We start from the raw sequence: 115,343 nt of genomic DNA, 5'->3' as shown, positions 1-115,343 counted from the left end.
CTGGAAACGCCGGGCTATTCGCATCGGCAACGGACTTGGCGAAAATGATGCAGATGTACATGAATTATGGTAGTTATGGTGGTAAGCGGTATCTATCCGAATCCACTGTGAAGGAATTTACCAAAGTTCAATATCCCGAAAACGAAAACAGAAGGGGTTTAATATTTGATAAGCCTGATCTAAATAACCATGAGCTTACTCTGGCCGATTCCTATCCCGCCCCAAGTGCCAGTCCGGACAGTTTTGGACATAGTGGATTTACGGGAACCTTTGTATGGGCGGATCCACAAACCCAATTGGTTTACATATTTCTATCCAACCGCGTATATCCTAGTAGGACCCATAGTAATATATACAAATACAATATCCGCTCGGCGATACAACAAGTATTTTACGATGCCATAATCGATTGAGTTAAGAATTTCTTATTTTATTAGTACATTAGTATTTTATACTTTTTTATGGGGTTACTTATATTTTATGCAGTTATATCCATCCTCGTATCCTTTCTATGCTCTATTCTGGAAGCGGTATTACTGAGTGTTCCACAAACCTTTATCAATCTGATGAAAAAAGAAGGTAAAACCTTCGCCCTGGAATTGGAAACCTTGAAAAAAGATGTGGACAAGCCCCTTATTGCCATTCTCACCTTAAACACTATAGCGCACACTGTTGGGGCAATTTTAGTGGGAGTGCAGGCAAAGGTTACTTATGCTGAATTATATGGAAAAACCGTAAAATCCATTTTAGGTATAGAATTTACAGAAGCCGCCATGGTGGGATTGGTTTCTACCATCATGACCATTTTAATCTTGGTCGCCTCGGAAATAATCCCCAAGACCATAGGCGCTACCTATTGGAAGCAATTGGCGCACGCCGCTACAACTTCCCTAAAAATAATGGTGTGGGCACTTCGTTGGACCGGAATTCTCTGGCTATTGCAGCTTTTTACAAGATTGGTCGGGAAAAAAGGCGCGCATGGCAGCGTATTTAGTCGGGAAGATTTTAGCGCCATGACCGATATTGCCCATGAGGAAGGTGTTTTTCAGGAGTCCGAATCCACAATTATACGCAATCTTTTAAATTTTGACGAGATTAAGGTAAAGGACGTTATGACACCCAGAGCTGTGGTAAAAATTGCGGATGAATTGACCACGATTAAAGATTTTTACGATGCCAATCAAAACATGCCTTTTTCAAGAATCCCCGTATATAGTAAGAAAATGGATAACATTACGGGATATGTATTAAAGTATATGATACTGGAGCATATAATCAAGAAAAATGGTAATGCCCCCTTATCATCAATTAAGAGAGAGATTCTGGTAAGCAATAGACAAACTCCCATTCCGGAGCTTTTGGAGACCTTTATATCCAAAAGTGAGCATATTGCCCTTGTTGTTGATGAATATGGTTCCATTAGCGGGGTAGTGACCATGGAGGACATTTTGGAGACCTTATTGGGCCTTGAAATTATGGACGAAAGCGATAGTGTGGAAGATCTACAGCACTTGGCACGTACAAATTGGAATGAACGTGCTAAAAGATTGGGAATTATTCAAGAAAAAGGGAAAAAGAAGTAATGGAAACCGCAATTGTAAACACTCCTTTGGGAATTACAAAAATTGAAGGTGATGAAAATGGTTTGATCTCTATCACCGTTTTTGATAGTGAAGAAAAAGTATCGGATATCATTCCTGAAGTGCTCGAAGATGCAGTGTATCAATTAGAGGAATATTTTGAAGGCTCCCGAACCGAATTTAGTTTAACCCTTAACCCTGAAGGAACAGATTTTCAAATTAAGGTTTGGCAAGCGCTACAACAAATACCCTATGGAAAAACTGTTTCCTACCTTGAGTTGTCCAAAACCTTGGGCGATGTAAAGGCCATTAGGGCCGTTGCTGCCGCAAATGGTCGCAATCCATTATGGATTGTTGTGCCCTGCCATAGAGTAATTGGAAGCGATGGTTCCCTAACGGGATATGCAGGCGGAATACATCGTAAAAAATGGCTTTTGGAACACGAAAGTCCCGTAAAACAACAGACCCTCTTTTAATTTTCACAGACCCTTCGGTCGGTACATCATCCGCTAGAGGCCTATTTCTAGGGCTTTGCTGACTTACATCGACATATCTGTATTCTTTATCGAAGTATACCCAATCCGCAACAGTAATTCAGAGTTGCCTACCAACCGTATGGTCAGTTAATACCTTCTTGTACATCCAACCCAGCATACCACAAAATTGCCGCTAACCAATTGTAAAAATGCCCTGCCCGACAGTTCTAAATTTGTTTGTATATTTATAATTCCCCGTGTTTTATCATAATTATAATCAATTCATTTTCGTCATAATAAACTTGGGATGTTACACAAAATTAACTTGGAGCACATACTTTTTTTGGACATAGAAACCGTCCCGGAAAAAGAGAATTTTAATGAGCTTGAGGACACCAAAAAAGAACTTTGGGACCATAAGTCGCACTACCAACGAAAAGACGAATACTCAGCGGAAGAATACTACGACAGGGCTGGCATATGGGCAGAATTTGGTAAGATTGTGACAATTTCCGTTGGATATTTCAATTTTAAAGGAAACAACCGGTACTTTAGGGTAACTTCATTTTATGGTGAAGAATCAAAGATCCTTAAAGATTTCAAAAACTTATTGGATACCCATTTCAACCGACCGCACCATCTACTGTGTGGTCACAATGGCAAAGAATTCGATTTTCCCTATATCGCCAGACGAATGATTATCAACAAAATAGATTTGCCCAATAAGTTGGACCTTTTTGGCAAAAAACCATGGGAAATAGCGCATTTGGACACCATGGAGCTATGGAAATTTGGAGACTACAAGCATTATACGTCACTTAAGTTAATGGCTAATATACTGGGCATTCCCTCTCCAAAAGAGGATATAGACGGAAGTATGGTAAAAGCTGTTTATTATGAAGAGAAGGACTTGGATCGGATTGTAAAATATTGCGAATTGGATGTAATTACAACAGCCCAGGTGTTTTTACGTCTTCGAAATGAAGAACTATTGGATGATAATGAAATCAAAAGAATTTAGGAAGGTCCAAATTTTTCCTTTGGAAATTATGACTTATAGAACTTAACCGATTTTGAACCCTCAAGATCAGCCACGGTTAGCACATAAAGACCAGCAGTTAGATCGGCAATATAAATTTGCTTTTGTTCCGCTTTCCCCGATCTTACCACTGTACCGTTAAGAGAAACAATTTTATACATGGCATCCTCGGAGACATCCCCATTTATAGTCATTGAAGTCTGTACTGGGTTAGGAAAAATAGAAAACTGCACTTCCAATGTCAAGGTTTCATATTCCATATAATCTATAAGTTCGGTTTCAGCTCCTTTGAAGGTAAAGTGGAACTCATTGCTATATTCCGAACTAATATTCTCGGAACAATAGGTCTTCACCCTAAGAAAGTAATCCGTTCCCTCAACCAAATTATGTAGGCTAATAAAGGAATCAAAGGTGGTATCTACATTCCATTGGTCTGAACCCTTCTTTTTGTACTCTACCTGGAACAGTGCATCCGTGTTCGCCATCCAGTTAAATGTTACCCCAGTTTCATCAGAAGTGGTCAATTCAATATCCTCTGGTGTACTAAGAACGCAATCGGTAAGGGCAATCCCATTAACAATAATGGAAAAATTCTGTGGTCCCTGGTCCAAATTGTTCTTATGGGTTACAGTAATAATGTATTCACCCTTGGCATTCTGAATGTCTATTTTTTCAAATGGATCCACTTTATTGTCGCCGTTAACAGCCGGTGAATCTGCCTTGGCCGCATTAAGTTTCCATGGTAAAAAAGTCTTGCCGTCCTTGGTGATCTTAATATCCAAATCATTGACCAACGCCGCTGACATATCATTTAAAGTACCTGAATTAACCACTCCTGTAGCAGGATCTGTCCAAGAAATTGAGGCTGAAAGAGGTTCTTGTCCATTGGCCAATACCGTATAGGTCTTTGTTTCACCTTCCGAAAGGGTTTCTTCCGAAATCATGGAAGAAAATCCTTTGTTGGCTATTAGCTCTACAGCGGATTTTGAATTAATAACTCCCCAACCCATTTTGTAATCCGGTCCCGGAGCGTCTACATCGTCTGCAGTATGCAGAACCAATCCCTTTAAAGTAGCAGCCCTCATAAAACTACCTTCCATTTGTTCGTGATATTCTTGAATCAAAAGCATGGAACCCGTTACACCTGGTGTAGCTACCGATGTTCCATTTGCGGTCTCATAACTGTTGTCCTTCTCGATACCTGTGGTATAGATATTTGTACCATATGCGGCAATGTCCGGCTTAATACGGCCATCATCAACAGGTCCAAAACTGGAATAGGATGCCACAGAGGCTCTCATCAATTGACCTTGGTCATTGGTTACAATGTCAGCTGCGGCAACTGTAACACCATTTTTGGAAGTTGCAAATCCCAACATCAAATCAAAACCATTGGAAGCCGAACCAAAAATTGGAGCCTCATTATCTTTATTTCTTTGAGAATTTCCGGCAGCAGTCACCATTAAGTAATAAGGAGCATTGTACATAATCTTATCCCAATCCCTAGAAACTTGGATATAGGATCCAAAATACCAGTCCGGAACGCGATTGGACATAATTCCGTATGAGTGGTTCGATAATAGCAAACCATTGGCTGCCATCTCTGCAACTTCAATTTTATCTCTCCTCCAGTCATGGGAAACAGCTTTAGCCTTATATGCTACTCCTTTTGATTTCTTATCCAATCCTGCAGCTACTAAAATACCTGTAACCCTTGTGGCATGGGAATCTACTATTTCACTCTGATCCAAAGTCTGTACCCTATTGCCAAATTCATTGTGGTTTGTTAAAACCGATCCGGCATCCCATACTCCTACCAACATGTTCTCGCCGTTAATACCTAAATCCAATAAACCATTATCATGTAGAGCATTGGCCCTAGTAGCAGTATTTATTTCTGTACTGAAGGTACTGTAATAAAGGGGAGTCCCATCGTCGCCAATAGAAGTAAGTTCACTGAAATTTCCATCTGCCAATCTTTCTGTTAATTTCCAGCCATTGGTCTTAGCGGACTGTAACAAGGTATTGTTCTCTTTATCAAAATTCCTTTTTAGGTCGTTTGTAAACACGCCTAATTTTGAACTACGGTACTTATCCTTAATGCTATGGATTTGTTTGTCGGTTTGTGCAAACGAGCTATAGGTAGCAAGGCAAAAAGCTATTGGAAGTAAACTCCTGCTAATCTTTAACAAAGTAAGGTGTGCGTAAGCCATGATAAAGTTTATAGTAAGATTTGGACTACAAATATACTACAACAAGCAAATATTATCGATTAACGCACCTTTTTATTCGATGAAACGCATGGTTTTGTTGTGAACAGCTCAAAAAACGACATGAAAAGTTCCCTTTTGAGAAAAAATAATTTAGGAATTGTACTTAAATTGCACATACACAGGGAAATGATCACTAAATCCACCCATATATCTTGTCCCTACATAGGTTCTACGTGGATTGCCTTTGTACTTTCCTTTGAACTCGGTTAAAAAGTTTTCATCAAAAATATTGGCTTCACAAAAACTATGGGTTCCCTTTTCGTAATTGAGGAAGTTATGGGACACTATAATTTGATCAAATAGACTCCAGGATTTTCTGTAATTGGCGCTCCCACGATTTGGAGACTTTAATGTTTCCATTGGGTTATGAAGCCTATTCCTACTCATCAAGGTTTTAATACTTGTAGATGAAGGACCGTCATTAAAATCGCCCATTACAATGTAGTTGGGATTTTCCACGCCTTCTTCGATCTGCCCCATATATTCATTTATGGTTTTGGCTGCGGCAATACGCTTGTAATCCGTTTCCACCTCGCCATTCCTACGGGAAGGCCAATGATTCACGAAAATATGTACCTCTTCTCCATTTAGATTACCGTGTACATATAATATATCCCTTGTGGTATCCCGCTGCCCTGCTAGGCTATAAACCATCAAAGGAATGGCTTCCGAGCTTATTACTTCAAAGTTATCCTTATTGTAAAGCAAGGCATTATCAATTCCCCTTTCGTCTGGTGAGTCGTAATGAACATAATGATAGTTGTACTTATTTAAAGGCTCTGTTGCCAACAAATCCTGGACTACCGACTCATTCTCAACCTCAGCTACCCCAACTAGGACTGGAGGAAGTCCAACCGCTTCCAGCCCAATTTCTCCTATGGTTTTAGCTAGTTTGGCAAGTTTATTCTTATATCGCCTTGGGGTCCACTTTCTGGATCCATTAGGAGTAAAGTCATCGTCCAAAGTATCCAGATCATCTATAGTGTCGAATAGGTTCTCCAAGTTATAGAAGGCTACTGTGTGAAGAGTATTGACCGATTTCTTCTTAAAAAATGAAAAATTCATCCAAAATTTTTAACCGAAAGCCAAAATACAAAAAATCCCTTGGCAAGTATTGATTAGATTTGTACTTTAAACATGAATATGCTAGAGAAGAAGACCATAGAATACGAGAAAGCGGTACTCATAGGAGTAATGAACAAGGATCAGAATGAGGAAAAGGTCACCGAATATTTAGATGAACTTGAATTCCTCACCTACACTGCCGGTGGGGAGGTTTGTAAGCGATTTGTACAACGTATAGACTTGCCCAACCCCAAAACATATATTGGAAGTGGTAAAATGTTGGAAGTCGAGGCCTATGTAAAGAGCAATGACATTGGGTCCGTTATTTTTGATGACGAACTTACCCCTGGGCAACAACGGAATATAGAAAGACAACTGAAATGTAAGATCCTAGATCGTACCAGTCTTATTCTGGATATTTTTGCCCAAAGGGCACAGACCAGCTATGCCCGTACCCAAGTAGAATTGGCCCAATATGAATATTTACTTCCAAGACTAACCGGTTTATGGACTCACTTGGAGCGACAAAAAGGGGGTATTGGAATGCGTGGACCTGGTGAAACGGAAATAGAGACCGATAGGCGTATTGTTCGTGATCGCATTACGCTGTTAAAGAAGAAGTTGTTGAAGGTAGACAAACAGATGGAGACCCAAAGAGGAAATCGTGGAGCATTGGTCCGTGTAGCCTTGGTCGGGTATACAAATGTGGGGAAATCTACCATTATGAACGTTATCAGCAAGAGCGATGTCTTTGCAGAGAACAAGTTGTTCGCCACTTTGGACACTACCGTTAGAAAAGTGGTTATTGGTAACCTTCCATTTCTATTAAGTGATACGGTTGGATTTATTAGAAAATTGCCCACGCAATTGGTGGAAAGTTTTAAAAGCACCTTGGACGAAGTCCGCGAAGCGGATCTATTATTACATGTCGTTGATATTTCCCATCCCAATTTCGAAGAGCACATAGATTCTGTAAACCAAATTCTGACCGAAATAAAAAGTTCCGACAAAAAAACCATTATGGTTTTCAACAAGATAGATCAATACGAACACAAGACTATTGATGACGATGATCTAATTACGGAAAAAACCAACAAACACTTTACTATTGAAGAATGGAAGAATACATGGATGAGACGAGTAGGTGATAGGGCTTTATTTATTTCGGCATTAAATAAGGAGAATTTGGAAGAATTTAGAAAACGCGTTTATGATGAGGTTAGGGACATTCACATAACACGATTTCCCTACAACAACTTCCTATATCCAGAACATTTGGATGAGTATTGAATAAAAGCTGTATAGGCGTTTAATTCAATACTTTATATTTAATAGATATTTATTACTGTACCCAGCACAATTCAAAAGGTGTTGATAATCAACACCTTTTGAATATTTTCACTGCCTTGTACGGATAGGCAACCCTTACGCCATATTGTAAAGTACAGATCATTCCCAAAAAGAGATTTGTTGGAGTCATAATTTTGGCTAACTTTAAGACAAGGAGATACTTCCCCGGCTATTAACAACTACATTTTTGGAAGAGAACTATCATAAATGGTATTCCCCTAATCTGGGCAAGGAAATGGAAATGATGGTTTATGGCCATTGGGGCTATCCCTTATTAATTTTCCCGACTACTAGGGGCAGGTATTACGAAAGCAAGGATTTTCATTTAATAGATTCTATTTCTTGGTTCATAGAACAAGGTAAGGTCAAGGTATATTGTCTGGACAGTATTGACGAATACAGTTGGTACAATAGATCCATTCACCCCGCAGACCGTGTTAAAAACCACATTTGGTACGACAAAATGATATTGGAGGAGGTAGTTGCCAAAGTACGGCACGAATCCCCTATAGGTAAGGTGGCCGTTTCCGGATGTAGTTTCGGAGGTTACCAAGCAGCCAATTTTGCCTTTAGACATCCTGAAACGGTCAGCCACCTATTTACCATGAGCGCAGCCTTTGATATAAGGGACCAAATGGACGGATATTACGACGATAATGTATATTTTAATAATCCTGTTGATTATTTACCGGACATGTCTAATCCTGAGCTCTATAATATGAAGATTATTTTGGGTACCAGCGAACATGATATTTGTTTGGGAGCCAATCTTAGAATGTCAGAAATTCTAAGAAATAAAGGTATCGACCATTGGTTGGACAATAGGCCCAACGCCAGTCACGATTGGCCCATATGGAGAGAAATGCTTCCCCACTATTTATCGCTAATGTAAAATTTAACACATAAACTATGAAAAAAATTGGAATACTCTACGGCCAGGAAAACACTTTTCCTCAAGCCTTTATAGATAGAATAAACGAAAAAAATATTAATGGGATCATGGCCGAGGCTGTAATGATCGACATGGTAAAGCAGGCCGACCCTACCGAATATGCCGTTATCATTGATCGTATTTCCCAAGATGTTCCCTTTTACCGGGCATATTTAAAGAATGCTGCCATATCTGGTACAGCGGTCCTAAACAATCCTTTTTGGTGGAGCGCTGATGAAAAATTTTTCAATAATGCCCTGGCCATTAAAACCGGAGTTCCAGTACCAAAAACAGTACTTCTGCCCTCGAAGGATAGACCGGACGATACCAACGAAAATTCTTTTCGGAATCTTAAATACCCTTTGGACTGGGATAGTATTTTTGATCATATTGGCTTTCCCGCCTATATGAAACCTTATGCTGGTGGTGGATGGAAAAATGTGTATAAACTGAATAATTCTGAGGAGTTTTTCAAGAGTCACAGCGAAACCGGGCAACTTATTATGATGTTGCAAGAAGAAATTGAGTTTAATGAATATTTCCGTTGCTATTGCCTTGGCGGCAATGAAGTCCGCATTATGCAATATGAGCCCCGCAATCCCCATCACTTAAGGTATGTACATGACGGTCCCCCATTGAGTAAAAAACTTTTGGATACCGTTAAGGACTACACCATAAAATTAAATGCGGCTTTAGGCTATGATTTCAACACCGTGGAGTTTGCGGTCAGGGACGGAATTCCTTATGCAATAGATTTTTGCAATCCGGCACCGGATGCAGATATTAATTCCGTTGGCCAGGATAATTTTGATTGGGTCGTGGAGACAGCTGCAAATATGGCCATTAAAAGGGCCCAAGCACATAAACCAGGGCAGATGAATTTAACCTGGGGTACATTTGTTAAGAATGCTATTACGCCCGACCCCACCAAAACAGAGGTTAAAAAGGCCCCGGCTGTGGCAAAGACAAAAAAAGCTCCCGCAAAGGCAACAACACCTACAGCAAAAACCCCGGCAGCAAAAAAAGCTCCGGTAAAAGTAACTGCGACCAAAGCGAAAACGGTAACAAAGGCAAAAGTCGCACCTCCGACAACTAAAAAACCGGTCAAAAAGGCCACAACAACCAAAAGCAAGTCAAAATAGTTTTGATAATGCCCAAACTGTAATACGTGGACACCAATGGATTTTACATTAGGAGTAGAAGAAGAATATCAGGTCATAGACCCCAAAACCCGTGAGTTGACCTCACATGAGCAAAAAATTGTAGAAATTGCTGATGAGATATTGGAAGGGCAAGTAAAAGCGGAAATGCATCAGGCAGTAGTTGAAGTTGGTACGGTCATTTGCAAGGATATAAAAGAGGTACGATCGCAGGTAACCAATTTGCGAAAAACCATATCCGAAGTTGCGGCCAGTCTCGACCTTCGCATAGCCGCAGCTGGTACCCACCCTTTCTCGGAATGGGAAAAACAATTGATTACGGTTCATCCACGATATGATGAAATTGTTCAGGAATTACAGGATGCCGCCAGGTCCAATCTTATCTTTGGACTACATGTTCACGTGGGCATTGAGGATAGGGAAATGGCAATACACATTTACAATTCCGTGCGCTATTTTTTACCCCATATATATGCACTTTCTACCAACTCCCCCTTTTGGGAAGGCAGAAATACGGGCTTTAAATCGTTCCGCACCAAAGTCTTTGATAAATTTCCACGTACCGGCATCCCGGATTTCTTTACCGGAGCTGGGGAATACGAGCGCTATGTTAACCTTCTGGTACAAACGAAGTGTATAGACAACGCAAAAAAAATATGGTGGGATGTAAGGGTACACCCTTTCTACCCGACTATAGAATTTAGGATCTGCGATGTTCCCCTAACAATAGATGAAACTGTAACCATAACGGCATTGATTCAGGCCTTGGTAGCCAAACTTTATATTTTAAGAAGGAGCAACCTCAACTTTATTATTTACAAAAGGGCATTGATCAACGAAAACAAATGGAGGGCCTCAAGATATGGGATTGAAGGCAAGATGATCGACTTCGGAAAATCTATAGAAGTACCAACCAAAGAATTAATTTTGGAGCTGCTCGAATTTGTGGATGATGTGGTAGATGACTTGGGAAGTAGGGAGGAAATTAATAGAATACATAAAATTTTAAATGAAGGGACCGGGGCGGACAGACAACTGGCCGTTTTTGAAAAAACCAAAAACCTTAATGATGTGGTCGATTATATTTTGAAGGAGACGGTTGCAGGGATTTAAATGAACAAGAAAAATGTTGGATAGAAAAAAAAAGATTGCAGTTCTGGATTTATATAATGGCATTCCCAATCAAGGGTTGCGATGCATTAGGGAAATATTGGATAAATATAGCGAGGAGGCCGATTACAAATTTTTTGACGTTAGGAAAAAAAATGAAGTTCCCGATACCAGTTATGATATCTATATTTCTTCTGGAGGCCCAGGAAATCCTTTGGAAGGGGATGGAATTTGGGATAAAAAGTATTATTCCCTCATTGACGAACTATGGGAACACAACAAAAATGGCCACTATCCCAAAAAATATGTGTTCTTTATTTGTCATTCCTATCAAATGGTCTGTCATCATTTTGGTCTAGGAGAAATTACAAAACGCAAATCCCCCTCTTTCGGCATCTTGCCTATCCATAAAACCAAAAACGGAAGGGCCGATGAGTTGTTCTCCAAATTACCCGATCCTTTCTTTGCCGTAGATTCGAGGGATTGGCAACTTATACAACCGAGATTGAAAGTTTTTGAGGAAAAAGGGGCCAAAATATTGGCATTGGAGAAAATAAGGACGCATGTGGAATACGAAAGGGCCATTATGGCCGTACGTTTTTCGAACGAATTTGTCGGAGTACAATTTCATCCCGAGGCCGAACCGGTTAGTATGGAAGTGCACTTTGCAAAACCTGAAAACGAAGAGAAAGTAATTGCCACTTACGGGAAAAGAAAATATAATAACATGATGACCCATATTAGGGATACGGATAAATTGGAATCTACCTACAATTCCATAATACCTGGATTTATTGAAAATGCTATTAAAAAAATTGGATTATCCAAGCAACTCTCTTAATATAGGTATTTATGGTAGAACATCTTCGTCAGCAATACAATGCAGCATTTACGGATGGGAAATACAAGGCATTTTTAGAAAGTATCTCTACCGCCTATGATCATAAACCACCGTTTCGTATTTCGGAGACCCCTATCTTCATTCCAAAATACCTTAAACAAAGATTGTTGGAGGCCTGCGATCAGGTCAACAATGTGATCTGTCAGCCAAATTTCAAGGAGCTGACCAAAAATGCCCTTCAAGATGCCTCACAATTCGTTCCTGGGGAAGATGAACACACTACTTTTCTTCAAATGGACTTTGGAATATGTTTGGATGAGAAAGGGGAACTTATGCCTCAAATGGTGGAAGTACAAGGATTTCCGACCCTTTATTTTTTTCAAGAGCTAATGGCCAAAGGCTATCGCAATCACTTCAATATACCTTCAAACTATCATCACTTAAACAATACAACTTCTGCAGATTATGTAGAGAAATTAAGGGAAATTATTGTGGGCGACTGTTCTCCCGAAAATGTGATTCTTTTGGAAATAGAGCCCCATAAACAGGCCACACAAATAGATTTTTTGGCTACGTCCCGCCATTTGGGCATAAAAGTGGTTTGCATAAGCGAATTGATTACGGAAGGGAAAAATGTGTTTTATACCAATAATAAAGGCCAGAAAATTCCGGTACGCAGGATATATAATCGGGTTATTTTTGATGAACTTTTTAAAAGGGAAGATCTCCCAAGGCAATTCGATTTTACCAAGGAATACAATGTGGAATGGATAGGGCACCCAAATTGGTTTTTTAGGATAAGTAAGTTCACCATGCCTTTGATCAACAGCCCGTATGTTCCTCCCTGCCATTTCTTGCACCAACTGGAAAAGTATCCGGAGGACTTGGAAAACTATGTGCTTAAACCCTTGTTCTCTTTTGCGGGATCGGGTGTACTCATAAATGTCACCAAACAAGATCTTGATGCCGTTCAAAATAGGGAAAACTATATCCTACAGAAAAAAGTGGTCTATGCACCTGCAATAAAGACTCCAACGGAACCTGCCAAATGTGAAATCAGGATGTTGATGATATGGGAAAAGGGTGAAAAAAAGGCCAAAGTCGTCAACAATCTAGTACGTATTAGCAAAGGGGAAATGGTTGGGGTTCGCTTTAACAAGGATAAGGACTGGGTGGGTGCCAGCGTGGGGTTCTTTGAGGACTAGAGATACATTCAAGTTTTTCACCTCTTTAAAACTCTTCCCATGACATATTAGGTACTTGCGTGAAAGTCGATTTGGATCCGTCTAGTATGAGCGTTAAGCAATTCCAAAACTCTCTCCTGACAATCAGATTTTACTATATGGCCAATATGGTAATCCTTTTGTAGTTGCCAACAAATTTCATGGTCTGTAAAGCAGGAGGGATCTGGATATTGGAACCGGCACAGGGAAACTACAATACCTGCGTATTCATTTTTTACTTTGGGTAGCTTATATGGCTTCCCCTTGGCCATAGCATCTTCGATAACAGCCCATTCTTTCCATAAATTAATTCCGGTAGCAAAGAATACCATTTCTGCCAAATGGGCTCCCCCTACACGGGAGGCGGTTTCCAGAAAATAGAATTTCCCGGTTTCCCGAGATTTAATATACTCGCTATGGGAGGCACTAAAACGCATTCCGAAGGCTTTTAATACTTCCTCATTGATAGCCTTAAGACCAATGGCATCCAGGGAATCCATCTTAAGGGTAATAGATCTAAAAATACCGTGTCCGTGAGCCACGTCCATAGGGGTGCTTAAATACTGGGAAGCCTGTGTAAAAACAATTTTACCGTCAACAGATAAAGAATCAACGTGGTAAACATCCCCAGGAGCAAATTTCTCCAATAAGTACTCGTGCCGCCGGTCTCCCAAAGACTCCAAAACGGTCCATAGCTCTTCGTTCGAAAATATTTTTCTGATCCCTGTTGCAGAGGCTTCGGATCTGGGCTTAATTAGCCATGGAGCAGGAACCCTCTTTGTATATTCATCTATTTCACTATTGTTGAATAATGGTGTGAATTGCGGAACTGGAATACTGGACTCCGCAGCTTTCATTCTCATCGCCAACTTATCCCTAAAATATCTACCTGTTGTTTGTCCCATACCGGGAATTCTAAAATGTTCCCTTACCAAGGTGGCTTTCTCCACATCAAAATCGTCCAAGGCAACAATCCTGTCTATTTTTTGATTACGCAATAAAAAAGCCAGGCCAGAAACTAAATCGTCCATATTCCATACCCCTTCCCGCTTTTCCTGCATGTAGAAAATTTCGTCAATAGAATCGCGAGGCCAGTTCTTATGTTCCAATCCCTTTGAGGTAATAAGTAACACCTTATTTCCTAAAGCCTTACAGGATTTTAAAAAATCTTCTCCCTTAAAAAAACTGGAAATACATAAAAAGGTGGTTTGATCGGCTTTTCCTGTCATGGTCCTGAGGTATAACTTATTAGCTGTAAAATACCCATTAATCCCGTATACACCGCAAAATCAATTGAAAAAATTGCCTATCCATTTTAGGGTTATCCTTTGTTCTTGTTTCGGGGCTATAATTGTCCAGGTCATTACCTCTTAGGTCCTATATTGGATATTTAATGGATATTGAAGTAAATAATACCTAAAGTTAAACAGGCCATAAAGAATTTTAACAATCCGACCTCCCATAAACTTCATAGTGGGCATCTTAAAAGTAATGTCTCCATGCCCTATTGATCAGAAACTATTTAACCAAACCAGCAATAAAATCGGTCAGCAGTCTTACGCCGAAAGCGGTAGCCGTTTTTTGGGTATAGAATTCCGCATCCCCAAAAGCCACCCCGGCTATGTCCAAGTGGGCCCATTTTGGATGTTTATCCGTAAAAAATTCTAAAAATTTAGCAGCACTTATGGCCCCTGCTATAGGCTTGCCACTGTAATTTTTTACATCGGCAATATCAGATTTAATATCTCCCTCGTAGGAATCCCACAAAGGTAGCCGCCACAAACGCTCCCCACTTTGATCCCCTGCGTTTATCAATTTAAGGGCCAATTCATCATTATTGGTGAACAATCCACCGGCCTCATAGCCCAAGGTCTGTACACAGCTTCCCGTTAAAGTAGCCGCATCCAAAATTATATCTGGGTGATAATTTTTATTCAAGTAGGCAATTCCATCGGCCAATATTAAGCGCCCCTCTGCATCCGTATCTATAATCTCAATTGATTTCCCCGCAAATGACCCAATAACATCTCCCGGTTTTAGAGCTTTGGCATCTACACAATTTTCTGTTGCAGGAATTACAGCAATAAGATGTACAGGCAATTTTAGCTTGGCAGTCAATTCTATGGCCCCTAAAACAGCTGCTGCTCCTCCCATATCGCTTTTCATATAATGCATATTGGAAGATCCTTTTATAGATATGCCTCCTGTGTCAAAGGTAACACCTTTGCCCACCAAGCCCACAGTAGGAGTGTCCGGACCACTTTTAGCTGGTCTATATTCCATTATAATGAATCTCGCAGGTTTCTCACTTCCCTGACTAACGGACATCAGGGCTTTTAGACCGAGTTTTTCAATGGATTTTTTATCATGGACTTCTACATGGTAACCAAAATCCTTCCCAGATTTTACAGCAACTTCGGCTAATTTATTAGGGGTAAGTTTATTGCTTGGTGCATTGACCAACCCTAAGATCTTAAGTTGGGTTTCCGCGGTAGCCTTGCCCTTGATAGCTGCCTTTTTTACAATTTCCTCAAAACCTCCTGGCACACAAAAGCCCAATTTTAATTCGTCGGATTTCCATTTCTGCGTTTTTGTTTCCAATGTCTGATACATACCCTTTTTGTAGGTCCCCAATATTAGCCCACTGACTACGCCCTCAGCCAAAATGGAAATAGATTCAGGGTCAAAATTCCCACTGCCCAGATCTAAGCTCAAATTTGATGGCAATTTGGGCGCTTCAATTTGCATAAAGCGCTTAAGAGTATCGATAATCACTTTTATCGTGGGATTTGCTCCCAAGCCCAAACAGTATACCTTCTTTAAATTTTTCTGATCAATAGGATAAAATAGGGAAATTTCTTTTTTTTCAGCCTTTATTTGTTCGGTCAAAAGTTCCGCTGGTAAATTTAAATCCCCAGCCATTTTAACAATGTTCGCTTCCAAATTGTCACCTTGGACAAAGGGTATAACCAGTACTTCTGAAAAATGATTCCTTTCCGTTAATATTGTAACCATAAAAGTGCTTTATATTTAATTCCTAAAATAAAGGAATTCCAGAGCCGTAGGAAATTCTTGGCTCCAAAACCATTCCTCGTGTTTTCCATCGGGATCAATACGGAGTTCAATATTTACCTTGGTGCCCTCTTTATTTTTTTCTTCCAGTATTTGCTTTAACTTTTCTACATTCCCCACCATATTCACGCTTTCATCCCCACCGGCATATAGATAGATGTCGGTCGGATAAGGTTGATGAAAATTTATGGCATCAAAATAAATCTTTGGTGTAATCCAGAGGGAAGGTGAAAAAATCATCAATTTTCCAAATACTGAAGGATACCTTAAACCAGCATAAATACTTATTAGTCCACCCATAGAACTTCCACCAACTCCGGTAAACTCCCTGTCTTTTAAGGTCCTAAAATTTTTGTCGATTTCAGGCTTTAGGGTCTCCACCAAAAACTTGAGATATTTCTTTCCGTCCCCTTTACCCCATTTGGTTTCTTTGAAGGGAGAAAACTCCAACACTCTTTCCTCCTCTGCATGGTCTATGGCCACCACAATAATATCTCCCATTCCTTTTATGGACAGGTCCGAAAGCTTTTCATCTATGGCCCAGTTACCATAGGGTCCACCACCATCAAATAGATTTTGGCCATCGTGTAAATATAAAACCGGGTAGCTTTTAGTACTGGTCTCATAGCCATGGGGAAGGAGTACCGATATCCTTCTTTTCTTTTTCAATTGTGGAATTTCATAATCCTCCGCTATAATCCGAATCTCTGGGTTATAGGAAATGGGATTTTCCAGGTGACTTCCAACACCATCAATATTATTCTCCAACATTCTCTTTTTCATAATTTTAGCCCAACAAATGCGGACAAAGATAGTTGGTTTTAAAACAACAGTATAATCTAAGTAAATCTAATGTGCTGTGTTCCTGAGTATTTTGATAAAATATTGTTTTTTATACAGGTCTAAATGTCCTTATAAAGGATTCTTAATCTCTAAAATGAATCCAAGAGGAATAAAATTATTGCCGTTTGTCGAAGAAACGATACCGTTGGTTTTTTTCACAACATTCTCGGGGGAGTTCACAACAAAAATTAAGCATAACTGCCCATTCCTTCTATCTTTACATTGTATTTAAGTGATAGTGTTTAACCCCAAATCGAACGCAAAACTTAATTCGAAGTGCTTTTTCCCCAAATCAGCACTTAACCTAAAAGTTAAAGTTTTAGACAAGAAACCAAATTTTACTGGAAAGACCTACTTAACTAAAAAAAAGCCCCTTGAAAAAGGGGCATTTTTAGTTATCCCAAATTCGACCAAAATGTATCCAAGTTATTAAGGGTCCAAAGATTATTAATGTTGCTCCTTGTCGCAACCAAGAACATGTGAAGCCTATTCATATTAACTTGAATACACTTTAAAAACAGCAAACCCCCTCAACAGAGTTGTACACCACATGATGCACTCCCTACACAACATATATTAATCTATAAACTTATTTCCCGATATATTAGCCTTATCAATAAAAGGATAAATATCCAAAAACATTTTGGGATTCACCTTTAGGCATTTCAAAAAACGACATTCCAATTTCTCGGAAATTAAAAATATATATAACTTAACCAAAATTGACAAACCCTACTTAGCAAAAATGGCCCTCTAAGGGGGCCATTTTATTTTTTTTACGTACTGATATCGCTTTTTAGAAAGAATAGTTTAGGCCAAACAACCAATAGGTCTGTAAATCATTATCGATTGATGCAAAAGTAGGTGTTGGATCTCCCACATCCAGATTACCAGTTGCATAATTTAATGCTTCTTGCTTATTGTTTCTTAGACCAAATTCAAACCCTAAACCAATACCTTTCCATAAGGTATATCCAAAAGAATTGGTCCAGGTCCAGTTGGAATAATCAGCACTTTTATAACTCTGAAATAGGGACATATTGGTCTTAAAATTAACCTTACCCAACTTTCTGGTATAGTCGGCCACAATCTTAGCACCCAAGGAAGATTCAAAAACACTCTCACCCGAACTAAACACAAAGTTGTAGTTTAAGGGGTGTATAACCACCACCAAATCAGTGATGGGCGTCCAAGTTGCTCCAACCCCAATATCCAAATAGCCTGGGTCATTAAAATTGTCTATAATTGTAGTCCTGTATTCCGCCAAAGTAGATATAGCGAATTTATCGCTCAATTTCTGACCGTACAAAGAGGTTATATTAAAAACATCCGTAGCTGAACGAAAACTATCGTCATCGGTGTCAATATCCTTATCATCAATTTTTACCCACCCAAGATTTATATTCAATGAATTTCTCCAGAAAAATTTAGGTTGATTAAGATTTGCAAAGGCGTTGGTAGTAATACCTATGTTCCCAGCACTAGAATTTGGAGCACCTTTGGCATACCAATTATTAAAACCTGAGAGACTGGCGCCAATAGTTCCAAATGCGCCCTTTTTCCAACCGGGTATGGCATTAATTTTACCCTGAATGGCGTCTACCCTTCCTTGTATTGCTGCAATAGAGTCTTTTTTACTGGCTTTATCCGCCTTTAACTCCTCCAAAGTTTGGGCAACAGTAATGTTCATAGCCAACAAAGCGACTATTGCTAGTACAATTTTCTTCATAATAGTTAGTGTTTTGTTTATAGTAAAACAAAAATAATGAATGTTGGATAAAATGAAGGAACGATATTGATCATTATTTTGCCTTAAACAAGGGTACAGAAGAACAAGCTTCCCCGTACATAACACTTTTGGCTACAGTCTGAATTTTGGTCGTGGCCCATAAGTAGGCGTTGGGTGGAACAGGTTTATTGGAGCAGCCCTTGATTATTACTGGCTTATCCACATATTCGGAAACGTCCATATTTTCCAATATGGTTTGATAAAGGGATGATTCTAACATCTCCAAATCGCCAATAATTATTTTCTGCGCATAAGGTTGCAGTTTGGTAGAAATAAGCATGTATGCCCAACCCGGGATAATGGCATCCGAAGAGCAGGTTAAGGCCACATATGCACCTTTATATACACTCCAATCATGTTCCTCCAATTGGGCCCGAAATTCCTTTTCCCGAAGTATTAAACCCTCGTACAACCAATCCTTAATATCCATAAGTATCCTATTCCCTTTAGGGTATAAGTCCTCTAGGTTAAAGGTCACCAATTTACTTTGGGAGACACGATTTATAATTTCAGACATAATTTTTTGAGGTTTTTAATATCAAATTTAATCGGCAGATATTATTGTAATATAAATATTCCACAAATTAATAGTTGGGTCAAGAGGCCCGAACTATAGCATCCCTAGTTCCAATTTGGCCTCTTCACTCATTAATTCCTGAGTCCAAGGTGGATCAAAAGTAATTTCTACCTCAACATCCTTTAGTTCGTCTATAGACTTTACCTTTTCCTCTACCTCCATAGGGAGCGACTCGGCAACTGGACAGTTGGGTGAAGTTAAGGTCATTAAGATTTTAACTTCATTTTCATCATTAACGAAAACATCATAAATTAAGCCTAATTCATAAATGTCCACAGGTATTTCGGGGTCATAAATTGTTTTAAGGACCCTTACTATCTTTTCTCCCAATTCCTGTGTGTCTATAGTTTCTATTTCTTTGCTCATTATTTTAAATGTTTATGGTCTGTAAAAAAGATTTGTCCAACAATTTACTGAAGGCCAGACCAATTAATTTAATTGTGTTTGGTATGCAACAGCATACAATTTCAATTGTTTAATCATACTAACCAGACCGTTGGCCCTAGTAGGTGATAAATGCTCTTTTAATCCAATCTCATCTATGAATCTGGTCTCGGCATCAATGATATCCTTAGGTTTTTGATTGCTAAAAGTCCTTATTAGAATGGCAATGATACCTTTGGTAATAATGGCATCACTATCCGCGGTAAAAACTAATTTATCACCTTCCAATTCTGCATGTACCCAAACTTTACTCTGACAGCCCTTAATAATATTATCGTCGGTTTTATACTGTTCCTTGATCATAGGCAGCGATTTTCCTAGCTCTATCATATACTCATAGCGCTGCATCCAATCCTCGAACATAGAGAACTCATCAACGATCTCTTCTTGAATTTCTTTTATACTCATATCCCAATTTTGTGCCCATTGTACAATGGTAACAATTCCATGCAAAAATACAATAAGTAATTTTGCATATCAACTATTTAAAAGATTGAAAATTAACTAAATGAAGTTATGACAGCATTGTTTTTGCCCGCCGTACGCCTGCCACCAATATATCCACTTCTTCCTTGGTATTATAAAAACTAAAGCTGGCCCTTACAGTACCGGGAATTTTATAAAAATCCATGATTGGCTGGGCACAATGATGTCCTGTCCTCACAGCGACCCCTAGTTTATCCAATATACTCCCAATATCATAAGGATGAAGACCTTCAATATTAAAAGAAATTACTGCTGTTTTTTCCTTTGTGTCTCCATATATTTTCAAACCATCTATGGCTAGAAGTTCTTTGCTTGCATATTCCAAAAGCTCGTGTTCGTATTGGGCTATGGCATCAAATCCTATGGCATTCATGTAGTCCAAAGCGGCACCAAAGGCAATACCTCCACATATATTTGGAGTCCCAGCTTCGAACTTATGGGGAAGATCGGCATAGGTAGTTTTTTCAAAAGTTACTTCTGCAATCATTTCACCCCCTCCTTGGTAAGGTGGTAATTTATTCAACCACTCCTCTTTGCCGTAAAGCATACCTACTCCAGTAGGACCGCACATTTTATGGGCAGAAACCACATAAAAATCTACATCCAATTTCTGTACATCGGCTTTTATATGTGGTGCGGCCTGAGCACCATCTATTAGGACCGCAGCACCTATGTTATGGGCTGCAGCTATAATTTCCTCTATTGGATTAATGGTCCCCAAGGCATTTGAAACATGGTTGCAGAACACCAATTTTGTACGGTGGGACAGTAATTTATGGTATTCCTCCATAACCAATTTTCCGTCCAAACTCATTGGAATTACTTTCAATACTGCTCCTGTACGCTCACAGAGCATTTGCCAAGGAACAATATTGGAATGGTGTTCCAATGCGGAAACTATAATTTCATCACCTTTTTTTAAAAATGAGGCAAAACCATTGGCTACTAAATTTATACCATGCGTTGTTCCGGAAGTAAAAATAATTTCATGGGACTTAGCGGCATTAAAATGCTTTTGTATCTTCTGCCTTGCCTGTTCGTAAACGTCTGTTGCTTCTTGGGACAGTGTATGCACCCCTCTATGAATATTTGCATTATAGTTACTGTAATATTCAACAATGGCATCTATGACCTTTTGCGGGGTCTGGGACGTAGCAGCATTGTCCAGATATACCAAAGGATAGCCGTTTACTTTCCTATTTAAGATTGGAAAGTCCTTACGTATGGTCAATATATCGAAAACAGTTTGTATCATGGTAAAAATTCAATGCTGGGAATTACGTTGAATAGAAACTTTCTAAAGGTCAAATCCTAAACGAACGCCCAATTTGTTGGCAATTAATTTGTTGATCCTAACCTTTAATTCCGGGATGCGTACACTTTCCAAAACGTTATTGGCAAAGGCGTACATTAGCAAAGCACGGGCTTCTTTTTTCGGAATTCCCCGTGACTGTAGATAAAATAAGGCCTCCTCATCCAATTGCCCAATGGTACAACCATGGGAACATTTTACATCATCCGCAAAAATTTCCAATTGAGGTTTTGTATTAATGGTAGCCTTATCACTCATTAGAATGTTATTGTTCTGTTGAAAGGCATTCGTCTTTTGGGCAATTTTGTCAACAATAATCTTACCGTTGAAAACCCCTGTCGCATTTTCGCCATAGATCCCTTTATAATCCTGATGGCTTTCACAGTTGGGCTGAATATGATGCACCAATGTGTGATGGTCTATATGCTGTTTTTCCTCAATAATGGTAACCCCTTTCATGGTAGAATCTATCCTTTCCCCATTTTGATAGAAATTAAGGTTGTTTCGGGTTAATTTACCCCCAAAGGAGAAGGTATGAACCTTTACAACACTTCCATCTTTTTGATCAATATAAGTATTGTCTATTAAGGAGGCAGTTGTTAAATCGTTCTGTACCTTATAGTAATCAACGTTGGAATTCTTGGCGGCATAAATCTCGGTAACCGAATTGGTAAACACTTCATTAGCCGTTAAACTCTGATGACGCTCAATAATTTGCAACTCGGCATTTTCCTCCGCAATTATCAAATTTCTCGGCTGCAGTAAAAGCGCGGCTTCATTACCGGTAGAAAAATGAACGATTTCTATCGGTTTTTTCGGAATCTTATTTTTGGGAATATAAATATAGGCTCCCTCCTTACTAAAAGCAGTGTTCAAAGTAGTCAACGAATCGTCCTTAGAAGCTATTTTATTAAAATAAACATCTATTATTTGCTTGTACATGGGCTTGTTTAAGGCCGAACTCATTAGACATACATCCACTCCATCATGGGTAGTCTCCGATAAAAAAGAACTATATACCCCATCGACAAAGACAATCTTGAAGGTGTCTATCTCATGAATAAAATATTTCTTTACATCCCGGTATTCCAACATGTTCTCCTTTTTTGGAAAGATGCTGTAATCTATTTTCTGAAGTGTATTTAAGGAAGTATATTTCCAGGCCTCCTCCTTTTTAGTAGGAAACCCCTTTGCCTCAAAATTTTTAATGGCCTCCGTTCGTATATCATGAACCGGATTATCTACATCCACACCATTTTCAAATGCCAAAAATGAGGAAACTAATTTTTCTTTTAAATCCATTTTATGTTTCTCGTTTAGCAAACTGACGTTTGCAGTTTCAAGTTTCTATTGTTCAATGTTATTTGAACTTTATGCCCTTAAAGTCTTTTTTATTTAAATAAGTAATAAAATTTGCAATCCGTCTGCTTAATTTTTCATATTCTGCAGTTAGTCTAATCATTTCTTTCTCTGAAATATAGCCTAAATCATAAACTCTATAAATTTGTGATCTAGCTTCTCCTGCCGATCCTTTAGCCACTGAAAGAAATTGTCTAAATTCCAAATTTCCATCTCTTTCAAAGCCTTCGGCTATATTATCCATCACAGATCCAGATGAGCCCTTTATTTGGTCTCTTAGTTTATAATCACCCTTTAGCTCGGTTACATTTACAATTTGAATAATTTCACAGCTTAGACTTCTTGCTTCTTTCCATATATCCAAATCTTCAAACCTCACTATAGTCGCCATAACCAGAAACTAATTAAACCTGAAACTATATCACAGTTTCCTGTTTCAACCAATCGTACCCTTTTTCTTCCAATTCCAGAGCAAGATCTTTAGTGCCGGATTTTACGATCTTTCCGTTGTGCAATACATGAACAAAATCAGGTACTATATATTCCAAAAGACGTTGATAGTGGGTAATTACAATTACCGCATTGTCTTTGCTCTTTAATTTATTTACACCATTGGCTACAATACGCAAGGCATCAATGTCTAAACCGGAATCCGTTTCATCCAGAATGGCCAATTTAGGCTCTAACATGGCCATTTGGAAAATCTCATTCCTTTTTTTCTCACCTCCGGAAAAACCTTCATTCAAGGAACGCGATAAAAATTTTCTGTCTATTTCCAACATTTCCGACTTCTCACGAATCAATTTCAACATATCCTTAGCCGGCATATCTTCCAATCCCTTAGCTTTTCTAGACTCGTTAATGGCGGTCTTCATGAAATTTGTAACGGAAACCCCAGGAATTTCAACAGGATACTGAAAGGATAGAAATATTCCTTTATGCGCCCTATCTTCAGGTGAATTATCTTCTAGATTTTCACCTTCCAAAAATATTTCTCCCTCGGTAATTTCAAATTCTTCCTTCCCGGCAATTACAGCCGCCAAGGTACTTTTACCTGAACCGTTGGGGCCCATAATGGCATGAACTTCACCTGCATTCACCGTTAGGTTTATTCCCCTTAGTATCTCTTTATCCTCTACTCTAGCGTGTAAGTTGTTAATTTTCAGCATTGTTCTAAATTCTAATTATTTTAAATAATTGGGCGCCTTCGGCATTTTATTAAAATCTTATTCTATGTTGTTGTTTTAAACGGGTAGTAGTATTCTTTCCTATGGCACAGGAGCCCTCTATTAAAGATGACATGCCGTCAGAAAATATTTTCCTTATCCTACAGACCCCTCTAGACTTATTTCCAATAACTTTTGGGCTTCCACCGCAAATTCCATTGGTAATTTATTAAGCACTTCCTTACTGAAGCCGTTTACGATCAAGGCAATTGCCTTTTCCGTATTGATCCCCCTCTGGTTGCAATAAAAAATCTGGTCCTCTCCAATTTTACTGGTAGTGGCCTCATGTTCTATTTGTGCGGTTTTATTCTTTACTTCGATGTAAGGAAAGGTATGTGCGCCACATTCGTTCCCCATTAACAAGGAATCACATTGGGAAAAGTTCCTGGCATTGTCAGCCCTACTGTTTACCTGTACCAATCCACGGTAACTATTTTGGGACTTTCCTGCCGAGATACCTTTAGAAATAATGGTACTCCTCGTATTCTTTCCTAAATGAATCATTTTGGTACCCGTATCCGCTTGTTGATAATTATTGGTTACGGCAATGGAATAAAATTCCCCTATGGAATTATCTCCTTTAAGTATACATGATGGGTACTTCCAAGTAACGGCCGAACCAGTTTCAACCTGAGTCCAAGAAATTTTAGCATTCTTTTCGCACAATCCCCTTTTGGTTACAAAATTGAAAACTCCCCCTAGTCCCTCTTTATTTCCAGGGAACCAATTTTGCACGGTGGAGTATTTTATTTCGGCACCATCCAAAGCAATCAATTCTACCACAGCGGCATGCAATTGATTTTCATCACGGGAAGGTGCGGTACATCCTTCCAAATAACTTACATAACTACCCTCATCTGCAATTACCAAGGTTCTTTCGAACTGTCCAGTACCTGCTTGATTGATTCTAAAATAAGTGGAAAGTTCCATAGGGCATCGTACTCCCTTTGGAATGTAACAGAAAGACCCATCCGAAAAAACCGCTGAGTTAAGGGCCGCATAAAAGTTGTCCTTTTGCGGAACTACAGATCCAATATATTTTTTAACCAGTTCAGAGTGCTCCTTAATGGCCTCGGAAATAGAACAGAATATTATTCCTTTTTCGGCAAGCGTCTTTTTAAAAGTAGTGGCTACAGAAACGGAATCCATTACAATATCCACAGCCACTCCAGCCAACTTCTTCTGTTCATCCAAGGATATGCCCAACTTTTTAAAAGTGTCCAATAATTCTGGATCTACCTCGTCCAAACTATCATACTTGGGTTTTTTGTTAGGTGCGGAATAATATGAAATGGCCTGAAAATCAGGTTTTTTATATTTAACATTTGCCCATTCGGGCTCCACCATTTCCTTCCAGATTTTAAAGGATTCCAACCTCCATAAGGTCATCCATTCCGGTTCTTCCTTCTTCTTTGAAATAGCGATTACAATTTCCTCATTCAAACCATTGGGAAACGTATCCGATTCTATATCTGTATAGAAACCATACTCATACTCCTTGGTCTCCAGTTCTTTTTTTAATTCTTCCTCTGTATATGCCATTCTTCCTAATTTATCAATTGTTCAATACAACAATTGGCTAATTATTTATCATCTCCAACGCAAGCATTGGTACATTTTGTTATTTCCCCATTGTTGTATTAGAGAGAGAAACTCTCTCCACAACCGCAAGTTCTTTGGGCGTTGGGATTATTAAAAACAAACCCTTTGCCATTAAGTCCCCCGGAATATTCCAGGACCGTACCTACCAGATAAAGAAAACTTTTTTTATCCACTATAATACGCACTGCGTTGTCCTCGAAAATTTTATCGGTTTCAGTGGTTTTATTATCAAAATCGAGCTCATAGGACAAACCACTGCAGCCTCCGCTTTTAACGCCTACCCGCACATAATCCTTGCTGGCATCAAAGCCTCCTTCGGCCATTAGGGCCATTACCCTCTGCTTAGCTGTTTCAGATACTTTAATCATTCTTAATTGGATTTAATCTAAATAGTTTACAAATATAGTACATATGTAGGGTTTTACCATATTTCCTAACATTAATATAACGTATAGCCAAATAGGGGTTTTCTATTGTAAAAAATCCCTTCAAAAAAAATTGGCCAACAAAATTGTTTATCACAATTTTATGGCCAATTTTAAAATCCAATTAGATATAATTAAGGTCGTATTCTAATTATCATCACCAATTTCATCAATAGCATCATCAATTTTCTCATTAACTTCCTTATCTACCTTTTCCCCTGCTTTTTCCAGAATACCTTTATCCTTTTCTACTTCCTTCTCTATAATCACAGTTTTTTCCTTGGTTTCCCTACAGGAAATAATGGCAAAAAAAGGCAATCCCAAAACCAAAATTGTTATAATAAATTTTTTCATGTAATGTCTTTTTTAATTTATACGAATATACCAATAACTTCAAGAATACAATGATTTAAGTTAATCGCTATTCGTTAAGTTTTAATTTAACTTACCCAGTTATTCCGATTTTTTCGAAAGCATATAATCCTCTATTGGATTTATTCCAGACTTTATTTAAAAGTTTGTTATAGACCCTTAATTTTGCCTACAATAATTGATGAATCCAGCTTTCTTTACCCGCTGAAGACGGTCAGCCATTGTTCTACCTAACTTTAATAAAAATAGCATCGGTATTTCCCCTTTGCTGTAGATCCATGAAATCTGTACTTTGTGAGTCTCCAACTAAAATTATCCCATGATCAGCCGTTTCAATGGCATCAAAACCAAAATCGATACCACCACCCCCATAAGATTTCTGCCAAATCAATTCGCCGGAAGCATTGGTCTTTAATAGCCAAATATCGTTTTCCCCTAAGTTGGAAGTAGCGTCCAAATCGCTGCTTTTGGAATTTCCTGTAATAATAAAACCTCCATCACCGGCAAGACTTACACTTTGTGCAGCATCAAACTTAGATCCCCCGTAATTTTTTTCCCATACTAAACTACCATTATCATCAATTTTTATAAGCCAGATATCCGATTCGCCATTATTTTTCGAAACGTCAGTATCATTACTAAACGTGTTCCCTGTAATTACATAGGCATTATCCATAGTTTTCTCTATGTCGTAGGCTATTTCTATACCTGTCCCACCAAAAGATCGCTCCCAGACAAAATTGCCTTCACTCGAAATCTTTACAACCCAAAAATCATAGCTTCCCTTGGAATTGGAAATGTCATAATCCTGACTTTCGGAAAACCCAGCAAGAACAAAACCACCATCTATGGACTGCACTACCCCGTGAGACCTATCGTTGTTGGTACCGCCAAAATACTTCCGCCATTCCAAATTTCCCTGGGCATCCAATTTAGTGCCCCAAAATTCACCAACCCCATGCCTGGTCAAGTAGCTGCCCTTTTCCAAATAACCGTCCGATCTAGCCGCTGTAATATCCAAAAACCCCGAGAAAAAGAAACCCCCATCGGAGGTTTGTAGCAAATCATAAGAATGATCATGCCCAGAGAATCCGAAACTTCTCTCCCATTCTATATTTCCAGAGGCATCCAATTTAAGAATCCAATTGTCATGAAAACCTTCATTATTACTGGCATCCCCATCGCTGCTCTGGCTATATCCTATAAGTGCATAACCCCCATCCGCTGTTTGAACAATATTTTTACCAATATCATCCAAACTTCCGCCATATGTCCTGCTCCATTGCAAAATACCTTCTCGGTCCAATTTTAACATCCAATAATCATTATCCTCCAATGCCTTGTCGTTAATGTCCCCATCAATACTATTTGAAAATCCTAAAATGGCATATCCGCCATCATTCGTTGAAATAATGGCCTGAGCTGTATCGTCAAGGGAACCTCCAAAACTTTTTACCCATTCCAGCTCCCCTAAAAAAACTGATTTGTTCAACCCATACTTGGTTTCCTCGTCGTTATTCGAGCAAGAAAGTGCACAAAAACAAAACATTATTATGGCAATTTTCTTCATTGTTCAATTTGATTTTTTAATTACAAAAAGTCCCGAATTAATATCGCTAATAACAATTTTATTACTGGGAAAAAAGGGATATACGCTCCATACCCCGTTAAAGTCGGTCTTATTATCCGACGGATAAGTATCAAAGAAACCTACTTCGGAAATGGATTTATTCGTGATTCCCGAAATATCCAATACACGAACTCCTGCAGTATAGTTCGAAAGGAAAAATTCATCCCCCTTAACATAGCCATTATGATCAACTGCACTTGTTGTCCCTAAATAAACATGATGAAGGAGAGGTGCTGCTAAATCAGTGAAATCGAAAACCAAAGTCCTTGTTGAGAATCCAAAATTAACTTCGTCCAATTCATCACCCAGGATAAAATATCTTTGGTCCTGTGTAAACCACCCTTGATGGGTATAGGCAAAATTACTATAGGTCATTGTGGAAATTTCTTGAGGATCAGCTTTATTGGAAACATCCACTAATACCACATGATCCTCATTTGCTCCAACAAAGACTTCCTTTCCAGTGAAATTTAGATCCGGCCCACTATAGGTTAAAACCTGCCCATCGTGAGTATAGCCTGAAGCGCCATAACCTCCAGAACCCAACGGATTCTTTGGGTCCTGGATATTAATAAAGTGTACTCCCCCATTGTATATATCGTCCCGTGCAGTGCCAACCGCATAGGCAAAGCCTGTATCCTCATTAATGGCAATATTATGACAATTCCCAAATCCAGTATACCGTGCATCTGCTGAAAATGTCTCTGGAGAATTAGTAACATTCCTTAGTTTCTCAAGATCAAACACCTGCATACCATGGCCTTCCGCCTCTGAAACTATAAATGCGTGATTTTTATATACTTTTATATCACGCCATCCACTATTCACCGTAGCGGTTGGTAATTTTCCCAAATAAATGGGATTATAACCATCCGTGATGTCCACAAAACCTACACCATTTCTAAGACCAATTATAGCATATTCCTTATTATTGGTCAGGTCCGTCCACCCCCATATATCATTAGCTCCACTTGAACCCAATGTTTCCAAAGACACCTGCCCCATTAAATCATAACCCTTGCAGGGATAAATCCCTGCTTTGCCATTTAAACAAGGCGTCCCTTTTACATTCACAACTGGCCCATCTGTTGGGATTTCCTCTGAATCCGAATTTTTGGAACACCCAACGGCCAAGAGGCTTATGATAATAAAACTAATGACTTTAGACATGGCTTTCCTTTTTATAAAATTACGAACTCTTATTGATGTTGATCCACAATTCCAGTTAATATTTAAGCAAAAATTGATTGATTAATAGGTTTCTAAGATCAATATATTTGCCTATCAACAATAAAGAAAATTGGCATATTCTTGAATATTGGCCCAAAAATCCATTAACCAAATAAGGTTTTAATAGGGCTAGGGGTAGAATTTTGATAAATTAACAAAATATTCGGAAAATATATTATGTCATATTAATGCCGATTACAAAAAATTAATTTAAATTCAAATCCATTTTAAAAAACAGAAAACTTTCAAAAATTATGTCCAAAAAAAAGACCGCATTTAGTAACAATTCACGAAGAGATTTTATTAAAGGTACCGGCTTGGCAACTGCCGGATTTATGATCGTACCAAGACATGTATTGGGAGGTCCGGGTTATGTTGCCCCAAGTGACAAACTAAATATTGCCGGCATTGGTGCAGGCGGTAAGGGTAGAAGTGATATAGCATCCTTTGCAGAAAGCCCCAATGTTAATATAGTAGGGCTTTGTGATGTGGATGACAGACAGGCCGTAGAATCCAGAAAATCTTTCCCAAAGGCAAAATACTATGCCGATTTTAGGAAAATGTTGGAAAATGAAAAGGACAATATTGATGCCGTTTCGGTATCTACTCCAGATCACAATCATGCCGTTGCCGCTTATATGGCCATGTCAATGGGCAAGCATGTCTACGTTCAAAAACCTTTAACACACGATATCTGGGAGGCTAGAATGCTTACCGAAGCAGCAAAAAAATTCAAGGTCGTTACCCAAATGGGGAACCAAGGTGGCTCTGGTGATGGCGTACGAAAAATGAAGGAACTTTATGACACAGGTATCATAGGAGATGTACACACCGTAAAATGTTGGACCAATAGGGCTATTTGGCCACAAGCACTTCAAACACCAACCAAAAAAGATAAAATTCCCAAAGGGTTAAATTGGGACCTTTGGTTAGGTACAGCCGAAATGCGGGATTATAACGATGCTTACCTTCCTTTTGATTGGAGGGGTTGGTCCGATTTTGGAACAGGTGCACTTGGAGATATGGCCTGCCACATAATGGATCCCGTATACCGAATACTGCCTATACTTTATCCTAACCAGGTTGAATGTAGTGTTTCAGATTCCTTTAAAGGGAAATTTGAAACAGCCGATTACCCAAAGAGTTTCCCAAATTCAAGTAAAATACACCTGAGCTATCCAAGAACCGATGGCAAAGGGAATGTAAAGGTTACTTGGATGGATGGTGGACTTCTACCGGAAAGACCAGATGAAATGGGCGATGACGAAGCTTTGGGCAACTGGGATGGCGGAGTACTATTTATTGGTTCCAAAGGTAAATTATTGGCTGACTGTTATGGTGCCAACCCAAGACTACTTCCTTTATCGTTAAACGAACAATTTGAAGTTGCAGAAACTATTGCGAGAGTTCCGGAAGGCCACTATCTACAATGGGTTAACGCCTGTATGGCTGGTTATGGCAATGCCGAAACCAGCTCTTCATTCGATTATGCCGGTCCTTTTACCGAAAGTATCCTGATTGGCAACTTGGCTCTTAAGGCCTATTTTGAAGTAGACCCAAGTGCCGATAAAGGCAGCTTCTGGGGAGGCTCAAAATACAATGGAAGAAAACGATTGCTATGGGATGCAGAAAACATGAGGGTTACCAACTTTGAGGCTGCCAACAAGTACGTAAAACGCAATTATAGAGCGGGATATTCTGTGGGATAGACCTTTTGATTATAATTTGATCTAAAACGCCGAACTTAGTAAGTATCATTAAGAATACTTATTTAGGTCCGGCGTTTTATTTGTTTACTTATAGATTCTTTATTTAGTCCAAAAAAAGGATATAATGGATATACTCCTTATTTTTGCGGCATGATAGAAGATAAGAATCAAGAAAAGACCGGATTAGATCAATTGGGAGAGTTTGAACTGATAAAACATCTTACCAAAGATTTTACCTTACAGCATAAATCTACCCTTAAAGGTATTGGTGATGATGCCGCTGTGTTGGATTTTAAGGACAAGAAGGTTATAATATCTACAGATTTATTGATAGAGGGCGTACATTTCGACCTAAGCTATATGCCCTTAAAACACTTGGGCTATAAATCCGTCATGGTAAACTTATCCGACATCTACGCCATGAACGCAACAGCTACCCAAATAACAGTTTCCATTGCCGTTTCCAATAGATTTCCTCTGGAAGCCCTGGAAGAATTTTATAGCGGAGTGGCCCTTGCCTGCGAAATCTACAAAATAGACCTAGTGGGTGGAGATACCACCTCCTCCACCAAAGGAATGTTGGTAAGCGTAACCGTTATTGGCGAAGCTGTGGAAGAAAACATTGTTTACCGTAGCGGGGCCAAACCAAATGATCTTTTAGTAGTTTCAGGGGATTTAGGTGCTGCCTATTGTGGGCTACAGGTACTGGAAAGGGAAAAGGAAGTTTTCAAAGTAAATCCAAACAATCAACCCGATCTTTCCCCTTACACCTATATTGTGGAACGACAATTAAAACCTGAGGCCCGAAGGGATGTTAAAGACTTGTTGGAGAAACTCGAAATCCGCCCTACATCCATGATCGATATTAGTGATGGACTTTCCTCTGAAATTTTACATTTATGCGATAAAAGTGAAGTGGGATGCAATTTATTCGAAGACAAAATTCCGTTGGATCCAACGGTAATTTCGGCATGTGAAGAATTTAAATTGGACAGCACCCTGGTAGCCCTAAGTGGGGGTGAAGATTACGAGCTTTTATTCACTATAGATCAGAAAGATTTTCTAAAAATAAAAGGAAATCCCCATTTCACGGTAGTGGGACATATGACCGATAAAAACGAAGGTGTTAATTTGATTTCCAGGAGCAATACCAAAATTCCTATTACCGCTCAAGGTTGGAATTCTTTCAAATAGAGGAATGTAAGCAAATTTAATACGTCGGTAAAAAAGAATTCCCGAAAATAAAGGACGTTCCTTACTTAACTGTCGTGGGGCGCAGGACAGCCAAGAATATGGGCATTCTTATAATTTACGGGAATAACTTCAAAAACTCCTATACCGTTTAAAGTCGGAATTCATTTGCCAAAGCATAGTTTAGGCTACCTGTTGTGTGGCCCTATGTCTTTTCTGATAAATATCTTGTAAAGTATTGTTGATGTCCTGTAATTCCGGAGTTAAAGCGGAAAGATTACCACTAACATCCGTAGTCACCTCCTTACCACAGTGTACACATTGATATTCCTTGATGTGCAAGGTAACCTTTTTGGATACTGAATAATGGTGTCCGAAAATGCTGCAGCAAAATGCGCTGAGTCTTGTTCCATAATCTGTGATAACTTTCTTCATAATGCAGGTTTTAAGGGTGGCATTGGTAAGGTTTAGGGACCGTAAAATGCAAAAATTAAACTTAGGGTTAATTGGTGATCGTCACTTACTAAATGACTTTCAGATAATTAACGCCAACACCCTTCCTTTTATTGGGTACAACCTGTTTTTTTTTCGTTTTTTTTTAGTAAAACTTAATTTTTTCGACCAACTGCGCTAATACTGTGTCCAAATGCCCATTTAAACTGATCGGTTTTTAAACTATCTTTCGCTTAAAATTGCCATAAATGCCGAACACCAAGGAAACCCTTGTTACTTCTTTTGCATTATTCTCCTTATTCTTTGGAGCAGGGAATTTGATCCTCCCGCCACTTTTGGGGTTTCAGTCCGGAAGTTGGTGGTGGCTGGTAGCTCTAGGTTTTGCATTATCCGCTGTTCTAATACCCATATTGGGAATTTTGGGCCATGCCAAATTACAGGGGACCATATACGACTTTGGTAAAAAAGTCTCCCCTAAATTTAGTCTGGTTTATTCCATCCTAATTTATGCCATTTCCATTAGTCTGCCTTCCCCCGTACCGCAGCCGTTACCCATGAAATTGCAGTGCAACCCTTCTTTAATACTTCTGCTCTTGTCACCAGTATAATCTACTTTTCCTTGGTTTTTGTTTTCGTTATAAACCGTTCCAAATTATTGGACGTGCTAGGAAAAGGACTTACTCCCGCAATTATTTTAATATTGGTGATGATTATAGGGGTAACCATATTCTCCCTGGAATTCAATTTTGGGGATACTGCAATGGTCAGTCCGTTCAGTGCTGGTATTTTGGAAGGATATCAAACCTTTGATGCTATTGGGGCCATTGTAGTTGGGGGTGTAATCATTGTCTCTATCAACCTAAAGTCTAATGCGTCCTATAAAGACAAAAAAACTTTGGTCCGCAATGCGGCATGGTTGGCCGGTCTAAGTCTCTTTATTATATACGTGGGCCTTATCCTTATGGGATCCTTGAACCATAATAATTTTGAATCCGGCATCACCAGAATAGAATTGCTTTCAGGAATAAGCAAAATAACCTTGGGCAACAACGCCAATATTTTTTTAAGCTTATTGGTTAGTCTGGCCTGTTTTACGACTGCCGTAGGTATTGTGACAGGAACTTCCGATTTTATAAAGGACCAACTCCCCAATAAAAGACATGCCTACCTCTTAACTGCTATACTCGGTTGCCTTCTCGGGATTGTTATGGGACAATTTAATGTGGCGTATATTATCACGGTAGCCTTTCCCGCCCTTATGTTTATTTACCCCATCACTATCATATTAATACTCCTGAACGTTGTCCCGGAGAAATTGGCCTCACCAATGGTCTTTAAGGCTGTGGTAATCACCACAGTGATTTTCAGTGTTCCCGATTTTTTGGGAAGCATGGGTGATTTAGCACCCAACAAGAAAATCTTTTCCTGGATTCCCCTAAGTGAATACCGATTGGGATGGGTTTTGCCAGCTGGGGCAACTTTTATGATATCCAATGTAATGGAAAAAAGGCGGGGTAGTTAATGCAGCACCTTAGTACCAATTGATTACTACAATAATTATGATTGATTAACTTAATAATCTATAGTTTTTTATACTCTGCTTTAAACGAATTAAACATTGAAGCAATAATTTCTTTCGGGTCGCCATCGGAAAGGCTTTCAAACGAAATATGCCCCTGATAACCTTGATTATTTATTATTTTGGCAATTTTCTTCATGTCAACCGGGGTTTTGATTCCATTTGGGTATACATGTTCTTTAATAAACCAATAATTGGCATAAGGAGCCAGCTTTTCAATTTCATCATAAGGGTTTTCAGCATGGAGGCTACCTATATCCAGAATTAGACCAAACCATTCGGAGTCGACCCTTTTAATTATGTCAATAATTTCCTCACTTGTGAATAAAAATTCATTGTGATTTTGCAATGCTACTATGACACCTTTTTCCTCACCATATTTAGCACAGGTTTTGTACTCATCCACAAGCCACTTTTTTACTTCGTTTTTAGAAAATCCATCATGATTGTGTTTACCCGTAAAAACCCTCATGATTGTCGCTCCTAAACTTGACGAAACGTCCAACCACTCGCTGATCATAGCACTATCGGCTTTACGTGATTCAGCATCAGGGTTAACAAAATCATTTCTTATGCCGGTCCAAGCAATATTCAGTCCAAGTTCCAATGCTTTGTGCTTTAATTGAAAAAGTTCACTATTTAAAGGTGGTTCAGGATATGAAGAAAAATAATATCCCGTCAAGTCCACAGAATCTAAACCGATACTTGCGGCATATTCCATCATATCAAAAAATGTCATTTCACCCTTTTTCAACAATGAATTAAAGGAATATGCATTGACACTATATTGTAATCTATTTTTAGCCATTGCAACCATTTTAGGGCTCGCCATGAGGCTACGCATGCCCATCAAAAATGGAGCGATTGCAAGAGTCCTAATAATATTTCTTCTTTTATTATCCATATCTATAATCAATTTTGGGTTCGAAAAAATAAATATTTCCAAGGATCCGGTAATGAATTACATTAAAACCTATACCGTCACATAAGTGAAGTTATCTGAATTTAAATTAATAACCAATAATTAGCCCTTCCCGACAACAGATAATTATTTAAGCCAAAAAGAAATCCCCGAGGCTGAGCCGTCGGGGATTCATCAAATAGTGTACTCGGCATTTAGAATGTAAACAATTTACCTATTCCTGCGCCAACAATTTTATTGCTATTTCTTGGCATTCATTAATTCTTCAATCTCCCCCACCTCAATAGGAATATTACCCATAAGGTTAAAAGGAGCCCCTTTTTCTTGGATAACCACATCATCTTCCAACCTAATGCCCATATTTTCATCCGGAATATAGATTCCAGGCTCCACGGTATAAACCATATTGGCCACCATCGGCGTTTTAAGTGCCCCGTAGTCGTGGGTATTTAAGCCAATATGATGGCTGGTACCGTGCATAAAGTACTTTTTATAGGCCGGCCAATCCTTATCCTCATTTTGAACATCGGCCTTGTCCAATAACCCCAATCCCAAAAGTTCGGAGGTCATTAACTTACCTACCTCTTTATGGTATTCAGCCCACATGGTTCCGGGCACCAGCATAGCAGTGGCATCGTTCTTAACCCGCAGCACAGCTTCATAAACCGCTTTCTGCCTTGGGGTAAACTTACCGTTCACTGGAATTGTACGGGTAAGGTCGCTGGAATAGTTGGCGTACTCTGCCGCAACATCCATCAATAACATATCCCCGTCCTTACATTCGCGGTTATTTTCTATATAATGCAGTACATTGGCATTATTACCGGAAGCAATTATTGGTGTATAGGCAAATCCCTTGGACCTATTACGGATAAATTCGTGCAAGAGCTCCGCCTCAATCTCATGTTCCCAAACTCCGGGTTTAACAAAATGCAATAAGCGTCTAAATCCTTTTTCAGTGATATTACAGGCCGTTTGCATAATAGCAATTTCCTCTGGTTCCTTTACGCCCCTTATTTCCTGCAATATTGGACTGCTTTTGGCCCATTGGTGTGCCGGAAAATCTTGCTTACACTTTAAAATAAAACGATCTTCCCTTGTTTGGGTCTCTACCGCCTGGCGGTAATGTTCGTTTGTATTAAAGTATACGGTTTCCGTTTCGGTCATTAGATCAAAGAAAATCTTATCAAAATCGGTCAACCAATATACCTTTTCAATTCCAGATACTTCCGTAGCCTTTTCCTTGGTCAACTTTTCCCCTTCCCAAACCGCAATATGTGCATTGGTCTCCCTTACAAATAAAACCTCTCTGTGCTTTTCGTCCACAGCATCCGGGAACAATAACAAAATGGTTTCCTCTTGATCGGCTCCGCTTAAATAAAATAAGTCCCTGTTCTGTTCAAAGGGCATGGTGCTATCGGCACCAATTGGATATATGTCGTTAGAATTAAAAACGGCAATACTCCTTGGCTTCATCTGGGCCATAAATTTCTTGCGGTTCTTAATAAACAAGGCGTTATCTATTTGCTGATATTTCATTATTTATTGTTTTGCAGACAAATTTAATAAATAGCAAGTGCAAAGCCCCACTTAGAATAAAATCATTTTTAAACACAGCTGCACCTTGGCCTTAAATTCCAAAATAGCCTATCTTCGTTCCATCATTTTGTGGTGCAAAAAGTGGTGCAAAAAATAGTTCTCCATCACATGTAAATACCCTAAAATATTGTCTATTGTTATGACCAAAAATCTAGTTCTTTTATTTCTAAGTGCGGTTACCCTAAGTTGGGGCCAGGTAAAAAATTCAGCAGTTACAACAAATGACTATTTAAATATCCTTAGGAGTAACATAACTGGGGAGCTTGCCTACGAGACTACTGCTTTCGTTGAACAGTTTTGGCGCGTGGTGGGCAATGAAGGTTTTAACAAAAGTATTTATAAAATTGCCGATGGCCTGGAGGCCGCAGGTTATGTCTTGGAGGATAATGCATCCAATACCGATCGTTTTACCTACAGAATAGAAAACAGACCCTTGGAACTTCCCACATGGGAAATTGTGGATGCGGAACTTAGCCTTGTTGGTATTAATGAACCATTGCTATCCTATGCTTCAAATAGAAACATGGTATATCAAAATTCAACTTCGACCCCTAAAAATGGAACCACCGCTGAAATAATATTTGTAAAGAATTTAGATGAACTCCAAAGGGTTTCGGTAAGAGGTAAAATTATTTTTACGGAACTCAATATCATTGAAATTTACAAGGAAGGTGTTTTAAAAAAGGGTGCATTGGGAATAGTTAGCTATGATAATCCCGCGTATTTGCAACCAGAGAAAAACGTAAATTCCATTCAATTCAGAAGTTTGCCTTATGATTCAAAAAATACCTGGGGTATAGCCCTGTCCTACCAGGCCAAAGAGAAGTTGAAAGCGGCTTTGGAAAAAGGAAAAGTATTTGCCAAAGTGAATATTTCCAGTAAAATGTATCCTTCTGAAGAACTGACTGTCGTAGCCAACATAAAGGGATCGGAAATACCTGAGGAGCGTATCGTGTTTAGTGCCCATATACAGGAACCAGGTGCCAATGATAATGCTAGCGGAGTGGGAGCGCAATTGGAAATTGCTTCCATGGCCGCCAAATTAATTAAAAAAGGCGGTATTGATGCTCACCGAACAATGACCTTCCTCTGGGGAGATGAAATTATATCCACAAAAAGGTATCTCCAAGAAAACGAGAAAAGGGCAGCAACTGTTAAATGGGGACTTAGTCTGGATATGGTAGGTGAAAATACAGCCATTACCGGAGGTTCGTTTTTGATCGAAAAAATGCCAGATCCCAGTGCCATTTGGACCAGAGGAAAAGATAAGCATACGGAATGGGGTGGTAAACTGCTCACCTTGGAGGATATGAAACCCCATTACCTAAACGACTATATAATCCATACCTTCATGAATCAAGGGAAAGCTGCACAATGGACGGTAAATACCAATCCTTATGAAGGGGGCAGTGATCATACCCCATTTTTGGACAGCCATATACCCGGATTATTGCTATGGCATTTTACCGATCAGTTTTATCATACCGATAGCGATAGAATGGATAAGGTATCTCAAGAAACACTTAAAAATGTGAGTATAGCCGCCTTGGCCAGTGCATTGACCTTAGTAAACGGTGATTCCTACACGGCCATGGATATTGTTGAAATAGTAAAAGAAGCTGCTACCACACGTCTTGCTGAGGAATTTTTACTCAGTGAGAAATCCGTAAATGCCGGTAAACCTGTGGAAAATGAGGTGGATATAATAAAAGCTTGGGAGGATTGGTATTTAAAAGCCATTACTTCCACTAGGGACTTGGCCTCACCGGAGAATACGGTAATTTTGGACAAGGCCATTTTACAGGCGCAGTCCATTATTGAATCCCAGTGCAAAATTTTTGTTTCGGAATTGACGAAATGATGCTGCCGGAATATTCCATAGTGTTTTAAAAAATCAAAATCATAAATTGTCTTTGGTCGATTTATGCGCGAAACAGCTAGGTTAATTGATCTATATTGACCATGATCATCCCTGTCCAGAGTAAGGCCGCCCATAACCAAAGTATGGCCACATATACGGAAATAAGCATCACTTTGGAATCAGATATTTTATTGAAGTAATACCAGGCCACAGCCGCAAATACAAAACCGAAGGACCATAACATGCCAACCATAATAACGGTTGGCCACACCCAATCTCCATGCCAATCGTTTATATTAGGATAAGGTTCAAAAAGGAAAGAGACGGGGTAATATAATATTCCTCCCAATGCACCCATGCTTAGTAGACCTAGTATTGCGGTTACAAAAAATGCAATTAAAGAGAATTTTATATTCAAAGTCCAGGATTTCCAGATTACCATGCAGTCATCTTGATTTTTACAGTTGAGTTAGATTCTAACGCCAGGAAACCAATAAAAGTATAGTCACAGCAAACAGTTTAATAAAATAATGTAAGAAAAAACCTTCTAAAATTACAGTGGCCAAGATCAATTCATACACCTATAAAATCTTTCCAAACACCTAGTTAAGAAAATATAACTCACTGACTATTATCTTTTTATAGAACATAAATCCAAAAAAGTCTTACTTAGTTCAACATTTTTTATAGTTTGACCGAAAAGATTTTCCTGTTATTTATGAACTATAATTATGGAATTCTTTAAATTGGTTCTAAATACTGTACATAAATTCAACAAAGTTTGTTAATAACTCGATTCTAGAGTAAATTTGCAATCAAAACAAATAACCAATGAGTGGATTTTTAAACTCTTCAATAGGCAGGAAGTACACCATGGCCCTTTCCGCCTTTTTCTTAATGATTTTTATCCTTCAACATTTTGCCATTAATATCCTATCCGTTTTAAGTCCGGATACTTTTAATGAAACCTCACATTTTATGGGCACCAATGCCCTAATACAATACGCATTGCAACCAGTGCTGTTATTTGGGGTCATCTATCATTTTGCGATGGGATTTGTTCTGGAAATAAAAAACAGGAAAGCGCGTGCCATTAATTATGCCAAAAACAATGGCGCGGCCAATTCTACTTGGATGAGTAGGAATATGATATGGAGCGGCGGCTTTATCCTTGTATTCCTAGTTATTCATTTCTTGGATTTCTGGTTTCCCGAAATCAATACTAAATATATTCAAGGAGATATGTCGGGACTTTTAGCCGATGGGGAAGGCTATCGTTATTACGAAGAACTTACCCATAAATTTGAACCTATTTGGAGGGTTGCCCTTTATTGTTTAGGGTTTGTTTTTCTTTCATTGCACCTACTTCACGGCTTTAGTTCAGCGTTTCAATCTGTTGGTGCCAATAATAAATATACAAAAGGGTTAAAAGGATTTGGAAAGGTTTACGCTGTTTTAATTCCGCTAGGATTTATTTTCATTGCACTTTTTCACCATTTTAACCATTAATAATACAATTCTATGTCTGTATTGGATTCTAAAGTACCAAAAGGCCCATTAAAGGATAAATGGACGACCTATAAGGATAAAATAAACTTAGTAAATCCTGCCAATAAACGAAACATCGATGTTATTGTTGTTGGTACAGGTCTTGCAGGAGGTTCTGCTGCAGCAACCCTGGCGGAGCTTGGTTATAGGGTAAAAGCATTCTGTTATCAGGATTCCCCACGTAGGGCACATTCCATCGCCGCACAAGGAGGAATAAACGCAGCTAAAAATTATCAAGGGGATGGGGATTCTACCTATCGCCTGTTTTACGACACTGTAAAGGGAGGGGATTACCGTTCACGCGAGGCCAACGTATATCGTTTGGCAGAGGTTTCGGCCAATATCATTGATCAATGTGTAGCACAAGGGGTGCCTTTTGCTCGGGATTATGGCGGATTATTGGACAACCGTTCTTTTGGTGGTGTTTTGGTTTCCCGTACGTTTTACGCTAAAGGACAAACAGGGCAACAATTATTGCTAGGGGCTTATTCTGCCATGAACAGACAGATTGCCCGTGGGAAAATAGAAATGTACAACAGGCACGAAATGCTGGATGTTGTAAAGGTAGATGGCAAGGCACGAGGAATTATAGCGCGCAACTTGGTTACTGGTGAAATAGAACGCCATTCCGCACACGCAGTAGTAATTGCATCCGGCGGTTATGGAAATGTATATTTCCTTTCTACCAATGCCATGGGATCTAACGCTACCGCAGCTTGGAAAATACATAAAAAGGGTGCCTTTTTCGCAAACCCATGTTATACCCAAATTCACCCTACCTGTATCCCACGCTCGGGAGACTATCAATCCAAATTGACCTTAATGTCCGAGTCATTGAGAAACGACGGACGTATTTGGGTCCCCAAAAATATGGAAGATGTATTGGCCATTAGGGAAGGAAAATTAAAACCTACCCAATTGAGCGAGGAACAAAGGGACTATTATTTGGAAAGAAGATATCCTGCCTTTGGAAACTTGGTGCCACGTGACGTTGCTTCCAGAGCAGCCAAAGAAAGATGTGATGCCGGTTACGGTGTTAACGCCACTGGGGAAGCAGTGTATCTGGATTTTAAATCCGCTATTGAAAGATACGGATTGGAACAAGCTAAAATTCAAGGAATTCAAAATGCTTCCAAAGAAAAAATTACCGCATTGGGCGAAGCAGTAGTAGAGGAAAAATATGGTAACCTATTTCAGATGTACGAAAAAATCGTAGATGAAAATCCATATAAGACCCCAATGATGATCTATCCTGCAACCCACTATACCATGGGCGGTGTTTGGGTAGATTACAACCTAATGACTACAGTAGAGGGATTGTATTGTATTGGAGAGGCCAATTTCTCCGATCACGGTGCCAACCGTTTGGGAGCATCTGCATTAATGCAAGGCTTGGCCGATGGTTATTTTGTACTACCGTACACGATAGGTGATTACCTTTCCCATGAAATTAGGACTGGTAAAATTCCAACGGACTCTCCCGAATTTGACACAGCGGAAAAAGAAGTAACCGAAAGAATTAATTTCTTTGTCAACAATAAAGGAAGCCATTCGGTAGATTATTTCCATAAACGTTTAGGTAAAGTAATGTGGGACAAATGTGGTATGTCGCGTAACGCTAAAGACCTAAAGGAAGCCATTGCAGAAATTAAGGCTATTCGCGAAGAGTTTTATAAAGAAGTAAAAGTTCCTGGCTCGGCAAATGAGATGAATCCGGAATTGGAGAAAGCGGGAAGAGTGGCAGATTTCTTGGAATTGGGAGAATTGTTCGCCAAGGATGCCTTGATGCGAGAGGAGTCTTGTGGAGGACATTTCCGTGAAGAGTCTGTGGAGATTGATGGAGAGCAAAAAGGAGAGGCAAAACGTAACGATGAAGATTATGCTTTTGTGGCTGCTTGGGAATATAAAGGAGAACCTTCAGACGCCGTTTTACACAAGGAACAATTGGAATTTAAGGATATAGAATTAAAACAAAGAAGCTACAAATAGGCAAAAGACAATAGGCATAAGCCAAATATAAATGGAGATTGCCCACATGAATGATGTAAGATCGTATAAAGATTTACTAATTTGGCAAAAAGGAATAGATATAGTTAAAGAGACCTATTTATTATGCCAAGAAATACCAAATGACGAAATTTTCGGATTACAAAGTCAAATCAAACGTTCCTCTATATCAATACCTTCAAATATTGCCGAGGGATGGGGTCGAAATTACACAAAGAATTATATTCAATTTTTAAAAATTTCCAGAGGGTCCTTGTTCGAATTGGAAACTCAAATAATAATAGCTAAAGAATTAAATTTTATATCAACCAATAGTTATAATAAAATACAAGGTATAATAACCGAAGAAAGTAAAATGTTAAACGCCTTCATTAAATCGATAGACAAATAACTAATGCCTATTGGCTTTTTGGCTAATAAACTATAAGAATGAATCTTACATTAAAAATTTGGAGACAGAAAGGACCACAGGACAAAGGTAAAATGGTCCAATATAAGGTGACTGAGATTTCAGAACACATGTCCTTCCTTGAAATGATGGATGTTTTAAACGAACAGCTCACCAACAAAGGCGAAGAACCTGTTGCTTTTGACCATGACTGTCGCGAAGGTATTTGTGGTATGTGCTCTATGTACATCAATGGGGAAGCCCATGGTCCGGATAGAGGGGTTACTACCTGTCAGCTGCATATGCGCATGTTCAAGGATGGTGACACCATTACTATTGAGCCGTTTAGGGCCAAGGCGTTTCCTGTCATCAAAGATTTGGTAATAGATCGCAGTTCTTTTGAACGTATTCAACAGGCCGGTGGTTTTATTTCCGTCAACACCTCCGGAAATACCCAGGATGCAAATGCCATTCCCATAGATAAGCATGCAGCCGATACGGCCATGGATGCTGCTACTTGTATTGGTTGTGGTGCATGCGTAGCTAGTTGTAAAAACTCCTCCGCTATGTTGTTTGTTGGGGCTAAGGTATCCCAATACGCTTTATTGCCACAAGGACAGGTAGAAGCTACGGATCGTGTTAAAAATATGGTTGCGCAAATGGATTTGGAAGGATTTGGAAACTGTACCAATACGGGGGCTTGTGAAGTAGAATGTCCTAAAGGAATTTCCTTGGAAAACATTGCCCGTATGAATCGTGAGTTCTTAAAAGCCAGCATGAAAGGATAGTCCCGATCAAAATATAATTTGTGGTTCACAAAATTAGACCCCATTCTCTTTTAGGAATGGGGTTTTTGTTTACCCAGATCCCAAAATTCCAGTATCTTTAAATATGAACAAGGAATATAAGGAAGAGCGGATAATAGTCCCGCGTTTCAATGAAGAGTCCGGTTTTTATACCACCCCTGAACGTTCTAAGATTATGGGAAAGATCAGAGGCAAAAACACCATTCCCGAAATAAAATTTAGAAAAGCACTATGGGCGGCAGGATATAGATATAGAATAGATTATAGGAAATTGATAGGCAAACCAGATATCGTCCTAAATAAATATAAAACCGCAATCTTCATTGATGGCGAATATTGGCACGGGTATAATTGGGAAGAGCGGAAACATAAAATTAAAACCAATAAAGAATTCTGGATCCCAAAAATTGAGCGTAATATTCAACGGGATAAAGAAGTAAACCTAGAACTCCAACATTTGGGCTATACCGTATTCCGATTTTGGGAGCGTGAAATTAAAAAAGAATTGGATGAATGCCTAGATCAAGTAATTACCCATTTACAATCTCAGCAATCCTAATCTAAATGCAGCACTTATAACTACTCCCAAATGGCCAATTATAAACACAAAATATCCTCCAAGCTTCCGAACGTAAAGACCACGATCTTTACGACCATGGGACAATTGGCACAAAAACACAACGCCATAAATCTCTCCCAAGGCTTTCCCAATTTTGAACCTGACATAAACTTGATCAATTTGGTGACGAATGCCATGAAACAGGGATACAATCAATATGCCCCTATGGCAGGTGTTTTGGAACTTCGGGAAGAGATTTCAAAGAAGATTGAGCAATTATATGGTAGGCATTATAATCCAGATAATGAAATAACAATAACAATTGGTGCTACTCAGGCTATTTTTACCATCATTACGGCATTTATAGGCCATGGTGATGAGGTAATAGTCATTAAGCCGGCATACGACTGTTATGAGCCCGCCATAGAGGTGAATGGGGGTATCCCAGTATTTGTTCAACTCAACAATAGCGATTTTAAGATAGATTGGGAGGCATTTCGTTCCAAGATTACCTCCAAAACCAAAATGGTAATAATTAATACTCCTCACAATCCTAGTGGCACCATATTCTCCAAAGAAGATATGCTTCAATTACAGCAAAGTCTTGAAAAAACTGATATAATTGTCATTAGTGATGAAGTATACGAGCATATTGTCTTTGATGGCCTTGAGCATGAAAGCGCTTCAAAATTTGACGACCTTGCCTCCCGCACCTTTGTATGTGGTTCCTTTGGAAAAACATTTCATATTACTGGTTGGAAAATGGGATACTGCGCAGGCCCGGCCGAATTAATGCACGAATTTCGCAAAACCCATCAGTTTAACGTATTTAGTGCTGACCATGCCGTTCAAAAAGCTTTGGCCACCTATTTAAAGGAACCTGAACACTATCTCAGTCTCAACAGATTTTATGAGGATAAGCGCGACCTTTTTCTTTCCGGATTAAGCAATTCAAGATTTAAAATACACCCCTGCCAGGGCACCTACTTTCAATTGGTGGATTTTAGTAACATTACCCTTGAACCGGATAAGGTCTTTGCAGAACGTTTGGTCAAGGAATACCAAATAGCCAGTATTCCCATTTCAGGGTTTAATACCACGGGAATGGACAAACACCTTGTGCGATTCTGTTTCGCCAAGACCAACGATACCTTGGAAAAAGCCACCTCAATTCTCCGCAAGCTGTAATATATAAGGCTTATATGGACACTCCCTCTTGTAGATCCAATCTCATTAACCAATCCGTCTGCTTGTCATTGCCGATGTAATACGGATGGCTTCCAAACTTTTGGAAGCCCAATCTTTCATAAAACTTTATAGCTTTAGTGTTAAATTCCCAAACCCCAAGCCACACATAATATTTGTTTTTGGCCCTTGCCATTGAAATTACCTGTGTTAATAACCAGGCTCCAATTCCCTGACCTTGGAATTCGCGCAATACATAAATACGCTCCAACTCCATGGAATTATTATCCTTAATATCCGATTGAGATTCATTTTCATTCATTTTAATATACCCCACTAAAATGGTATTGTTGTAGACAAAATAAAAAGTTGAATTGTTATCATGAAGTTCCTTGATAAGCGCTTTCTCCCCAAATGCCGAATTAAGATATACCTTAAAATCTTCGGGATTATTATCCTTTTCAAAAGCTTCTATAAAAGTCCTCTTGCTTAGATTAGCCAAAACCTGCAAATCGGTAATGGAGCAAGGCTCCAAATGTAGTTTCATTTCTAAGTTTTTGTTACCTAAAAATACAATTTTCAACTCGGTTAAACACCAAAAAAAAAGGGAGCAATACTTGGTTGTATTGCTCCCTTTAAAAATTTTGATTTATGCTTACAGCATAAATAATTTTTTTGTCAACCGTACAATGCCTCTTAAAAAGTCATTGCGATAAACTTGAATTTCTTCCTGCGCGGGGGCATGGCTCATTTGGGCTTCCATAGTAAAAGAGGTTTAAGGGTTTAGTAGTTGTTAAATTTGGGGTTTAACTTCTGTTATTAATTGCAATATAATTCAGATTAACACAACATTTAAAAAATTGTTGTGAAACATACTGTAATTGTTGTCTGCGCATAAAAATAGTTATTTCAATCGATATATACGTTTTCCAAAATGTTAAATAGAGACTGTTTATTTAAATGTGTGATAATATAAAAATTCAATAAATTCGGACATAAATTATTGAATATTCCAGCTAAACATCCATCTCTGGGATATCCCCTTCTACAATTAAATTCCCTTCAGTAGCCTTCACTATCTCATCAACGCTAACACCAGGAGCCTTTTCTAACAATTTAAATCCTTCGGGAGTTACATCCAGTACTGCCAAATTGGTCACAATTTTTTTTACACATCCTACTCCCGTCAATGGCAAGGAGCATTTCTTTAACAACTTGGACTCCCCCTGCCTATTGGTATGCATCATGGCAACAATGATATTCTCAGCAGAAGCCACCAGATCCATGGCCCCCCCCATTCCCTTGACCATTTTACCCGGGATTTTCCAATTTGCAATATCCCCATTTTCCGAAACCTCCATTGCACCCAAAATGGTCAGGTCTACATGTTGACCCCGAATCATCCCAAAGCTCGTTACAGAGTCGAAAAACGAGGCTCCCGGCAGTGTGGTAATGGTTTGCTTACCCGCATTGATGATATCGGCATCCTCTTCCCCCTCAAAAGGAAAAGGTCCCATTCCCAACACCCCATTTTCACTCTGAAATTCCACGCTTATATCGTCCCTTACAAAATTGGCCACCAAGGTTGGTATTCCAATTCCAAGGTTAACGTAATATCCGTCTTTGACTTCCTTTGCAATGCGCTTTGCTATTCCGTTTTTATCCAACATAATTAACGTTATAATTTACCAATGTATCAATGTAATAATTTACCTATGTGTTAATTAAATAATTGGTCAATAAACCAAAGATTCAATTTAAGAATCAGAGATTATAACTTTGCATTCTTCTTACTCGTACTAATAATTTTATACATTATCAACCCCAATTCCTCAATGTTTTCTTTCAAAAGCATGTCGAAAGGATAGGATTCTGCCCTTTCGCATAAAACCAGCCAATATTTGGTTTCCTCAAGTTCCTTGACAGCAATTTTCATTTTGTGAATGAAGTCGGCCCTACTTTCTGCGTTTTGAGCTTCATGAATATTAGCACCAATACTCGTTCCCGCTTTTAACAACTGTGTAGCAATGACATACTTTATTTTCTCTTCCAAAACTTCACAATACTCAACAATTCTAATGGCAAATTCGACTGATTTTTGAACAACAGCATTTTCCTTATTAATCATATCGTTCTAGAAGTTAAAGTGGCCCATTTGCTAGTAAACAACATCGCACTTAAATAATAAAAACAGAAAAGGGCAATTCATTAAAACTTCGTTTCCCATGATTTATCAGTCAGCGCCCATTAAAAATAAACCCCAATTGTTACATTTTCAAATTAACCGATTGACTAATTGCCTTTACGTACCGTCAACTGCTCAATTCTTTTCTCGTAATTTTTACCTTGGAAGATACGCTGCACAAAAATTCCCGGGACATGGATCTGGTTGGGATCTAACTGTCCTGCAGGTACCAGTTCCTCTACCTCAGCAACCGTAATCATGGCAGCACCACACATGGCCGGATTAAAGTTTCGGGCGGTTCCCTTAAATATTAAATTCCCTGCCTCATCGCCCTTCCAAGCCTTGACAAAGGAAAAATCGGCCTTAAAAGCTTCTTCCAGTACATACATTTTTCCATTAAACTCCCTTGTCTCTTTTCCTTCCGCAACTTCGGTTCCATAACCGGCAGGAGTGTAAAAGGCGGGGAAACCGGCCTGTGCCGCCCTACATTTCTCCGCTAAAGTTCCTTGAGGGGTAAGTTCAACCTCCAATTCCCCACTTAACATTTGTCTCTCAAACTCATCATTTTCCCCCACATAAGAAGAAATCATTTTATTGATTTGTCTTTTATGCAACAATAAGCCAAGACCAAAATCGTCCACACCGGCGTTATTGGAAATGCAGGTCAAATCCTTGACTCCCATCTTCACCAAGTGCGTAATTGCATTTTCCGGGATACCACATAATCCAAATCCTCCAAGCATAAAAGTCATACCGTCCTTTACGCCCTGTAAGGCCTCCTCCACGTTGGCAACTGTTTTTCGTATCATATAAAACCGACTTAATTTAACTTATTTCCTTGGTCTCTCTAAAATACGGGTTTTTAACGAAAAATGCCCTTAACTTTTGATTAAAAGCAAGGGCATTTATGGGTATGATTTTTGGTGTACTAAAAATCCAAATCGTCTTCTATATCTATTTTATTATCCTCCTCCATGGATTCCTTGGAACAATCCACGTTTATGGACAAATTCTCAGGCTTTTCAAATTCTCCATCCGAAACTCCCAATTCCTTGTTAGCATAGTTCTTTTTCATATACAATCCCCAAATTGGAAGGGCCATGGAAGCACCTTGTCCATAAGTTATAGTCTTAAAATGAACTGCTTTGTCATCTCCTCCTACCCACACTCCGGTTACCAAATTAGGAACCATCCCCATAAACCAACCATCACTTTGGTTCTGTGTAGTCCCTGTTTTCCCAGCAATCTGATTTTTAAATTCATAAGGATAACCTGTTATGATCTCCTTATACTCCGGTCTATATTTCTCTGCTCCGGTGGTTCTTAATCTTGTCCCAGATCCTCCTTGGGTTACCCCAGACATAAGATTGACCATAGCATAGGACACATCCTTACTAAGAACATCTTTTGTCTCCGGTACATACTCATAGAGTACCGTGCCATTTTTGTCCTCGATCCTGGTGACCATAACCGGCTTAACATAAACCCCTTGGTTGGCAAAGGTACCATAGGCTCCCACCATCTCATAAACATTAAGGTCTGCTGTCCCCAAGGCTATGGAAGGCACCTCCGGAATTTCTCCTGTAATTCCTAAATTTTTGGCAATGGAAACTACCGCTTTGGGACCTACCCGATCTATTAATTGGGCGGTAACGGTATTAACAGAATTTGCCAAGGCATTCTTAAGTGTAAGCATTTCACCCGAATATTTCCCATCGGAATTCTTTGGGCACCATGGATCTGGATTTCCGTGTTTATTGGCCTCGATACAATATTGATTGTCCGGAAGCATATCACAGGGCGATAAACGCAATTGATCTATGGCTGCAGCATACACAAATGGCTTAAAAGTAGACCCAACCTGCCTTGCGCCTTGAATAACATTATCATACTGAAAATGCTTATAGTCTATACCTCCAACCCAGGCCTTAACGTGACCTGATTGTGGTTCCATAGACATCATAGCGGTCTTAAGAAAAGATTTATAATATTTAATGGAATCCATCGGCGTCAATACCGTATCCTTTTCCTTGGTCTCGCTGTTCCAATCAAAAACTGTCATCTCCACCGGCTCGTTAAAGGAAGCCCTAATTTCCTTTTCATTTTTTCCTTGATCCTTAAGGTTGTGCCATCTATGTGAGGATTTTATGGCCCTCTCCATAATCCCATCTATCTCTCCGGGAACCTGCTCAATAAAGGGAGCCGTTTTATTCCGGTCAGGGGTGTTTTGATGAAAAAACTCGGCTTGCAATCTTTTCATATGTTCGGCTACGGCATCCTCCGCATTTTTTTGCATTCGCGAATCTATGGTGGTGTAAATACGCAAGCCGTCCAAATAAATATTCCATTTATCACTTTCCCCTTTCAAGGCCGGCTTGGGATTATCCTTAATCCATCTGTTCATAAACCCTTGAAGGTACATCCTAAAATAGGTAGCCAAGCCTTCTCTGTGCGATTCAGGACTAAAATTAATATCCATTTTTAGGGCCTGAAGCGAATCCTTTTGTTTTTCAGTTATAAAATGGTACTTCTCCATCTGGGACAAAACTGTATTTCTGCGGTCCAATACTAATTTTTCCCTTCGCATGGGATTATAGTAGGAGGAATTTTTTAACATGCCCACCAAAACAGCTGATTCCTCTATTTTTAGATTTTTGGGCTCTTTGCCAAAATAAATACGGGAGGCCGATCTTATTCCATCGGCATTGTAGTTAAAATCGTAAATATTAAGATACATTTTAACGATTTCTTCCTTAGTATAGCTACGTTCCAACCTTATGGCAAGCACCCACTCTTTTATTTTTTGGGTTATAGTTTCAAAAATGTTTTTGGAACGCACCCCAACAAACAATTGCCTTGCCAATTGTTGGGATATGGTACTGGCCCCTCCTTTTTTGCCCAAATAGACAAAAGCCCTTAAAGTGCCTCGGGCGTCTATTCCAGAATGCTCATAATACCGTGCATCTTCAGTAGCTACCAAAGCCTGCACCAAAGTTTTGGGCAATTCTTCATAAGCTACATCAGTTCTATTATCGTCGAGATAAAACTTACCAAGGGTCTCACCGTCTGAAGAAATAATTTCACTGGCCAAATTGGTCTGTGGATTTTCTAAACGCTCATATTCCGGCATGGCTCCGAAGGCTCCCCAAGAAGCCAAAAGGAAAATCAAAACTACGGATAGGGCACCTATAAAAAAGAGTAGCCAAAACCACTTTATGAATTTAAAAAAATTGTTGTTGCTTTTTTTCTTCTTCTTGGTAGCTGTTGCCATAAGCCTACTAATTACTTTTTTCGATTAGATATCCCACATCGGTGATACCTTCCAATTCGACAATTCCATCTACTTGGCCATTTTTACGCATGGCATGGGAAATTTCTAATTTATATACGCCTAAAGTCGGGAAAACGACGTTTTCCTTATACCATAATTTATTTTCCTTTAAACTACCATAACCCGTTCCCAACCATTCTCCGTCCGGTTTGGCCATTTCATATTCCAGAGTATCGCGCAGCATATCCCCGTTTGGAAACTGTAATTCCGCAATTAAAAAGAGGTTGCTATATGGGTATGTTCCATCATTCCTGACGTTGATGAACAAATTGTACTCTTGAAGGGTATCCAATTCCTTAAATGAAAATGCTACCACACTATCCTTGTTCCAGATTCCGTTCTGTGTTGGACTGTATTCCGATTTTACGATTTGCCGATCGCAAGAAACCATAAAAACCACTAACAAGAATGCACCTAAACTCTTAAGCATTATTGGCAGGTTTTTTTTTAAAATTTGTTCTCTTTTTTTTCTTGTTGTTCCTATTGGACCTTCTCTTCTTGGGTGTATCAAAACGGGTTAAACTATCCTGTCCCACCACATTCTCAAAAACCTTTTCAACCTCTTGCACGTTTTCCACGGCATATTCCTCTAAACTGGCAACCTTCTCCCTCTTCTTGTTCTTTTCCAAGACCTCAATTACCTGGTCTTTTGATAAGATATGCCAATTAGCAGGTTCGTCCTTATACGAAAACCAAAGAGTAGCTTTAAAAATATCCACTTTCTGACAGAAGGCCATTCCTTTTTCGGTGAAAAGTTTGGTGTCCTGACCAGGAAAATCCTTTAAGGCATCCAAATAAACATCCAATTCGTAATTGAGACAACACTTTAGTTTTCCACATTGCCCCGCAAGTTTTTGTGGATTAAGGGAAAGTTGCTGATAACGGGCCGCTGAAGTACTTACAGACCTAAAATCTGTTAACCAAGTAGAGCAGCACAACTCCCTGCCGCAAGAACCAATTCCTCCCAAACGTTGGGCTTCTTGCCGGTAGCCAATCTGTCTCATTTCTATTCGAATTCCGAAAGCCTTGGCCATGTCCTTGATCAACTGACGGAAATCTACACGTTCTTCTGCGGTGTAATAAAAAGTAGCCTTGGAACCATCACCTTGAAATTCCACATCGGAGATTTTCATCTGCAATTTGAGAACAATGGCTATTTCCCTGGCCCTTTTTTTAATTTCCTCTTCCCTATCCCTACATTTCTGCCAAATATCGATGTCCTTTTGGGAGGCCTTTCGGTAAAGTTTGGGCAATTCCGGATTATTGTAATCCTCCTTTTTCTTTTTCATTTGCACCCTTACCAATTCGCCGGTAAGTGTAACCATACCCACATCATGACCGGAAGTAGCCTGTGTAGCCACTATGTCACCAATGGAAAGTGAAAGATTTTCGGAATTTCTGAAGAATTCTTTTCTGCTATTTTTAAAACGGACTTCCACACAATCAAATGGTTTTTCCCCATTTGGTAGTGACATATTGGAAAGCCAATCAAATACCGTCAATTTATTACAGCCATCAGTGCCACAAGTACCGTTGTTCTTGCATCCTTTTGGCTGTCCGTCCTTACCGGTTGAACAACTGCTACAACCCATATTTCGTATCTTGGTTTAGTAAAAATGTAACACTTTTACTAAAAAAGGTTCATAAAATTATTAAACGTAAAGATAGTGTTTTTTTAATGCGATGAAAAGAAAGAGTTCCGTTGTCGACGTTAAGATTAACCTAAACCGCAAAAAATAATCCATAGGGGTGGATATAATTCTTGATCCTTGTCCAAATTGCACTAAATAAACCACTTTCTATTGGCTTAAATTCAGATAAAGTAATTCAGACAAAAAAAAGTAGCCTCCCTTTTATTGTTAAAACAAAACCTTTAAGACTTAGAACCTCAACAAAAGCCCTACTTCTTGTACTTTAAAACTTCCGATCTGCCCTTTTTAAAAATCTTATTGCTCACCACTTTCCCCTTTCTGAGCCGTTTTTGTTCCTCATAAGGCAATTCATGAATTTCCTTACATTCAATGGAACAGCATTGGTTCATGGTTTCGGCACAAGCATCGCACTGAATAAAAAGTAGATGACAGGCCTCATTGGCACAATTTACGTGATTGTCACATGGGTTTCCACATTGATGGCAATGGGCAATGACATCATCCGTAATCCGTTCTCCCCTGCGGTGATCAAAAACAAAATTCTTCCCTAGAAACTTATTTTCCAGATTAAGGTTATTTACCTGACGGGTGTATTCTATAATACCGCCTTCCAGCTGATATACATTTTTAAAGCCCTTGTGTTTATAATAGGCACTGGCCTTTTCGCACCTAATGCCGCCGGTACAGTACATGACCAATTTTTTATCCTCTTTATGGTCTGCAAGATCTTTTTCTATAATATCCAATGAATCCCTAAACGTATCCACATCAGGGGTAATGGCATTTTTAAAATGGCCTATTTCACTTTCGTAATGATTCCTCATATCCACCAAAATGGTGTCGGAATCATCAATAAGTTCGTTAAACTTTACGGCATCTACATGTATTCCCTTATTGGTAACATCAAAGGAGTCGTCATTTAACCCGTCCGCCACGATTTTTTCACGAACCTTCACCTTTAGTTTTAAAAATGATTTGTTATCCTGTTCTATGGCGATATTCAATCTAACATTTTCCAAAAAGGTGATGCTATCCAAATGGGCTTTAAACGACTTGAAATTTTCGGCAGGAACGGACAATTGGGCATTAATACCTTCATGGGCCACATAAATACGGCCTAGAACATCCAGTTCGTTCCAATGAATAAATAAATGATTTCGAAAAATTGACGGATTGCCAATACGTGCATATTGATAGAAAGAAATGGTTAGGCGTTCCAATCCCGCCTCCTCTATTAGGGCTTCTCTTTCCTTTGCACTTAAGGTATTGTACAGTTGCATGCTATACTAATATTTTAAGTTAAAGAAATAATTTTCAACTGCAAAAATAGGATTTATAGGTCGGGATTAAAAGGATTCGCATCTGTTTTTTGATTTCTGGGGATGCACGTTCTTTAAAACAACCTAAAGGAATATATTATGTTGGTGAAGTTTATTTACAGCCAGATAAAAAGCAAAAAAGGATCTTGAAGTTATCAAGACCCTTTTTAGGTCAATATTGTTTTTTCTTTTTCATAGAATTACAATAAAATATTGACCCACAACCCTTATTGTTTTACCAGAACAATAAGCAACCTAATTTGAGTTAGTTATTTTTTAGATGCGCTAATTAAAAAAAGGTTGCGTGCAAAGCAATTAATAATTCGCCCCTATTGGAAAAAAGCAACGAAAACGGTCGAAAAATATTCCGCAAATACCTTTAAATAAGGCTATGGAGAAGAATTCACTACTATTCAAAAATATTATTTCAAACTTTATATTTCCCCAATTTCTTCTTATAATATCCGTACCATTGGTGGTATTATGCAAAAAGAATTGGTATTTTAGCGTCCCTAATATGATATGAAAATGAGTTCCGAAAAAGAAGCAAAATTAAAAGCACTTAAACTTACCCTAGATAAATTGGATAAAACTTATGGCAAGGGTGCCGTAATGAAGATGGGCGACAGCATAGTACAGGACGTAGAGGTGATCTCCTCCGGTTCTTTAGGATTGGATGTAGCACTTGGTGTAGGAGGCTATCCACGTGGAAGGGTAATCGAGATTTACGGACCTGAATCCTCAGGTAAAACTACACTTACGCTACACGCCATGGCAGAAGCGCAAAAAAATGGGGGTATTGCAGCTTTTATTGATGCGGAACATGCGTTTGACCGATTTTATGCCCAAAAACTTGGGGTAGATATAGATAACCTGATCATTTCCCAACCCGATAATGGTGAACAAGCTTTGGAGATAGCAGATAACCTTATACGTTCTGGTGCTATTGATATCGTTGTTATCGACTCCGTTGCCGCATTGACTCCGAAAAGTGAAATTGAAGGTGAAATGGGCGACTCTAAAATGGGACTTCATGCCCGATTAATGTCACAAGCACTTAGAAAGCTTACCGGTTCTATAAGCAAAACAAATTGTACCGTAATCTTCATTAACCAATTAAGGGAGAAAATTGGAGTAATGTTCGGTAATCCGGAAACAACTACAGGTGGTAACGCCCTAAAATTTTACGCTTCGGTTCGCTTGGATATAAGAAGATCTACCCAAATTAAGGATACCGATGGTGGCGTGCAAGGTAATAAAACACGTGTTAAGGTAGTAAAGAACAAGGTTGCCCCGCCATTCAGGACCGCTGAATTCGATATTATGTACGGTGAAGGGATTTCCAAAGTGGGGGAGATAATTGATTTGGGAGTTGAATTTGAAATTATCAAGAAAAGTGGATCATGGTTCAGCTACGGCGACACCAAGCTTGGACAAGGTAGGGATGCTGTAAAAAGTTTACTACTGGACAATCCAGAATTACTCGAAGAACTGGAAGGCAAAATTAAAGAAGCCATCAAAACAGTAAAAGCATAAACTTAAAAATCCCGATTCGATCGGGATTTTTTCATTCTACACGCAACCTTTAATTCCTGTTTACATCTTATAGCAAAAACTAATTGCTATGAAATCGACATGCCTTTAAAAATTCTTGAATTTCTCGAATTTTATTAGGTCAGGGGTTTTCAAAAACGTTTAAGAAAAACTAAATATTAAGAACATGAAACGAGTATTCTTTTTGCTGCTTGTTGCCTCTTTTGCACTAATAACATCTTGTGACATAGATGATGATGTCAACTATCATTTTGAAGCCTTACAGGTGAAATCAGTAGAAATGCCGGAAGCATTTGATTACGGTCAGATCTATAGAATAAAAGTTACTTACTTTAGACCGAATAATTGTACCTTTTTCGAAGGTTTTGATGTAGTAAAGGAGGATGTAACTACCAGAAAAGTAGTTACTATTGGTACTGTGATCGAAGATGAGGACGAATGTACCGGGGCTGGTGAGGACTTAGTTGCCACATTTAACTTTGAGGTTTTGTACGATCAACCTTATTTATTTAGATATTGGACGGGAGAAGATGCAAACGGAGAGCCAACTTATCTAGAAATCACTGTGCCCGTCAATGAAGACAGTTCGGCCATAGTTTTGCCGGCCAATGAAAACGGTTCGGCCATAATAAAGAATTAGTTATTAACCCAATCCATATTTTGAGTAATCCGGTAGAGCTCATTAATAATTGCAAAAAGGGGGACAGACAAGCACAAGAACAGTTATACCGTGACTATTCCCGGATACTGTTCGGTATTTGTCTCAAATACTCACGCAATAAAACGGAGGCGGAAGATAACCTACATGATAGTTTTATGACTATCTATAGTAAAATTGAACAGTTTAAACATCAAGGCTCTTTTGAAGGCTGGATAAAGCGCATCACTGTAAATACAGTACTTCAAAAATATAGAAAAGAGGAGAACTTAACAGTGGTTTCCGATAATATAGAAGAGGAAGCGCCAGAGGATTCCGGGTATATAAATCTAGATCTGGCCACCTTGTTAAGTTATATACAAGAGCTACCAAACAAATACCGCCTAACCTTCAATCTATATGTAATGGATGGTTATAGCCATAAAGAGATAAGTGAATTATTAGGAACGTCCTTGGGGACTTCCAAATCAAATCTTGCGAGGGCAAGAATGATTTTAAAAGAAAAAATTGAGGCAAATAAGGCAAAGATCATTATGGAAGGGTAAACTTTCCCTATTATGATTTCTGCTGAACAATTGAAAACATGAGTGAAAATAATTTAGACAAATTATTTCAAGAGAACTTGGCCAACTTCCAAGAAATTCCGGACGAAAGAGTCTGGAATTCCATAGCCGCTTCCTTGGATAAAAAGAAACGATCACAAAAGCTTATCCCCCTATGGTGGAAAGTTGGAGGTATGGCAGCTATACTGGCCATCCTATTTTTTGCAATCAATCCTTTTTCTACTTCCAAATTGGCAGAACCAATCATAACGGATGTAGAAAACAACTCCCCTAATACAAAGGATAGCAAAACACTAAAAGAATCAACGCCAGAAGCATCCAGCATCACGGTTTTTGAAGAGGAATCTACTGAGGAAAATCGAATTAAATCGACCAAACAAACGGAACAAGAAAAAATCACCAAACCATTAGGGAGTCAGGAAAGTATTGCAGCTACAGGCAAAACAAAAACCAGCAACCCAGCAAAAAGCCAAAGGGCCGTATCTACAACCGACGCTGTAGCCAATAACACAGCCAAAAACAATAAGGACAATGTTGGTTTTGATAAAAAGGCAGAAAGCGACATTCCCAATGCCATTGAAAAAGAGCCATTGGTTGATGCCTTGGGCCAAAAGAAGCTTCCGAATATTGTTGAGGACCAATTGGCGAATCAAGAAGTTAATAACACAAACAAAAAAGAAGGGAATAACCCAGAAATCACCCCTGAGACTGTACCATCAAATAAAAAATCCATTTTGGAGGCTATTGAAGAAAATGAAGTTGTTGATGTTGACGATAACCGTAATGGAAAATGGTCCGCTGGGCCCAGTGTAGCTCCTGTTTACTTTAATGGTATGGGTGAGGGATCCCCAATCAACTCTATCTTGGCCTCCAATACCAAGACGGGAAATGTAACGTTAAGCTATGGCATTACTGTAGCCTATGAAATTTCTAAAAAATTAAGTGTCCGTTCCGGTGTCCATAAGGTAGATTATGGCTATAATACCAATGATGTTTCCTTTACATCGTCATTCAACGCTTCTTCAGGGAACCAACTAAGTAATATTAATTATTCCAATGACTCCCAATCCATAATTTTGAATAGTCCAAACAGCGAAAATGTAATTCCCAAACCAGGATCCGTATTCGCTTTGGATGTCACCGGTAAAAATCCTACCCGCTTAGGAACCATGGGGCAACAATTTGGTTATTTGGAAGTACCGTTGGAATTAAATTACGCTTTACTTGACCGTAAATTTGGGGTTAATATAATAGGAGGGGTTAGTTCCCTTTTCCTAACGGATAATTCTGTAGTATTGGAATCCAATGGACAAACAACCGATGTTGGGGAGGCCAACAACATCAATTCCGTCAATTTTAGCACCAACTTTGGCCTTGGGCTTCATTATAGATTTACCCCGAAGCTTAAATTTAATGTGGAGCCAGTTTTTAAATATCAATTGAATACCTTTTCGAACACTTCAGGAAATTTTAACCCTTATTCCTTGGGAGTTTACAGTGGGTTTAGTTTTAAGTTTTAATGCCGGGGTTGCTTTAGTATCCGAACATTGTCTAGTCTTAATAGGTAATTACTGTCCGGTGCCTGAATCTATGAGCTCCTTCAGAATTACGTTCCTAACCTTTTCCCGAAGCATTCCTTTATCGGGCTCGTTTAAGTGATCGGTAGCAAAAAATTTATGCACCTTAACCCGTAACCTTCCTGGACCTCCACTATAAAATGTAAAGGAAAACCGTTTTTTATTATCATAGAAGGTCATTGGCACCACGGGGATACTATGAGCTATAGCCATTTTAAAAGCCCCGTCTTTAAACTCATCCAAAAGTACATGTTCATCAGGCACCCCACCTTCGGGGAAAATGCAAATACTAAGTCCTTGATGCAACCTTTTCTGTGCCCGTCTATAAACAGCCGTCCTACTTTTGGAGCTGTCCCTATCCACCATTATGCACACCCGTTTATAGAAAAACCCAAAAAGCGGAATATTCACCAATTCCTTCTTGCCGATAAAAACGAATGGATTTTTACTTACCCTAAGCATCAACATAATATCCAGCATACTGGTATGGTTGGCTATCAACATATAACTCTCTCCTTTTTTGAGTCTTTCTTCCCGCCTTATTACCGGGAAACAGCCCATTCCGTAAAGAATAAAATTGGCCCATATATTACGAGCCATCCAAAAAAACTGCGGATATGTTTTTTCGGAAATGGTAAAAAGCAATAGAAAGGGAAACATTAGCAGGATCGGGAAAACCGCCAAAATATAGAACCAAATTCTGTATAATGTATGGCCTATTTTCTTTGAGATCGATAGCATGAGATCAAAAGTAATAATTTTAGTCCTTTTTTAGGATTTCTTTTACCTTTGTCCTTCCTTATAAATAAAATAATGGCAAGAATCTTAACAGGTATACAAAGTACAGGGACCCCTCATCTTGGGAATATATTAGGAGCAATTATCCCGGCGATTGAAATGGCAAACAATCCAGAAAACGAATCCTTTCTCTTTATTGCTGATATGCACTCCTTAACCCAGATCAAGAATGGGAAGGAACTTCGGAACAACACTTACGCAGTGGCCGCTACCTGGCTTGCATTTGGTCTGGACATAAATAAAACCGCCTTTTATAGACAAAGTGATATTCCACAGACAGCAGAACTTGCTTGGTACCTCAGCTGTTTTTTTCCATACCAAAGATTAACCCTTGCCCACTCTTTTAAAGATAAGGCGGATCGACTGGATGATGTGAATGCGGGCTTGTTTTTCTATCCCATGCTTATGGCTGCGGACATACTTTTATACGACGCCCAGATAGTTCCGGTTGGCAAGGACCAAATGCAGCATTTGGAAATGACCCGTGATGTTGCCTCTAGGTTTCACGCACAATTGGGGGAAACCTTTGTAATGCCAGATGGAAAGGTACAGGAAGAGACCATGTATATTCCTGGTACAGATGGCTCAAAAATGAGCAAAAGTAAAGGGAACTTAATAAGTCTTTTTCAAACTGATAAACAATTGCGTAAACAAATCATGGGTATACAAACGGACAGCACTCCCATGGAAGACCCTAAAGACCCTGATACCGATAACGTATTTGCGCTCTATAAAATTCTGGCTTCGGAAAATCAGGTTGCGGAAATGAGAGCCAATTATACCAATGGCAACTATGGCTACGGACACGCCAAGCAAGCGCTATATGAAGTAGTACTGGAGCGATTTGGCGAGGCAAGGGAAAAGTTCGATTATTATATGAACAACTTAAATGAATTGGATGAGGCCTTGGCTGTTGGAGCGGAAAAAGCCAAAAAAGTTGCCGATGGGGTTTTGGAAAGAGTAAGGACCAAGGTGGGGTATTGATATTTATACCCTTTGGTCTGTTTGCCACGCTCATAATTACCTACTTATTAAAACAATTTCGTCTAATGGTAATTTATTTGCGCCCTAGGGTCTAAAAGTGTCAATTTTACTATTGCAAATGTCCACGTACAAACCTATTGGTCGGTAAACTTCGTATGCGATATACCCCTATTGAAGTTGTAATTGGATAGTATTCTATGAATTAAGTCCATTCAATCTTGTTCAATAACCGTTTCAAATGGCCTCGAACAATTTACCTGGAAGCGGCCTCACTACTCCCTTCATTTCCATATTCAATAGTGTGGAAGACACCTTAAAAATAGGAAGCTTACAGTCCAATGCAATACTGTCCAGCAATTGTTTACCTCCCTGCTGTAAATAATCATATATTTCCTTCTCAATATCGTCCAGATCCACAAATAATTGTTTTTGAATGCTAGTAGGCTCTTTTTCCTCCAATTGCCACCCCAACATATATATTAGATCCGCTACAGAAGTCAACATATGAGCCTTCTGTTGTTTAATTAGGTTGTTACAACCACTGCTGTATTTATCCTGGGTTCGCCCGGGAACGGCAAAAACATCGCGATTATAACTGTTGGCAATATCGGCCGTTACCAAACTGCCACCTTTTTCAGCAGATTCCACTACAATGGTAGCTTCGCTCATTCCGGCTATAATCCTATTTCGTTTTAGGAAATTTTCCCTATCGGGCTGACTGGTACTCCAAAATTCAGTAAAAAACCCGCCATTTTTATTGACCTCTGGAACATATTTTTCGTGCATTTTTGGATAAATCTGATTTAAACCATGTGCCAAACATCCAATGGTTTGCAAGCCATATTTTACAGCAGCCTTTTGTACGCAAATATCCACTCCGTAGGCGAATCCACTAACAATAATGGGATTCAAAGGTGCCAATTCCTCAATTAGCTGCTCACAAAGTGCAGTACCATAACTGGTAATATTCCTGGTACCTACAACGCTTATTATTTTTTGGCGGTCAAGATTTATGTTCCCTTGGCTAAATAGTAAAATAGGACTATCTATACAGTGTTTTAAATAGGACGGGTAACTATCATCCATAAAATAATGGAGATTTATTTCCTGCTTCCTTAGAAATTCGTACTCCTCTTCTGCAGCTTCCAAATGTTCCAAGTCCATTAATCCCCTTAGGGTACCAGAGCCAATTCTATCAATTTTTAATAAATGACGCATTTTATCCTCAAAGATTGCCGATGGATTACCGCAGTTTGAAATTAATTTTTTTGCGGTTATATCACCAATATTTGGTACGTTCTGTAAGCGCAGAATAGCAATTATTTCATCTCTAGACATTTATGGAAAGAGCTTAGTTGTTCACAAAATACATAAATTATAATGTTAATAAAAAGTTATGCCAAGAGTTTTGAACTTGTGTTATTTTTCCAATCTTTGTTCCTATGGGAACCGAACATTACATAGCGGAGCTGCTTTATAGATACAATTGTGTAATGGTGCCAGAATTTGGCGCTTTTTTAACGCAGATGAAATCTGCCGTTATCAATGATGGTACGAATTCATTTTACCCCCCTTCAAAAGTACTATCCTTCAATGAACAACTTACTTCCAATGACGGATTGTTGGTTTCTTATATGGCCGATGCCGAAAAGATGTCTTTTGAAGACATGCAAAAGCAAGTAGCCGCAGTATCCTTGAAATGGAAAAAACTTTTAAAGGAAGGAAATCGTTTGAGTCTACCCAACATTGGTGAACTTTGGTTGAACAAGGAAGGAAAAACCCAGTTTCAACCCTCCTATCAAGTAAATTACCTAACATCGTCCTTTGGTCTATCAACCTTTGTATCTACCCCAATTTCTAGGGAAGTTTTAAAGGAGGAAGTAATTGAATTGGAAGAAAAAATTCCATTTATGATTACTCCTGAAACTCGTAGGGAATCCTCCATTAGACCTTATTTAAAGTACGCAGCGGTAGTATTGCTGGCCATTGCCACCGGATTTACGGGATATCGCCTATATAATGAAAACGAGTCCAACCAAGAATTGGTAAGACAAGAGGCACACCAACAAGTTTCAAAAAACATTCAGGAAGCTACTTTTTTCAATACAGCTCCCTTAGAATTGCCCGCGGTTTCATTAAATGTCATTTCAGTCAAAAAAACTGGTGTTCACCAAGTAATTGCCGGTGCATTTAGAGTACAGGAAAATGCTGAAAAAAAGGTGCTTCAATTAAAAGAAAAAGGATACGATGCCTCTTATTTAGGGGTCAACCAATATGGTTTGCATATGGTTTCCTATGGCAGTTTTGATGACGCCAACGAAGCCCTAAAATATTTGCGGGAAATTAAAATCTCCGAAGCACCCGAAGCTTGGTTGCGCTCCGTAAAATAATTCCTTCCCTACTTTCTAGCTTAACAATACCAATGTATCTTTGCCCAAAATAAATTTATGGAGCCCAAGACGCCCAGTGAATCGCGTACCTTAATGACCGATATGGTCCTACCAAGTGAAACAAATCCTTTGAACAACCTGTTTGGAGGGGAATTATTGGCCAGAATGGATCGTGCCGCCAGTATTGCTGCCAGGCGACACAGCAGACGAATTACGGTCACCGCTTCCGTTAATCATGTAGCCTTTAATCAAGCCGTACCCGTAGGAAGTGTCGTAACGGTAGAAGCGGCCGTTTCCAGAGCATTCAGGACCTCTATGGAAGTATTTATAGACGTTTGGATGGAAGACCGATTTAATGGCGAGAAATCCAAGGTAAACGAGGCTATCTATACCTTTGTTGCTGTGGATGACAGTGGGAAGCCAACTGCTGTTCCTGAATTAAAACCTGAGTCTGAATTGGAAATACAGCGATTTGAAGCCGCCTTACGCAGAAAACAGCTTAGTTTAGTACTTGCTGGTAAGATGAAGCCCAAAGATGCCACTGAACTCAAGGCCCTTTTTATGGACTAAAAGTCGAAATTATTGGGGTCGGGACCAAATCGTTTTCCGCAATCCAATTGATCCAATTGTTTGACATCCTCTTGGGTGAGTTCAAAATTAAAAATATCGGCATTCCCCTTTATGCGTTCCTTTTTTGAAGATTTTGGAATGGTGACAACTCCTTTTTGCAAATTCCAGCGTAACACGACCTGGGCAATGGTCCTATTGTATTTTGCGGCTAGACTTTTCATTATATCCAATTCAAAAATATGCCCTTGCATTAAAGGGGACCAGGCCTCATACTGAATGGTATTTTTATTGCAAAAGTCAAGTAACTCCTGTTGTACCAAATACGGATGAAATTCCATTTGGTTAACCATAGGAACATATTTGGCAGAAGAAAGTAAATCCTCTAGATGATGTTGCATAAAATTACTTACTCCAATGGCCCTCACCCGCTTCTGCTCATATAAATATTCCATAGCGCGCCATGTATCCTTATATTTCCCCTTTACCGGCCAATGCACCAGGTAAAGATCCAGATAATCCACATTTAACCGTTTTAAACTGGCCTCGAAGGCATTTATGGTACTCTCATAACCCTGATCGCTATTCCAAACCTTGCTCACCACAAATATATCCTTGCGATCAACACCACTTTCCTTTATCCCTTTTCCAACCCCTTCTTCATTTTCATAAATGGAAGCAGTATCTATGTGCCGATACCCTGCTTCCAAAGCCCATTTTACGGCATTGACAACTTCTTTGCCATCCTCGCTCAAATATACGCCTAAACCAAAATATGGCATTTTAACACCATTGTTTAAAGTAAATGTTCCTTTTAAATCGGTTAAATTTTTCAATTTCTTTATTTTATAATTGATAGATCCACTCCTCTGGATTAAGTCGGGTAGTATCCTTATAGAGATAGAACTTTAATTGGGTAGTGCCACTGGATTTGCTAGTGTATATATCTCCCAAATCCGACTTTATATTCACTTTATCACCCTTCTTTACATAAACTCTGGAGAGGTTGTAATAAGTACTTATATAATTTCCATGTTTTATTTGCACCCCCTTATTGCCGCCGGGAACAGAAAGTATGGCAATAACTTCACCTTCAAAAATAGACCTCGCCTTTGAACCCTCATCAGTGGCAATAATAACTCCGTTGCTTTCGTGCTTTATCCCTGGATATACGGCATCGTTATAAACACCAAAACCCTGTCTTTTAATTCCCTTTTCTACGGGCCAAATGAGTTTTCCCTTGTTGGCCGAAAAATTATTGGCCACAATGGTAGCCTCAGGAGTCAAAACAAACTTACTACTGCTTGCCGAGATGCTACTGGTAGATTTTCCGGCAGCCTTATTGGATGCCGCAATAGCACTTCTAATCAAGCTTTCAATTTGTTCATCGATCCTCTTGGCCTCCTTCTTCTTCTTATCGATAGCCGCTGCATATTTACTTTCGTTCTGCCGTATACTTTTAAGTAATTCCTTTTGGGACTGAATCTCCTTGTACAATTGATTCTTGATCTGTGTATTTTCAGTCACCAATTTATCCTTCTCCTTCCGCTGCTCCGAAAGATCCTTATTTAACTGGGTTAACTCGTCCGTTTTGGCCACAATTTGTTCTCCCTGCTCCTTTCTATACTGGGTGTATTGCTTCATATACTGAAAACGCTTGAACGCCTGAAGGAAATTCTCCGAGGACAAAAGGAACATTAAACGACTTTGTCCGGATTTATTCTGATAGGATTTTTGGATCATATTACCGTATTCCTCCTTAAGAAAGGCAAGGTCATTACGCAGTTTCCCAATGTTCCTGATATTGGTATTTATTTGTCTGTTGAGTAAGTTGGACTGTTGATTAGTAACCCTGATCAATTGCTGGCGGACGTTGATTTTTTGGTCCATAGCCTCCATTTGTTCCAAGACATTTCCCTTTTCCTTTTTCTCGGCAAACAATAATCGGTTAATTTCAGATATTTCCTTTTGAAGCTGTTCCCGTTTAGATTCCAATGCCTTCTGTTCATTGGTCTGGGCCAAGGTAACATTGCCCAAAAGAATGAACATAACTAAAAGAAAATAAACTATATAAGAATTATTACTTCCCATATTAATTTAATACTATTTCTTTAAAACCATTTGGTATATTATAAGGAAAGTTCAATGCTCTATTAAACTCCATATTTCTAAATTCGACAGTTATATTGTTGGTATGGTCCCCATCCAGCGCCATAATATCTATCTCCCCAGGCAAAATCCATTTATTAACCTTTTGATAGTTCTTATAGCTTATTTCCAGCATACGTTTTTCCCAAGGTTGGGATAACTGCTGGGTGGCCATTTTATAATTCATTGGTTCAATTTGAAACAGTGTTTTAAATAACTCACCAGCCTTTTTTGGCTTTAATTGATAATTGTCATTGGAGATAGCCATTGTATACTTTTCCTCCCTTAAATCGAAAAGAGCCTCCCCCAAAAGAAGATTTTGTACTTTTTGAAAATCGAGATCTGTTCCCAACAATTGACTTAAATAAGAGAAATTTCCGTCAAAATATTCGTTGTCCATCTTATTATAAAACGACACTCGCTCAGGGGTAATGTATGCCTTTACAATTCCCAATGGAGCACTCAGCCATATCGCCTTATCCTTTTCCATTCTTAGATTTACACTAACACTTTGGGTAGTCTCGCCATCCGAATAGTCTATTCTCATCCTACCACTTAAAGTCTTAAAACTCAAATGGGAGTAATAATGGTTCCTAATGACGGCCTTTGCCGACAAATTCTCATCCACTGCACCGCTTTTGACTACGCTGGTGGACTTACACGAAAACACAATGACTACAAGAATGCAAAGCACGGCCCATTTTTGAAGCTTATTTATACTGTTTATCATAGTTTTATGACCCGGATTTAATTTTACTAAGATACATATTTGCCTTGGAAGAATTTCCCAAAGCCTTGTTAGCATCCACTAATTCTTTATACATCTTATTCGCTAGCTCAGGGTCGTCCAATAAATAATCCAATCCCGACTCCAAAATGGCAATGGCCTCCTTAAATTTCCCTGTCTTGTTTAGAGCAAGCCCATAGGTGAAATAAAAGTAGGGTTGGGTCGGAAAGCTTTCCATAGCTTCCTCACTTACGGATGCAGCACTCTTAAAGTCGCTCTTTGCTAAAAAATCGGCAATAATGGATTCATAATTGTTAATAGGGTTTTCCAGTTCGACTTTTACCACCAAGGTATCTCCTTCATTTTCAATTACTTCCCTGGCTTTAATGGAATCATTGATTTTTGAAGTAAGTTGCTTCGAAAATGGCGATATTTTCATACCGTTAAGTATTTTTAAAGCCTCGTCATAGTTCTGCCGCCCATAATAGATCAGCGCTAGATTTTCCCTAAGCCTGGCATCATTATATGGAATTTTATCCTTCACCATATCTATGGTAGCCCCTTGTGGTTGCATTATGTTCATCAAGGTATTCAACACCCAATAATTTTCCGGCCGGGCAACTAAGGCGGAAATACCATATTGCTGCGCCAGTACATACTTTTTCGAAGCCAAATAAGCCTTTGACAGTTCGTGGTCGATTACTGAATTATTTGGATCCAAACGTTTACATTCCAATAGAAGGTTTGCTGCCCTATCGTAGTTCTCTATTCCCTTTTGCTTTAATGCTTCAAAGAATTTTTCTTGAAACTCATCGGTATATTCCTCCAAAAAAACCTCTGAACTTTCCTCCACCTTCAGCTCATCTTCCTGGGCACACATAAGCTCTGGGACTAAAAATAATCCCATGGTAAAAAGTAATATGCAAAAGTTTTTAATCATATCGAAATATCCCTCTAATTGGAAACAGACTTAAGCTTCGATGCAAATAACAAACCTCCAGCCACAACTACCCAAACACCTCGATTGTCCCGAACAGCGAACAATCCTTAAATGTAGGATACGCAAAGGTTCATTAAAATTAATGATAAAGCTAGATTCTACCTTGTTTTGGTAAAGAGAATTTATTTTACCCCCGTACTGCCAAAACCTCCTTCACCCCTCGAGGTTTCCGAAAGCTCCTCGACCTCGTTCCACTCCGCTCTCTCGTGTTTAGCAATAACCAACTGTGCTATGCGCTCACCATTTTCAATGGTAAATGCTTCGTTGGATAGGTTTATCAGGATTACCCCAACCTCCCCTCTATAGTCCGCATCAACCGTGCCAGGAGCATTTAGTACGGTAATGCCTTTTTTGGCTGCCAACCCGCTCCGCGGCCTTACCTGAGCCTCAAAACCTATGGGAAGCTCCAGGAAAAGTCCGGTTTTAACAATGGTTCTTTCCATGGGTTGCAATACTATGGATTCGGTAAGATTAGCCCTTAAATCCATCCCAGCGGAAGCCAAGGTTTCATAACTGGGCAATACGTGAGCCGATTTATTGATGATTTTTATAGTCATTTTCTTAAGAATATTTGTTTGAGTTTATCACTTTCAAGCCGATACACAATGCCCAAAAATAAAATAAAGAATATACTTCCAATTATTAAATTACGATCGAAGACGTAAAATGACAACATGGAAAATAGGATGGAGACCCCTAGATAAAAAATAATTTTTCTATGGTTGTACGGAATAGGGTAATACATTCTTCCAAAAAAGAAAGACAGGATTACCATAGATCCATAGGCAACCAAAGTAGCCACAGCAGAAGCCACATATCCAAAATACGGAATAAATGCAAAATTAATAATAATCGTCAGTACAGCCCCGATCAGGGAGATATAGGCTCCAAACTTGGTCCGATCCGTAACCTTGTACCACACCGATAGATTGTGATAGATCCCCAGACAAAAGCTGGCCAAAATAATAATGGGCACCACTGACATGGCCTCCCAATAGTCCGAATTGGGAACAATGATCAGTTTGAGCAAATCAGCAAAGACCACAACAGAAAGTAAAATAACGCTCCCCAGGATTACAAAATAATTTGTAATCTGCGCATAGGCCTTTTGCGGGTTATCACTTTTGGAGTGACTAAAAAAGAAGGGCTCTATACCCATCCTAAAAGCTGTAGCAAATAAGGTCATAAACAAAGTGAGTTTATAACAAGCCGAATATTTTCCAATCTCGCTCTCGGCAATATCGTTTGGCAAAAGCCAATCCAACATAATTCGATCAAATACTTCATTGATGGTAAAGGCAATACCCGCTATTAAAACAGGAGCAGCATATTTCATCATGCTGGTCCATATGATCCTGTCAAAAACATAAGGCCTTCTTAGATAGAGGCGCAACATCAATAAAAGGGTTGTAATGCTAGAAATAAGCATAGAAATAAAGATGTAGGAGATTTCAAAGTTAGGCTTGTAAAGACCACTTAAAAGCGAATCTGGATTGCTTTCCGCCACTATTGGAAGAACTATCAGAAAAAAACAGTTCAGTCCTAGGTTTATTACCACATTGGCAATCTTGACCAAGGCATATCGCATTGGTTTTTCATTGGCCCGTAACCACGAAAACGGAATGATTACCAAGGCATCCAACACAAGAATCAATATGGCATAGGTGATAAATTGTGGATCTATATCACTTACAGTTGAAATAGCCCCTTTAAATATAAAAGCTATAAGCATAAAAATAAAGGAAGAGGCCCCAATGGATATTAAGGAGGTGGTGACAACAGTTTTCTTGTTCAAAGTGGTATCGTGGTAAAAACGGAAAAAGGCCGTTTCCATACCATAAGCAAGTAACACATTAAAAATCGCAAACCATGCAAAAATAATGGAAACCTCTCCGTATCCATCGGTGGGGAGAACAGTGACATATAAAGGCGTTAAAAGAAACGATAGCATTCTGGGCAATACCGTAGCCAAGCCATAGATAAACGTCTGTTTAAATAGTTTTTTAAGTGGATTCAAAGAAATCTATGAATTAGCTTTAAAATTAGGCATTTAATCAATGCGGGCAAAGTTAGTTAATTAGCTTATTCGGTAAATAGCGATTCCATATTCTTTATAAATATAAAAGCCCCACATTCCTGTGAGGCTTCTTATAAAATTTTCTTTCCGCAAAAAAAAGGGAAAAATAGATACTACTTAGTTGTTCAACGCTTCAGCACGGTTGAATTTGGCTTCGCTTGCGCTGCGCCTAATTATTCAGAGCCTCCGCATAGTTGAAATTTGACTCCGCTTTCGCTGCGCCTAATTGTTCAACGCTTCCGCATAGTTGAAATTTGGCTCCGCTTTCGCTGCGCCTAATTGTTCAACGCTTCAGCTCCACCAACAATTTCTAAAATTTCACCGGTGATGGCGGCCTGTCTTGCTTTGTTGTAAGTAAGTTTTAACTGATTTCTTAAGTCCGTAGCGTTGTCCGTTGCTTTGTGCATTGCGGTCATACGGGCTCCGTGCTCACTGGCAAAAGAATCGCGTATACCTTTATACAATTGTGTTTTTAATGATTTAGGAATCAATTGCTCTACAATCTCAGCTTTGGAAGGCTCAAAAATATAGTCAGCAGAAGAATTGGCTCCGCCTTCTACCGGAACAATTGGTAAAAATTGCTCTGTCATCACTATTTGTGTAGCCGCATTCTTGAATTTGTTATAAACAATATCAATTTTGTCATAGGCTCCTGTAGTAAACAGATCCATTAGTTCCTCGGCTATGACAGCAACATTATCGAAAGTTAAATCATCGTATACCGCACTATGGTTGGCGATTACCTTATTCTTTTTCTTTAAAATATCATTGGCCTTTTTACCGATAGCAACAAAATCCACTTGTTTGCCAGCATAGGTACTCTTGGCCAAAAGAACACTTTGTTTTAAGATGTTCGTATTAAAGGCACCACATAAACCGCGATTAGAGTTTATAGCAACTATCAAAACCTTTTTTACTTCACGATTATCTGCAAACTTGCTTCCAGAATCTTCATCCAGACTAGCGCTTAGACTTTGCAATAGCTCCGATAATTTGTCAGAATAAGGACGCATTGCGGTAATGGCATCCTGGGCCTTCTTCAATTTAGCCGCAGATACCATTTTCATGGCACTGGTAATCTGCATCGTTGAAGATACTGAAGCAATTCTATTTCGTATTTCTTTTAAATTGGCCATAGGCTCCACTTAAGCTCCCCAAGGAGAGGAATACTGTGTTATACAATCATTTATTCAATTCTTTTCAGTTTTCCAGATCTGGAAAACTGAAAAGATAACTTTATTAATATTTTGCGGATAAATCTTTGGCCACAGAGGACAAAACATCTATTACTTCATCCGTTAACTTACCGGCCTTAAGTTGATCCAATACGTCTCTGTGCTTAGCGTTCAAGAACTCGATATAATCCCTTTCAAATTCCTTAACTTTCTCAACAGGAACTTTGTTCAATAGGTTTTTGGAACCAGCGTAGATAATGGCTACCTGATCTTCCACCGTAAAAGGATCGTTCTGCGCCTGCTTTAGAATTTCAACATTCCTACGACCTTTTTCAATAACATTCAATGTTGCGGCATCCAAATCTGACCCGAACTTGGCAAAAGCTTCCAATTCACGGAATTGTGCCTGATCCAGTTTTAAGGTACCAGCTACCTTTTTCATTGATTTTATCTGAGCATTACCCCCAACACGCGATACTGAAATACCAACGTTGATCGCTGGACGTACCCCTTGGTTGAAAAGATCTTGTGTTAAGAAAATCTGTCCGTCCGTAATAGAAATTACGTTGGTAGGAATATAAGCGGAAACATCACCTGCCTGAGTTTCAATAATCGGCAAAGCCGTTAAAGATCCTCCTCCTTTTACCAATGGCTTCAATACCTCTGGCAAATCGTTCATATTCTTGGCGATAGTATCATCTGCAATTACTTTTGCGGCACGCTCCAATAATCTGGAGTGAAGGTAAAATACATCTCCAGGATAAGCCTCACGTCCCGGTGGGCGTCTTAACAATAAAGATATCTCACGATAGGCAACTGCTTGTTTTGATAAATCATCATAGATTATCAAAGCTGGTCTACCAGTATCCCTAAAATATTCACCGATAGCGGCTCCTGCAAATGGTGCGTATACCTGCATGGAAGCAGGATCGGAAGCATTTGCGGCAACAATGGTCGTATATGCCAAAGCACCGGCATCTTCCAATGTTTTTGCAATGTTTGCTACCGTAGAGGCCTTTTGGCCTATGGCAACATATATACAATAAACAGGTTTCCCTGCATCGTAAAATTCTTTTTGATTCAAAATGGTATCCACACAAACGGTAGTCTTACCAGTCTGACGGTCACCAATAACCAACTCACGTTGACCCCTACCAACAGGAATCATGGCATCGATAGCCTTTATTCCAGTTTGCAATGGCTCTGTCACCGGCTGACGGAAAATAACCCCGGGCGCCTTACGCTCCAACGGCAATTCATATAATTCACCTGTTATTGGTCCTTTACCATCTATAGGAGCTCCCAATGTATCTACAACACGACCTACAATACCTTCACCAACTTTAATGGAGGCAATAGTCTGGGTACGTTTTACAACCGATCCTTCCTTTATATTTCTGGATGGACTCAACAATACCACACCAACATTATCCTCTTCCAAGTTAAGAACGATCCCTTGAAGTCCACCTTCAAATTCTACCAATTCTCCGTATTGGACATTAGATAATCCATAAACCCTAGCGATACCATCACCTACTTGTAGAACGGTACCTACCTCGTTTAATGAAGCTGATGCTTCAAACCCCGATAATTGCTTCTTTAATATTGCTGATACTTCAGCGGCTTTTACTCCTGCCATTTGTTATAGATATAAGATTAGGACCACATTGAAACCCAACATTGTCCAAAAAAATTATTTATAGACTATTTGTAAACTCTCTTTTTAAATTACTTAATTTGTTGGCTATACTTGCATCATACTGCAAATCCCCAACTCGCAAAATAAACCCTCCAATAATGCTCTCATCCACTTTATTCTCTATGGTAGATTCATTACCGGTAAGCTGAACCACTTTGCTCAATATTTTTTTCTCAAGTTCAGCACTCAGTGGAACCGCGGTAGTAACCATGGCAACACCCTGACCCTTTCTTACTTCATTTAAAATGATGAACTTCTCGGCTACGTCGTTCAGAATTGAAATTCTCTTATTATCCAACAGTGTGGAAATAAGTCCCTCTGTAACTGAATCGCTACCCTTGAAGATTTCGGATAAGGCCTTCTTTTTAAGTTCGCCTTTTAAAACTGGGCTTCCCAACATTTCTTGAAGTTCGGCACTACCAGTTATGGTAGACAATATACTCCGAAAATCCTTTTCCACCTGTTCGGTAGCCTTATTCTCTACCGCCAAGTCCAATACTGCCTTTGCGTAACGTACGGCTGCTCTAGCTTCGTTCATATTTCAATCCCTAATTTAGCTTGATATCCCCAATCATTTCCTCGACCAACTTTAACTGCTTGGCCTGGTCGGAAAACTGTCCTTTAATAACCTTTTCCGCAATTTCCAGGGATAGGGTAGCTACTTCATTCTTTATATCGGCTACGGCAGCTTTCTTTTCGCTTTCAATAGCAACTTGAGCTTGCTTGATCATTTTATCAGCCTCGGCCTGTGCCAAATCTTTGGCATCAGAAACCATCTTCTCTTTCATTTCGCGGGCCTCTTTGATCATGGCCTCACGCTCTCCACGTGCCTCTTGCAAAAGACGCTCGCTATCGGCAGTAACATTTTGCATTTCCTTTTTAGCATTTTCAGCTGCGGCCAAAGCGTCCTTAATTCCTGATTCCCGATCCTCTACGGCATCAAGAATAGGTTTCCACGCAAATTTACGCAACAAAAGAAGCACTGCTATAAATAATAACAATTGCCAAAAAAACAACCCAAATGAAAACTGCTCTATTAATTTTTCCATGTCCTAATATATGAAATGTAAACGTTTAATTTTTAATTGTAAAAGAACAGCTATAACCAACCGTTATAGCTGTTGCTTTGTTTTGTTTGATTAAGATGCGAAAAGCGCAGCAAAACCAATACCTTCGATAAGTGCAGCAGCAATCAACATTGCTGTTTGAATCTTACCTGAAGCTTCTGGTTGACGAGCGATGGCATCCATAGCAGAACCACCAATTTTACCAATACCTAAACCAGCACCGATAACGATCAAACCAGCTCCTACAATAGTTGGGATTTCCATAATATATATAATTAATTATTAAACATTCTACTTATTAGTGATCATGATGTTCCTCAACGGCCGACCCAAAATATAGAGCGGACAACATCGTAAAAATATAGGCCTGTAAAGCCGCTACCAACAATTCCAACAAAGAAAGTGCAAATGCCAAACCAAATGACAATGGACTTCCAATCCAGTTTTTGAAGATAAACATCATTCCCAAAATACTCATTAAAACCACGTGACCTGCCGTGATGTTCGCATACAAACGAATCATTAAGGAGAATGGCTTAATAAAAGTCCCCAAAAGTTCTATCGGCGCCAGGACAATCTTCATAAATACAGGTACATCCGGCATCCAAAAAATATGTTTCCAGTAATTCTTGTTTGCGGTAAACGTAGTAATCAAATAGGTAAGGATTGCCAAAGCAAAAGTTACCGCTATATTATTGGTAACGTTAACCCCAAGTGGAGTAAGCCCCAAAAGATTAATGATCCAAATAAAGAAAAACACAGTAAGCAAATAGCTCATGTATTTCTTGTAATGCTTTTTTCCAATATTTGGAATAGCAATATCATCACGAATATATAGTATAATAGGCTCCAATAAGCGCCCTATGCCCTTTGGCATAGCACTGGTCTTGTAAGACTTGGCCATTCTTGCGAATAAGAACAACATAAGGGCAGACACCAAAAATATGAAAACAACATTTTTTGTAATGGAGAAATCCAAAGGTTTTACATTGGTTGCATGGTGGGCATCATCGTAATTGATGGTCCCTTCGGCATCAGTCTTTACAATTTTACCATGGTATAGGGCATAATAATTTCCGTCCACTTCTGCCACGGATTCCCCGTGGTGAAATTTTGAGGAAGAAAACACTTTTAGACCGTTATCCCATAAAATTACAGGCAACGGAAAACCAACGTGCTCATTATTTTCCTCATCTATGGTAAAAAGGGTGAAATCGTGGGAATCCAACAAGTGATGCCCAATAAATTCCTTTATCTCGGATTTTAGACTTCCTTCTTCTTTGCTGGATGAATGGTCCTTTTCCTGTGCGAAAGCATTGATACCCAGAAGAAGTGTAACAACTAAAAGAACTTTAACGTAAAATGGTTTTTGCATATCGCTTAAAATATCGGTCTCAAAAAATCCGTGCAAATGTACGCTTTTATCTCAAAAAGAAAAAAGCATTAAACGGTTTATTTTAGACCATTATTTAAAAGCAGTTCAGAAAACAAAATTGAAGCTAACTATTTAACATTCTGGCAGTAAACAAAGTTTCCAAAAGAAGGCATAGGAAATAGGGAACAAAAAAAGATGTAAACTCCAAGGATTCCATGTTACCATCCGCATTGTAGAACGGATAAAAAGCGATGAAGAAAAATAAAAACTTGAGCATACTTCCTCCGAGAAAAAGAAATCCAATTTGGTCTCTGTATTTAACCCGAAACCAATAAAGCGCAGAAAAAATGATCAAGGCCAGTACCATATTCAGCAAATAGGCCAAAACAATCATATGGTCGAACAAGGGAAAACCCAGTATATAAAGTACCAGTACGTGAAGGCAAAACACCAAAAGGCTCAAAAGAACCAAGGAAAGGTAAAAGGTAAACAGTAATTTATGCTTGGACATTAATATTTTATGCGTTTTAACTGCTGTAAAACCAAATAAATTGCAACGGCGACCCCCAATAGAGTAAGCACAATAAGAAAGGTCTTGGATTCCATTTCAAAATAGTCATCCAACCATTTTCCTCCCTTGGCCGATAGAAAAATAATTCCGCCCATTTCCAAAGCAATGCCAGACAGCAAGGCCGCATTTTTTAAACCGTTGTTTTTTTTAGGAGGCTTTTGCTGGTTCATTGGAAGTTACTGAATGTTTCGTTGGTGTATTTACAGAACTCTTACCCTCTTTACCCTTCATTGTACAGGCAGCGTTAAAAGTGGCACCAGGTTCCACAGCTAATTTGGATACCGTTACAGTACCCTCGATAACAGCAGAAGACTTTAGGGACAAAAGATCGGAGACAATCAATTCTCCATTAAAATTACCCTCAATATCGGCATTGACACATTCCACTTTACCATGAATATAACCATCGATGCCGATGACCACTTTTCCTGAAGTTTTTACATTGCCGTCCAATTTTCCATCGATCCTAAAATCCGCTTCGGAGACAATGTCACCTTTGATTCTAGTATTTTTTTCAATTCTGTTGGGTTGTCCGCCTAATTCTGTCATAACACGAGGTTTTTTGTTATCTGAAAACATTTTGTAAAGGTTTTGGGGTTTACTGTTGAGCTTTATAAGCTGCTATATTTTTATGAACTTGTATTATTTTATAGTTGTTAGATAAAATTACGAAATTCTCATCATCGATCCGGTAATCCTTGTTGTTTTTTATCAATTCGGCGTAACCTAAGGCAAAGTCCTTGGATTTAAAACCATGAACCACCACAAACTGATCTTCAAGGTTATAAATATCTTTTGAAACCTTGTTTTTATATTTGAGTTCACTTATAGATTTTTCCAAAAGTTCCTTTAACCTAAGAGCCTTTTTATCGTCCCTAATTTTAAGTGGAAAGACTACTTTCCAATTTCCAGAACCTGTAGATCCGGTTTCGACAGAAAAAACCTTGGGCTCCAGCTTTGGCAATTGTTCGGCCACCATAGTCTGTGCCTTTTTCCCCTCCGGGTTATTGGGATAGTTTAGGGCTACATAATTTAAGGCTTCCTTAAAATCATCGAATCCCTGAAGCCTACCAATGGCATTTGCCTTCAGCATTTCAAATTTTGGAACAATGGGATCGCCGGTATAGGTACTAATATTTTCCTCTGCCCCGGTAATTACTTGTAAAAACTCCTGATTCTGGAATTGTTTGTACAATCTCTGGTACTTGGCATCCGGGCTATCCGCGCTACCTGTTAAAACGGCTTGAGGGTTTAGAAGGATTTCTGCATATCTGGACTCGGGATGATTCTTAATAATATCGTACCTCATATCAGTTGCCAAGGCACTACCAGATTGCTCATATATCTTGTACAGGTTGTATTTTGATGGAATTACCAACCTTTCTTCCGGATTGGATGCCAGAACACTTTCCAATTTACCGGCTGCCAGAAGATTCTCCTTGAATTTTTCCTTATAGATCAAGCCTAATTGATAATTGGCAAAGTTACGTTCGGTTTTTAAACTGTCTATCACTTTGGAATCTGTAGGTATTTGATCTAAATAAAATTCAATACTGTATTTTTGATCCTCTCCCACGGCAGCCAAATTGTTCACCCCTGAATTGGCTAAATTGCCGGCAGTTGCTTCAATATTTTGCGATTTAACCTTATTGGACCATCGCCAATCATCCTCTAAACTTCGCTTCCCCCATCTAGTTTTAAAATCGTTCTTTCCATACCCCAATGCCGTTATATTATAAAAATAAAACTTGCCCTTGTTCTCCTTGCCTCCCTTGCTTTTACTAAAGGCTGCAAAACCTGCATTGGCCATACTTTCCTCCTTCTTTTTATCTTTCTCGGCAACCTCCTTTAATTGGGCAATATGAGCCTCAAAATACTTTACCCTGTCCTCAATGGAAAACTCATAAAGAGTAATTACGCTATCGGTATACTGAGCCACCTCTTCATACTTTATTACATCTTCCAAATTGTCCAGCTTCTTTTTAACCTCCCTGAACTTTTTGGTATTCTCATTTAAATTCTGCAACACACTATCATAATATGCTCCGGAAGCCTTATAACCATTCTGGTCAAAATTATAGATCGCCAAGTTTTCGTAGTTCAAAGCGTTCAATTGTGGCATATTCTGAGTGGCGCGAATGGATTTGTTATAATAGACCAAGGCCAGACTATCGGATTTAGTGGCCAAATGATATTCGGCCACCTGACGGTATATTTTGTTCAGGAAAGGTCTATTTTCCCTGTCCTCTTCCAATTCCGTAAGGTACTCATACATTTCCTCCCTATTGTCATTGGTAAGTTCGGTGTTCTGAATCTTTTGTAGGTGGGCATTGATCATATATGCCCTAGGTGATTTCCTATTCAGGGCAATTACCTTGTCAAAGGCATAATTGGCACTGTCCTTATGTCCCAATTGATTGAACAATTGACCAATGATATATAAATAACGACCTTTTTCTGGACTCTTTTTGGTGTAGACCGAAGCAATCTTTAATTGCTGAATGGCCGTATCCTGTATTTTTAGGTTGATATAAGCCTGACCCATCATGGCACGGGCATCAGCGTATTCCTGATCGCTTAAACGCTCCTGTTTTATTAGTCGCCTTAAATTCTTCAGCGCAAGTTCCTCATTTTCCAAACGAATATTAACCTTCTCCCTCCAAATAGTGGCTTCGTTCAGCTTATCGCTCTGTGTATATTTATTTAGTATATAATTGAAGGATTCCAAGGCGGGCATATAACGCTGGTCAAAGTACCTGGCCTTCCCCAACAGTAAAAAGGCTTCATCGGTCTGAGGGTTGCGCTCCTCATCCTTAATATCCATACTGTGTTTTTGTATGGCTTTGGTAGCCTTTTCCTCGGCTATAAGAAAATTAGGGTTGTTGTCTTCGGAATCCAACTTTATGTCCTCGGTGACCTCCAGCCGCTCTACGGGCAATATTTCCCAGTAATTATCCTGATAAACGGCATTGAGTTCCTCGCGCCCTTCCTCAAAAGCAATATTACCGTTATACAGGGTATTATACTTGGTGTTAAGGGCGTGCCAATTACGATTTAAAAGGGCGTCTTTCTTGGTGGAACAGGCGTTAAAAACCATTCCTCCAAAAACAACTGAAAATATAAGTCTATTGCGAAGCTTCAAAATTCTATGTATTCGTACGTATCCTTAACTTAAAAACGACGAGAATATTATGCAGTTGGTCGATAAAAACCAGATTATTTTTAGTTGAAGGAGTATTCCAGACCAGCCCAAAGAAATGATCAGGGGGCAAAATACTTGGTAAAAACGACAACTTCCGATTGGAATGTAGAAACGGGCTCTAAATCATATTATTGGCAGATGGAGCAAACAGCATTGATTGATTGATTTATTTGGCTATCAGAGCTCCAATATTATTATCCCCCAAAAAAAACTTCCAACTCCTTTAGGGTTTCCTTAGAGGTCTGGATATCCTTAACCTGCTCCCCTTTGCTGAGCACCACAATTCGTTCACAAACCTCGGTAACATGGATTAGGTCATGACTGGATACCAAAACGGTCACTTCTTTACTGGCGGCCAATTCCCTTATAATCCCTTTTAGCCTTATTTGGGTAGTAGGGTCCAGATTGGCAAAAGGTTCATCCAAAATAATTACTTCAGGATTACCTATGAAAGAGGCTACAATACCGGCCTTTTTTTGATTTCCTTTGGACAGATCCCTAAGGTATTTTTTCTGTCCCAAGATTTCCCCATGAAAAAAATCCGTAAACCCGGCCAACAGATTGTCTACATCCGCCTTGTTCTGACCACGCAGTTCCCCAATAAAATAGAAATATTCCTCCGGTGTTAAATACCCAATCAAAAAAGTCTCGTCAATAAAGGCCGAGGTAAAGGGTTTCCATGCCTCGCTGGCATCTACCTGAACCCCATTATTATTGATATGACCCGTAGTCGGCTGAATTAAATCGAGCATTAGACTAAAAAAAGTCGTCTTTCCAGCCCCATTATTTCCTACTAAACCAAAGCTCTCTCCTTTTGGGATTTCCAAATTCTCTATATTCAGCACTATGGATTCCCCGTACTTTTTTGTTAAGTTTTGGACTGTAATCATAGATATCTTTCTTTTTATGATTTTTGTTTGTAGGCCGCAAGGGTCTTATATTTTTCCTTCTTATATATGGCCTCTATCATGGCGAACACCTTGTTTCTAAATCCAAATCCTATTATACCTGCCATAGCCACAAAAATATAGCCTGCAGTTGGACTAATTAAATAATGTCCAAGGGCATACACCCCCAGAGGTAAAATTAACTTGGGCAGGGTCAACAATAAGGTTTTTGAATTAAACGCCTGCTTATCCCCAAATGCCTTTTTATTGGATGATAAATCGATGGGTGTTTTTATATATGCCCCGCCCCAGAGTACCAAATAGGAATTAACACCAATATTATAAATAGCCCCTACAATGACCGCCAAATAGGCGTCCCATCCAAAATAAATATAAAAGGAAGCTAAAATGGTACTTAGAACAGTAGCGATGATTATTAGGTACCATTTGGAGCTTAAGTATTCCCTATACCTAATATTTTGGCTCATCATTAGAGGATAGTAAGCACTATCCCAACTGGGTACAAACTGACCGAAACTAAACAAGAACCCCCCAGAAATAAAAATCCCTGCAAATATCTTCCATACAGGTCCATCATAGGCCTCTATACCACCCGTAAAGAAGAGCAATCCATAGAAAATAAAGAAAAAACTCATGATTACGGAGGTTTTGGACCGTTTGTTCCTCCTTATTAATTTTATATCGTTCTTTAAGAACGTACCCAAATTCCCAAAACGATTCAGCCAGGCATAGTCCTCTGTTTTGGCCATAGATTTCTTTCCGGCCAGTCCGGCATCCAGATACATATGTCTTTTAAAATAAATATAGGCCGATGAGGCAAGTGATATCAGCAATCCCCATGTCAAAAAAGCCATCCAAGGCATCTCATAAAGTGCCTTAAAAAATGGGGACGTATACACGGTGATATTGAACAGTTCATAATACTGACAAATCCCCAGACCTAGAACAACTCCAAGAAGGCCATAAAAAACATTGTCTTTATTGTTGACCAATACATTTATGAAATTATTACAATAAAACAGGGCCATAATGCCCATATGCCAACCAATAACTCCTATGGGCGGGTAACCCTCTATCAAAAGCACTATGGAAAAGGGTACAAAGAAAAAAGCATGCGACCGATTAAAAAATGAAACTACCGTTTTTCCCAAGGAATAAGCCACCACCCGACTTTTTTTTACTGGGAGGTAAAGCAAGGGCTTAATATTGGTAATGGGCATTTTCTGCAACATGTACCTAATGTACAGATCCACTACCAAATAATATATCATGAACTGGTTTACAACCAGTAATGGATCTCCCCAACCTTGCTTTTCAATGATATAAAATGACCCTATTCCTAGGCCAAGGAACACAACCATAAAATAGAGTGCACCAAAAATCATAAAAATCTTAATGGCAAGATTGGCTTTAAAAGAGGCAGATCTAAAAAAAGATTTCCATTCAAGCGTTAGAAAGTGCTTTAACATACTAATAGATAGTTATATCTCTCGGATTAGTCCCGAAATTAGGGTATTTGTTACAAACCCACTGTATTTTTTTCAATTCCCGTTTTAAATCCTGCTTGCTTTGTTTAATTTTGCACCAAAGATTTAATATGGCCCACTTTCATTCTCTTACGGTTCAAAAAATTAAGCCGCTTACACCAAACTCAGTTGCAATTACACTTGCCATACCCAAAGAACTAATACAGACCTTTGCGTTTACCGCTGGTCAATACATTACCATTAAAAAGGAAATAAAAGGCAAGGAATTGCGCAGGGCCTATTCCATTAGTTCTTCTCCCAAATGTGATGGCATCACGATTGGTGTTAAAAAAGTAGATAAGGGGGGATTTTCAGATTTTGCACATAACAAACTTAAGATTGGGGATGTATTGGAAGTAATGCCTCCGGAAGGCCGATTTGTTTTTAAACCAACTCCTAGCGCCAAAAATGTTGTGGCATTTGCCGCTGGAAGCGGTATTACACCCATTATGAGTATTGCAAAAACTGTCTTGGAGTCCAATTCGAAAAATAATTTTGTACTGGTTTATGGGAATAAATCCTATAAAGAAACCATGTTCTATACCGATTTGGTTAAGCTACAATTGGAATTCACCAATAGATTTCACATCTATTTTATTTTGAGTCAGACCCAAGAGGATGAATCTATTTTTGGACGTATAGAGGCCTCCACCGTTAATTACGTGCTTAAAAACAAACATAAAAATCTTGATTTTAACGATTACTATCTCTGTGGCCCCGAAACAATGATCCAATTGGTGACCGAAAATTTAAAGGAGAAGGGTATACCTGAAGACAGAATCCATTTTGAATTATTCACCTCAACGGAGATCATGGATGAACTGCCAGAAAAGCCGGAAGGGAAAACCCAACTCAAGGTTATTGTAGATGATGAGGAATTCTCTATATCCATGGACAAAAGCACCTTAGTACTTGATGCCGTTTTAAAAGAGAATATAGATGCTCCATATTCCTGTCAGGGTGGAGTTTGTAGTAGTTGTATTGCTCGCATTAAGGAAGGAAAAGCAGATATGTTAAAAAACCAAATTCTGACGGATGGCGAAATAGCCGAAGGCTTGATCTTAACTTGTCAGGCGCATCCAACCACACCTACCCTAACGGTGGATTATGACGATGTGTAAATAGAGAATATCACGAAATATTGGCCTCAGATCAGAACTGGGAATTTTTTAGTAGGTAGTGGGCAAAAGTGAAAATTCTACTATTTCAACTTAAGAAATAAGGAAAGTTGCTGAAGGAATATCCGGATTAAAAACCCCTTTTTACCTTAACGTTCCCTGGACTTACTTTTTTCTGAAATACCTCCAGCAGTTAATAATCCCAGGGTTATCAAAATTTAAGATACACTAAAAGTTTGCTGAATTACTCTTACCGCATGCTCATAGCCTATATTATATGCTTTTTCAATTCCTTTTTTGTCAAATATACCAATAAGTTCCAGGGCCCGGGGTTCAAATATTAAATCGCATTTGTTCACTTTGTTCCTATTTATTGCGTATATCATTAAGGATGTGGTTCTATTGGCCAATTGCAGGGATGATTTTATACCTTCCCTAGGAATTTCCTTAATTCCAGAGACATTACTGCCAATAATAAAATCTGAGGTGGTAGCTACTTCATCATAGGGGAAATTGTTCATAATACCCCCATCCGCATATAAGCGCCCACTAATTTCCACCGGACTAAAAACAGGAGGTAGGGCCGCAGAAGCCAATAGCGGCTTAATTAATTCCCCTTGAGAAAATATTTTTTCATCCCCTTTTTGTAAATCGGTGGCCACTACATACAGCTTGCGTTGCAAAGACTCAAAAGTACTTCCCGGTAAATATCTGGCCAAAAGGTCAAAATACCTTTCCGTATCCAATAGACCCGGCTTTAAAATCGTCATAAAATGATAACGGAAAAGAGGTGTTTCCTTAAAAAATTGCAGCATTTCTGTGACCGAGTTGCCATTGGCATACAAGGCTCCTATCAAGGCCCCCACACTGGTGCCGGAAACCGCATGCGAACTAATTCCAAATTCATTCAGCGCTTGAATCATACCAATGTGCGCCATGCCTTTTACACCGCCTCCCGATAATACCAGTCCAACCGATTTTGATTCAATTTCCGATAAATTCATTGATGTCGTAGTTTATCAGATCTGTATAACAACATACAAATAACCGCAAGTTATAAGCTCAAAATTACCCATAACCCTGCGATTTTAAAAAAAATTAATCTTAATTAAACCTTATTTTGACAAACTAACTGGTCCGAAATCTCCAATCTACCAAGTTGTATTGTCCATTTTAGCGCATTTCATCGAATCTACATACCATAATAACGCATTTCCACCACAAGAACCCTCTTGATAATGGCCTTAAAACCGACTAGGTCGTATGTTTGGCCTTATTGCCATCAATATTCTGCAAATTTGGAAACAGGAAGTATCCATGGTCCAAATAAAATAAAAGGGTGTGGTTTTGAAATGAATTTATCCATTGGATTTTAATTCGCCATAAAGTAAATACCGATTAAACCTACCTCCGAAATTCGATTTTATGATTGCAACAAAAAAACTAGAAAAATGACCGGTACAAAATAAATAGCAATGGTGCTTGCCCCGTCATAATCCTTGGCTATTCGTTGGCCTAGCAGCAACATTAATAAAGCAAGGCAGGCCAAAATGGCTCCCAACAAGGCTATTGAACTGTCCCCAGCAGCGAAAAGCCGATAGAACCCTATAGCACAGAGTAATCCTGCGACAATTTCTGTTACCAGTACTGTCCCCAATAATAAGGGCACCATATTCTTGAATGGCGTTTTGGAAAAATGTTCTTTTAACCAAGATAAGTTGCCCTTCCAATCCAAGATTTTATCAAGTGCACTCTGTAGAAAAGTTATGATTACGAAAAGAAGTAAAAGTAATTCAGGGGAATATGTCATTAAGTTGGCCATGATAATAAGTTAAAGGTTATACAGATTAATTAAGCAGCTTTTTTGTGTAGTAATCGCGTTAATTTTATGGATAGATCCATTAGTATTAGTTTAGAATTGCCATTTCTTTCAATGTGATAAATGGCATCCTCCAATTCCTTAACAATTAATAGAATATTGTTTTCATGAACGAAAGGCGCAAATTTTTCCAATTGAAATCCCTCTACGTGAATCCTCATAAAAGCCAATTCGCGTGTATTGTAGTTTATTAAAAGGGCTTGCCTCATGACGGACATGCAATAATTCAAGAATTTTTTCTGGGTTTCCCTACCCGTCTTGGCCACCACTTCGCTCCAAGAAATAAGATCGTGGATTGCGGCCTTGTTCCCTTTGGCCTTAAAGGCGCTTCTTACCCACTCCACAAACCATTTTTCAAAAACCAAATCCTCAGAATCATTATTCATGAAGTCCAGTGCCTTGTTGTAATTGCCATTGGCTTCATGCGATATCCTAAGAGCATCCTCCTTAGCAATTCCCTTATCTATCAGGGCTTGTGAAATGGCCTCTTCGGCTAAAGGTGGAAAATGTAATATTTGGCATCTGGATCGTATCGTCTGTATAATTTGCTCTTCGTCCTCAGCAATTAGAATCATTACAGTTTTATCCGGCGGCTCCTCTATCAACTTAAGGAGCTTGTTGGCTGTAGAGGTATTCATTTTCTCGGCCATCCAAATTATTAGGGCCTTATATCCTCCTTCATATGATTTTAAGGAAAGCTTTTTTACAACATCCTGTGCCTCGTCCACACCTATCTGCCCTTGTTTATTTTCAATCCCAATTAATTTATACCAATCAAAGAGATTTCCGTATGGTTGTTCCTTAATAAATTGACGCCATTCCTCCAAATAATGATCACTTACAGCGTGACTTTTTACTTTGTCCGAATTGGATACCGGAAATGCAAAATGAACATCGGGATGGGACAAGGAGTTAAATTTGGTATTACAGGCGCTATTGCCATTATTATTTTCTCCACCACTGTTCCCACAAAGCAAGTACTGCACATAAGACAGGGCCATAGGCAAGGTGCCACAGCCTTCTGGGCCCACAAATAACTGTGCATGTGGAATGCGACCTGCATCTGCACTCGAAACCAAATGATTCTTTATATGGGAAAGCCCCAAAATATCCTTGAATAACATGGTTCAAATATAGCGGTTTTTATCCGAAAACCATTTGTTGAAAGGGCTAAGGAAAATACAGGAATCAACATCTTTTCTTTTCCAATTGACACCTTTAAAATAAATCTGACCTACAACCATTTATGACATAAAAATGAAAATTGGAAAATGAACCACGTAAATTATTGGAACAGTCTCTTTAATCGCTACCTATAAATCTTTACATTTGTCACTCTCTAAAACAAAATGGCTAATGAAAACCATCAAGGATTTTAATTTTAAAGGTAAAAAAGCGTTAATAAGGGTAGATTTTAATGTTCCATTGGATGCAGATTTTAATGTAACCGATGACAATAGAATTGAAGCTGCAAAGCCTACCATCATAAAAATATTGGAAGATGGCGGTAGTGCCGTGCTAATGAGCCATTTAGGAAGGCCTAACGGAAAAGTAAATCCCGATCTATCCTTGAAACACATCTGTAACACGGCATCGGAAGTGCTTGGAATAAAGGTGAAATTTGTTGAGGAAAGCACCGGACCTCTTGCAGAAAAGGCGGTTGCAGAATTAAAGACTGGTGAAGTTCTTTTGCTGGAAAACCTAAGATTTCATGCCGAAGAGGAAAAAGGAGATAAAAATTTCGCAGAAAAATTATCCAAATTAGGGGATATTTATGTAAACGATGCATTTGGTACTGCCCATAGGGCCCATGCCTCCACAACTATAGTTGCCCAATTTTTTCCAGAAAAAAAGTGTTTTGGGTTCTTGTTGGCCAAAGAAATAGAAGCCATAGAAAAAGTAATGCGAACAGGCGAAAAACCTGTGACCGCTATCTTGGGAGGAGCAAAAGTCTCCTCTAAAATTACGATTATCGAAAATATTCTCGATAAGGTAGACCATCTTATAATCGGTGGCGGAATGACCTACACTTTCGTTAAAGCCAAAGGCGGAAAGGTTGGGGATTCCATCTGTGAAGATGATAAAATGGAATTGGCCTTGGAAATTCTTGATCAAGCCAAGAAAAAAGGGGTAGAAGTACATATCCCTGTTGATGTTTTGGCTGCAGACGACTTTAACAATAATGCCCAAACCAAAGTAGTCAATTCAGACGAGATTCCAGATGGTTGGCAAGGATTGGATGCAGGTCCTAAAACCTTGGAAATATTTAAGGAAGTAATCCTTAAATCCAAAACCATACTATGGAATGGTCCAATTGGCGTTTTTGAAATGGAAAACTTTGCAAAGGGAACCATTGCCATAGGCAATTATATTGATGAAGCAACCCAAAAGGGAGCGTTTTCATTAGTTGGTGGTGGTGATTCGGTTGCCGCCGTAAAGCAATTCGGTTTTGAAAACAAGGTAAGCTATGTATCTACTGGTGGAGGTGCGATGTTAGAGAGCCTCGAGGGCAAAACACTACCGGGAATAGCAGCAATATTGGCCTAAAAATACCGTTAAACAGTATGGGTTAATTGATTTTTGACGAGCTGATAAAAATTAAATTTTATAGTTCAGAAAAAAATCACGATTTTTAGTTTGCCCCGCTTAAAAAACAAACCTTATGAATACATCCAAAAATATATTCTTGGGGGTTTTGACTATGGGTTTCTTGGTTACAGGCGTAGCACAGGAAATAGATTCAATTCCCACCAATAAACTAAGTCATAGCACATTAAAAGCAAAAGAAATTCCAGCGGACACCACTGCAATGGATTTGGAGGGTGCGGAACAGATGGAATCCATGGAGGCCAAGGATGATATTCAGGACAACCCATTGGTTTTAGTAAAAGGACAAAAAAAATACGATTTAAAAGATCACCCGCAGGCTGCCAAGTTCGACAGCCTATGGATGAAGGAATTGTACGACAGTTCCTCACTTTTCGATTCCATTTACCAAGACATTACCACTCTTGAGATAGATTCGGTATATCATTTTAATGTAGACACCGATACCTTAAAGGCAAGATTAGAAATCTTGAATCAAAAAACACCCTTTAATATTGTTTACAACCCTTCTTTGGAGAATGTAATACGATACTTTCTGACTCGCAAAAGGGATATGATGAGCAGGATGTTGACCATAAGTCAATTCTATTTTCCCTTGTTCGAACAGGAATTGGACGTCCAAAATGTACCCTTGGAACTTAAATATTTGGCTATTGTTGAGTCGGCCCTAAATCCGAGAGCACGTTCCAGGGTGGGTGCAACCGGACTATGGCAATTTATGTACGGAACCGGAAAAATGTACGACCTGGATGTAAGCAGTTATGTAGATGAACGTAGCGATCCCATTAATTCAACCAAGGCCGCCAGTTTATATCTTAAAAAACTACACGGTATTTTTAATGATTGGGATTTGGCATTGGCAGCATATAATTCGGGACCCGGCAACGTAAACAAGGCTATCAGAAGATCAGGGGGTTATAAGAATTACTGGAATATTCGAAGAAATCTTCCAAGGGAAACTGCAGGATATGTACCTGCATTTTTAGCTACCATGTATATTTTTGAATATGCGGAAGAACATGGATTTACCACACAAGTGGCAGAACGTCCTTATTTTGAAACGGATACAGTACATGTTAAGAGTACGATTACTTTTAATCAAATTTCAGAATTGGTAGACGTAAGCGAAGAGGAATTACAATTATTGAATCCGGCTTATAAATTAAAGGTTATACCCTATGTGAAGGGTAAGAATTATGCGCTTCGACTTCCGATAGATGCATTGGGGAAATTTGTCACCAACGAGGCTGCTATTTACGCCCATGTGGAAAATCAAATAAAATCCAAGGAGGAGCCCTTACCTCAAGTTGTTCAGTCCCAAGATCAAATTAGATACAAGGTTCGGAGTGGTGATTTTCTAGGAAAAATAGCCGAAAGATACGGTGTGGGTGTTAGTCAGATCAAAAATTGGAACGGTCTAAGAAGCAATAACTTAAGAATAGGACAACGGTTGACCATTTACCCACGAAAAATTCCTTCCTCCTCAACTTCGACAAATACAAGCGCAAGCGGAACAAATTCAGTGGCTGCAACGGGTGCTAAGGTGCATACGGTTAAAAGCGGAGACTCCCTTTGGACCATTTCTAAAAAATATCCTGGAATTAGTATAGAAAATTTACGAAAATGGAACGGTATTAGTGGTAACGACATTAAACCGGGCACAAGATTAAAATTGTGCGATTGTTCATCGTAAATAAATAACTGTATGAAAAAAATTGGGACACTTGTATTATTAATTTCTTTGATTCTTGGCTCTTGTGGTGAAAAAGAAAAAAAGAAATACCTTCCAGAATCCATTGGTGCTATAAACTCTTTAGCCGTAGTAATGGATAACGAGCTTTGGGAAGGAAAAGTTGGAGACCATGTAAGACAACATTTTGCTGCCCCAGTTTTGGGCCTTTCATGGGAGGAGCCCCTTTTTACCATTAACCAAATGCCCCCAAAGGTCTTTTCCGGATCTATTCTACAAACCCGATCTGTACTTTTTGTTGCTCAAGATACATTGAGCCTTGCCCATATTAAAACCAATGTCTATGCAACCCCTCAAAAGGTGGGTGTAATCAAGGGTAGCACGGATGATGAAATTATTTCAAATTTGGATTCTAAAGCCGATGAGATCATTGAGGCCTTTAAGGAAGTTGAAATACAAGAATCGCAAAAACGATTTTTAAAATCGCTTAGCAAGGAAACCGTATTGAACGATAAATTGGGGATTACCTTATCCTTGCCCTCGATATACATGGTAGGAAAACAGGAAAATAATTTTATTTGGATCGACAGACAGATACAAAAAGGTAGTATGAATATTATTGCCTACGACATTCCCAATGACTATTTTAAAAATGACTCTACCTTTGTTAAGGATATAGTGGCCATGCGAGATTCTATAGGAAAACAATATATTCCAGGGCCCGATGTCCCAGGAAAAACGACCTTTATGATAACCGAAAAAGCTTTTGCCCCATATGTTTTTCCAGTGGAAATTTCCAATAGAAAAGCCGCAGAAGTTAGGGGCATATGGGAAATAAGTGGTTACCCTATGGCGGGGCCTTTTCTAACCTACATCGTCAACGACGATAAAAATAACCGGAAAGTGATCATTGAAGGGTTTGTATTTGCACCTGCTACTGAAAAAAGAGACGCTATGTTCCAGCTTGAGGCTATTTTAAAAACAGTAAAGTTCACGGATATTAAGAAATAACGCTTACAAAATAAATAACTGCGATTAGTGCCCTTTCACGGGCCCTAATTTTTTTAACCTAATCTATCAGGCTTTTATGACAAACACCCATTAAAACGAGTAAAAATAACCTCGGACATGGTTTTCAATTCCATGCGTAAGGAATTTAACGACCAAAATATATACTTCGCCATTGATGGACAGTTAACTTAGTTCTGTGCTGTAGAAATATGCAGGTTGGCCGGAAACAAAAAAACGCCCTTTCGGGCGTTTCTTGGTTTGGTTGGTTTTTTGGATTAATCAAAGGCGAAGCCTGTGGTTATTCTGAATATAAAGGCATAAATTACGATCAAGAAACTCGCAAAACAAAACCAGCTCATTAGCTTAAATAATGATCTAATAAAGGCATGACCCATATTTCTAAATGCTTCTAAATAAATTTCTCGGATTAATAGTACGTTTTTCATGATATTGGGTTTGGTTATTTGGTTGATTATTATACTTATATAACTCAAAATCCGATAGTTAGGTATTTCATCGGACTTTTTTGTTGTAAATACACCCTAGCTTGTTGTGAAAATAGGTTTCACCATTAAACGTCGGCAATAATTTCAATGCCCTTAGCTTAATACACTTAACCCTACATACAAAGAAATTGGAATTAATGTATCGGAAGAAATCCCTTTGTTAAATACCAAACTGGAAATTAAAAAAGCTAAATGCTATCTATATAGAACTAACATTGTTCAAAAAAAAAATTGAATTGATTTGGTACAACATTACGTATCGGCCTGTCTATATCAGTTCTTATATTTAAAGGTATATTATTTAGGCTAATTGGGCCAATAGCAATAAAAAAACCGCCTATTCCATATAAGAAAGGCGGTTTAAACTTTAGTGATTTTGTGTATTTACTAATACTACATCTTAACTATTATAAACTCTGAACGTCTATTCAGTTCGTGATTTTCCTTGCTACAGCGAACGCCGTTTCCACATTCATTGATCAAGCGTTCCTCGCCATATCCAATAGCACTTTCAATACGGTCTGCAGAAATACCCTTGGAAATAAGATAGGCTCTTGTTGACTTGGCCCTTTTGTCCGACAAATATTTATTATATACATCCGGGCCCCTGGAATCGGTATGGGATTCAATCTTGATTACCATGTCCTGGTACTCCGTCATCACCTCTACCAATTTATCAAGCTCCAATGACGCATCTTTTCTTATATACGATTTATCAAAATCGAAGAAAATCATATCTGTTTTAAGCTTTTTAATTCCGTCTTCAATTACTATGAGCTCTTTTAACTTCTTCATCGTAAAATCCACATTTACGACTTCATTTTCCTTGGTTTCTGCCGTCACCACATTTTCAAAGAATTCATTTTTAGTAGTCTTTACGGTATATTTGGTATTGGAGTCCAAATCTTCAAATACAAAGGAACCGTCATCTTCCGTGACCATTTCCTTTAATTTAATATTATTTTCATCCAATAGGGTCACCAACGCCTTCGGCATTAAATCGCCCGTAATTAGTTCTGTAACTACCCCTGAAATGGCGTTCTTCACCACCTCTTCTAGTACCAGTCTTTCAAAAGAATAAATATCATCATCCCCTTTCCCACCGCGTCTGTTGGAAGCAAAATATCCTTTTTGGTCCTTTTCATTAACGATATATGAAAAATCATCCTTGTTACTGTTAATTGGCTGTCCCATATTAACTACTTCCTTGAATCCCTCCTCATCATAAGCCACTTCGTAAACATCCAATCCGCCGAGTCCTACATGTCCATTGGAAGCGAAGTACAACTTCTTATCGTTAATAAAAGGAAACATTTCCTTTTGCTCCGTATTTATTTCAGGGCCCAGATTCTTAGGCTCGGAATAATTTCCATCACCCAAGACATCAACCACGAAAATATCCGTTTCCCCAATTGTTCCAGGCATATCGGAAACAAAATATAATTGTTTGCCATCCGGACTTAAGGCAGGATGCCCCGTGGAATACTCATCGCTGTTAAAAGGCACTTCCTCAGCCTCGGACCATTCCCCATCAACCTTCTTTGATGTATAAATTTTTAGGTGATTCACACCATTTTTAGATCTTTTTAATTTTTTGCCATAATTGTTTCGTGTGAAAAACATGGTTGCATTATCTGGAGTAAAAGCAACCGACGCCTCGTGATACTTAGAGTTTATTTTCTTTGAAAATCTTATAGCTTCCTTCAGGTCTTGGGACTCCTTATTCACTTTGGATACATAAAGGTCCAGGTAAGGTTGATTGTTCCATTTATACCGTCTAGTATTAAAAATTGAAGAGTCTTTGGCAGAGGCAAATACAATCTCATCCTCATTATAGAACATTGGTGAAAATTCAGAATATTTAGTATTTATAGCCAAGTTTTTAAGCCCAAATTTGAGCTCCATATTTAGAATATTGTCCAAAACGGCCTCTTTTTTGTTCGCATTGAAATCCACATTGGAACCGGCATTGCCATTCTTGACCTCTTTGTCATATAAACGCATCATCCTTTTGGACTTCCCGTACTTACCAGTGCCTTTCAAGGTATGTGCGTACTTAAAAATTTGGTCTGGGGAAACCTCATTCTCATATCTTTCAAAAATCATATCATAATAGTAATATGCTTTTGCCATATTAGTATTGTAATAATAGGCATCCCCAGCTTTTTGAAGAATTTCCAAGGAATAATTATTGGGATCCTTTTTTATGGCTTCTTCATATAATTCGGCAGCCTCCGCATACCACATCTTCTCAAAATATTGATCTGCTTTTTGAATCAGCCTTGTAGCATTGGGGTTACCTTTATCCTTTGATTTATTTTCCTTTACCTTATTACTTACCATATCGCCCTCCTCAACAGGATTAAGCATATCATAGGTAACCTCATCTATAGATAATTCTTCCTTGGGCGAGGACTTCTTGTCTTTAGGGGAAGATTTTTCATCTTGCCCCGGCAATTGAACTCCTTTAGGATAATCATTCACATCATGAACGGAAGAGTTATCAGTACCAGAGAAAGGAGATACAGAATTTGTAACAGAACCATTCCCACTTATTTCTATTTTTTTGGATTTTCCACCATTATCAACATTCATTAACCAGAATGAGTCGGAATAGGAGCCATCCAATTTTGAATTACAGGCAGCAATAGCCTTATCCAAATTATCGTATTTACCCAAATAAACATAATTGAGACCGTTACTGGGATTACTAATATATCTGGCATCAAAACCTTGTCCCTTTAATTTTTGGGCAAGTTTTTGAGCATTGCCCAAATCGGAAAATACACCGGAGACAATATAAAAACCTTCATTCGCCCCTTTAAGATTTTTAAAGGTCCTGCTTTTAATATGGTTTTCGGCAGCTCTCTTTTTAAAGCTTTCCGGCGTAACACTACTTTTGTAATCCAATGTAGAACTGGACCTGACATTGTTACTTAAATCTATATCAGAAAATCGTTCATCTGCATTTGACGGAACGTTTTTCCTAATTCCCTGGGCACTGCCAATTAAAGCAAGAAAGAGCAAGCAGGCTGTTAGAAGTTGTTTCATGGTTGTTTAATTAGAAAAATCTAGGGGATTTGAGCTTTTTGACTTTTGAAATCAATTGATATCTAAAAAATATCTCATGGGTTCCCGAATTGTAATTATTTAGTTGGCTAATACTGTAATCATAGGCATACCCCATATTGATTTTGGTACTGATTTGAAAACCGATAAGAGCACTCAAAGAATCCTCTAGTCTATAGTTAACGCCCAAATTTAAAGTTTCGTATGTCAGGAAGTTGATCGAAGCATCAATGGACACAGCACCTCCTACAACATTCTTTACAAAAAAGGATGGCTTAAATTTTAAATCAGGTGTTAAATCAAAGACATAACCACCAATTAAATAAAGATGAACAAGATCGGAAGCTTCAGATTCCGCTATGGCGTCATAATGCTTACCCGTCAATAAATTAGGCGTTGAAACACCAATGTAATACCTATTGGTATAATAGAAGAGTCCGGCTCCAATAGTGGGAAGAACCCTACTGTTGATATTCTCATTAAATGCTGCTTCGGGTTCCCTATACCGCCCCTTGGACCAATCCAGGCTCATAAATTTTATTCCAGCCTTTAACCCCAGTGCAAGTCTATCGCCATTTCGATTAAGTATTAAATTATGGGCATAATTCCCATCCATATAGGTTTCTTGGGACGGCCCCAATTCATCATGTATAATGGAGAGTCCGAGGCCATCAAATAATCCAATAGGCGATTCTATACCGAACGTTATAGTACTGGGCGCACCCTCTATACCAGCCCATTGACTTCTATAAAGCGACAAAATGGTCAAATGCCCGTGGGAACCTGTATAACCCGCATTTACGGTCATCGTATTGAAGTTGTAATGGGTATATTGTGGCTCTTGCTGTCCGTAGCTCACATAGAACACTGGCAACAAAAGGAGTATTAAAAATCTAACTTTAGGGGAAATCATTAAAAACTATTTATTGTATTGCAATTAATCGTCAAATTATCGGCTAATGTATAGCCATCCACTTTTAACCGGTCTTACACCGTCCACAAAATCCAAGAGATAAAAATAGGTGCCTACCGGTAAATTATTATCAGAACCAATATTATTGGTCTTGGATACTGTTCCATGCCAATCATTTTTATATCCTGTGGTTTCAAAAACTCTTTTGCCCCAACGGTTGAAGATCTGTAGATAATTATTTGGGTAACTTTCTATACATTCAATAAAGAAAACATCGTTCAATCCGTCGTTGTTCGGCGAAAATTCATTAAAAATTACCATGCAATCCTCATCTATTTCTTTTACCTCCAAATCGATCAGGGTAATACCGGCCATAGAAGAGTCGTTGTTAGGCCTGAAATCCAACTGATCAACATAAGCTAGAGTTGCTACATTTACATAATCATCCAATTCAGTTATGGTAGCTTTGATTTCCAGTGTTGAACTTTCCTCAATACCTAAAGTTTCCATAGTCCAAATACCCATAATTGGATCATAAGTACCATTATCCGTTTTTGAGGAAACATAATTATATCCCGCTGGCAGCTCTTCTGTTATTCCCAAATGGGAAGCTACATATGGTCCATGGTTTATAACCCTAACAGTAAATACAACCTCATCCCCTATATAGCCTTCTTGCGGCACTACCGTTTTGAAAGTTTCCAAATCCACAATAGGCGTACCAATTGTGTGACTGTCCTCATCATCCTCGCTTTGATCATTATCATCATTGTTGGGAGCGGAATCCATGTCCAATTGATCCACATTGGTTATTTGAGCTATATTCTTGTATTCTCCATTAACTCCTTGTGGGATATTAATGGTCCCCTCATAAGTGAGGGCAATGAATCCAATCTCCAAGCTTGGCACGTTCCAGATAATTCTATTTCCATTTAATACGCCACCGTCGTTAATATTGCCAACTGTAATTCCAAAGGGGAGTAGATCGGTTATTTGCAAATTGGTGGCCGTATCCGGTCCATCATTGGTGACTGTCAAAGTATAAACCACTTCTTCCCCAACATTGGGCATATTACTATTAACCGTTTTATTTAAGCTGATATCGGCCATGGGGACAACAGAAACATCGGCCTCATCCTGATCATTAGCATTTTCCGAATCCAACTGATCCACTTTAACCAGTTTGGCAATGTTAGTATAATCCCCGGATTTTAAAACGGTAACCAACATTTGCAAAGTAGCTGTTCCGGCAATATCAATGAAAGGAATTTCCCATAATGAACTTGAGGTATTGTAACTACCATTATTGGTATTGGCAGTTATTAGGTCATAGCCCGACGGAAGTATATCCTGAATAATAATATTGGACGCACTATAGTTGCCATTATTTACTACGTCTATAGTAAATGTCACTGTGTCGCCAACAAATGTTTCCAGTTGGTCTACTGTCTTACTAACATTTAAGTCTAAGGTTGGTGTTGGGATCGTATGACTGTCCTCATCATCTTCACTCTGGTCATTATCATCATTATTGGGACTTGAATCGGGGTCAATCTGATCTACTGATGTTATCTGAGCAATATTTTTATATTCATCCACCGCTCCTGTGGGCGCGTTTACTATAAGCTCGTAAGTAAGGACCTGAGTGCCCATAGCAATACTTGGAAGCGTCCAGCTAATACTATTACCATTTAGCACACCACCATCATTTATAGCATTTATGTTGTAACCAACAGGAATTTGATCCTCTACTATAACATTTGTTGCCTCCTCCGGACCGTTGTTGGTCAGCGTTAAAGAGAATATTATTTTCTCGCCAATATTCGGTTTGGGATTATCAACAGTTTTCGTCAGACTAAGGTCGGACATGCCATTGACCACAATAGTGATCGTATCCCTACCCTCGCAACCATTGGCATCTGTCCCTATAACCGTGAAAACAGTGGTGGAGAATATAGGGAAGGGAGCTCCATCAGAGGCTCCATTGTCCCAAACGTAACTATCCGCACCCGCACCTTTCAAAACAACAGTTTCCCCTGCATTTACCGCAGTGGCCGAGGCATTGGCAACTACACTTGGCGGAGATAATACGTTTAATGTTACTGGGGTTGAAGCGTCCACAGGACAGATATGGGTAGCGTTGGCAATAACTACTCTATACGAACTTCCGTTATCGCCCAATAAAGCATTGGTTATATCAAGAACATTGGTTTTTGTCCCACTGTATGTTCCACTTTCCAAAAGATCTTCCCATACAGAACCATTTAACCATTGCCATTGGTATGTATCCGTATTGGCAGCTACAACTGAAAACGAAGCATCATTCCCAGGACATATGGATTTATCAATAGGCTGGGTCACGATATACGGAGCGGTATTTTCTTGAAATTCAAATACTCCATTACCATCCACATCGGCTGGGACGGGATAGGTTGCAGCCATGACTATTCCATTGGAATTGATTTTGGGTGGGGTTCCTGTTCCGTAAAATGGATTGTCCCCTTGATCTGAATTAGGATTATTATAGGCTTCATTGGCATCACTACAACCGTCATCATCACTGTCCGTATCCATATAATCCGGTCCGGCAGTACCATCAGTATTACCTATAACATAGTTGATGACGCCATTGTCTAAAGCTGATTCCACGTTGTCTGCCAAACCGTTAAGGCCATAGGGCCCATCAACAACCCCGTTGGTATGGGTTTGGTTGTGCCCAGCTTCCACAGCATCATATATACCGTCGTTATCAACATCAAGATCCAATTGGTTGGTCACTCCATCCCAATCGTTATCCAATCCATAAATTCTGGGATCAATATAGTTGGTAACGCAACCAAATTCTATATTATGTTGTCTTTGAGTAGAGAAAGCACCAGCAACCCTTGCCACAGCACCTACACGGATAGAAATTTCGGATCTTGAATTATAATCTACCCCAAAATTAACTTGAGGTACAATATTACTTCCAGTAGGATAGGTAGTAGTACCAGCGGTACCTATTACCCATTTTCCGTCGGTAGACATTGTCAATTCGGTTGGACTTGAAATTACATAACTCGTGGGGTTGTAGCTCCAAGCCTGTTCACCATATTGATGGGTGCCATCAATATCATTAAAATTCATAAAGATTTTATCGAGTATCACTGGATTTGAACCCCCAGAAGTCACAAAACGAATCTTATATTCTATAAGCCCTTGATCGCCTTTATTGGCAAAATTAAAAGCCGTATATGGCCTAAAGGCTTCTTTTGCCATACTATTGTTGTCGATTTCGGTTACCGTGGCATTATAAATCTGTACAATAGTAATCAAGGCATCGGTACCTGAAGTAACATTCGGAATTCTATATACTGCACCTTGTTGCAAGGCCGTCCCGGAAAGCAACACTGCGTTGGCACTGAAATCCAAAGTTGTTTCCCCTCCACATTGTGGTTGCGAATTAGCGATTACAGTATTTAGCTCCTCAATATCCGGAATACCATCGTTATCATCATCCAAATCTGAACGGTCGAGAATACCATCATTATCGGAGTCAATAAATGGTGGTGGTATCTCATCAAAAGTCTCAACAGTCACCAATCCAACATCACAAAGTCCATCCGTATCACAAATTTTATATTCAAAGGTATCTGTACCTAAGTATCCAGGATTTGGGGTATACATTATCTCAGCGGTGGCGGTGGATATAGTTACCGTGCCATTGGCAGGTTGTAAAAGTCCTGCATTGCTAATAGAATTTATATTGATATTGTTGTCAAGGTCTATATCATTTTCCAATACCTGAATAACGACCGACTTATTTCGGGTTACCTGCTCGTGGTCATCATTGGCACAAGGACTGGCATAAACGGTGATGCTTGTTGCATTTGAAGAATCTGGGGTACAACCTGAACATGGTGCAATATTTAATCTATAGGTTCCTGGGTTTTGAATTTTTATCAAATCTAGACCTACACCTTCTTTTAGAGTAGTCCCATCAGGAAAAGTAACACCAGGAGTTACCGATTCCCAGTAATAGAGCGCCGATGAAGATTTGAAATTGGCCTCCAATGCTATGGCTTGATCTAGAATACAACTGTCAAAATTTATCGGACTAAGAATACTAGTGTCCAATTGCCCTTCATATGCCGTTCCCAAGAAAGCATACGGTCCAGCAAAATCTACCAGTCCAGAACTGAATGAAGAAGAGCCCCTTGTTTTTATCAAAACCGCACTATAAGGAAAATAACATGGACCATCCAATCCAAAAATCACTGCCGGGTCAAAACCCAAGCCAGTAAAATTAAGTCCAACTTCGGCTAAAGATTCTTTACCGTAGGTAGAGGAAGGAGTTAAATCATCTTTATAAGTACCCCATGGCGGTGCGCTTGTGGAAGTACTATTTATTTTACTGAAGGAATTTTGCCCATAGTCTACATGTGCATATCCATATACAGAACTGCCGCTTTCTCCGTCAAAACTATTATAGGTAAATCCAGCGTTGGACAAATAATCCTCCCGAGTTATCCAAATTCTAACATCCAAACTCATTACGCTGGATCCCGAATAGTCGAATCCAACATCAAGGTCGCCAATTGTTGTAACCTTTCCATCATTATCAAATTGCCAGGCAGTATGACCTTCTTCCTGACCAAAGTTGGAAAACGAATTTCCAACCAATTGTATTTCTTCAATAAAAAATTCCACATCAGTATAGTGTGCACCCCCATTATCCGAAGTACTTACTGCCATGGTTACCCATAGGTCATCAGTTAAGTTCATTCCATCTCTTCGAACATGTACAAAGGAATCAACTATATCGGCCTTTTTTGAAATTTTAGAAGGTTTTACTTGCCAATTGGCAGGGTTGTCCCCGTTTCGCCCTTGGGAAAAGGCAGTCTTATCATTTTCTTCGGCAATATAGTCATGTCCAAAATTAGCTCCATACCAAAGTCGCCCGTTTTGGACACTATAATTGGGTTTCCCCATAGAAGCCTGAAAAGCTGTGTTCTGACCGGAATTTATTATTCCCTGAAAAGAAACAAAATTACTTTCGTCAATGACACCCATTCCAGAATTACCGGCAAACCAATCGTCATTTCCTGCGTTTGGCTCCCCCGAATATAGGTTTGCCTCAACAGCAAAATTTCCTCCAACACCAGATTGTGAGGAAACATCAACGACCCAAAATAATAGGATAGAACAACAAAAACACGAGATGCGATTGCGTATAGTATGCTTCATTAATAAATTTTACATAGGTATAAGCCTATGGGGGGATTTTTTTTAAATTTTGTTAAACAGCCCATATAAAATGGGATGCAAGAACAAAACTAATACTTAACCCAAAAAGGCCATTTTTATTGTTGTGTGTTTAGGCTTAACCGTGGTGAAATGAAGTTATAGTGTAGTGAAACTTCTAAAAATGGTGTTTAAAGAAGTCAATGAAAGATAGGCTTAATCGATAAAATGCAGTGCTGAATATTCATGGCCCACAAACGGCCACAATTGAACAAAAAAAAAGCACTCGTTTAGGAGTGCTTTTTTATAATAAAGTATAAAACTGTTATTTCTCTTTCTTCTCTTCTAATTTATCGTCTTCCTTGGAAGCATCTTTAAATTCTTTGATTCCGCTTCCCAATCCACGCATCAATTCCGGAATCTTTTTTCCTCCAAATAATAATAAGACAATCGCCACAACCAAGGCTATTTGCATTGGACCAATGACTAAGAATGTGTATAAAGTTATCATAGTATGATGATTTAAGAGTAACAAAGGTACTAAAAAAGATGTTAGAATGCTGTTAATTTTAACGACTATAAAATATTTTAATTATTCTAAATTAGAATATATTTTGTTAATGGATACTTTTGCTGCGAAATAATTGCTGAATATCAAATTTAATAATAAAGGAATTATATTTAAATACTAACCTTATCTTTGTTCATTATGGCCAAAAAGGTAAAGAAAAGAAAAGAAATTAAGCAGAAACTTTTACACAAGTATCGCCTAGTGATTTTGAATGAAAGTACCTTTGAGGAAAAACTTTCATTTAAATTAAGTAGAATGAATGTTTTTGTCACAGGTTCCCTTTTCATTATTGGATTGATAGGTTTCACTATATTGCTAATCGCTTTCACCCCTTTAAGAGAATATATTCCGGGATACTCTTCCACAAAATTAAAGCGACAGGCCACAGAACTAACCTATAGGACAGATTCCCTAGTAGCCACATTAAATTATACCAACAGGTATTTAGATAATATCAGAAAGGTGTTACGTGGCGATATTGAGAATAATGAAATTAATCGTGATTCCCTATTTGAACAGTACAAACTAGATCCATCCACTATAGATTTAACCCCAATAAAAGAAGATTCCCTATTAAGGGCTCAGGTAGCCTTGGAGGATAAATATAATTTGTTTGAAAGAAACATTAATAATCCAGGGCAAGTTCTCTTTTCTCCACTAAGTGGATCCCTATCCCAAGGATTTGATGCGGAAAATAAGCATTTTGCGGTAGATGTTGTGGCACCAAAAGACAGTCCCATCAAGGCTGTAGCCAATGGCACCGTTGTGTTTGCTGAATGGACGGCGGAAACAGGTTATGTTATTATACTGGAACACGTAGACGGACTTTTAAGTGTATACAAACACAACGGGGCATTAAATAAAGGCCAAGGCGATGTAGTCCGAACTGGTGAGGTTATTGCTTCGGTCGGAAATACCGGTGAGTTAACCACAGGACCCCATCTACACTTTGAACTATGGAGTAACGGAAGCCCGATCAATCCCTTGGATTTTATAGATTTTAAATAAAATTAAATGAGTTTAAAATCATTTGCAGCAAAAATATTTGCCCGGAATATCGCAAGAAAAACTGCCCAATGGGTCAATAGCCCCATTGAAACCCAAGAAAAAGTATTCAAGTCCCTCATTGCCAAGGCAACACATACCAACTTTGGCCAAGATCACCATTTTTCGCAAATACAAACACATTCCCATTTTGTGGAACATGTTCCCATAAGGGACTACGAGGAATTAAAGGGATATGTGGAAAAAGTGGTTGCCGGTGAAAAAGATGTCCTATGGCCTGGCAAACCAGCCTATTTTGCAAAAACATCGGGTACTACCTCCGGAGTAAAATACATTCCTATAACCCACGAATCCATAAAATACCAGATTGAGGCTTCACGAAATGCCATTTTAAACTACATCCATGAAACCGGAAATGCAAATTTTGTGGATGGAAAAATGATATTTCTACAAGGGAGTCCGGAAATGTCGGAAAAAAACGGAATCAAAATCGGCAGATTATCAGGGATATCCGCCCACTATGTCCCCAACTACCTCCAAAAAAATAGATTGCCGAGCTGGGAAACCAATTGCTTGGAAGATTGGGACACCAAGGTGAATAAAATTGTAGAGGAAACTGTCAATGAGAATATGACGGTTATTGCCGGTATACCATCTTGGGTTCAAATGTACTTTGAAAAGCTAAACGCAAAGACGGATAAAAAAATAGGAGATCTTTTCAAAAATTTTCAACTCTTTATCTATGGTGGGGTCAATTACGAACCTTATCGAGCCAAGTTTGAAAACCTCATCGGGCGCAGAGTAGACAGTATAGAATTATTTCCGGCCAGTGAGGGATTTTTCGCCTATCAAAATTCACAAAAAGAAAAGGGAATGCTCCTGTTATTGAATTCCGGGATCTTTTATGAGTTTGTTAAAGCCGATGAATTCTTTGTAAAAAGCCCCAAACGGATTACCCTTAAGGAGGTGCAGCTGGGGGTGAACTACGTTATGATTATTTCTACCAATGCAGGTTTGTGGGGTTACAATTTGGGAGATACCGTTCAGTTTATTTCTATAAAACCCTATAAAATTATAGTTTCCGGTAGAATAAAGCATTTTATTTCCGCCTTTGGCGAACACGTTATAGGGAAAGAAGTAGAGGAAGCCATGAGACAGGCCATAGACGGTACCGACGCAAGAATAAACGAATTTACCGTCGCCCCACAGATTAATCCGGAAGAAAGGGAACTTCCCTATCACGAATGGTTGATAGAATTTGAACATCCTCCATCGGATATCAAAAAATTTATCGACATATTGGATAATTCCTTACAGCGACAGAACAGTTATTACTATGATTTAATAGAAGGAAAAATACTTCAAAAGCTAAAAATTACCCAAATAAAAAATGGAGGCTTTCAGGATTATATGCAGTCCATTGGGAAATTAGGAGGTCAGAATAAAGTTCAAAGACTGTCCAATGACCGAAAAGTAGCGGATGCCTTGAGAAGTAAGTTCTTAAAATAATACAATATCAGATATAGATTAAGCCTAATATATAAATCGACCAATCTATTAGACAAAAAAGTCTAATTTTAATAAGTAAGTACTTAGTAGCCAATAGAGAAAAAACACTCAAGGAAAAAATAAACAATTTAAATTGTAGTTTTGCACGAAATCCGCTTATGAGTAAAACCGTTAACACTACTAGGGCACAAGAATCCACCAATGCCATTGAGCGCTTGTATATTACAATGCGTCATCTTTTTAATCGTGGATTTTACAAGCCTTCAGGTGTTTCCGGAGCTGCATTAAGACAATCTCTTTTACAGCTACGTCCAGAAATATATGGCTCCATTGCCGATGAAAAAGCTGAGCTGAACGGACTTATGTATGTTTTGGAAAGATTACCGGAAGGCATAGAACAATGCCGGTTTATAAACCTGACTTCGGATGAAGGATATGCCGGTTCCCAATTTAAACCCATAATACCGCCTAAAAGACGTAGAAACTGTTATAGGATCGATGATGAACAGATGAATATTGAAATCACAAGAGGTAGATCCGATATTTATGACATACTTACACATCTCACCTTTTTATTTATAGAATCAGAAAAGCTAAGTAAAAAAGTCCTTATAGAGGACACTGATAAAACGGTTAGGGACTGGGTGAAATTGGAGGAGGCGGCTCAAAAGGAGGAACTTACCCAACTGGAAAGAGAGGTTGCCTTGATTCATGTAGCCAATATTTTGGGAAGGCCATTTATAGAGATTATGGCAGTTCATAAACAATTATCCACTGCAACAGAACCTGAACGCTTTTTAAAAATAATCTATTGGTTGGGCAAGCTCGCCATTGAGGAAGAAACAACGGGAAATAAAAGAGCAATAACTTTTAGTCCCATGTTAAGAGAGCGTCTGGGCCACCATATTCATGGGGAACGTTGGGCCAATAGGATTAAAGAAACCCTAATGGAGAATGGACTTATGGAACGTCCAATTCATATTATTAGTGCCAATATGCACAGTGTGATGAATTCATTGTTTGCGCAAAAGGCCTTATCAAAATCGTTTAAAAGCAAATCAAAATTGGAAATATATGAAGCTTTAAGCATCCCCAAAAATTCCAATTTAAGGGAAAAAGTCATTGCCCATGCCAAAAAGAACGGGATGATTTCTATTGATGACGTTTCCGGCACCAATATAGATGTCCAAATTTTTGACATGGCCAAATTGGACAAAAACGCTTGTTGCTACGATTTGCCATTAAACTGTCCAGAAAGTGAAAAACCTATTATCTTTGTAATGGATTATGCATTCGGGGAACAGGCCTATGAAACCATAGATGAATTATTAAAACCCTACGGGACCAAAAAAAACCAAGAGATATTTTTGAATGTAGCCTCAATCACAATTATGGGGAAAGCAGGTATCTTGGAGGGTGGAAAAGGAGACATCATGATTCCGGATGCCCATATTTTTGAGGGAACGGCTGATAACTACCCTTTTGAAAATGAATTGAGCAAGGACGATTTTGAAGGCAACGGACTTAGGGTGCTTCAAGGGGCAATGGTAACCGTTTTGGGAACCTCCCTACAGAATAGGGACATCCTTAAATTCTTCCATGAGTCCACTTGGAATGTGATCGGTTTGGAAATGGAGGGTGTTCATTATCAAAAGGCCATACAATCCGCTTCAAAAATTAGAAAAAGTATACGGGAAGACGTTAAAGTACGTTATGCCTATTACGCTTCCGATAATCCTTTGGAAACAGGAAGTACCCTAGCTTCAGGCGGTTTGGGCACCACAGGGGTAAAACCCACTTATTTAATAACGGACAAAATACTAACACAAATATTTAATTCTTAAATTTATATGGCTAATCAACAACCAACTCCTAACCATTCTTCCTCCGAGGAAGTAGATTTGGGTCAACTTTTTCAATTAATTGGAAACGGATTCAAGAAACTAATCCGATTTATTGGAAATATATTGAAGGGAATATTTCACATGGTTATTCTATCCCTACTTTTTTTACAAAAGCATTTTCTAAAATTTGTAATTGCAGCTGTGTTAGGTTTGGCATTAGGCATCTACTTGGATATGGTAAAAGAACCAAAATATATTTCTACTATGGTGGTTGAGCCCAATTTTAACAGTGTACAGCAGTTGTACAATAACGTAAATTTTTATAATGAGTTGGCTAGGTCCGAAGATTCAATAGCACTGGCTGAGGCTATGGAAATAAGTGTTTCCGAAGCCTCTAAAATTAAAAAGTTTGAGGTTGAGTCTTATTCGGATGAAAACCAAAAGGTTCAATTGTTCGATAAGTTTGTGCGCAGTTTGGATTCAACTACCAAAAAGGCCATAGACATGGAAAATTATTTGAAGAATTTTAATGCAATGGATTCCCGTTTCCATACCATTTCAGTTACAGCGGCAGATAATACAGTCGCCAAAAAGATTCAGCCATCCATTATTAAGTCGATTTCCAGAAACGAATATTTTCAGCTGCAACAGAGTATTAGTGACCTAAACATAAGTTTACAGGACAGTCTATATAAAAAGCAATTAATGGAGGTTGACTCTTTACAGCACTTATATAAGCGCGTAATGGAAAAAGAGGCAGAAAAACCATTGCAGGGAACTAACATAAGCTTGGGAGAAAATAACGGTCAAGAAAACAAGGAATTGGCCTTGATAAACCAAGTTGACAAGTTAAAACAAAACCTAGTACTGTTAAACGAAGAAAGAGCCAATAAATCGAGCATTTTAAATGTTATATCCGCTTTCCCTAGAAGGGGTGTAGAGATAAAAGGAATATTGAACAGTAATAAATTTCGGATTCCCCTTGGATTTATAGGGATTACATTGTTATTTTTAAGTCTATTGGGGTTAAACAGCTATTTAAAAAACTATAAAAAAGAATAGTTATGAACATCTTGGTTACCGGTGGGGCCGGCTTTATTGGTTCCCATGTGGTTAGAAGATTGGTAACCAACTATCCAAATTATAATATCTATAATTTGGACGCTCTAACCTATGCCGGTAATTTAGAGAACTTGAAGGACATAGAGTCATCTCTGAATTATACCTTTATTAAAGGTAATATTTGCGAGCCTGATTTTATTAATTCTCTTTTTATAAAGCATCAATTTGAAGGTGTTATTCATTTAGCAGCAGAATCACATGTAGACCGTTCCATAACAGATCCCATGGCCTTTGTAATGACCAACGTACTAGGAACGGTAAATCTATTGAATGCCGCGAAAATTATCTGGAATAAAAATTTTAGGGATAAACGCTTCTATCACATAAGTACAGACGAGGTGTATGGTTCCCTAGGAAAAACCGGTTTGTTTACCGAAACCACGGCCTACGATCCAAACTCCCCCTATTCTGCCTCAAAAGCAAGCTCGGATCATTTTGTTAGGGCTTATGGGGAAACCTATGGCCTGCCCTACTTAATTAGTAATTGCTCCAATAATTATGGCCCCTATCAATTTCCGGAGAAATTGATTCCATTATTTTTGAACAATATCATCAACAAGAAACCTTTGCCTGTCTATGGCGACGGGAATTACACAAGGGATTGGTTGTATGTGGAAGACCATGCCAGAGCAATAGATCTTTTATTCCACAACGGAGAAAATGCCGAAACCTATAATATCGGCGGTTTTAATGAATGGAAGAATTTAGATTTGGTGAAATTGCTTTGCAGAAAAATGGATGAAAAATTGGGAAGATCCCCTGGGGAAAGTGAAAGACTCATCACTTTTGTCAAGGACAGGCCAGGTCACGACTTACGATATGCAATAGATGCTTCAAAAATTAAAAGGGAATTGGGTTGGGAACCATCCGTTACTTTTGAGAAAGGACTGGAAAAAACAATTGATTGGTATTCGACCAATGAGCAGTGGTTAAACAATGTAACCTCGGGCAAGTATAAGGAATATTATGAGAGGCAGTACCCCTAACAATTCCCCCTTCGAAGGGGGATGTAAAGAGTTTACTATTTGAAAAACAGAATAATACCATATAACCCAAAGCTTAAAGCATACGCCAGAGAACTAAGAAAAAATAGTACGCTGACTGAAATATTGTTATGGAACCAAATTAAACGTAAAGCATTGGGGATAGAATTTCACCGATAAGTCCCGATGTTAAATTATATTGTCGATTTTTATTCTCATGAGATCAAGTTGGCCATTGAAATTGATGGAAATAGTCATGACTACAAACAACAGTATGACAAAAGAAGACAAGTTGAAATAGAACAATATGGCGTAACTTTTCTCAGGATTTCCGATAATGACATAAAACAACAAATTTTTAGTGTTTTACCAGTATTGAAGGATAAAATAGACAATTTAAATAATAATTGTTGAGGCATAACATCCCCCTGACCCCCTTCAAAGGGGGAATAATTTGCAATAAATATTACAACATAACTAGATATCAAAAAAATGAAAGGCATCATATTGGCAGGAGGATCCGGAACAAGATTATACCCCATCACTTTGGCGATGAGCAAACAATTGATGCCCATCTATGATAAGCCAATGATCTACTACCCGCTGGCAACCTTAATGTCGGCGGGTATTCAGGAAATTTTGATAATAACCACTCCTCAGGACCAGGTCCAATTTAAAACCCTTTTGGGTGACGGTTCCCAATTGGGCTGTATTTTTAAATTTGCTTCCCAAGAGAATCCAAATGGATTGGCAGAGGCTTTTATCATTGGGGAAGATTTTATTGGAACCGATAAAGTTGCTTTGATTTTAGGTGATAATATTTTCTACGGTTCCGGACTAGCAACATTATTGCAGGCCAATAACGACCCGGATGGGGGTATTATTTACGGCTACCATGTTCAGGACCCTGAACGTTATGGAGTGGTGGTATTTAATGAGGAAGGAAAAGCCATAAGTATCGAGGAAAAACCGACCAATCCAAAATCCAATTATGCTGTACCTGGCATATATTTTTACGATAACGATGTAATTGCTATCGCCAAAAAAATAAAACCCAGCAAAAGAGGGGAACTGGAAATAACCGATATCAATAAGGCCTATTTGGAACAGGGCAAGTTACAAGTGAGCATTTTAGATCGGGGAACGGCTTGGCTGGATACAGGGACCTTCGCCTCCCTTATGCAGGCCTCCCAATTCGTTGAGGTCATAGAGGACAGACAGGGGCTAAAAATAGGATCTATCGAAGAAGTAGCTTATACCATGGGGTATATTTCAAAAGATCAACTGCGGGAATTAGCAAAACCCCTATTAAAAAGTGGTTATGGCAAATATTTATTAGGGCTACTTATAGACCAATTTGGTGGGGTCGTGATGAAGTGATGATGTTACGTAGCTGTGAAGATGTTAAAATGAAACTCGTTAACATCATCGAAAGATCGCTAGATAACTGAATAACAAGATAACCTGGGGTTGAAGTTACGCTGTTATGAATGAGTTAAAATGATACCCATTAATATCATCAAAAGATAACTGAACAACAAGATAATATTAGAAACATTGAAAATTACAAAGACTAGGCTAGAAGGCTGTTTTATTTTAGAGCCCAAGATTCATGTGGATGAGAGAGGGTTATTTTTTGAATCCTATCATAAAACCAATTTAGAGCAAGCCATTGGCGAGTCCATAAATTTTGTTCAAGATAATATTTCAGTTTCCAAAAAAGGAGTATTACGCGGCTTGCATTTTCAAACCGGAAAAAACGCCCAAAGTAAATTGGTGCAGGTGTTGAAAGGTGACGTTTTGGATGTAGTAGTAGATATGCGCAAAGAAAGCAGCACATTCGGCCAGCATTTTAAATTAAAATTATCCTCGAAAAACAAGAAATCTATTTTTATACCTAAAGGTATGGCGCATGGATTCTTGGCCTTGACCGAAGATGTTATTTTTAGCTATAAATGCGATTCCCATTACCACAAAGAGGCTGAAAGCGGTATTAAATACAATGACCCCGATTTAGATATTGATTGGGAAAAAGACGACATGAATCTAATATTATCGCCAAAAGATTTGGAATTACCCCTATGGAAAGAGATTCAACTATAACACGAATTTTGGTTACCGGGTCTTCTGGGCAACTAGGTCTTAGTCTTCAGGACATAGCTAAGGAATATCCACTGTTGAAATTTGTATTTGCCAATTCCCAAACTCTGGACATAACAGACACTGAAAAAGTGTGGAAAACCATTGAAATAGGCTATTTTGACTACTGTATTAATTGCGCTGCCTACACCAATGTAGAAAAAGCAGAGAAAAGCCCACAAATCGCCTTTAAAGTGAACGCTGAAGCCGTTAAGCATCTGGCACTGGCCTGCGAAAATTATAATGTTACCTTGATCCACATATCTACCGATTATGTTTTCGATGGAGAAAAAGGATCACCATATACGATTGATGACCAACCAAACCCAATTAACGCATATGGCATGTCCAAATGGGAGGGAGAAAAGTATATCCAGGAAATATTGGATAAGTATTATATTGTCCGTACCTCATGGTTGTACCATAAAACACATGGTCACAACTTTTACAAGACCATTTTGAAAATGGCTAAAAAGGGCGAGGAATTACGCATAATAGATAGTGAAGTTGGTTGCCCGACTAATGCAGTAAACTTGGCCAAATACATTTTGGAACTAATTTCAAATACAAATCCACAATATGGCATTTATCATTTTACAGACGGAAAAGCCATGAGTTGGTTTGGTTTTGCCAAAAACATATTGCAGGACAACGGACTGAAAAATACTACAACTATTGTGAAGGAGAATAATTATCGTAGTTTTGCCAAGAGACCTAAAATAAGCGTTTTAAAACAATAAACAACAAAGTGTATAATGGATTTTACAGGTAAATCACTTTTGATAACTGGAGGAACTGGTTCCTTGGGAAAGGCTTTAACAAGCCATATATTATCTAATCACTCTGAAATTAGAAGAGTCATCATCTTTTCGCGAGACGAACAAAAGCAATTTCAAATGGCTCAAGAATTTCCCATTGACCAATTTCCCCAAATAAGATTCTTTATTGGTGACGTAAGGGATAGGGATAGATTAATTAGGGCCTTTAAAGGTGTAGATTACGTCATCCATGCCGCAGCTATGAAACACGTTCATCTAGCTGAATATAATCCAGAGGAATGCATAAAAACGAATATAGGCGGGGCCCAAAATGTAGTGGATGCTTGCTTTTCCACGAACGTTGAAAGAGTAGTAGCGTTATCAACTGATAAGGCTTGTGCTCCAATAAATCTTTATGGCGCCACCAAATTGACCTCAGATAAGTTATTTGTCGCAGCCAACAATATTAAAGGGGACAGTCCAATACGTTTTTCCGTGGTACGTTATGGCAACGTTATGGGATCCAATGGTTCTGTAATACCTTTTTTCATTAATAAGAAAAAAGAGGGTTCCTTGCCTATTACAGATCCCAATATGACCAGGTTCAACATTTCGCTTCAAGGAGGAGTTGACATGGTAATGCATGCTTTGAAATATGCTTGGGGTGGAGAGCTTTATGTTCCCAAAATACCGTCCTACAGAATTTTGGACGTTGCCGAAGCAATTGCTCCTGAATGCAAAAAGCCAATAGTAGGAATCAGGCCAGGAGAAAAAATTCATGAAGAAATGATTACTCCTTCAGATTCTTTTTACACCTATGATCTTGGAAAATATTATACAATATTACCTTCCACACACAAATGGAAATTGGAAGAATTTATAAAAGAATTTAATGCAAAACCCGTACCATCAAATTTTAGTTATAATTCGGGTGAAAATGAAGAATGGGAAACGGTTGAAACTTTAAGATGCTTAATAAAAGAACATGTAGATACTAATTTCGTTATATAATGCAATCTATACCCTACGGAAAACAGAACATTGAGCAGGATGATATTGATGCTGTAATAAAAACGCTTACTGCAGATTTTTTAACGCAGGGCCCAAAGGTAAAGGAGTTTGAAGATAAGTTCGCCGAATATGTTGGGGCAAAATATGCTGTGGCCGTCAATAATGCCACGTCTGGGTTACATCTTGCTATTTTGGCCTTGGGTATAAAACCAGGAGAACGTGTAATCACAACACCAATAACATTTGCAGCTTCTGCCAATTGCGTAAGGTACGCCGGGGGTGAAGTTTGGTTTGCAGACATTGACCCCGACACCTATCTAATATCTTTGGAAAGCACCAAAAATCTTATTGAGAGTAAACCAAAAGGCTTCTTTAAAGGAATTATTCCGGTTGATTTTGCAGGCTTACCTGTGAATCTTGAAGAATTTCGCAATTTAGCCGACGAACATGACCTATGGCTCATTGAAGATGCTGCGCACGCTCCAGGGGGGTATTTTACAGATTTAAAAGGTAAGCAGCAAAAGTGTGGTAACGGAAACTACGCGGATTTAGCAGTGTTTTCTTTCCACCCCGTAAAACATATAGCATGCGGGGAAGGTGGTATGGTAACCACTAACTCTGAAGTGCTGTATAAGAAGGTGTCATTGCTTCGAACTCATGGAATTACCAAGGAAAACATGCAGGAGGACCATGGTGGTTGGTATTACGAAATGCAAGAACTGGGGTTCAATTATAGATTAACTGATATTCAATCCGCTTTAGGTATTAGCCAGCTCTCTAAAAATGATGCTGGGGTCAAAAGAAGAAACGAGATTGCTGAAGCCTATAAAAGTGCTTTTGACGGAACAATTAAATATCAACATTTACCCAAAGGAACTTACAATGCCCATCATTTATTCGTTATAGAAGTTGGGGATAGAAAAGGATTATACGACTTCCTAAGAACCCAAAATATTTTTGCTCAGATACATTATATTCCAGTATACTCTTTACCATATTATAAGGAAATCGGTTATGGTAGTGCCGTTTTAGACAACTCCGAAAATTATTACTCTAAATGTATTAGTTTACCAATGTATCCAAGCTTGACAGATGAGGAACAAGAATATGCAATAAAGAAAACACTAGCATTCATTAATGGCTAATCTAGCAATTATACCAGCGCGAGGAGGTAGTAAGCGTATCCCACAAAAAAACATTAAACCTTTCTTGGGAAAACCAATAATTGCTTACTCTATCGAGGCCGCTTTAAAAAGTAATCTTTTTGAGGAGGTTATGGTATCAACCGACGATGAGGAAATTGCTGAAATCGCCTCTCAATATGGTGCGAAAATACCTTTTATTCGCAGTTCAGAAAATTCAAACGATTTTGCAGTATTAGCAGATGTGATAGGAGAGGTTTTAAAAACCTATTCAATACAAGGTTTAAACTTCGACAATGTTTGCTGTATTTTACCAACGGCACCTTTTGTTACGTCAGAAAAAATTATCGAAGCATATAATTTACTAATAGATACTGAACGTAATTTTGATACCGTTTTTCCGGTTTTGGAATTTTCTTTTCCTATTCAACGTTGTCTACAAATCAAGAATGATAAAGTTGAAATGATTTGGAAGGAACATCTTAATACTCGATCGCAAGATTTAGAACCTAGATTTCATGATTCAGGGCAATTTTACTGGATAAAATCAAAAGCATTTTTAGAAGAAAAAAAAATACTTACAAATAATTCCGGCGCTGTTACCATATCTCAACTTCATGCACAAGATATAGATACAGAAACCGACTGGAAGTTAGCTGAGATTAAATATAAAATGTTGCTCAATGAAAAAGAAAATAATCTTTAGGGCAGATGGAAATTCTGAAATTGGATTAGGGCATCTGTATCGATTATTTGCATTGGTTGAAATGTATAAAGATGAATATGATTTTGTTTTTTTAACTAAAAAAGATACTCTTTTAGATGTCATCCCTCTTAATTACAAGGTAAAAACAATTCCAAATCATGTAAACATAAATAGAGAACCGATTTGGGTTTTTGAAAATTTTCCACCTGAGGAGTATATTCTTATCGCTGACGGATATCAATTTGTGAGTGCCTATCAAAAAAAAATTAAAGAGTTGGGTTATATTTTAATATACGTAGACGACTTGGCAAATGAACATATGTATGCAGATTTGGTTGTAAACCATTCGCCCCATATAACGGACGTTCAGTACAAAAAAGAAAAATACACTAAGTTTGCTTTAGGAACTGACTATGCCATATTAAGACCGTCTTTTCTAAAGGTATCTTTAGGAAATCGAGATATTAAATCTTTAAGTAATGTATTTGTTTGCTTTGGTGGAGCTGATAAAAATAATTTTACATATAAAATTATGCTTGAATTATTGAATATTCCTGAAATCAAAAAAATTAACCTTGTTGTTGGAGGTGCATACAAATACCCGGAAATATTCGAAGTAGAAAAGAAAAATTCTAAAGTTAAGATATTCAAAAATTTAAATGAAAAAAGTTTACATACCTTAATGGATACATGTAATTTTGCAGTAGCACCTACAAGTACTATTTTGCTTGAATTGATATCGGTCAATATGTACCTAGTATCGGGTTATTATGTGGAAAATCAAAGGATGGCTTATTACGAATTTGAAAGAAGAGCCGTTTTTAAAGGGTTAGGTGATTTTAATAAATATCAATTTGATTTTCTAAAAAATCATCTAATAAATGTTTCAGCAAATGACATAAAAAATCAAATTGAAGCTCAAAGGATGTTAATTGATGGTAATCAAAAAAGGAGATTTTTAAAATTAATGAATAAATTAAGTTAAAATGGGGGCTAAAATCGAAAACATAGCATATTATCTTCCAGAAGGGAAATTGGATTCCGCAGCATTAAAAGAAATTTTTCCAGATTTTGATATAAACAAGATAGAAGATAAAGTCGGAATCAAATCACGCCATATTGCAGGAGAAAAAGAAACAAGTTTGGATTTGGCCTATAAAGCCTCTTTAAATGTAATTGAAAGATCAGGGACCAATGATATTGATTTTATAATACTTTGTACGCAAACTCCAGACTATATTCTTCCAACAGGCGCATGTATTCTACAAGATCGTCTGGGGCTTCCTAGCTCTATAGGTGCTTTGGATTTCAACCTCGGATGTTCGGGTTATGTTTATGGATTAGCAATGTGTAAAGGCTTCCTAGAGGCTAGCATTGCTTCTAAAATTCTTTTTGTAACTGCAGATACATACACTAAATATATCCATAAAAAAGACAAAGGCAACAGATCTATATTTGGAGATGCGGCAACAGCAACAATAATAACAAAAGACGAAAAAGACAAATTAGGGCAGTTCAATTTGGGGTCGGATGGATCCGGATTCGATAAATTGATCATTAAAAATGGTGGAGGTAAAAACGAATTCGATGAAAAGGCAGAAATTAAAAATTATGGCGACGGTAATCAATTTACAGATAATTGCATTTATATGAATGGTCCAGAAATTTTTAATTTTACCATTAACAATATCCCTAAATTAATATCTGACACTTTAAAGGCCAATAAATTAAAAAAAGAGGATGTAGATTATTTTGTTTTTCATCAGGCTAATAAATTTATGCTGAATTATTTGCGCAGAAAAATAGGAATTCCTTTAGAAAAATTTCACATTGATTTAGAAAAAACAGGAAATACAGTATCATCTACTATACCAATAGCTCTACATCAAGCCCTAGAAAATGAGAAGATAAAAAAAGGAAACAAAGTTTTACTCGCTGGATTTGGAGTTGGATTATCGTGGGGAGCAACTATTATTGAAATATAAAGGTAAATATGGAAAAGAAACATTTTTTAGAAGAAATTAAAGAGATTTTACTTTTAGAAGAAACAAATATTAATACGGAAACATATATAGAGATAGACTCTATGGCTAGTCTTTTATTAATTGCTTTTTTTGATGAAAATTTTTCTAAAAGTATTTCCCAAGAAAAAATTAAAGAAATAAAACAAATAAAAGATCTAATTAATTTTGTTGGTGAAGATAATTTAGAATAAATGTATCCAATAGATTTACATGCATTAAGAAGGGATTGTGCTTTAGAAATAGAAGGATACCACTTAATAAACTATTCCAATCTAAGCAAGAAGGATTCTTTAAAGATATTGGCAATCAGAAATGATTTTTCAATACGGAGAAGAATGGTTAATTCAGATTTGATTTCTGAAGAAAATCACTTTCATTTTGTCTCAACTTTGTCCAAAAAAAATATTGGATACTGGGCATTAAAAAAAAAAGGGGAGATTTTAGGGTCAATTTCATTAATACAATATAATGAAAAGGATGCTTCTTTTGTTGGGGGCAATTTTATTGCGCCTGAAATGATTGGAAGTGGTTTTGGGGCAGTTGTCAATTATTTTATGCATTATATCGCCTTTGAGATAATAAAATGTAGTAAAATCAAAGCTATAGTTAAAAAAGACAATATAAATGCCATACGTCTTAATAAATTATTTGGAGCCGTTCTTTTAAACGAGAATTTTTCACAAGATATCATTAAAAACGAATATTTATCCCTAGAGTTTTCTGCAGAAACATGGTTCAATATTAGTAAAGAAAAAACTAGAAAAATTATAGAATATGTGCTCTAATATAAATAAGACGTTTATAATTGCCGAACTATCGGCCAATCACGGTGGCAATATAGACATTGCAAAAGAAACTATTAGAGCTGCAAAGAGGGCGGGTGCGGATGCAATAAAGTTACAAACCTATACCGCAGATACCATAACCATGGATGGTAAGCAAGATCATTTTAAAATCACACAAGGGACGCATTGGGATGGTCAGTATTTATACGATTTATATAAAGAGGCTTCTTTACCCTGGGAGTGGCATAAAGAATTGTTTGAAACCGGTAAAGAAGAAGGCTTAGTTTGTTTTTCGTCTCCATTTGATTTCACTGCAGTAGATTTTTTGGAGGATTTAAATACCCCTATTTATAAGGTAGCATCTTTTGAAATAACAGATATCCCATTGATTGAATACATGGCATCAAAACAAAAGCCGATGATCATATCAACTGGAATTGCTACTATTGAAGATATAGAATTGGCGATTGAAACCTGTAAAAAAGCAGGGAATCATGATATTACCATTTTAAAATGTACTTCCGCATATCCAGCTGCTCCAGAAGACGCTAATTTATCGACCATTCCTGATATAGCGAAACGTTTTGGGGTAAAATCAGGTTTGTCCGATCATACAATGGGTATTGAAGCGCCCATGGTCGCGGTTGCTTTAGGGGCACAAGTTATTGAAAAACATTTTATTCTAGACAAATCAATCGGCGGTGCTGATGCTCATTTCTCCTTGGACGAAAAAGAATTTAAGCACATGGTCGATGCCGTAAGGTTAACAGAAAAGTTGTTGGGAAAAGTTGACTATGAAATGACAGCAAAGAAAGAGAAGAGCAGAGAGTTTTGTCGTTCTCTTTTTATAGTTAAAGATGTTAAAGCAGGGGATGTTCTAACCAAAGAAAATGTACGATCCATACGACCAGGTTACGGAATGCATCCCAAATATTTTAACGAGGTCTTGGGGAAAAGATTTAACCAAAATCTTGAAATGGGATTCCCTTTGTCACAGCATCACCTATTATCTGAATAAGAGTAAGTTTTTAGAACCAACATAACTATCACCTAAAAACTTAAAGACCAGTATTTATGAAAAAAATATTAGTAATTGGTGCCGGACCAGCCGGATTAACCGCCGCTTATCAATTATCGAAAAGAACAACCGTAAAAGTAAGTGTATTTGAAGCATCCAATTCAGTTGGTGGTCTATCAAAAAGTTTAAAATTATGGGGGCAAACTGTTGATTTAGGTCCTCACCGTTTTTTTTCCAAGGATAACCGTATTAACAAATTGTTCCATGAACTGGCCAAAGGCAAATATTCGATTGTAAATAGAAAAACAAGGATTTATTACAATCGACGGTTTTTTGAATACCCCTTGAGGTTTTTCAATGTGCTTTCCAATGTGTCTATTTTTAAACTGTTTAGGGTTGTATATTTCTTTGGTCTTCAAAAAGTATTCCCTACAA

General features: G+C 38.5%; 107 protein-coding genes and 1 pseudogene (2 of these 108 cut by a window edge). 50 read left to right on the top strand and 58 right to left on the bottom strand.

Annotated features, from left to right (window positions below):
• The 4 genes from MWU78_RS00935 to MWU78_RS00920 form a co-directional block, all read left to right on the top strand.
• Positions 1–413: the 3' end of a serine hydrolase gene (locus MWU78_RS00935; protein WP_246994106.1), read on the top strand. Its footprint begins 907 nt before the window's first position; only the last 413 of its 1,320 coding nucleotides appear in the window; its start codon lies beyond the left edge, outside the window; it ends in the stop codon at positions 411–413.
• 48 nt (positions 414–461) lie between these two features.
• Positions 462–1,583 (top strand): hemolysin family protein, encoded by a 1,122-nt coding sequence (locus tag MWU78_RS00930; RefSeq protein ID WP_246994104.1) that lies wholly within the window; start codon positions 462–464, stop codon positions 1,581–1,583.
• Positions 1,583–2,056 carry a methylated-DNA--[protein]-cysteine S-methyltransferase gene (locus MWU78_RS00925; RefSeq protein ID WP_246994103.1) on the top strand — a complete coding sequence of 158 codons (474 nt, stop codon included), beginning with the start codon at positions 1,583–1,585 and terminating at the stop codon, positions 2,054–2,056. Before MWU78_RS00930 ends, MWU78_RS00925 begins: the two co-directional genes overlap by 1 nt.
• A 307-nt stretch (positions 2,057–2,363) precedes the next feature.
• Positions 2,364–3,077, top strand: a complete 714-nt coding sequence (locus MWU78_RS00920) for a 3'-5' exonuclease (protein WP_246994102.1) — start codon at positions 2,364–2,366, stop codon at positions 3,075–3,077.
• Between the two features lie 26 nt (positions 3,078–3,103).
• On the opposite strand, the gene MWU78_RS00915 is transcribed toward MWU78_RS00920, so the two are convergent.
• Positions 3,104–5,308 (bottom strand): S8 family serine peptidase, encoded by a 2,205-nt coding sequence (locus MWU78_RS00915; RefSeq protein WP_246994099.1) that lies wholly within the window; start codon positions 5,306–5,308, stop codon positions 3,104–3,106.
• A gap of 150 nt (positions 5,309–5,458) precedes the next feature.
• Positions 5,459–6,433 carry an endonuclease/exonuclease/phosphatase family protein gene (locus MWU78_RS00910; RefSeq protein ID WP_246994098.1) on the bottom strand — a complete coding sequence of 325 codons (975 nt, stop codon included), beginning with the start codon at positions 6,431–6,433 and terminating at the stop codon, positions 5,459–5,461.
• 78 nt (positions 6,434–6,511) lie between these two features.
• On the opposite strand from MWU78_RS00910, the gene hflX reads away from it, so the two are divergent.
• The 6 genes from hflX (at position 6,512) to MWU78_RS00880 (ending at position 13,030) form a co-directional block, all read left to right on the top strand.
• Entirely contained in the window at positions 6,512–7,723 is a 1,212-nt protein-coding gene (gene hflX / locus MWU78_RS00905; RefSeq protein ID WP_246994097.1) for a GTPase HflX, read from the top strand.
• 247 nt (positions 7,724–7,970) lie between these two features.
• On the top strand, positions 7,971–8,675 hold the full coding sequence (locus tag MWU78_RS00900; RefSeq protein WP_246994096.1) for an alpha/beta fold hydrolase: 705 nt from the start codon (positions 7,971–7,973) through the stop codon (positions 8,673–8,675).
• Between the two features lie 17 nt (positions 8,676–8,692).
• Positions 8,693–9,856 carry a hypothetical protein gene (locus MWU78_RS00895; protein WP_246994095.1) on the top strand — a complete coding sequence of 388 codons (1,164 nt, stop codon included), beginning with the start codon at positions 8,693–8,695 and terminating at the stop codon, positions 9,854–9,856.
• Positions 9,857–9,892: 36 nt separating this feature from the next.
• A complete protein-coding gene (locus MWU78_RS00890) occupies positions 9,893–10,987 on the top strand; it encodes a carboxylate-amine ligase (protein WP_246994093.1) in 1,095 nt (364 codons plus the stop codon).
• Between the two features lie 13 nt (positions 10,988–11,000).
• Positions 11,001–11,825 (top strand): GMP synthase, encoded by an 825-nt coding sequence (locus MWU78_RS00885; protein WP_246994091.1) that lies wholly within the window; start codon positions 11,001–11,003, stop codon positions 11,823–11,825.
• Positions 11,826–11,836: 11 nt separating this feature from the next.
• Complete coding sequence (locus MWU78_RS00880) at positions 11,837–13,030, top strand: hypothetical protein (protein WP_246994089.1); 1,194 nt, start codon at positions 11,837–11,839, stop codon at positions 13,028–13,030.
• Positions 13,031–13,077: 47 nt separating this feature from the next.
• Here MWU78_RS00880 and MWU78_RS00875 read toward each other — a convergent pair whose 3' ends face one another.
• From MWU78_RS00875 to MWU78_RS00800, 16 genes are all read right to left on the bottom strand, one after another.
• Positions 13,078–14,277: an ATPase gene (locus MWU78_RS00875; protein ID WP_246994087.1), complete on the bottom strand. Its 1,200-nt coding sequence runs from the start codon at positions 14,275–14,277 to the stop codon at positions 13,078–13,080.
• A gap of 289 nt (positions 14,278–14,566) precedes the next feature.
• Positions 14,567–16,063: a leucyl aminopeptidase family protein gene (locus MWU78_RS00870; protein ID WP_246994086.1), complete on the bottom strand. Its 1,497-nt coding sequence runs from the start codon at positions 16,061–16,063 to the stop codon at positions 14,567–14,569.
• Positions 16,064–16,078: 15 nt separating this feature from the next.
• Positions 16,079–16,903 (bottom strand): alpha/beta hydrolase-fold protein, encoded by an 825-nt coding sequence (locus tag MWU78_RS00865; RefSeq protein WP_246994085.1) that lies wholly within the window; start codon positions 16,901–16,903, stop codon positions 16,079–16,081.
• 856 nt (positions 16,904–17,759) lie between these two features.
• The gene (locus MWU78_RS00860) at positions 17,760–18,692 is read right to left on the bottom strand and encodes a DUF3078 domain-containing protein (RefSeq protein ID WP_246994084.1); all 933 of its coding nucleotides are present in this window, start codon (positions 18,690–18,692) and stop codon (positions 17,760–17,762) included.
• Positions 18,693–18,765: 73 nt separating this feature from the next.
• Entirely contained in the window at positions 18,766–19,269 is a 504-nt protein-coding gene (locus MWU78_RS00855) for a DUF2480 family protein (RefSeq protein WP_246994083.1), read from the bottom strand.
• A gap of 93 nt (positions 19,270–19,362) precedes the next feature.
• Complete coding sequence (locus tag MWU78_RS00850) at positions 19,363–19,695, bottom strand: SUF system Fe-S cluster assembly protein (RefSeq protein WP_246994082.1); 333 nt, start codon at positions 19,693–19,695, stop codon at positions 19,363–19,365.
• Between the two features lie 63 nt (positions 19,696–19,758).
• Positions 19,759–20,181: a SufE family protein gene (locus tag MWU78_RS00845; protein ID WP_246994081.1), complete on the bottom strand. Its 423-nt coding sequence runs from the start codon at positions 20,179–20,181 to the stop codon at positions 19,759–19,761.
• A 106-nt stretch (positions 20,182–20,287) separates the two neighbouring features.
• Entirely contained in the window at positions 20,288–21,514 is a 1,227-nt protein-coding gene (locus tag MWU78_RS00840; protein ID WP_246994079.1) for a cysteine desulfurase, read from the bottom strand.
• 42 nt (positions 21,515–21,556) lie between these two features.
• Positions 21,557–22,873, bottom strand: coding sequence for a Fe-S cluster assembly protein SufD (sufD, locus tag MWU78_RS00835; RefSeq protein WP_246994077.1), 1,317 nt, complete (start codon positions 22,871–22,873; stop codon positions 21,557–21,559).
• 58 nt (positions 22,874–22,931) lie between these two features.
• Positions 22,932–23,321: a four helix bundle protein gene (locus MWU78_RS00830; protein ID WP_246994076.1), complete on the bottom strand. Its 390-nt coding sequence runs from the start codon at positions 23,319–23,321 to the stop codon at positions 22,932–22,934.
• A 25-nt stretch (positions 23,322–23,346) separates the two neighbouring features.
• Positions 23,347–24,099 (bottom strand): Fe-S cluster assembly ATPase SufC, encoded by a 753-nt coding sequence (sufC, locus tag MWU78_RS00825; protein ID WP_246994073.1) that lies wholly within the window; start codon positions 24,097–24,099, stop codon positions 23,347–23,349.
• 153 nt (positions 24,100–24,252) lie between these two features.
• Positions 24,253–25,698 carry a Fe-S cluster assembly protein SufB gene (gene sufB, locus MWU78_RS00820; RefSeq protein WP_246994072.1) on the bottom strand — a complete coding sequence of 482 codons (1,446 nt, stop codon included), beginning with the start codon at positions 25,696–25,698 and terminating at the stop codon, positions 24,253–24,255.
• Positions 25,699–25,796: 98 nt separating this feature from the next.
• Positions 25,797–26,126, bottom strand: coding sequence for an iron-sulfur cluster assembly accessory protein (locus MWU78_RS00815; protein ID WP_103439097.1), 330 nt, complete (start codon positions 26,124–26,126; stop codon positions 25,797–25,799).
• Positions 26,127–26,330: 204 nt separating this feature from the next.
• A complete protein-coding gene (locus tag MWU78_RS00810; RefSeq protein ID WP_187582316.1) occupies positions 26,331–26,537 on the bottom strand; it encodes a hypothetical protein in 207 nt (68 codons plus the stop codon).
• A 244-nt stretch (positions 26,538–26,781) separates the two neighbouring features.
• The gene (locus MWU78_RS00805) at positions 26,782–28,125 is read right to left on the bottom strand and encodes a hypothetical protein (RefSeq protein ID WP_246994070.1); all 1,344 of its coding nucleotides are present in this window, start codon (positions 28,123–28,125) and stop codon (positions 26,782–26,784) included.
• A gap of 3 nt (positions 28,126–28,128) precedes the next feature.
• A complete protein-coding gene (locus tag MWU78_RS00800; RefSeq protein ID WP_246994068.1) occupies positions 28,129–29,355 on the bottom strand; it encodes a choice-of-anchor B family protein in 1,227 nt (408 codons plus the stop codon).
• A 314-nt stretch (positions 29,356–29,669) separates the two neighbouring features.
• On the opposite strand from MWU78_RS00800, the gene MWU78_RS00795 reads away from it, so the two are divergent.
• Together MWU78_RS00795 and thiL are read left to right on the top strand one after the other, a co-directional pair.
• Positions 29,670–31,124, top strand: coding sequence for a Gfo/Idh/MocA family oxidoreductase (locus MWU78_RS00795; protein WP_246994066.1), 1,455 nt, complete (start codon positions 29,670–29,672; stop codon positions 31,122–31,124).
• 150 nt (positions 31,125–31,274) lie between these two features.
• Positions 31,275–32,318, top strand: coding sequence for a thiamine-phosphate kinase (gene thiL / locus MWU78_RS00790; protein WP_246994064.1), 1,044 nt, complete (start codon positions 31,275–31,277; stop codon positions 32,316–32,318).
• Between the two features lie 180 nt (positions 32,319–32,498).
• Here thiL and MWU78_RS00785 read toward each other — a convergent pair whose 3' ends face one another.
• Positions 32,499–32,750 carry a hypothetical protein gene (locus MWU78_RS00785; RefSeq protein WP_246994061.1) on the bottom strand — a complete coding sequence of 84 codons (252 nt, stop codon included), beginning with the start codon at positions 32,748–32,750 and terminating at the stop codon, positions 32,499–32,501.
• 266 nt (positions 32,751–33,016) lie between these two features.
• Here MWU78_RS00785 and MWU78_RS22530 point away from each other — a divergent pair, with 266 nt between their 5' ends.
• Complete coding sequence (locus tag MWU78_RS22530) at positions 33,017–33,376, top strand: branched-chain amino acid transport system II carrier protein (RefSeq protein ID WP_348647049.1); 360 nt, start codon at positions 33,017–33,019, stop codon at positions 33,374–33,376.
• Positions 33,334–34,290 (top strand): branched-chain amino acid transport system II carrier protein, encoded by a 957-nt coding sequence (locus MWU78_RS00780; protein ID WP_348647048.1) that lies wholly within the window; start codon positions 33,334–33,336, stop codon positions 34,288–34,290. The genes MWU78_RS22530 and MWU78_RS00780 overlap by 43 nt, the downstream gene beginning before the upstream one ends.
• A 58-nt stretch (positions 34,291–34,348) precedes the next feature.
• On the opposite strand, the gene MWU78_RS00775 is transcribed toward MWU78_RS00780, so the two are convergent.
• Together MWU78_RS00775 and MWU78_RS00770 are read right to left on the bottom strand one after the other, a co-directional pair.
• Positions 34,349–35,251, bottom strand: a complete 903-nt coding sequence (locus MWU78_RS00775) for a sugar phosphate isomerase/epimerase family protein (RefSeq protein WP_246994059.1) — start codon at positions 35,249–35,251, stop codon at positions 34,349–34,351.
• Between the two features lie 258 nt (positions 35,252–35,509).
• Entirely contained in the window at positions 35,510–36,808 is a 1,299-nt protein-coding gene (locus MWU78_RS00770; protein WP_246994057.1) for an aminopeptidase P N-terminal domain-containing protein, read from the bottom strand.
• A gap of 199 nt (positions 36,809–37,007) precedes the next feature.
• Between MWU78_RS00770 and MWU78_RS00765 the strand changes: the two genes are divergently transcribed.
• On the top strand, positions 37,008–38,729 hold the full coding sequence (locus tag MWU78_RS00765) for a M28 family peptidase (protein ID WP_246994055.1): 1,722 nt from the start codon (positions 37,008–37,010) through the stop codon (positions 38,727–38,729).
• 76 nt (positions 38,730–38,805) lie between these two features.
• Here the strand turns inward: MWU78_RS00765 and MWU78_RS00760 are convergent, their stop codons facing one another.
• The gene (locus MWU78_RS00760; RefSeq protein ID WP_246994053.1) at positions 38,806–39,171 is read right to left on the bottom strand and encodes a hypothetical protein; all 366 of its coding nucleotides are present in this window, start codon (positions 39,169–39,171) and stop codon (positions 38,806–38,808) included.
• 389 nt (positions 39,172–39,560) lie between these two features.
• Here MWU78_RS00760 and MWU78_RS00755 point away from each other — a divergent pair, with 389 nt between their 5' ends.
• The 6 genes from MWU78_RS00755 to MWU78_RS00730 all read left to right on the top strand — a co-directional run bounded on the left by MWU78_RS00755 (position 39,561) and on the right by MWU78_RS00730 (position 45,225).
• On the top strand, positions 39,561–40,238 hold the full coding sequence (locus tag MWU78_RS00755; protein WP_246994051.1) for a succinate dehydrogenase cytochrome b subunit: 678 nt from the start codon (positions 39,561–39,563) through the stop codon (positions 40,236–40,238).
• Between the two features lie 12 nt (positions 40,239–40,250).
• A complete protein-coding gene (locus MWU78_RS00750; RefSeq protein ID WP_246994049.1) occupies positions 40,251–42,266 on the top strand; it encodes a fumarate reductase/succinate dehydrogenase flavoprotein subunit in 2,016 nt (671 codons plus the stop codon).
• Between the two features lie 31 nt (positions 42,267–42,297).
• Positions 42,298–42,675: a four helix bundle protein gene (locus tag MWU78_RS00745; RefSeq protein WP_246994047.1), complete on the top strand. Its 378-nt coding sequence runs from the start codon at positions 42,298–42,300 to the stop codon at positions 42,673–42,675.
• A gap of 38 nt (positions 42,676–42,713) precedes the next feature.
• Positions 42,714–43,460: a succinate dehydrogenase/fumarate reductase iron-sulfur subunit gene (locus MWU78_RS00740; protein WP_246994045.1), complete on the top strand. Its 747-nt coding sequence runs from the start codon at positions 42,714–42,716 to the stop codon at positions 43,458–43,460.
• Between the two features lie 103 nt (positions 43,461–43,563).
• Positions 43,564–44,037, top strand: a complete 474-nt coding sequence (locus MWU78_RS00735) for a very short patch repair endonuclease (protein WP_246994043.1) — start codon at positions 43,564–43,566, stop codon at positions 44,035–44,037.
• 30 nt (positions 44,038–44,067) lie between these two features.
• Positions 44,068–45,225: a methionine aminotransferase gene (locus MWU78_RS00730; RefSeq protein ID WP_246994041.1), complete on the top strand. Its 1,158-nt coding sequence runs from the start codon at positions 44,068–44,070 to the stop codon at positions 45,223–45,225.
• Positions 45,226–45,235: 10 nt separating this feature from the next.
• Here the strand turns inward: MWU78_RS00730 and MWU78_RS00725 are convergent, their stop codons facing one another.
• The 8 genes from MWU78_RS00725 to MWU78_RS00690 all read right to left on the bottom strand — a co-directional run bounded on the left by MWU78_RS00725 (position 45,236) and on the right by MWU78_RS00690 (position 53,670).
• A complete protein-coding gene (locus MWU78_RS00725) occupies positions 45,236–45,769 on the bottom strand; it encodes a GNAT family N-acetyltransferase (RefSeq protein ID WP_246994039.1) in 534 nt (177 codons plus the stop codon).
• A 469-nt stretch (positions 45,770–46,238) separates the two neighbouring features.
• Positions 46,239–46,892, bottom strand: coding sequence for a CoA transferase subunit B (locus MWU78_RS00720; protein WP_246994037.1), 654 nt, complete (start codon positions 46,890–46,892; stop codon positions 46,239–46,241).
• A gap of 101 nt (positions 46,893–46,993) precedes the next feature.
• Positions 46,994–47,350 carry a four helix bundle protein gene (locus MWU78_RS00715; RefSeq protein ID WP_281503778.1) on the bottom strand — a complete coding sequence of 119 codons (357 nt, stop codon included), beginning with the start codon at positions 47,348–47,350 and terminating at the stop codon, positions 46,994–46,996.
• Between the two features lie 164 nt (positions 47,351–47,514).
• Positions 47,515–48,216, bottom strand: a complete 702-nt coding sequence (locus MWU78_RS00710) for a CoA transferase subunit A (protein ID WP_246994035.1) — start codon at positions 48,214–48,216, stop codon at positions 47,515–47,517.
• A gap of 119 nt (positions 48,217–48,335) precedes the next feature.
• A complete protein-coding gene (locus MWU78_RS00705; protein WP_246994034.1) occupies positions 48,336–50,678 on the bottom strand; it encodes a transglycosylase domain-containing protein in 2,343 nt (780 codons plus the stop codon).
• A gap of 7 nt (positions 50,679–50,685) precedes the next feature.
• Entirely contained in the window at positions 50,686–51,168 is a 483-nt protein-coding gene (locus MWU78_RS00700; RefSeq protein WP_246994032.1) for a gliding motility lipoprotein GldH, read from the bottom strand.
• Positions 51,161–52,330 (bottom strand): regulatory iron-sulfur-containing complex subunit RicT, encoded by a 1,170-nt coding sequence (gene ricT, locus MWU78_RS00695; RefSeq protein ID WP_246994030.1) that lies wholly within the window; start codon positions 52,328–52,330, stop codon positions 51,161–51,163. Before ricT ends, MWU78_RS00700 begins: the two co-directional genes overlap by 8 nt.
• A gap of 308 nt (positions 52,331–52,638) precedes the next feature.
• Positions 52,639–53,670, bottom strand: a complete 1,032-nt coding sequence (locus MWU78_RS00690; RefSeq protein ID WP_246994028.1) for a rhodanese-related sulfurtransferase — start codon at positions 53,668–53,670, stop codon at positions 52,639–52,641.
• A 567-nt stretch (positions 53,671–54,237) separates the two neighbouring features.
• Here MWU78_RS00690 and recA point away from each other — a divergent pair.
• From recA to MWU78_RS00670, 4 genes are all read left to right on the top strand, one after another.
• Positions 54,238–55,245, top strand: coding sequence for a recombinase RecA (recA, locus tag MWU78_RS00685; RefSeq protein ID WP_187581625.1), 1,008 nt, complete (start codon positions 54,238–54,240; stop codon positions 55,243–55,245).
• Between the two features lie 184 nt (positions 55,246–55,429).
• Positions 55,430–55,903, top strand: a complete 474-nt coding sequence (locus tag MWU78_RS00680; protein WP_246994026.1) for a hypothetical protein — start codon at positions 55,430–55,432, stop codon at positions 55,901–55,903.
• A gap of 20 nt (positions 55,904–55,923) precedes the next feature.
• On the top strand, positions 55,924–56,466 hold the full coding sequence (locus MWU78_RS00675; protein ID WP_246994024.1) for an RNA polymerase sigma factor: 543 nt from the start codon (positions 55,924–55,926) through the stop codon (positions 56,464–56,466).
• A 38-nt stretch (positions 56,467–56,504) separates the two neighbouring features.
• Positions 56,505–58,004: a hypothetical protein gene (locus tag MWU78_RS00670; RefSeq protein WP_246994022.1), complete on the top strand. Its 1,500-nt coding sequence runs from the start codon at positions 56,505–56,507 to the stop codon at positions 58,002–58,004.
• A gap of 48 nt (positions 58,005–58,052) precedes the next feature.
• Here MWU78_RS00670 and MWU78_RS00665 read toward each other — a convergent pair whose 3' ends face one another.
• The gene (locus MWU78_RS00665; RefSeq protein WP_246994020.1) at positions 58,053–58,802 is read right to left on the bottom strand and encodes a lysophospholipid acyltransferase family protein; all 750 of its coding nucleotides are present in this window, start codon (positions 58,800–58,802) and stop codon (positions 58,053–58,055) included.
• A 72-nt stretch (positions 58,803–58,874) separates the two neighbouring features.
• Here MWU78_RS00665 and trpS point away from each other — a divergent pair, with 72 nt between their 5' ends.
• The gene (gene trpS, locus MWU78_RS00660) at positions 58,875–59,843 is read left to right on the top strand and encodes a tryptophan--tRNA ligase (protein ID WP_246994018.1); all 969 of its coding nucleotides are present in this window, start codon (positions 58,875–58,877) and stop codon (positions 59,841–59,843) included.
• A 234-nt stretch (positions 59,844–60,077) separates the two neighbouring features.
• Here trpS and dprA read toward each other — a convergent pair whose 3' ends face one another.
• Positions 60,078–61,181, bottom strand: coding sequence for a DNA-processing protein DprA (dprA, locus tag MWU78_RS00655; RefSeq protein WP_246994016.1), 1,104 nt, complete (start codon positions 61,179–61,181; stop codon positions 60,078–60,080).
• A 104-nt stretch (positions 61,182–61,285) separates the two neighbouring features.
• Here dprA and MWU78_RS00650 point away from each other — a divergent pair, with 104 nt between their 5' ends.
• On the top strand, positions 61,286–62,233 hold the full coding sequence (locus tag MWU78_RS00650) for an SPOR domain-containing protein (protein ID WP_246994014.1): 948 nt from the start codon (positions 61,286–61,288) through the stop codon (positions 62,231–62,233).
• Positions 62,234–62,290: 57 nt separating this feature from the next.
• Positions 62,291–62,803 carry an acyl-CoA thioesterase gene (locus MWU78_RS00645; RefSeq protein ID WP_246994012.1) on the top strand — a complete coding sequence of 171 codons (513 nt, stop codon included), beginning with the start codon at positions 62,291–62,293 and terminating at the stop codon, positions 62,801–62,803.
• On the opposite strand, the gene MWU78_RS00640 is transcribed toward MWU78_RS00645, so the two are convergent.
• The 18 genes from MWU78_RS00640 to MWU78_RS00555 form a co-directional block, all read right to left on the bottom strand.
• Positions 62,800–63,636 (bottom strand): aldo/keto reductase, encoded by an 837-nt coding sequence (locus MWU78_RS00640; protein ID WP_281503777.1) that lies wholly within the window; start codon positions 63,634–63,636, stop codon positions 62,800–62,802. The two genes, MWU78_RS00645 and MWU78_RS00640, sit on opposite strands and share 4 nt — an antisense overlap.
• A gap of 10 nt (positions 63,637–63,646) precedes the next feature.
• A complete protein-coding gene (locus tag MWU78_RS00635) occupies positions 63,647–64,891 on the bottom strand; it encodes a peptidoglycan DD-metalloendopeptidase family protein (protein ID WP_246994010.1) in 1,245 nt (414 codons plus the stop codon).
• Between the two features lies 1 nt (position 64,892).
• The gene (locus tag MWU78_RS00630; protein ID WP_246994009.1) at positions 64,893–65,678 is read right to left on the bottom strand and encodes a DUF4292 domain-containing protein; all 786 of its coding nucleotides are present in this window, start codon (positions 65,676–65,678) and stop codon (positions 64,893–64,895) included.
• Positions 65,679–65,682: 4 nt separating this feature from the next.
• Positions 65,683–66,582 carry a tetratricopeptide repeat protein gene (locus MWU78_RS00625; protein WP_246994007.1) on the bottom strand — a complete coding sequence of 300 codons (900 nt, stop codon included), beginning with the start codon at positions 66,580–66,582 and terminating at the stop codon, positions 65,683–65,685.
• Positions 66,583–66,797: 215 nt separating this feature from the next.
• Entirely contained in the window at positions 66,798–67,232 is a 435-nt protein-coding gene (gene dut / locus MWU78_RS00620; protein WP_246994004.1) for a dUTP diphosphatase, read from the bottom strand.
• Complete coding sequence (locus MWU78_RS00615; protein ID WP_246994002.1) at positions 67,229–68,692, bottom strand: oligosaccharide flippase family protein; 1,464 nt, start codon at positions 68,690–68,692, stop codon at positions 67,229–67,231. Before MWU78_RS00615 ends, dut begins: the two co-directional genes overlap by 4 nt.
• A 335-nt stretch (positions 68,693–69,027) precedes the next feature.
• Positions 69,028–69,888, bottom strand: coding sequence for an ATP synthase F1 subunit gamma (atpG, locus tag MWU78_RS00610; protein WP_246994000.1), 861 nt, complete (start codon positions 69,886–69,888; stop codon positions 69,028–69,030).
• 103 nt (positions 69,889–69,991) lie between these two features.
• Entirely contained in the window at positions 69,992–71,566 is a 1,575-nt protein-coding gene (atpA, locus tag MWU78_RS00605) for a F0F1 ATP synthase subunit alpha (protein WP_246993998.1), read from the bottom strand.
• A 58-nt stretch (positions 71,567–71,624) separates the two neighbouring features.
• Positions 71,625–72,164, bottom strand: coding sequence for an ATP synthase F1 subunit delta (gene atpH / locus MWU78_RS00600; protein WP_246993996.1), 540 nt, complete (start codon positions 72,162–72,164; stop codon positions 71,625–71,627).
• 10 nt (positions 72,165–72,174) lie between these two features.
• Positions 72,175–72,675, bottom strand: coding sequence for a F0F1 ATP synthase subunit B (locus MWU78_RS00595; RefSeq protein ID WP_246993994.1), 501 nt, complete (start codon positions 72,673–72,675; stop codon positions 72,175–72,177).
• Between the two features lie 90 nt (positions 72,676–72,765).
• Positions 72,766–72,957 carry an ATP synthase F0 subunit C gene (atpE, locus tag MWU78_RS00590; protein WP_031446173.1) on the bottom strand — a complete coding sequence of 64 codons (192 nt, stop codon included), beginning with the start codon at positions 72,955–72,957 and terminating at the stop codon, positions 72,766–72,768.
• 34 nt (positions 72,958–72,991) lie between these two features.
• Entirely contained in the window at positions 72,992–74,068 is a 1,077-nt protein-coding gene (gene atpB, locus MWU78_RS00585) for a F0F1 ATP synthase subunit A (RefSeq protein WP_246994670.1), read from the bottom strand.
• Between the two features lie 124 nt (positions 74,069–74,192).
• Entirely contained in the window at positions 74,193–74,579 is a 387-nt protein-coding gene (locus MWU78_RS00580) for a hypothetical protein (RefSeq protein ID WP_246993992.1), read from the bottom strand.
• The gene (locus tag MWU78_RS00575; protein ID WP_246993990.1) at positions 74,579–74,809 is read right to left on the bottom strand and encodes an AtpZ/AtpI family protein; all 231 of its coding nucleotides are present in this window, start codon (positions 74,807–74,809) and stop codon (positions 74,579–74,581) included. The genes MWU78_RS00580 and MWU78_RS00575 overlap by 1 nt, the downstream gene beginning before the upstream one ends.
• Positions 74,787–75,218, bottom strand: a complete 432-nt coding sequence (locus MWU78_RS00570; RefSeq protein ID WP_246993988.1) for a polymer-forming cytoskeletal protein — start codon at positions 75,216–75,218, stop codon at positions 74,787–74,789. Before MWU78_RS00570 ends, MWU78_RS00575 begins: the two co-directional genes overlap by 23 nt.
• A gap of 19 nt (positions 75,219–75,237) precedes the next feature.
• Positions 75,238–77,781: a hypothetical protein gene (locus MWU78_RS00565; protein WP_246993986.1), complete on the bottom strand. Its 2,544-nt coding sequence runs from the start codon at positions 77,779–77,781 to the stop codon at positions 75,238–75,240.
• A gap of 254 nt (positions 77,782–78,035) precedes the next feature.
• On the bottom strand, positions 78,036–78,731 hold the full coding sequence (locus tag MWU78_RS00560; protein WP_246993984.1) for an ABC transporter ATP-binding protein: 696 nt from the start codon (positions 78,729–78,731) through the stop codon (positions 78,036–78,038).
• Positions 78,732–78,745: 14 nt separating this feature from the next.
• Positions 78,746–80,218, bottom strand: a complete 1,473-nt coding sequence (locus tag MWU78_RS00555; protein ID WP_246993982.1) for a DUF5687 family protein — start codon at positions 80,216–80,218, stop codon at positions 78,746–78,748.
• 128 nt (positions 80,219–80,346) lie between these two features.
• Here MWU78_RS00555 and MWU78_RS00550 point away from each other — a divergent pair, with 128 nt between their 5' ends.
• Positions 80,347–81,396 (top strand): ferredoxin--NADP reductase, encoded by a 1,050-nt coding sequence (locus tag MWU78_RS00550; RefSeq protein WP_246993980.1) that lies wholly within the window; start codon positions 80,347–80,349, stop codon positions 81,394–81,396.
• A gap of 215 nt (positions 81,397–81,611) precedes the next feature.
• Here MWU78_RS00550 and MWU78_RS00545 read toward each other — a convergent pair whose 3' ends face one another.
• The 3 genes from MWU78_RS00545 to MWU78_RS00535 all read right to left on the bottom strand — a co-directional run bounded on the left by MWU78_RS00545 (position 81,612) and on the right by MWU78_RS00535 (position 84,396).
• Positions 81,612–82,397, bottom strand: a complete 786-nt coding sequence (locus MWU78_RS00545; protein ID WP_246993979.1) for a patatin-like phospholipase family protein — start codon at positions 82,395–82,397, stop codon at positions 81,612–81,614.
• Between the two features lie 419 nt (positions 82,398–82,816).
• The gene (locus MWU78_RS00540; protein WP_246993977.1) at positions 82,817–83,215 is read right to left on the bottom strand and encodes a DoxX family membrane protein; all 399 of its coding nucleotides are present in this window, start codon (positions 83,213–83,215) and stop codon (positions 82,817–82,819) included.
• 29 nt (positions 83,216–83,244) lie between these two features.
• Positions 83,245–84,396, bottom strand: a complete 1,152-nt coding sequence (locus tag MWU78_RS00535; protein ID WP_246993975.1) for a DNA polymerase III subunit delta' — start codon at positions 84,394–84,396, stop codon at positions 83,245–83,247.
• Between the two features lie 232 nt (positions 84,397–84,628).
• Between MWU78_RS00535 and MWU78_RS00530 the strand changes: the two genes are divergently transcribed.
• The 3 genes from MWU78_RS00530 (at position 84,629) to MWU78_RS00520 (ending at position 88,580) form a co-directional block, all read left to right on the top strand.
• Complete coding sequence (locus MWU78_RS00530) at positions 84,629–85,819, top strand: phosphoglycerate kinase (RefSeq protein ID WP_246993973.1); 1,191 nt, start codon at positions 84,629–84,631, stop codon at positions 85,817–85,819.
• 115 nt (positions 85,820–85,934) lie between these two features.
• Positions 85,935–87,572: a lytic transglycosylase domain-containing protein gene (locus MWU78_RS00525; RefSeq protein ID WP_246993971.1), complete on the top strand. Its 1,638-nt coding sequence runs from the start codon at positions 85,935–85,937 to the stop codon at positions 87,570–87,572.
• Between the two features lie 12 nt (positions 87,573–87,584).
• On the top strand, positions 87,585–88,580 hold the full coding sequence (locus MWU78_RS00520; RefSeq protein ID WP_246993969.1) for a DUF4837 family protein: 996 nt from the start codon (positions 87,585–87,587) through the stop codon (positions 88,578–88,580).
• 275 nt (positions 88,581–88,855) lie between these two features.
• Here the strand turns inward: MWU78_RS00520 and MWU78_RS22525 are convergent, their stop codons facing one another.
• The 5 genes from MWU78_RS22525 to MWU78_RS00500 all read right to left on the bottom strand — a co-directional run bounded on the left by MWU78_RS22525 (position 88,856) and on the right by MWU78_RS00500 (position 98,802).
• Positions 88,856–89,026, bottom strand: coding sequence for a DUF6747 family protein (locus MWU78_RS22525; protein ID WP_348647047.1), 171 nt, complete (start codon positions 89,024–89,026; stop codon positions 88,856–88,858).
• A gap of 453 nt (positions 89,027–89,479) precedes the next feature.
• On the bottom strand, positions 89,480–92,137 hold the full coding sequence (locus MWU78_RS00515) for an OmpA family protein (RefSeq protein ID WP_246993967.1): 2,658 nt from the start codon (positions 92,135–92,137) through the stop codon (positions 89,480–89,482).
• Positions 92,138–92,147: 10 nt separating this feature from the next.
• On the bottom strand, positions 92,148–93,068 hold the full coding sequence (locus tag MWU78_RS00510) for a type IX secretion system membrane protein PorP/SprF (RefSeq protein ID WP_246993966.1): 921 nt from the start codon (positions 93,066–93,068) through the stop codon (positions 92,148–92,150).
• A 36-nt stretch (positions 93,069–93,104) separates the two neighbouring features.
• Complete coding sequence (locus MWU78_RS00505; RefSeq protein WP_246993948.1) at positions 93,105–98,294, bottom strand: gliding motility-associated C-terminal domain-containing protein; 5,190 nt, start codon at positions 98,292–98,294, stop codon at positions 93,105–93,107.
• A gap of 322 nt (positions 98,295–98,616) precedes the next feature.
• Complete coding sequence (locus tag MWU78_RS00500) at positions 98,617–98,802, bottom strand: twin-arginine translocase TatA/TatE family subunit (protein WP_246993946.1); 186 nt, start codon at positions 98,800–98,802, stop codon at positions 98,617–98,619.
• A gap of 198 nt (positions 98,803–99,000) precedes the next feature.
• Between MWU78_RS00500 and MWU78_RS00495 the strand changes: the two genes are divergently transcribed.
• The 18 genes and pseudogenes from MWU78_RS00495 to MWU78_RS00410 all read left to right on the top strand — a co-directional run.
• The gene (locus MWU78_RS00495) at positions 99,001–99,870 is read left to right on the top strand and encodes a M23 family metallopeptidase (protein WP_246993944.1); all 870 of its coding nucleotides are present in this window, start codon (positions 99,001–99,003) and stop codon (positions 99,868–99,870) included.
• A gap of 6 nt (positions 99,871–99,876) precedes the next feature.
• Complete coding sequence (locus MWU78_RS00490; protein WP_246993942.1) at positions 99,877–101,376, top strand: GH3 auxin-responsive promoter family protein; 1,500 nt, start codon at positions 99,877–99,879, stop codon at positions 101,374–101,376.
• Between the two features lie 158 nt (positions 101,377–101,534).
• Positions 101,535–103,220, top strand: coding sequence for a hypothetical protein (locus MWU78_RS00485; protein WP_246993940.1), 1,686 nt, complete (start codon positions 101,535–101,537; stop codon positions 103,218–103,220).
• A gap of 6 nt (positions 103,221–103,226) precedes the next feature.
• On the top strand, positions 103,227–104,282 hold the full coding sequence (locus MWU78_RS00480) for a hypothetical protein (protein ID WP_246993938.1): 1,056 nt from the start codon (positions 103,227–103,229) through the stop codon (positions 104,280–104,282).
• Positions 104,283–104,284: 2 nt separating this feature from the next.
• Complete coding sequence (gene rfbB, locus MWU78_RS00475) at positions 104,285–105,328, top strand: dTDP-glucose 4,6-dehydratase (protein WP_246993936.1); 1,044 nt, start codon at positions 104,285–104,287, stop codon at positions 105,326–105,328.
• A 39-nt stretch (positions 105,329–105,367) separates the two neighbouring features.
• Positions 105,368–105,739, top strand: a pseudogene (locus tag MWU78_RS00470) (DUF559 domain-containing protein).
• A 78-nt stretch (positions 105,740–105,817) separates the two neighbouring features.
• Positions 105,818–106,705, top strand: coding sequence for a glucose-1-phosphate thymidylyltransferase RfbA (rfbA, locus tag MWU78_RS00465; protein WP_246993934.1), 888 nt, complete (start codon positions 105,818–105,820; stop codon positions 106,703–106,705).
• A gap of 177 nt (positions 106,706–106,882) precedes the next feature.
• The gene (gene rfbC / locus MWU78_RS00460; RefSeq protein ID WP_246993932.1) at positions 106,883–107,428 is read left to right on the top strand and encodes a dTDP-4-dehydrorhamnose 3,5-epimerase; all 546 of its coding nucleotides are present in this window, start codon (positions 106,883–106,885) and stop codon (positions 107,426–107,428) included.
• Positions 107,407–108,204, top strand: a complete 798-nt coding sequence (gene rfbD / locus MWU78_RS00455; protein ID WP_246993930.1) for a dTDP-4-dehydrorhamnose reductase — start codon at positions 107,407–107,409, stop codon at positions 108,202–108,204. The genes rfbC and rfbD overlap by 22 nt, the downstream gene beginning before the upstream one ends.
• A gap of 15 nt (positions 108,205–108,219) precedes the next feature.
• Entirely contained in the window at positions 108,220–109,233 is a 1,014-nt protein-coding gene (gene pseB, locus MWU78_RS00450) for a UDP-N-acetylglucosamine 4,6-dehydratase (inverting) (protein ID WP_246993928.1), read from the top strand.
• The gene (gene pseC / locus MWU78_RS00445; protein WP_246993926.1) at positions 109,233–110,378 is read left to right on the top strand and encodes a UDP-4-amino-4,6-dideoxy-N-acetyl-beta-L-altrosamine transaminase; all 1,146 of its coding nucleotides are present in this window, start codon (positions 109,233–109,235) and stop codon (positions 110,376–110,378) included. The genes pseB and pseC overlap by 1 nt, the downstream gene beginning before the upstream one ends.
• The gene (gene pseF, locus MWU78_RS00440) at positions 110,371–111,081 is read left to right on the top strand and encodes a pseudaminic acid cytidylyltransferase (RefSeq protein WP_246993925.1); all 711 of its coding nucleotides are present in this window, start codon (positions 110,371–110,373) and stop codon (positions 111,079–111,081) included. Before pseC ends, pseF begins: the two co-directional genes overlap by 8 nt.
• Positions 111,059–112,066 carry a UDP-2,4-diacetamido-2,4,6-trideoxy-beta-L-altropyranose hydrolase gene (gene pseG, locus MWU78_RS00435; protein WP_246993924.1) on the top strand — a complete coding sequence of 336 codons (1,008 nt, stop codon included), beginning with the start codon at positions 111,059–111,061 and terminating at the stop codon, positions 112,064–112,066. Before pseF ends, pseG begins: the two co-directional genes overlap by 23 nt.
• A 1-nt stretch (position 112,067) precedes the next feature.
• Positions 112,068–113,066 carry a ketoacyl-ACP synthase III gene (locus tag MWU78_RS00430; protein WP_246993923.1) on the top strand — a complete coding sequence of 333 codons (999 nt, stop codon included), beginning with the start codon at positions 112,068–112,070 and terminating at the stop codon, positions 113,064–113,066.
• 8 nt (positions 113,067–113,074) lie between these two features.
• Positions 113,075–113,296: a hypothetical protein gene (locus MWU78_RS00425; RefSeq protein ID WP_246993922.1), complete on the top strand. Its 222-nt coding sequence runs from the start codon at positions 113,075–113,077 to the stop codon at positions 113,294–113,296.
• On the top strand, positions 113,297–113,890 hold the full coding sequence (locus tag MWU78_RS00420; RefSeq protein ID WP_246993921.1) for a GNAT family protein: 594 nt from the start codon (positions 113,297–113,299) through the stop codon (positions 113,888–113,890).
• Entirely contained in the window at positions 113,880–114,908 is a 1,029-nt protein-coding gene (pseI, locus tag MWU78_RS00415) for a pseudaminic acid synthase (protein WP_246993920.1), read from the top strand. Before MWU78_RS00420 ends, pseI begins: the two co-directional genes overlap by 11 nt.
• A gap of 56 nt (positions 114,909–114,964) precedes the next feature.
• Positions 114,965–115,343 carry the beginning of an FAD-dependent oxidoreductase gene (locus MWU78_RS00410; protein ID WP_246993918.1) on the top strand. 1,043 nt of this gene lie beyond the right edge of the window, so 379 of the gene's 1,422 nt are visible here — the first part of the coding sequence; its start codon is at positions 114,965–114,967; its stop codon lies off the right edge, out of view.

Source organism: Arenibacter sp. F26102 (assembly GCF_023015865.1).
Lineage (GTDB): Bacteria > Bacteroidota > Bacteroidia > Flavobacteriales > Flavobacteriaceae > Arenibacter.
This window is presented reverse-complemented; position numbering and strand designations above follow the sequence as displayed.

Coding starts and splice junctions, on each gene's coding strand:
- pseF (WP_246993925.1), top strand. CDS start 110,371: ATGGCTAATCTAGCAATTATACCAGCGCGAGGAGGTAGTAAGCGTATC.
- trpS (WP_246994018.1), top strand. CDS start 58,875: ATGGCAAGAATCTTAACAGGTATACAAAGTACAGGGACCCCTCATCTT.
- atpG (WP_246994000.1), bottom strand. CDS start 69,888: ATGGCCAATTTAAAAGAAATACGAAATAGAATTGCTTCAGTATCTTCA.
- MWU78_RS00920 (WP_246994102.1), top strand. CDS start 2,364: ATGTTACACAAAATTAACTTGGAGCACATACTTTTTTTGGACATAGAA.
- MWU78_RS00845 (WP_246994081.1), bottom strand. CDS start 20,181: ATGAGTATAAAAGAAATTCAAGAAGAGATCGTTGATGAGTTCTCTATG.
- MWU78_RS00860 (WP_246994084.1), bottom strand. CDS start 18,692: ATGAAGAAAATTGTACTAGCAATAGTCGCTTTGTTGGCTATGAACATT.
- MWU78_RS00705 (WP_246994034.1), bottom strand. CDS start 50,678: ATGGCAACAGCTACCAAGAAGAAGAAAAAAAGCAACAACAATTTTTTT.
- MWU78_RS00515 (WP_246993967.1), bottom strand. CDS start 92,137: ATGAAACAACTTCTAACAGCCTGCTTGCTCTTTCTTGCTTTAATTGGC.
- MWU78_RS00690 (WP_246994028.1), bottom strand. CDS start 53,670: ATGCAACTGTACAATACCTTAAGTGCAAAGGAAAGAGAAGCCCTAATA.
- MWU78_RS00745 (WP_246994047.1), top strand. CDS start 42,298: ATGGAGATTGCCCACATGAATGATGTAAGATCGTATAAAGATTTACTA.
- thiL (WP_246994064.1), top strand. CDS start 31,275: ATGATAGAAGATAAGAATCAAGAAAAGACCGGATTAGATCAATTGGGA.
- MWU78_RS00650 (WP_246994014.1), top strand. CDS start 61,286: ATGGGAACCGAACATTACATAGCGGAGCTGCTTTATAGATACAATTGT.
- MWU78_RS00890 (WP_246994093.1), top strand. CDS start 9,893: ATGGATTTTACATTAGGAGTAGAAGAAGAATATCAGGTCATAGACCCC.
- MWU78_RS00870 (WP_246994086.1), bottom strand. CDS start 16,063: ATGGTTACAATATTAACGGAAAGGAATCATTTTTCAGAAGTACTGGTT.
- pseI (WP_246993920.1), top strand. CDS start 113,880: ATGTGCTCTAATATAAATAAGACGTTTATAATTGCCGAACTATCGGCC.
- MWU78_RS00670 (WP_246994022.1), top strand. CDS start 56,505: ATGAGTGAAAATAATTTAGACAAATTATTTCAAGAGAACTTGGCCAAC.
- sufD (WP_246994077.1), bottom strand. CDS start 22,873: ATGGATTTAAAAGAAAAATTAGTTTCCTCATTTTTGGCATTTGAAAAT.
- MWU78_RS00570 (WP_246993988.1), bottom strand. CDS start 75,218: ATGTTTTCAGATAACAAAAAACCTCGTGTTATGACAGAATTAGGCGGA.
- dut (WP_246994004.1), bottom strand. CDS start 67,232: ATGACTATAAAAATCATCAATAAATCGGCTCACGTATTGCCCAGTTAT.
- pseC (WP_246993926.1), top strand. CDS start 109,233: ATGCAATCTATACCCTACGGAAAACAGAACATTGAGCAGGATGATATT.
- MWU78_RS00430 (WP_246993923.1), top strand. CDS start 112,068: ATGGGGGCTAAAATCGAAAACATAGCATATTATCTTCCAGAAGGGAAA.
- MWU78_RS00525 (WP_246993971.1), top strand. CDS start 85,935: ATGAATACATCCAAAAATATATTCTTGGGGGTTTTGACTATGGGTTTC.
- MWU78_RS00630 (WP_246994009.1), bottom strand. CDS start 65,678: ATGATAAACAGTATAAATAAGCTTCAAAAATGGGCCGTGCTTTGCATT.
- MWU78_RS00420 (WP_246993921.1), top strand. CDS start 113,297: ATGTATCCAATAGATTTACATGCATTAAGAAGGGATTGTGCTTTAGAA.
- MWU78_RS00550 (WP_246993980.1), top strand. CDS start 80,347: ATGGCCCACTTTCATTCTCTTACGGTTCAAAAAATTAAGCCGCTTACA.
- atpB (WP_246994670.1), bottom strand. CDS start 74,068: ATGCAAAAACCATTTTACGTTAAAGTTCTTTTAGTTGTTACACTTCTT.
- pseG (WP_246993924.1), top strand. CDS start 111,059: ATGAAAAAGAAAATAATCTTTAGGGCAGATGGAAATTCTGAAATTGGA.
- MWU78_RS00770 (WP_246994057.1), bottom strand. CDS start 36,808: ATGAAATATCAGCAAATAGATAACGCCTTGTTTATTAAGAACCGCAAG.
- MWU78_RS00720 (WP_246994037.1), bottom strand. CDS start 46,892: ATGTTGGATAAAAACGGAATAGCAAAGCGCATTGCAAAGGAAGTCAAA.
- MWU78_RS00700 (WP_246994032.1), bottom strand. CDS start 51,168: ATGCTTAAGAGTTTAGGTGCATTCTTGTTAGTGGTTTTTATGGTTTCT.
- MWU78_RS00490 (WP_246993942.1), top strand. CDS start 99,877: ATGAGTTTAAAATCATTTGCAGCAAAAATATTTGCCCGGAATATCGCA.
- atpA (WP_246993998.1), bottom strand. CDS start 71,566: ATGGCAGGAGTAAAAGCCGCTGAAGTATCAGCAATATTAAAGAAGCAA.
- pseB (WP_246993928.1), top strand. CDS start 108,220: ATGGATTTTACAGGTAAATCACTTTTGATAACTGGAGGAACTGGTTCC.
- recA (WP_187581625.1), top strand. CDS start 54,238: ATGAGTTCCGAAAAAGAAGCAAAATTAAAAGCACTTAAACTTACCCTA.
- dprA (WP_246994016.1), bottom strand. CDS start 61,181: ATGTCTAGAGATGAAATAATTGCTATTCTGCGCTTACAGAACGTACCA.
- MWU78_RS00510 (WP_246993966.1), bottom strand. CDS start 93,068: ATGATTTCCCCTAAAGTTAGATTTTTAATACTCCTTTTGTTGCCAGTG.
- MWU78_RS00840 (WP_246994079.1), bottom strand. CDS start 21,514: ATGATACAAACTGTTTTCGATATATTGACCATACGTAAGGACTTTCCA.
- atpE (WP_031446173.1), bottom strand. CDS start 72,957: ATGGAAATCCCAACTATTGTAGGAGCTGGTTTGATCGTTATCGGTGCT.
- sufC (WP_246994073.1), bottom strand. CDS start 24,099: ATGCTGAAAATTAACAACTTACACGCTAGAGTAGAGGATAAAGAGATA.
- MWU78_RS00495 (WP_246993944.1), top strand. CDS start 99,001: ATGGCCAAAAAGGTAAAGAAAAGAAAAGAAATTAAGCAGAAACTTTTA.
- MWU78_RS00545 (WP_246993979.1), bottom strand. CDS start 82,397: ATGAATTTATCGGAAATTGAATCAAAATCGGTTGGACTGGTATTATCG.
- MWU78_RS22525 (WP_348647047.1), bottom strand. CDS start 89,026: ATGAAAAACGTACTATTAATCCGAGAAATTTATTTAGAAGCATTTAGA.
- MWU78_RS00540 (WP_246993977.1), bottom strand. CDS start 83,215: ATGGCCAACTTAATGACATATTCCCCTGAATTACTTTTACTTCTTTTC.
- MWU78_RS00725 (WP_246994039.1), bottom strand. CDS start 45,769: ATGAAACTACATTTGGAGCCTTGCTCCATTACCGATTTGCAGGTTTTG.
- MWU78_RS00760 (WP_246994053.1), bottom strand. CDS start 39,171: ATGGTAATCTGGAAATCCTGGACTTTGAATATAAAATTCTCTTTAATT.
- MWU78_RS00800 (WP_246994068.1), bottom strand. CDS start 29,355: ATGTCTAAAGTCATTAGTTTTATTATCATAAGCCTCTTGGCCGTTGGG.
- hflX (WP_246994097.1), top strand. CDS start 6,512: ATGCTAGAGAAGAAGACCATAGAATACGAGAAAGCGGTACTCATAGGA.
- MWU78_RS00730 (WP_246994041.1), top strand. CDS start 44,068: ATGGCCAATTATAAACACAAAATATCCTCCAAGCTTCCGAACGTAAAG.
- MWU78_RS00715 (WP_281503778.1), bottom strand. CDS start 47,350: ATGATTAATAAGGAAAATGCTGTTGTTCAAAAATCAGTCGAATTTGCC.
- MWU78_RS00485 (WP_246993940.1), top strand. CDS start 101,535: ATGAGTAAAACCGTTAACACTACTAGGGCACAAGAATCCACCAATGCC.
- MWU78_RS00880 (WP_246994089.1), top strand. CDS start 11,837: ATGGTAGAACATCTTCGTCAGCAATACAATGCAGCATTTACGGATGGG.
- MWU78_RS00810 (WP_187582316.1), bottom strand. CDS start 26,537: ATGAAAAAATTTATTATAACAATTTTGGTTTTGGGATTGCCTTTTTTT.
- MWU78_RS00665 (WP_246994020.1), bottom strand. CDS start 58,802: ATGCTATCGATCTCAAAGAAAATAGGCCATACATTATACAGAATTTGG.
- MWU78_RS00765 (WP_246994055.1), top strand. CDS start 37,008: ATGACCAAAAATCTAGTTCTTTTATTTCTAAGTGCGGTTACCCTAAGT.
- MWU78_RS00505 (WP_246993948.1), bottom strand. CDS start 98,294: ATGAAGCATACTATACGCAATCGCATCTCGTGTTTTTGTTGTTCTATC.
- ricT (WP_246994030.1), bottom strand. CDS start 52,330: ATGGGTTGTAGCAGTTGTTCAACCGGTAAGGACGGACAGCCAAAAGGA.
- MWU78_RS00850 (WP_246994082.1), bottom strand. CDS start 19,695: ATGAGCAAAGAAATAGAAACTATAGACACACAGGAATTGGGAGAAAAG.
- rfbD (WP_246993930.1), top strand. CDS start 107,407: ATGGAAAGAGATTCAACTATAACACGAATTTTGGTTACCGGGTCTTCT.
- MWU78_RS00775 (WP_246994059.1), bottom strand. CDS start 35,251: ATGGATAATAAAAGAAGAAATATTATTAGGACTCTTGCAATCGCTCCA.
- MWU78_RS00560 (WP_246993984.1), bottom strand. CDS start 78,731: ATGATTACAGTCCAAAACTTAACAAAAAAGTACGGGGAATCCATAGTG.
- rfbA (WP_246993934.1), top strand. CDS start 105,818: ATGAAAGGCATCATATTGGCAGGAGGATCCGGAACAAGATTATACCCC.
- MWU78_RS00425 (WP_246993922.1), top strand. CDS start 113,075: ATGGAAAAGAAACATTTTTTAGAAGAAATTAAAGAGATTTTACTTTTA.
- MWU78_RS00915 (WP_246994099.1), bottom strand. CDS start 5,308: ATGGCTTACGCACACCTTACTTTGTTAAAGATTAGCAGGAGTTTACTT.
- MWU78_RS00895 (WP_246994095.1), top strand. CDS start 8,693: ATGAAAAAAATTGGAATACTCTACGGCCAGGAAAACACTTTTCCTCAA.
- MWU78_RS00680 (WP_246994026.1), top strand. CDS start 55,430: ATGAAACGAGTATTCTTTTTGCTGCTTGTTGCCTCTTTTGCACTAATA.
- MWU78_RS00875 (WP_246994087.1), bottom strand. CDS start 14,277: ATGACAGGAAAAGCCGATCAAACCACCTTTTTATGTATTTCCAGTTTT.
- MWU78_RS00930 (WP_246994104.1), top strand. CDS start 462: ATGGGGTTACTTATATTTTATGCAGTTATATCCATCCTCGTATCCTTT.
- MWU78_RS00480 (WP_246993938.1), top strand. CDS start 103,227: ATGGCTAATCAACAACCAACTCCTAACCATTCTTCCTCCGAGGAAGTA.
- MWU78_RS00555 (WP_246993982.1), bottom strand. CDS start 80,218: ATGTTAAAGCACTTTCTAACGCTTGAATGGAAATCTTTTTTTAGATCT.
- MWU78_RS00580 (WP_246993992.1), bottom strand. CDS start 74,579: ATGTCCAAGCATAAATTACTGTTTACCTTTTACCTTTCCTTGGTTCTT.
- MWU78_RS00710 (WP_246994035.1), bottom strand. CDS start 48,216: ATGATACGAAAAACAGTTGCCAACGTGGAGGAGGCCTTACAGGGCGTA.
- MWU78_RS00500 (WP_246993946.1), bottom strand. CDS start 98,802: ATGATAACTTTATACACATTCTTAGTCATTGGTCCAATGCAAATAGCC.
- MWU78_RS00785 (WP_246994061.1), bottom strand. CDS start 32,750: ATGAAGAAAGTTATCACAGATTATGGAACAAGACTCAGCGCATTTTGC.
- atpH (WP_246993996.1), bottom strand. CDS start 72,164: ATGAACGAAGCTAGAGCAGCCGTACGTTACGCAAAGGCAGTATTGGAC.
- MWU78_RS00530 (WP_246993973.1), top strand. CDS start 84,629: ATGAAAACCATCAAGGATTTTAATTTTAAAGGTAAAAAAGCGTTAATA.
- sufB (WP_246994072.1), bottom strand. CDS start 25,698: ATGGCATATACAGAGGAAGAATTAAAAAAAGAACTGGAGACCAAGGAG.
- MWU78_RS00795 (WP_246994066.1), top strand. CDS start 29,670: ATGTCCAAAAAAAAGACCGCATTTAGTAACAATTCACGAAGAGATTTT.
- MWU78_RS00595 (WP_246993994.1), bottom strand. CDS start 72,675: ATGGAAAAATTAATAGAGCAGTTTTCATTTGGGTTGTTTTTTTGGCAA.
- MWU78_RS00815 (WP_103439097.1), bottom strand. CDS start 26,126: ATGATTAAAGTATCTGAAACAGCTAAGCAGAGGGTAATGGCCCTAATG.
- MWU78_RS00805 (WP_246994070.1), bottom strand. CDS start 28,125: ATGAAGAAAATTGCCATAATAATGTTTTGTTTTTGTGCACTTTCTTGC.
- MWU78_RS00535 (WP_246993975.1), bottom strand. CDS start 84,396: ATGTTATTCAAGGATATTTTGGGGCTTTCCCATATAAAGAATCATTTG.
- MWU78_RS00645 (WP_246994012.1), top strand. CDS start 62,291: ATGGAGCCCAAGACGCCCAGTGAATCGCGTACCTTAATGACCGATATG.
- MWU78_RS00740 (WP_246994045.1), top strand. CDS start 42,714: ATGAATCTTACATTAAAAATTTGGAGACAGAAAGGACCACAGGACAAA.
- MWU78_RS00520 (WP_246993969.1), top strand. CDS start 87,585: ATGAAAAAAATTGGGACACTTGTATTATTAATTTCTTTGATTCTTGGC.
- MWU78_RS00830 (WP_246994076.1), bottom strand. CDS start 23,321: ATGGCGACTATAGTGAGGTTTGAAGATTTGGATATATGGAAAGAAGCA.
- MWU78_RS22530 (WP_348647049.1), top strand. CDS start 33,017: ATGCCGAACACCAAGGAAACCCTTGTTACTTCTTTTGCATTATTCTCC.
- MWU78_RS00735 (WP_246994043.1), top strand. CDS start 43,564: ATGAACAAGGAATATAAGGAAGAGCGGATAATAGTCCCGCGTTTCAAT.
- MWU78_RS00885 (WP_246994091.1), top strand. CDS start 11,001: ATGTTGGATAGAAAAAAAAAGATTGCAGTTCTGGATTTATATAATGGC.
- MWU78_RS00635 (WP_246994010.1), bottom strand. CDS start 64,891: ATGGGAAGTAATAATTCTTATATAGTTTATTTTCTTTTAGTTATGTTC.
- MWU78_RS00925 (WP_246994103.1), top strand. CDS start 1,583: ATGGAAACCGCAATTGTAAACACTCCTTTGGGAATTACAAAAATTGAA.
- MWU78_RS00910 (WP_246994098.1), bottom strand. CDS start 6,433: ATGAATTTTTCATTTTTTAAGAAGAAATCGGTCAATACTCTTCACACA.
- MWU78_RS00755 (WP_246994051.1), top strand. CDS start 39,561: ATGAGTGGATTTTTAAACTCTTCAATAGGCAGGAAGTACACCATGGCC.
- MWU78_RS00750 (WP_246994049.1), top strand. CDS start 40,251: ATGTCTGTATTGGATTCTAAAGTACCAAAAGGCCCATTAAAGGATAAA.
- MWU78_RS00625 (WP_246994007.1), bottom strand. CDS start 66,582: ATGGGATTATTTTTAGTCCCAGAGCTTATGTGTGCCCAGGAAGATGAG.
- MWU78_RS00575 (WP_246993990.1), bottom strand. CDS start 74,809: ATGAACCAGCAAAAGCCTCCTAAAAAAAACAACGGTTTAAAAAATGCG.
- MWU78_RS00865 (WP_246994085.1), bottom strand. CDS start 16,903: ATGAAAAAGAGAATGTTGGAGAATAATATTGATGGTGTTGGAAGTCAC.
- rfbB (WP_246993936.1), top strand. CDS start 104,285: ATGAACATCTTGGTTACCGGTGGGGCCGGCTTTATTGGTTCCCATGTG.
- MWU78_RS00855 (WP_246994083.1), bottom strand. CDS start 19,269: ATGTCTGAAATTATAAATCGTGTCTCCCAAAGTAAATTGGTGACCTTT.